The 109,005-nt window shown below is 69.8% G+C and carries 118 protein-coding genes, 1 tRNA gene and 1 CRISPR repeat array (2 of these 120 only partly in view); of the genes, 68 read left to right on the forward strand and 51 right to left on the reverse strand.

Annotated elements, in window-relative coordinates; all coding sequences use genetic code 11:
* Both ABD798_RS02805 and ABD798_RS02810 read left to right on the forward strand, forming a co-directional pair.
* Nucleotides 1-53: the 3' portion of a hypothetical protein gene (locus ABD798_RS02805; RefSeq protein ID WP_344870866.1), read on the forward strand. The gene continues 424 nt to the left of window position 1, outside the view; the window shows 53 of its 477 coding nt (coding positions 425-477); its start codon lies beyond the left edge, outside the window; the stop codon is at nt 51-53.
* 244 nt (nt 54-297) lie between these two features.
* Complete coding sequence (locus ABD798_RS02810; RefSeq protein ID WP_344870867.1) at nt 298-771, forward strand: hypothetical protein; 474 nt, start codon at nt 298-300, stop codon at nt 769-771.
* Nucleotides 772-1,198: 427 nt separating this feature from the next.
* Here the strand turns inward: ABD798_RS02810 and ABD798_RS02815 are convergent, their stop codons facing one another.
* Nucleotides 1,199-2,839 (reverse strand): carboxylesterase/lipase family protein, encoded by a 1,641-nt coding sequence (locus ABD798_RS02815; protein WP_425549153.1) that lies wholly within the window; start codon nt 2,837-2,839, stop codon nt 1,199-1,201.
* Between the two features lie 104 nt (nt 2,840-2,943).
* Here ABD798_RS02815 and ABD798_RS02820 point away from each other — a divergent pair, with 104 nt between their 5' ends.
* A complete protein-coding gene (locus ABD798_RS02820; RefSeq protein WP_344870868.1) occupies nt 2,944-3,342 on the forward strand; it encodes a peptidase inhibitor family I36 protein in 399 nt (132 codons plus the stop codon).
* Between the two features lie 56 nt (nt 3,343-3,398).
* Here the strand turns inward: ABD798_RS02820 and ABD798_RS02825 are convergent, their stop codons facing one another.
* Both ABD798_RS02825 and ABD798_RS02830 read right to left on the reverse strand, forming a co-directional pair.
* Nucleotides 3,399-4,658, reverse strand: coding sequence for a glycosyltransferase 87 family protein (locus tag ABD798_RS02825; RefSeq protein WP_344870869.1), 1,260 nt, complete (start codon nt 4,656-4,658; stop codon nt 3,399-3,401).
* A gap of 265 nt (nt 4,659-4,923) precedes the next feature.
* A tRNA-OTHER gene (locus tag ABD798_RS02830) sits at nt 4,924-5,010 on the reverse strand.
* Between the two features lie 184 nt (nt 5,011-5,194).
* On the opposite strand from ABD798_RS02830, the gene ABD798_RS02835 reads away from it, so the two are divergent.
* The 3 genes from ABD798_RS02835 to ABD798_RS02845 all read left to right on the forward strand — a co-directional run bounded on the left by ABD798_RS02835 (nt 5,195) and on the right by ABD798_RS02845 (nt 7,058).
* Complete coding sequence (locus tag ABD798_RS02835) at nt 5,195-5,596, forward strand: nuclear transport factor 2 family protein (RefSeq protein WP_344870870.1); 402 nt, start codon at nt 5,195-5,197, stop codon at nt 5,594-5,596.
* An 87-nt stretch (nt 5,597-5,683) separates the two neighbouring features.
* Nucleotides 5,684-5,908 (forward strand): hypothetical protein, encoded by a 225-nt coding sequence (locus ABD798_RS02840; protein WP_344870871.1) that lies wholly within the window; start codon nt 5,684-5,686, stop codon nt 5,906-5,908.
* A 397-nt stretch (nt 5,909-6,305) separates the two neighbouring features.
* On the forward strand, nt 6,306-7,058 hold the full coding sequence (locus ABD798_RS02845; protein ID WP_344870872.1) for a dienelactone hydrolase family protein: 753 nt from the start codon (nt 6,306-6,308) through the stop codon (nt 7,056-7,058).
* Between the two features lie 156 nt (nt 7,059-7,214).
* Here ABD798_RS02845 and ABD798_RS02850 read toward each other — a convergent pair whose 3' ends face one another.
* Nucleotides 7,215-8,204: a ketopantoate reductase family protein gene (locus tag ABD798_RS02850; RefSeq protein WP_344870873.1), complete on the reverse strand. Its 990-nt coding sequence runs from the start codon at nt 8,202-8,204 to the stop codon at nt 7,215-7,217.
* Between the two features lie 89 nt (nt 8,205-8,293).
* Between ABD798_RS02850 and ABD798_RS02855 the strand changes: the two genes are divergently transcribed.
* Nucleotides 8,294-8,872, forward strand: coding sequence for a TetR/AcrR family transcriptional regulator (locus ABD798_RS02855; protein WP_344870874.1), 579 nt, complete (start codon nt 8,294-8,296; stop codon nt 8,870-8,872).
* Here the strand turns inward: ABD798_RS02855 and ABD798_RS02860 are convergent.
* Entirely contained in the window at nt 8,861-9,808 is a 948-nt protein-coding gene (locus ABD798_RS02860; RefSeq protein WP_344870875.1) for a GlxA family transcriptional regulator, read from the reverse strand. The genes ABD798_RS02855 and ABD798_RS02860 overlap by 12 nt on opposite strands.
* A 124-nt stretch (nt 9,809-9,932) precedes the next feature.
* Here ABD798_RS02860 and ABD798_RS02865 point away from each other — a divergent pair, with 124 nt between their 5' ends.
* The gene (locus ABD798_RS02865; protein ID WP_344870876.1) at nt 9,933-10,643 is read left to right on the forward strand and encodes a DJ-1/PfpI family protein; all 711 of its coding nucleotides are present in this window, start codon (nt 9,933-9,935) and stop codon (nt 10,641-10,643) included.
* A gap of 6 nt (nt 10,644-10,649) precedes the next feature.
* On the opposite strand, the gene ABD798_RS02870 is transcribed toward ABD798_RS02865, so the two are convergent.
* Nucleotides 10,650-11,597 carry an SDR family oxidoreductase gene (locus ABD798_RS02870; RefSeq protein WP_344870877.1) on the reverse strand — a complete coding sequence of 316 codons (948 nt, stop codon included), beginning with the start codon at nt 11,595-11,597 and terminating at the stop codon, nt 10,650-10,652.
* A 154-nt stretch (nt 11,598-11,751) separates the two neighbouring features.
* On the opposite strand from ABD798_RS02870, the gene ABD798_RS02875 reads away from it, so the two are divergent.
* The gene (locus ABD798_RS02875; protein ID WP_344870879.1) at nt 11,752-12,189 is read left to right on the forward strand and encodes an SRPBCC family protein; all 438 of its coding nucleotides are present in this window, start codon (nt 11,752-11,754) and stop codon (nt 12,187-12,189) included.
* A 31-nt stretch (nt 12,190-12,220) separates the two neighbouring features.
* Here the strand turns inward: ABD798_RS02875 and ABD798_RS02880 are convergent, their stop codons facing one another.
* The gene (locus ABD798_RS02880) at nt 12,221-12,451 is read right to left on the reverse strand and encodes a hypothetical protein (protein ID WP_344870880.1); all 231 of its coding nucleotides are present in this window, start codon (nt 12,449-12,451) and stop codon (nt 12,221-12,223) included.
* 80 nt (nt 12,452-12,531) lie between these two features.
* Between ABD798_RS02880 and ABD798_RS02885 the strand changes: the two genes are divergently transcribed.
* The 3 genes from ABD798_RS02885 (at nt 12,532) to ABD798_RS02895 (ending at nt 14,793) form a co-directional block, all read left to right on the forward strand.
* Nucleotides 12,532-12,972, forward strand: a complete 441-nt coding sequence (locus ABD798_RS02885; protein WP_344870881.1) for a hypothetical protein — start codon at nt 12,532-12,534, stop codon at nt 12,970-12,972.
* 814 nt (nt 12,973-13,786) lie between these two features.
* A complete protein-coding gene (locus ABD798_RS02890) occupies nt 13,787-13,933 on the forward strand; it encodes a hypothetical protein (protein ID WP_344870882.1) in 147 nt (48 codons plus the stop codon).
* On the forward strand, nt 13,933-14,793 hold the full coding sequence (locus ABD798_RS02895; RefSeq protein ID WP_344870883.1) for a formyltetrahydrofolate deformylase: 861 nt from the start codon (nt 13,933-13,935) through the stop codon (nt 14,791-14,793). The genes ABD798_RS02890 and ABD798_RS02895 overlap by 1 nt, the downstream gene beginning before the upstream one ends.
* 98 nt (nt 14,794-14,891) lie before the next feature.
* On the opposite strand, the gene ABD798_RS02900 is transcribed toward ABD798_RS02895, so the two are convergent.
* The 11 genes from ABD798_RS02900 to ABD798_RS02950 all read right to left on the reverse strand — a co-directional run bounded on the left by ABD798_RS02900 (nt 14,892) and on the right by ABD798_RS02950 (nt 25,635).
* A complete protein-coding gene (locus tag ABD798_RS02900) occupies nt 14,892-15,044 on the reverse strand; it encodes a cytochrome P450 (RefSeq protein ID WP_344870884.1) in 153 nt (50 codons plus the stop codon).
* A 79-nt stretch (nt 15,045-15,123) separates the two neighbouring features.
* The gene (locus ABD798_RS02905; RefSeq protein ID WP_344870885.1) at nt 15,124-16,389 is read right to left on the reverse strand and encodes a cation:proton antiporter domain-containing protein; all 1,266 of its coding nucleotides are present in this window, start codon (nt 16,387-16,389) and stop codon (nt 15,124-15,126) included.
* A gap of 582 nt (nt 16,390-16,971) precedes the next feature.
* Nucleotides 16,972-17,409 carry a S26 family signal peptidase gene (locus tag ABD798_RS02910; protein ID WP_344870886.1) on the reverse strand — a complete coding sequence of 146 codons (438 nt, stop codon included), beginning with the start codon at nt 17,407-17,409 and terminating at the stop codon, nt 16,972-16,974.
* Nucleotides 17,406-19,208 (reverse strand): ABC transporter ATP-binding protein, encoded by a 1,803-nt coding sequence (locus ABD798_RS02915; protein ID WP_344870887.1) that lies wholly within the window; start codon nt 19,206-19,208, stop codon nt 17,406-17,408. The genes ABD798_RS02910 and ABD798_RS02915 overlap by 4 nt, the downstream gene beginning before the upstream one ends.
* Entirely contained in the window at nt 19,205-19,756 is a 552-nt protein-coding gene (locus ABD798_RS02920) for a TlpA disulfide reductase family protein (protein ID WP_344870888.1), read from the reverse strand. The genes ABD798_RS02915 and ABD798_RS02920 overlap by 4 nt, the downstream gene beginning before the upstream one ends.
* A complete protein-coding gene (locus ABD798_RS02925) occupies nt 19,753-20,319 on the reverse strand; it encodes a MauE/DoxX family redox-associated membrane protein (RefSeq protein ID WP_344870889.1) in 567 nt (188 codons plus the stop codon). Before ABD798_RS02925 ends, ABD798_RS02920 begins: the two co-directional genes overlap by 4 nt.
* Before the next feature lie 7 nt (nt 20,320-20,326).
* The gene (locus ABD798_RS02930; protein WP_344870890.1) at nt 20,327-20,542 is read right to left on the reverse strand and encodes a hypothetical protein; all 216 of its coding nucleotides are present in this window, start codon (nt 20,540-20,542) and stop codon (nt 20,327-20,329) included.
* 372 nt (nt 20,543-20,914) lie between these two features.
* The gene (locus ABD798_RS02935) at nt 20,915-22,162 is read right to left on the reverse strand and encodes an NAD(P)/FAD-dependent oxidoreductase (RefSeq protein WP_344870891.1); all 1,248 of its coding nucleotides are present in this window, start codon (nt 22,160-22,162) and stop codon (nt 20,915-20,917) included.
* 130 nt (nt 22,163-22,292) lie between these two features.
* Complete coding sequence (locus ABD798_RS02940; protein ID WP_344870892.1) at nt 22,293-22,655, reverse strand: STAS domain-containing protein; 363 nt, start codon at nt 22,653-22,655, stop codon at nt 22,293-22,295.
* A 129-nt stretch (nt 22,656-22,784) separates the two neighbouring features.
* Nucleotides 22,785-23,963, reverse strand: a complete 1,179-nt coding sequence (locus tag ABD798_RS02945) for a DICT sensory domain-containing protein (RefSeq protein ID WP_344870894.1) — start codon at nt 23,961-23,963, stop codon at nt 22,785-22,787.
* Between the two features lie 190 nt (nt 23,964-24,153).
* Nucleotides 24,154-25,635, reverse strand: coding sequence for an AMP-binding protein (locus ABD798_RS02950; protein ID WP_344870895.1), 1,482 nt, complete (start codon nt 25,633-25,635; stop codon nt 24,154-24,156).
* Between the two features lie 80 nt (nt 25,636-25,715).
* On the opposite strand from ABD798_RS02950, the gene ABD798_RS02955 reads away from it, so the two are divergent.
* Nucleotides 25,716-26,411 carry a TetR/AcrR family transcriptional regulator gene (locus ABD798_RS02955; RefSeq protein ID WP_344870896.1) on the forward strand — a complete coding sequence of 232 codons (696 nt, stop codon included), beginning with the start codon at nt 25,716-25,718 and terminating at the stop codon, nt 26,409-26,411.
* A 69-nt stretch (nt 26,412-26,480) separates the two neighbouring features.
* On the opposite strand, the gene ABD798_RS02960 is transcribed toward ABD798_RS02955, so the two are convergent.
* Complete coding sequence (locus ABD798_RS02960; RefSeq protein ID WP_344870897.1) at nt 26,481-27,593, reverse strand: erythromycin esterase family protein; 1,113 nt, start codon at nt 27,591-27,593, stop codon at nt 26,481-26,483.
* Nucleotides 27,594-27,702: 109 nt separating this feature from the next.
* On the opposite strand from ABD798_RS02960, the gene ABD798_RS02965 reads away from it, so the two are divergent.
* The 5 genes from ABD798_RS02965 (at nt 27,703) to ABD798_RS02985 (ending at nt 32,778) form a co-directional block, all read left to right on the forward strand.
* Entirely contained in the window at nt 27,703-28,137 is a 435-nt protein-coding gene (locus ABD798_RS02965; RefSeq protein ID WP_344870898.1) for a hypothetical protein, read from the forward strand.
* 351 nt (nt 28,138-28,488) lie between these two features.
* On the forward strand, nt 28,489-28,590 hold the full coding sequence (gene kdpF / locus ABD798_RS02970; protein WP_344870899.1) for a K(+)-transporting ATPase subunit F: 102 nt from the start codon (nt 28,489-28,491) through the stop codon (nt 28,588-28,590).
* The gene (gene kdpA / locus ABD798_RS02975; RefSeq protein ID WP_344870900.1) at nt 28,590-30,212 is read left to right on the forward strand and encodes a potassium-transporting ATPase subunit KdpA; all 1,623 of its coding nucleotides are present in this window, start codon (nt 28,590-28,592) and stop codon (nt 30,210-30,212) included. The genes kdpF and kdpA overlap by 1 nt, the downstream gene beginning before the upstream one ends.
* Nucleotides 30,209-32,233 carry a potassium-transporting ATPase subunit KdpB gene (gene kdpB, locus ABD798_RS02980; RefSeq protein WP_344870901.1) on the forward strand — a complete coding sequence of 675 codons (2,025 nt, stop codon included), beginning with the start codon at nt 30,209-30,211 and terminating at the stop codon, nt 32,231-32,233. Before kdpA ends, kdpB begins: the two co-directional genes overlap by 4 nt.
* A 5-nt stretch (nt 32,234-32,238) precedes the next feature.
* Nucleotides 32,239-32,778 carry a potassium-transporting ATPase subunit C gene (locus ABD798_RS02985; RefSeq protein ID WP_344870902.1) on the forward strand — a complete coding sequence of 180 codons (540 nt, stop codon included), beginning with the start codon at nt 32,239-32,241 and terminating at the stop codon, nt 32,776-32,778.
* 19 nt (nt 32,779-32,797) lie between these two features.
* Here ABD798_RS02985 and ABD798_RS02990 read toward each other — a convergent pair whose 3' ends face one another.
* Nucleotides 32,798-34,096 (reverse strand): outer membrane protein assembly factor BamB family protein, encoded by a 1,299-nt coding sequence (locus ABD798_RS02990; protein ID WP_344870903.1) that lies wholly within the window; start codon nt 34,094-34,096, stop codon nt 32,798-32,800.
* A gap of 187 nt (nt 34,097-34,283) precedes the next feature.
* Between ABD798_RS02990 and ABD798_RS02995 the strand changes: the two genes are divergently transcribed.
* A complete protein-coding gene (locus ABD798_RS02995) occupies nt 34,284-34,685 on the forward strand; it encodes a hypothetical protein (protein WP_344870904.1) in 402 nt (133 codons plus the stop codon).
* A gap of 76 nt (nt 34,686-34,761) precedes the next feature.
* Nucleotides 34,762-35,148, forward strand: coding sequence for a RidA family protein (locus tag ABD798_RS03000; RefSeq protein ID WP_344870905.1), 387 nt, complete (start codon nt 34,762-34,764; stop codon nt 35,146-35,148).
* A 1-nt stretch (nt 35,149) separates the two neighbouring features.
* Here the strand turns inward: ABD798_RS03000 and ABD798_RS03005 are convergent, their stop codons facing one another.
* Nucleotides 35,150-36,415: a benzoate/H(+) symporter BenE family transporter gene (locus tag ABD798_RS03005; protein WP_344871087.1), complete on the reverse strand. Its 1,266-nt coding sequence runs from the start codon at nt 36,413-36,415 to the stop codon at nt 35,150-35,152.
* Between the two features lie 301 nt (nt 36,416-36,716).
* Between ABD798_RS03005 and ABD798_RS03010 the strand changes: the two genes are divergently transcribed.
* The 3 genes from ABD798_RS03010 (at nt 36,717) to ABD798_RS03020 (ending at nt 39,531) form a co-directional block, all read left to right on the forward strand.
* A complete protein-coding gene (locus tag ABD798_RS03010) occupies nt 36,717-37,133 on the forward strand; it encodes a YqeB family protein (RefSeq protein ID WP_344870907.1) in 417 nt (138 codons plus the stop codon).
* Entirely contained in the window at nt 37,130-37,849 is a 720-nt protein-coding gene (locus ABD798_RS03015; RefSeq protein WP_344870908.1) for a hypothetical protein, read from the forward strand. Before ABD798_RS03010 ends, ABD798_RS03015 begins: the two co-directional genes overlap by 4 nt.
* A gap of 263 nt (nt 37,850-38,112) precedes the next feature.
* A complete protein-coding gene (locus tag ABD798_RS03020) occupies nt 38,113-39,531 on the forward strand; it encodes an endonuclease/exonuclease/phosphatase family protein (protein WP_344870909.1) in 1,419 nt (472 codons plus the stop codon).
* Between the two features lie 99 nt (nt 39,532-39,630).
* On the opposite strand, the gene ABD798_RS03025 is transcribed toward ABD798_RS03020, so the two are convergent.
* Together ABD798_RS03025 and ABD798_RS03030 are read right to left on the reverse strand one after the other, a co-directional pair.
* Nucleotides 39,631-40,224 (reverse strand): hypothetical protein, encoded by a 594-nt coding sequence (locus tag ABD798_RS03025; protein ID WP_344870910.1) that lies wholly within the window; start codon nt 40,222-40,224, stop codon nt 39,631-39,633.
* 87 nt (nt 40,225-40,311) lie between these two features.
* Complete coding sequence (locus ABD798_RS03030) at nt 40,312-41,121, reverse strand: hypothetical protein (protein WP_344870911.1); 810 nt, start codon at nt 41,119-41,121, stop codon at nt 40,312-40,314.
* A 55-nt stretch (nt 41,122-41,176) separates the two neighbouring features.
* Here ABD798_RS03030 and ABD798_RS03035 point away from each other — a divergent pair, with 55 nt between their 5' ends.
* The 4 genes from ABD798_RS03035 (at nt 41,177) to ABD798_RS03050 (ending at nt 43,732) form a co-directional block, all read left to right on the forward strand.
* Nucleotides 41,177-41,788: a hypothetical protein gene (locus ABD798_RS03035; RefSeq protein WP_344870912.1), complete on the forward strand. Its 612-nt coding sequence runs from the start codon at nt 41,177-41,179 to the stop codon at nt 41,786-41,788.
* Nucleotides 41,789-41,861: 73 nt separating this feature from the next.
* The gene (locus ABD798_RS03040; protein WP_344870913.1) at nt 41,862-42,149 is read left to right on the forward strand and encodes a putative quinol monooxygenase; all 288 of its coding nucleotides are present in this window, start codon (nt 41,862-41,864) and stop codon (nt 42,147-42,149) included.
* Between the two features lie 152 nt (nt 42,150-42,301).
* Nucleotides 42,302-43,195, forward strand: a complete 894-nt coding sequence (locus tag ABD798_RS03045; RefSeq protein ID WP_344870915.1) for an aminoglycoside phosphotransferase family protein — start codon at nt 42,302-42,304, stop codon at nt 43,193-43,195.
* A gap of 33 nt (nt 43,196-43,228) precedes the next feature.
* Nucleotides 43,229-43,732, forward strand: a complete 504-nt coding sequence (locus tag ABD798_RS03050; RefSeq protein ID WP_344870916.1) for a DUF6199 family natural product biosynthesis protein — start codon at nt 43,229-43,231, stop codon at nt 43,730-43,732.
* 4 nt (nt 43,733-43,736) lie between these two features.
* On the opposite strand, the gene ABD798_RS03055 is transcribed toward ABD798_RS03050, so the two are convergent.
* The 3 genes from ABD798_RS03055 to ABD798_RS03065 form a co-directional block, all read right to left on the reverse strand.
* Entirely contained in the window at nt 43,737-44,096 is a 360-nt protein-coding gene (locus ABD798_RS03055) for an MmcQ/YjbR family DNA-binding protein (RefSeq protein ID WP_344870917.1), read from the reverse strand.
* A 302-nt stretch (nt 44,097-44,398) separates the two neighbouring features.
* Nucleotides 44,399-45,694 (reverse strand): cytochrome P450, encoded by a 1,296-nt coding sequence (locus ABD798_RS03060; protein ID WP_344870918.1) that lies wholly within the window; start codon nt 45,692-45,694, stop codon nt 44,399-44,401.
* Between the two features lie 14 nt (nt 45,695-45,708).
* Entirely contained in the window at nt 45,709-46,962 is a 1,254-nt protein-coding gene (locus ABD798_RS03065; protein ID WP_344870919.1) for a glycosyltransferase, read from the reverse strand.
* Nucleotides 46,963-47,281: 319 nt separating this feature from the next.
* On the opposite strand from ABD798_RS03065, the gene ABD798_RS03070 reads away from it, so the two are divergent.
* Genes ABD798_RS03070 through ABD798_RS03120 form a run of 11 tightly spaced genes read left to right on the forward strand, consistent with a single transcriptional unit; the run spans nt 47,282 to nt 60,160 of the window.
* A complete protein-coding gene (locus ABD798_RS03070) occupies nt 47,282-49,924 on the forward strand; it encodes a phosphoenolpyruvate synthase (RefSeq protein WP_344870920.1) in 2,643 nt (880 codons plus the stop codon).
* On the forward strand, nt 49,917-51,551 hold the full coding sequence (locus ABD798_RS03075) for an AMP-binding protein (protein WP_344870921.1): 1,635 nt from the start codon (nt 49,917-49,919) through the stop codon (nt 51,549-51,551). The genes ABD798_RS03070 and ABD798_RS03075 overlap by 8 nt, the downstream gene beginning before the upstream one ends.
* Entirely contained in the window at nt 51,548-53,152 is a 1,605-nt protein-coding gene (locus ABD798_RS03080) for a hypothetical protein (RefSeq protein ID WP_344870922.1), read from the forward strand. The genes ABD798_RS03075 and ABD798_RS03080 overlap by 4 nt, the downstream gene beginning before the upstream one ends.
* Nucleotides 53,149-53,382 carry an acyl carrier protein gene (locus ABD798_RS03085; RefSeq protein ID WP_344870923.1) on the forward strand — a complete coding sequence of 78 codons (234 nt, stop codon included), beginning with the start codon at nt 53,149-53,151 and terminating at the stop codon, nt 53,380-53,382. The genes ABD798_RS03080 and ABD798_RS03085 overlap by 4 nt, the downstream gene beginning before the upstream one ends.
* Complete coding sequence (locus tag ABD798_RS03090; protein WP_344870924.1) at nt 53,379-54,443, forward strand: SDR family oxidoreductase; 1,065 nt, start codon at nt 53,379-53,381, stop codon at nt 54,441-54,443. Before ABD798_RS03085 ends, ABD798_RS03090 begins: the two co-directional genes overlap by 4 nt.
* Nucleotides 54,443-55,330: a nucleoside-diphosphate kinase gene (locus ABD798_RS03095; RefSeq protein WP_344870925.1), complete on the forward strand. Its 888-nt coding sequence runs from the start codon at nt 54,443-54,445 to the stop codon at nt 55,328-55,330. The genes ABD798_RS03090 and ABD798_RS03095 overlap by 1 nt, the downstream gene beginning before the upstream one ends.
* A complete protein-coding gene (locus tag ABD798_RS03100; protein ID WP_344870926.1) occupies nt 55,327-56,283 on the forward strand; it encodes a ScbA/BarX family gamma-butyrolactone biosynthesis protein in 957 nt (318 codons plus the stop codon). The genes ABD798_RS03095 and ABD798_RS03100 overlap by 4 nt, the downstream gene beginning before the upstream one ends.
* 11 nt (nt 56,284-56,294) lie before the next feature.
* Nucleotides 56,295-56,909, forward strand: a complete 615-nt coding sequence (locus tag ABD798_RS03105) for a nitroreductase family protein (RefSeq protein WP_344870927.1) — start codon at nt 56,295-56,297, stop codon at nt 56,907-56,909.
* On the forward strand, nt 56,888-57,760 hold the full coding sequence (locus ABD798_RS03110) for a UbiA prenyltransferase family protein (protein WP_344870928.1): 873 nt from the start codon (nt 56,888-56,890) through the stop codon (nt 57,758-57,760). Before ABD798_RS03105 ends, ABD798_RS03110 begins: the two co-directional genes overlap by 22 nt.
* Nucleotides 57,761-57,770: 10 nt before the next feature.
* Entirely contained in the window at nt 57,771-58,952 is a 1,182-nt protein-coding gene (locus ABD798_RS03115) for a cytochrome P450 (RefSeq protein WP_344870929.1), read from the forward strand.
* Nucleotides 58,949-60,160, forward strand: a complete 1,212-nt coding sequence (locus tag ABD798_RS03120; RefSeq protein ID WP_344870930.1) for an amidohydrolase family protein — start codon at nt 58,949-58,951, stop codon at nt 60,158-60,160. The genes ABD798_RS03115 and ABD798_RS03120 overlap by 4 nt, the downstream gene beginning before the upstream one ends.
* 197 nt (nt 60,161-60,357) lie before the next feature.
* Nucleotides 60,358-61,005: direct repeats of the CRISPR family, unit length 28 nt; unit sequence GGACCACCCCCGCTCGCGCGGGGAAGAC.
* A gap of 333 nt (nt 61,006-61,338) precedes the next feature.
* Here ABD798_RS03120 and ABD798_RS03125 read toward each other — a convergent pair.
* From ABD798_RS03125 to ABD798_RS03140, 4 genes are all read right to left on the reverse strand, one after another.
* The gene (locus ABD798_RS03125; protein WP_344870931.1) at nt 61,339-62,538 is read right to left on the reverse strand and encodes a hypothetical protein; all 1,200 of its coding nucleotides are present in this window, start codon (nt 62,536-62,538) and stop codon (nt 61,339-61,341) included.
* Nucleotides 62,539-62,622: 84 nt separating this feature from the next.
* Entirely contained in the window at nt 62,623-63,645 is a 1,023-nt protein-coding gene (locus tag ABD798_RS03130; RefSeq protein WP_344870932.1) for a hypothetical protein, read from the reverse strand.
* Nucleotides 63,646-63,669: 24 nt separating this feature from the next.
* On the reverse strand, nt 63,670-64,023 hold the full coding sequence (locus ABD798_RS03135) for a peptidase inhibitor family I36 protein (RefSeq protein ID WP_344870933.1): 354 nt from the start codon (nt 64,021-64,023) through the stop codon (nt 63,670-63,672).
* A gap of 144 nt (nt 64,024-64,167) precedes the next feature.
* Nucleotides 64,168-64,917 (reverse strand): peptidase inhibitor family I36 protein, encoded by a 750-nt coding sequence (locus ABD798_RS03140; RefSeq protein ID WP_344870934.1) that lies wholly within the window; start codon nt 64,915-64,917, stop codon nt 64,168-64,170.
* A 160-nt stretch (nt 64,918-65,077) separates the two neighbouring features.
* Here ABD798_RS03140 and ABD798_RS03145 point away from each other — a divergent pair, with 160 nt between their 5' ends.
* Together ABD798_RS03145 and ABD798_RS03150 are read left to right on the forward strand one after the other, a co-directional pair.
* On the forward strand, nt 65,078-66,073 hold the full coding sequence (locus ABD798_RS03145; protein ID WP_344870935.1) for a TerC/Alx family metal homeostasis membrane protein: 996 nt from the start codon (nt 65,078-65,080) through the stop codon (nt 66,071-66,073).
* 149 nt (nt 66,074-66,222) lie between these two features.
* The gene (locus tag ABD798_RS03150) at nt 66,223-66,474 is read left to right on the forward strand and encodes a hypothetical protein (RefSeq protein ID WP_344870936.1); all 252 of its coding nucleotides are present in this window, start codon (nt 66,223-66,225) and stop codon (nt 66,472-66,474) included.
* 64 nt (nt 66,475-66,538) lie between these two features.
* Here the strand turns inward: ABD798_RS03150 and ABD798_RS03155 are convergent, their stop codons facing one another.
* Nucleotides 66,539-67,357, reverse strand: coding sequence for an NAD(P)H-binding protein (locus ABD798_RS03155; protein WP_344870937.1), 819 nt, complete (start codon nt 67,355-67,357; stop codon nt 66,539-66,541).
* Nucleotides 67,358-67,419: 62 nt separating this feature from the next.
* On the reverse strand, nt 67,420-68,319 hold the full coding sequence (locus ABD798_RS03160; RefSeq protein WP_344870939.1) for a helix-turn-helix domain-containing protein: 900 nt from the start codon (nt 68,317-68,319) through the stop codon (nt 67,420-67,422).
* Between the two features lie 149 nt (nt 68,320-68,468).
* On the opposite strand from ABD798_RS03160, the gene ABD798_RS03165 reads away from it, so the two are divergent.
* Entirely contained in the window at nt 68,469-69,161 is a 693-nt protein-coding gene (locus tag ABD798_RS03165) for a type 1 glutamine amidotransferase domain-containing protein (RefSeq protein ID WP_344870940.1), read from the forward strand.
* 2 nt (nt 69,162-69,163) lie between these two features.
* On the opposite strand, the gene ABD798_RS03170 is transcribed toward ABD798_RS03165, so the two are convergent.
* Together ABD798_RS03170 and ABD798_RS03175 are read right to left on the reverse strand one after the other, a co-directional pair.
* Nucleotides 69,164-69,727, reverse strand: a complete 564-nt coding sequence (locus ABD798_RS03170; RefSeq protein WP_344870941.1) for a C39 family peptidase — start codon at nt 69,725-69,727, stop codon at nt 69,164-69,166.
* A gap of 81 nt (nt 69,728-69,808) precedes the next feature.
* A complete protein-coding gene (locus tag ABD798_RS03175) occupies nt 69,809-71,200 on the reverse strand; it encodes an FAD-dependent monooxygenase (protein WP_344870942.1) in 1,392 nt (463 codons plus the stop codon).
* 66 nt (nt 71,201-71,266) lie between these two features.
* Between ABD798_RS03175 and ABD798_RS03180 the strand changes: the two genes are divergently transcribed.
* Together ABD798_RS03180 and ABD798_RS03185 are read left to right on the forward strand one after the other, a co-directional pair.
* Nucleotides 71,267-71,890, forward strand: coding sequence for a TetR/AcrR family transcriptional regulator (locus ABD798_RS03180; RefSeq protein ID WP_344870943.1), 624 nt, complete (start codon nt 71,267-71,269; stop codon nt 71,888-71,890).
* A 108-nt stretch (nt 71,891-71,998) separates the two neighbouring features.
* Nucleotides 71,999-72,268, forward strand: coding sequence for a DUF6355 family natural product biosynthesis protein (locus ABD798_RS03185; protein WP_344870944.1), 270 nt, complete (start codon nt 71,999-72,001; stop codon nt 72,266-72,268).
* Between the two features lie 88 nt (nt 72,269-72,356).
* Here the strand turns inward: ABD798_RS03185 and ABD798_RS03190 are convergent, their stop codons facing one another.
* Entirely contained in the window at nt 72,357-72,893 is a 537-nt protein-coding gene (locus ABD798_RS03190) for a hypothetical protein (RefSeq protein WP_344870945.1), read from the reverse strand.
* A gap of 107 nt (nt 72,894-73,000) precedes the next feature.
* Here ABD798_RS03190 and ABD798_RS03195 point away from each other — a divergent pair, with 107 nt between their 5' ends.
* The 6 genes from ABD798_RS03195 (at nt 73,001) to ABD798_RS03220 (ending at nt 77,413) form a co-directional block, all read left to right on the forward strand.
* On the forward strand, nt 73,001-73,582 hold the full coding sequence (locus tag ABD798_RS03195; RefSeq protein ID WP_344870946.1) for a TetR/AcrR family transcriptional regulator: 582 nt from the start codon (nt 73,001-73,003) through the stop codon (nt 73,580-73,582).
* Nucleotides 73,583-73,639: 57 nt separating this feature from the next.
* A complete protein-coding gene (locus tag ABD798_RS03200) occupies nt 73,640-74,344 on the forward strand; it encodes a hypothetical protein (RefSeq protein WP_344870947.1) in 705 nt (234 codons plus the stop codon).
* 5 nt (nt 74,345-74,349) lie between these two features.
* Nucleotides 74,350-74,973 (forward strand): SMI1/KNR4 family protein, encoded by a 624-nt coding sequence (locus ABD798_RS03205; protein WP_344870948.1) that lies wholly within the window; start codon nt 74,350-74,352, stop codon nt 74,971-74,973.
* 190 nt (nt 74,974-75,163) lie between these two features.
* Nucleotides 75,164-75,676 carry a hypothetical protein gene (locus tag ABD798_RS03210; protein ID WP_344870949.1) on the forward strand — a complete coding sequence of 171 codons (513 nt, stop codon included), beginning with the start codon at nt 75,164-75,166 and terminating at the stop codon, nt 75,674-75,676.
* A gap of 4 nt (nt 75,677-75,680) precedes the next feature.
* On the forward strand, nt 75,681-76,430 hold the full coding sequence (locus ABD798_RS03215) for a hypothetical protein (RefSeq protein ID WP_344870950.1): 750 nt from the start codon (nt 75,681-75,683) through the stop codon (nt 76,428-76,430).
* 113 nt (nt 76,431-76,543) lie between these two features.
* Complete coding sequence (locus tag ABD798_RS03220) at nt 76,544-77,413, forward strand: AraC family transcriptional regulator (RefSeq protein ID WP_344870951.1); 870 nt, start codon at nt 76,544-76,546, stop codon at nt 77,411-77,413.
* 9 nt (nt 77,414-77,422) lie between these two features.
* Here ABD798_RS03220 and ABD798_RS03225 read toward each other — a convergent pair whose 3' ends face one another.
* Nucleotides 77,423-78,589: an MFS transporter gene (locus ABD798_RS03225; RefSeq protein ID WP_344870952.1), complete on the reverse strand. Its 1,167-nt coding sequence runs from the start codon at nt 78,587-78,589 to the stop codon at nt 77,423-77,425.
* 86 nt (nt 78,590-78,675) lie between these two features.
* Between ABD798_RS03225 and ABD798_RS03230 the strand changes: the two genes are divergently transcribed.
* The 5 genes from ABD798_RS03230 (at nt 78,676) to ABD798_RS03250 (ending at nt 81,639) form a co-directional block, all read left to right on the forward strand.
* Nucleotides 78,676-79,245, forward strand: coding sequence for an NADPH-dependent FMN reductase (locus ABD798_RS03230; protein ID WP_344870953.1), 570 nt, complete (start codon nt 78,676-78,678; stop codon nt 79,243-79,245).
* Nucleotides 79,246-79,265: 20 nt separating this feature from the next.
* On the forward strand, nt 79,266-79,901 hold the full coding sequence (locus ABD798_RS03235) for a TetR/AcrR family transcriptional regulator (protein WP_344870954.1): 636 nt from the start codon (nt 79,266-79,268) through the stop codon (nt 79,899-79,901).
* A 170-nt stretch (nt 79,902-80,071) separates the two neighbouring features.
* Nucleotides 80,072-80,395: a DUF6355 family natural product biosynthesis protein gene (locus ABD798_RS03240; RefSeq protein ID WP_344870955.1), complete on the forward strand. Its 324-nt coding sequence runs from the start codon at nt 80,072-80,074 to the stop codon at nt 80,393-80,395.
* A gap of 27 nt (nt 80,396-80,422) precedes the next feature.
* Nucleotides 80,423-80,845 (forward strand): hypothetical protein, encoded by a 423-nt coding sequence (locus ABD798_RS03245; RefSeq protein ID WP_344870956.1) that lies wholly within the window; start codon nt 80,423-80,425, stop codon nt 80,843-80,845.
* Nucleotides 80,842-81,639: a hypothetical protein gene (locus ABD798_RS03250; RefSeq protein ID WP_344870957.1), complete on the forward strand. Its 798-nt coding sequence runs from the start codon at nt 80,842-80,844 to the stop codon at nt 81,637-81,639. The genes ABD798_RS03245 and ABD798_RS03250 overlap by 4 nt, the downstream gene beginning before the upstream one ends.
* 137 nt (nt 81,640-81,776) lie before the next feature.
* Here the strand turns inward: ABD798_RS03250 and ABD798_RS03255 are convergent, their stop codons facing one another.
* Nucleotides 81,777-84,563, reverse strand: a complete 2,787-nt coding sequence (locus ABD798_RS03255) for a M48 family metalloprotease (protein WP_344870958.1) — start codon at nt 84,561-84,563, stop codon at nt 81,777-81,779.
* A 220-nt stretch (nt 84,564-84,783) separates the two neighbouring features.
* Here ABD798_RS03255 and ABD798_RS03260 point away from each other — a divergent pair, with 220 nt between their 5' ends.
* The 4 genes from ABD798_RS03260 (at nt 84,784) to infA (ending at nt 88,282) form a co-directional block, all read left to right on the forward strand.
* Nucleotides 84,784-86,622: an amidase gene (locus ABD798_RS03260; RefSeq protein ID WP_344870959.1), complete on the forward strand. Its 1,839-nt coding sequence runs from the start codon at nt 84,784-84,786 to the stop codon at nt 86,620-86,622.
* Nucleotides 86,619-86,792 carry a hypothetical protein gene (locus ABD798_RS03265; protein ID WP_344870960.1) on the forward strand — a complete coding sequence of 58 codons (174 nt, stop codon included), beginning with the start codon at nt 86,619-86,621 and terminating at the stop codon, nt 86,790-86,792. The genes ABD798_RS03260 and ABD798_RS03265 overlap by 4 nt, the downstream gene beginning before the upstream one ends.
* A 693-nt stretch (nt 86,793-87,485) precedes the next feature.
* On the forward strand, nt 87,486-88,061 hold the full coding sequence (locus tag ABD798_RS03270; RefSeq protein WP_344870961.1) for a hypothetical protein: 576 nt from the start codon (nt 87,486-87,488) through the stop codon (nt 88,059-88,061).
* A complete protein-coding gene (gene infA, locus ABD798_RS03275) occupies nt 88,058-88,282 on the forward strand; it encodes a translation initiation factor IF-1 (protein WP_344870963.1) in 225 nt (74 codons plus the stop codon). Before ABD798_RS03270 ends, infA begins: the two co-directional genes overlap by 4 nt.
* A 3-nt stretch (nt 88,283-88,285) precedes the next feature.
* Here the strand turns inward: infA and ABD798_RS03280 are convergent, their stop codons facing one another.
* Both ABD798_RS03280 and ABD798_RS03285 read right to left on the reverse strand, forming a co-directional pair.
* Complete coding sequence (locus ABD798_RS03280; RefSeq protein ID WP_344870964.1) at nt 88,286-88,906, reverse strand: Sua5/YciO/YrdC/YwlC family protein; 621 nt, start codon at nt 88,904-88,906, stop codon at nt 88,286-88,288.
* The gene (locus tag ABD798_RS03285) at nt 88,903-90,120 is read right to left on the reverse strand and encodes a 2-isopropylmalate synthase (RefSeq protein ID WP_344870965.1); all 1,218 of its coding nucleotides are present in this window, start codon (nt 90,118-90,120) and stop codon (nt 88,903-88,905) included. Before ABD798_RS03285 ends, ABD798_RS03280 begins: the two co-directional genes overlap by 4 nt.
* 153 nt (nt 90,121-90,273) lie before the next feature.
* Between ABD798_RS03285 and coaD the strand changes: the two genes are divergently transcribed.
* Nucleotides 90,274-90,684 (forward strand): pantetheine-phosphate adenylyltransferase, encoded by a 411-nt coding sequence (gene coaD / locus ABD798_RS03290; RefSeq protein ID WP_344870966.1) that lies wholly within the window; start codon nt 90,274-90,276, stop codon nt 90,682-90,684.
* On the opposite strand, the gene ABD798_RS03295 is transcribed toward coaD, so the two are convergent.
* The gene (locus ABD798_RS03295; protein ID WP_344870967.1) at nt 90,681-91,601 is read right to left on the reverse strand and encodes an aminoglycoside phosphotransferase/kinase family protein; all 921 of its coding nucleotides are present in this window, start codon (nt 91,599-91,601) and stop codon (nt 90,681-90,683) included. The genes coaD and ABD798_RS03295 overlap by 4 nt on opposite strands.
* A 333-nt stretch (nt 91,602-91,934) precedes the next feature.
* Between ABD798_RS03295 and ABD798_RS03300 the strand changes: the two genes are divergently transcribed.
* Nucleotides 91,935-92,360: an SUKH-3 domain-containing protein gene (locus ABD798_RS03300; protein ID WP_344870968.1), complete on the forward strand. Its 426-nt coding sequence runs from the start codon at nt 91,935-91,937 to the stop codon at nt 92,358-92,360.
* Nucleotides 92,361-92,533: 173 nt separating this feature from the next.
* Here ABD798_RS03300 and ABD798_RS03305 read toward each other — a convergent pair whose 3' ends face one another.
* On the reverse strand, nt 92,534-93,094 hold the full coding sequence (locus ABD798_RS03305; protein WP_344870969.1) for an AMIN-like domain-containing (lipo)protein: 561 nt from the start codon (nt 93,092-93,094) through the stop codon (nt 92,534-92,536).
* A 201-nt stretch (nt 93,095-93,295) separates the two neighbouring features.
* Here ABD798_RS03305 and ABD798_RS03310 point away from each other — a divergent pair, with 201 nt between their 5' ends.
* Nucleotides 93,296-94,735: an alpha/beta hydrolase gene (locus ABD798_RS03310; protein WP_344870970.1), complete on the forward strand. Its 1,440-nt coding sequence runs from the start codon at nt 93,296-93,298 to the stop codon at nt 94,733-94,735.
* 7 nt (nt 94,736-94,742) lie between these two features.
* Nucleotides 94,743-95,255 carry a GNAT family N-acetyltransferase gene (locus tag ABD798_RS03315; protein ID WP_344870971.1) on the forward strand — a complete coding sequence of 171 codons (513 nt, stop codon included), beginning with the start codon at nt 94,743-94,745 and terminating at the stop codon, nt 95,253-95,255.
* Between the two features lie 7 nt (nt 95,256-95,262).
* On the opposite strand, the gene ABD798_RS03320 is transcribed toward ABD798_RS03315, so the two are convergent.
* The 6 genes from ABD798_RS03320 to ABD798_RS03345 all read right to left on the reverse strand — a co-directional run bounded on the left by ABD798_RS03320 (nt 95,263) and on the right by ABD798_RS03345 (nt 99,754).
* Nucleotides 95,263-95,739, reverse strand: coding sequence for a TspO/MBR family protein (locus ABD798_RS03320; protein ID WP_344870972.1), 477 nt, complete (start codon nt 95,737-95,739; stop codon nt 95,263-95,265).
* Nucleotides 95,740-95,908: 169 nt separating this feature from the next.
* Complete coding sequence (locus ABD798_RS03325) at nt 95,909-96,790, reverse strand: SDR family oxidoreductase (protein ID WP_344870974.1); 882 nt, start codon at nt 96,788-96,790, stop codon at nt 95,909-95,911.
* Nucleotides 96,791-96,805: 15 nt separating this feature from the next.
* The gene (locus tag ABD798_RS03330; RefSeq protein WP_344870975.1) at nt 96,806-97,267 is read right to left on the reverse strand and encodes an SRPBCC family protein; all 462 of its coding nucleotides are present in this window, start codon (nt 97,265-97,267) and stop codon (nt 96,806-96,808) included.
* 82 nt (nt 97,268-97,349) lie between these two features.
* Complete coding sequence (locus ABD798_RS03335; RefSeq protein WP_344870976.1) at nt 97,350-97,787, reverse strand: DUF6463 family protein; 438 nt, start codon at nt 97,785-97,787, stop codon at nt 97,350-97,352.
* Between the two features lie 81 nt (nt 97,788-97,868).
* Nucleotides 97,869-98,513 (reverse strand): response regulator, encoded by a 645-nt coding sequence (locus ABD798_RS03340; protein ID WP_344870977.1) that lies wholly within the window; start codon nt 98,511-98,513, stop codon nt 97,869-97,871.
* Nucleotides 98,510-99,754: a sensor histidine kinase gene (locus ABD798_RS03345; protein WP_344870978.1), complete on the reverse strand. Its 1,245-nt coding sequence runs from the start codon at nt 99,752-99,754 to the stop codon at nt 98,510-98,512. Before ABD798_RS03345 ends, ABD798_RS03340 begins: the two co-directional genes overlap by 4 nt.
* Nucleotides 99,755-99,874: 120 nt before the next feature.
* Here ABD798_RS03345 and ABD798_RS03350 point away from each other — a divergent pair, with 120 nt between their 5' ends.
* From ABD798_RS03350 to ABD798_RS03360, 3 genes are read left to right on the forward strand one after another with little or no spacing between them, the layout of a single operon-like run.
* The gene (locus tag ABD798_RS03350) at nt 99,875-101,143 is read left to right on the forward strand and encodes a hypothetical protein (RefSeq protein WP_344870979.1); all 1,269 of its coding nucleotides are present in this window, start codon (nt 99,875-99,877) and stop codon (nt 101,141-101,143) included.
* A gap of 35 nt (nt 101,144-101,178) precedes the next feature.
* Complete coding sequence (locus ABD798_RS03355; RefSeq protein ID WP_344870980.1) at nt 101,179-102,393, forward strand: AAA family ATPase; 1,215 nt, start codon at nt 101,179-101,181, stop codon at nt 102,391-102,393.
* Nucleotides 102,390-103,619, forward strand: coding sequence for a vWA domain-containing protein (locus ABD798_RS03360; protein WP_344870981.1), 1,230 nt, complete (start codon nt 102,390-102,392; stop codon nt 103,617-103,619). The genes ABD798_RS03355 and ABD798_RS03360 overlap by 4 nt, the downstream gene beginning before the upstream one ends.
* On the opposite strand, the gene ABD798_RS03365 is transcribed toward ABD798_RS03360, so the two are convergent.
* Complete coding sequence (locus ABD798_RS03365; protein WP_344870982.1) at nt 103,594-104,418, reverse strand: class I SAM-dependent methyltransferase; 825 nt, start codon at nt 104,416-104,418, stop codon at nt 103,594-103,596. The two genes, ABD798_RS03360 and ABD798_RS03365, sit on opposite strands and share 26 nt — an antisense overlap.
* A 290-nt stretch (nt 104,419-104,708) precedes the next feature.
* Here ABD798_RS03365 and ABD798_RS03370 point away from each other — a divergent pair, with 290 nt between their 5' ends.
* Genes ABD798_RS03370 through ABD798_RS03380 form a run of 3 tightly spaced genes read left to right on the forward strand, consistent with a single transcriptional unit; the run spans nt 104,709 to nt 106,033 of the window.
* Nucleotides 104,709-105,098 (forward strand): RidA family protein, encoded by a 390-nt coding sequence (locus ABD798_RS03370; RefSeq protein ID WP_344870983.1) that lies wholly within the window; start codon nt 104,709-104,711, stop codon nt 105,096-105,098.
* Nucleotides 105,098-105,499 (forward strand): hypothetical protein, encoded by a 402-nt coding sequence (locus ABD798_RS03375; RefSeq protein ID WP_344870984.1) that lies wholly within the window; start codon nt 105,098-105,100, stop codon nt 105,497-105,499. The genes ABD798_RS03370 and ABD798_RS03375 overlap by 1 nt, the downstream gene beginning before the upstream one ends.
* Before the next feature lie 42 nt (nt 105,500-105,541).
* Nucleotides 105,542-106,033, forward strand: a complete 492-nt coding sequence (locus ABD798_RS03380) for a hypothetical protein (protein ID WP_344870985.1) — start codon at nt 105,542-105,544, stop codon at nt 106,031-106,033.
* A gap of 3 nt (nt 106,034-106,036) precedes the next feature.
* On the opposite strand, the gene ABD798_RS03385 is transcribed toward ABD798_RS03380, so the two are convergent.
* From ABD798_RS03385 to ABD798_RS03395, 3 genes are all read right to left on the reverse strand, one after another.
* Nucleotides 106,037-107,269: an HNH endonuclease signature motif containing protein gene (locus ABD798_RS03385; protein WP_344870987.1), complete on the reverse strand. Its 1,233-nt coding sequence runs from the start codon at nt 107,267-107,269 to the stop codon at nt 106,037-106,039.
* Between the two features lie 421 nt (nt 107,270-107,690).
* Complete coding sequence (locus ABD798_RS03390; RefSeq protein WP_344870988.1) at nt 107,691-107,933, reverse strand: ribosomal protein L7/L12; 243 nt, start codon at nt 107,931-107,933, stop codon at nt 107,691-107,693.
* A gap of 235 nt (nt 107,934-108,168) precedes the next feature.
* Nucleotides 108,169-109,005: the 3' portion of an MFS transporter gene (locus ABD798_RS03395; RefSeq protein ID WP_344870989.1), read on the reverse strand. It continues 411 nt past the right edge of the window; the window shows 837 of its 1,248 coding nt (coding positions 412-1,248); the start codon falls outside the window, past its right edge — the gene reads right to left on this strand; it ends in the stop codon at nt 108,169-108,171.

Raw genomic sequence — 109,005 nt, forward strand, 5'->3', positions numbered from 1 at the left:
CGGTGCAGATCATCCAACTTCCTCCGTTGCCCGTACAACCGGATAGGGCTTAGGTCTAATCGATGACAGCGCTCCAACGCTCGAGTTAGCGCAGCTGTCTGGCGTTGGCAGACCCTGCCAGCAGGTCGTAGGCAAGCTCGTGGATCGCGTGAGAGGTGTCGCACGCCCAGCTACAGCTCAAGGTGTGTGGATAGTGTGCAAGACGCTCGGACACTCCCTTACCCCACGGCTCTTCGGGTCCGTGGGTGTTTTTGTGTGACGACGAGGTAGATGCGTTGGGCAGCAAGGTAGTCCGGGTTGTCGGGCAGGCCAGCGGCCATCGCGGGGCTGGAGTCCATCGCCTGGACGAACAGCATCTCGGCGATCGACCTCGTGCGCGCGATCCCAGTCCGGCGACGCTCGACGACTTCCCGTCCGGCGCACCAGGTCTATGCCAACCCGATCACGTGCGGATACGACGGACAGGAACACCACGTCACCGCCACGGCCTTCCACAAGGGCCAGCTCGCCGCGCGCTACGTCGCACTGTGCGGGCACCTCGTCGAGCCGGTGCCCATGGCAGCACCGTCCGGCCCGGCGCGCGATGAGCAGATGAGCAGCGATCCGCCAGTCGACGCAAACGAGCCGACCAAGCCCGTGATCGACAGCCAGGCGAGCGCCTCGCGGGCGCTGTTCGCGTTGTTGATGTCCAATGTGGACGCAGGAAACGACGCGGCGAACGACGAACGGATCGCGCTCATGGACCAGCGTCGGTACCGCACACTCAACTGACAGGCCAGCGCGCCGCAACAGCCGTGCGTCGTCCCGTCCCGTGCTTGGTCATCCCAACCAGCGGCCTCAGCGCGGCCCCGTGGACGGGTGGGCCAGGTTGACGAAGTCCCGTCCCACCACGCCCATACGACCATTCATCCAAGTCAGCCACCCTGGTGCACCTGTCCCACCCGACCCCCGCCCTGGGGACGGGTCGGCTGGGCGGGGACGGACTGCGGACGTCATCGGTCAGATCGAGTCCGGCAGAACGAGGCGGGTGGTTACTGTGCAACTCGCTCCTCGGACACGCACACTATTCACACGGCCCACAGGCTTGATGGTCACATCAGCCTTGTGGGCCGTGTGCGTATATCGAACTTGCAGGCAGGGCCAGCAGCAGCTCGGGCACGTCCTCGGCCGTTCCGTACGCGTGCCGCATCGACGACGATTACGGGAGATCGAAGGGTGCGGGGGAGTGGCCTTCCCAGACCTGGCGGGATGCCTGTTCGGGGTAGGGCACGGTCTTCGACTCGGCGTCCAGGGCGCGGGTGAGGTGCTCGCCGGGCCGGTACTCCGACCAGCCCGCGTCGCCGGTGGTGATGAAGCGGACCCAGGCCTGCTGGAGTTCGCGGGAGACCGCGACGGCCTCGGGGGTGGCCTGCTCGCCGATGAGCTGGGTGCCGACGGGGCAGTCCAGCGTGCCGAACGCCAGGGGTACGTCGAGGCTGTGGCAGGCGCCAAGGACGCCGCCGAGGACGGGGGTGACCCAGCACAGTTCGAACAGGTACGAGGTGCCGCCGGCTGCGGCGTTCGCCTCGGCCAGCTTGTGTGACGGCATGCGGAAGAGGGCGTCGGAGTACACGGTCTCCAGCAGTTCCTCCGGGCTTGCGTGGGGCAACGCGGCTCGGTAGGCCCGCGCGCCGTCCGGGCGAGGGGCGAGCAGTTCCAGGGCTGCGTGGGCGTCCTGCTCGGTGAAGGTGCCATACCGTCCGCTCATCACGCTGAAGTACCGGAATTCGTCCCGGGCGTGGCCGACGAGCAGTTCGATCCCGCTCGCGCGCCCGTCGGTCAGCGCGGGCCACGGCGTTTCCGGGAGGACCTCGCCGTCGACGACGGGACACAGCGCGGAGCCGGTCTCCGTGAGACGCCCCCAGCGCTCTCGGTGCGCGTGGAGGCCGGCGTTGAAGGCGGTGAGTTCGGCGGCCAGGTGCCACGGGTCGGTGTCGCGCAGGGCCTCGGCGGTGGGGGCCGCCGCGCCGACCCGGTCGGCGAACTCGGCGGTGACCTGCCGCGCCAGCACCGGGGTGCTGTGCAACCCCGGCACCGAGTGGGTGATGGCCCGCCGGAACAGTCCGCGTGCTGACTTCATCGTGAGCAGGGCGGCGACCGAGCCCGCCCCGCCGGACACCCCGCCCACGGTGACCCGGCTCGGGTCGCCTCCGAAGGCGGCGATGTTGCGCTGCACCCACTCCAGCGCCGCGATCTGGTCGAGGAACCCGCGGTTGGGCGGAGCATCGTCGAGGAAGGCGAACCCCTCCGCGCCCACGCGGCAGTTGATGGTCACCACGACGACTCCCGCCGAGGTCAGGGCTGCCGGGTCGTACATCGGGTCGCTTGAGGCCGCCGCGAGGTAGCCGCCTACGGGGATCCACACCAGCACCGGCAGCCCCGCCGTGCCGGGATCCGGAGTTCCGACGTTGAGCGTCAGCCAGTCGCTTCCCTGCGGGGGTACCTCGATCGGCAGGGACAGCGGCGCCACGGGGCCGAACTCGACCGCCTGCCGCGTCCCCTCCCAGCGGTGCGGCGGCGCGGGCGCGGCGAAGCGGAGCGCCCCGACCGGAGGCTGGGCGTAGGGGATGCCGCGGAACTCCGCGTGTCCCTGCCGCCAACGCCCCTGCACCACGCCTTCCGTCGTCCGCACCTTCGGCTGCTCGGCCACGACCACCCCTTCCCCTCGATCGGATTCCAGGGTAGGGGTCAGCTTCGCCGCTGGGCGAGCGATCTTCGGCATGACGGAGGACGTGGCGACCGCCGAGGAGATCCTCACGTGGTCCGGGCTGATCAACCCCACGATCAACCCGGTGGACAAGCGCTGAGGTCACCTCGTGTTCATGGGTGGGTGAACCAGTGCGACGGGCGTCGTGGCCGCGCCTAGTTTGATTGCGCCCCAACGCCTTCCAGTCTCGGAGTCCCATGTTCAGGACGATCACGACCCTCGCCGCCGCCACCGTGGCCGCACTGCTCGTCGCGCCGACCGCAAGCGCAGGTGAGAGCTGCCCGAACGACACCATCTGCATGTGGGAGGACGGCGGCCAGACCGGGACGCGCTACGTCCAGGTCGAGCTCCGGCCGGGAGACGGCGCCCGCATCTACGAGATCGACGGGTGGGACGGGGACAACGAGATCAGTTCGATCATCAACAACACCGGCTGCGAGTTCACCCTGCGCGCGGAGGACCTCGGTGTGGAGGTCACCGGAGCAGGTCTGTGGCGGCTCGGCGCGCGCTCCCGGTACGACGACCTGAACCGGGTGTTCAACGATGCGGGGGTCTCGGCCAACGATGACGCGGAGAGCTTCATCCTCTGGTGCTGAGCGCGATGCGAGCGCCGCAAGGTTTCGTCGGCGGGTGAATCCAGGCCGTCGACGCATCAGTCCACAGTGGACAATCGGGCGGGCTCGCACCCCATAGCAGGACGTGCCCGGTTTGCCGCGCGAGCACGGTGAGCCAGCACCGCCACCACGGCGGCGAACGAGGCGACGGCGGTCAGGACGAAGGCGTTGCCCAGGAACCACTGCCCGAGCGTCCAGTGCTCCTCGCGCCCTTCGTTGCTGGGGACGTGGATGTGCGGCCCCAGGAAGAACACCGTCACGACCAGGGCCGGAACCACGAGGTGCCAGCTCGGGGCGCGCAGGAGGGTCGCGGCGAGCCCTGCGCCGGCGACGGCCACCCACACCCAGTGGTTGCTCCACGAGATCGGCGAGCACAGCAGGGTGGCGGTGGCGATCACCACCATCGCCTGGACCGCGACGACCCCGGCTCTCTCAGGGGTCGCGGCGCTGTCGGCGAGCAGGCGCCGCACCACGAACCACGTGGCGGTGAGCACCACCGCGACCCCGGCGAGCCAGAACGGGAAGCTCGCCGCCTTGTCCATGCCGAACCGCGCCAGCACGGCGCGCAGGGACTGGTTGGTCGCGAAACCGGCGCCGACCATCGTGTCGAGCTTGAACACCGTGGAAGTCCAGTACTGCAAGGAGTTCTGCGCGTCGAGCAGGAACCCGAGCAGCACGGTGCCCGCGAACGTCGAGACGGCGGTGAGCACGATCCGCCACCGCCCGGAGAAGGCGAAGAACAGCAGGAACGCCAGTGGAGTGAGCTTGATCCCGGCCGCGATGCCGATCAGCAGCCCGCGCGGCCACGGCGTGCGCGTCAGCAGGCAGTCCAGCACGACCAGTGCCATCAGCAGCACGTTGATCTGCCCGAGGTCGATCGTGCTCCGCACAGGCTCGGCGTCGACCATCACCGCGCTCACCACGGCGCCGACGCCGAACGCCGCCGCCCTGTCCAGCCCGCAGCGACGTGCGGTGACCACGCACGCCGCCACGAGCGCGAGCACCGTCACGACGGTCATCACCTGGCCCAGCGTCACGAGGGGCAGCACGGTGAACCCGCTGAAGACCACCGCCGCGATCGGCGGGTAGATGAACGGCAACGGGAACAGCAGCGGCCGCGGCGGGAACTCCGCGTCGAACAGGCCTCGGCCTGCCAGCCACGCCTCGCCGCCCGCGCGGAAGACGTCCAGGTCGACGATCGGGGCGGTGGAGACCTGCCGCAGCGCGAGGGCGAACGCCGTCACGGCGGCCACCACCGCGACGACCGGGTGCCGAAGAAGTCCGAGGAGCTTTGTCACGAGTGGATGGACGTCTTCGGCCACCTGCTCGTTGCGCGAGTGAAAACAAAAGAAAGACGAAAATAGCGAAAGGAATTCAACGAGCCCCGCCGCGGAGAGCGACCTGCTCGCCGAGTGCGGGCGTAGCCAGGACCTCGTTCACCGCCGCTTCGCCACTCGCGACGCGGTGATCGACGAGCTGACCGGGTGGCGGCCCAGCTGAGCCTGCAGACCCGGACGCCCCCGCCGTCTCTGCCAGGCGAGCCTTCGAACGCCCCGGAAGCGGTGGTGGAGGAGGGAGTCGAACCCCCTGTGTCTGACCTACCGACACCCGGACACGTCCAGGCGGGGCTCCCACAGCCCCATCTCCACCGCAGGATTCATCTTCGCCCGCGGGCGCCCGAGGGGGCAACCGCGTTGATGGTCTCGTCGACGATTCTCGTACTCGCGGTGCCAGAGCGTGGCATCAGGGCTGCTCGCCGCTCCTTCTCCTGACGTCCTCTTGGTCCCGATACTGTGCGAGAGGCCACCTCTACGCCGAGAGAGCAGGAGCGGGTATGACCGACGACGTGGCCAGCCAGGTGATCAAGGCTGAGCAGGATCGGATCAGCTGTCTCCTCGACGTGGATCGCGATGCCTACGACCGTTTGCACGCTGCGGAGTACCGGTTGTGCAACCCGACCGGCACCGTGTGGACGAAAGACGAGTACCTGGATCTCCTGACCACGGGGCGGCTCGTCTACCAGGAACTGGGGCTGATCGGCGATGTGGAGGCCATCGTCGGCACCGACGTCGTTGTTCTCCGCTACCGGTGCGTCATCCAACTCACCGTCGACGGCGCGGACATCCCTCGGCACGAGGCCTGGCACACCGACGTCTACACCGAGGACAGCGGCACGTGGCGTTGTGTCTGGTCGCAAGCCACCGGCATCGTGGACCTTTCTTTGGCCGCACCCTGACCCCGGCACCAAATGGGCTACTACGGCCGAGGCACGCGAAGCACTCCTCTTCCACTCGTGCACACACTCCGATGTGGACGATCCTCGGTGGCAGAGGGGTTTCCTCGGGGCGCCGCGGTCGGGATCTGCCATTTCGCGCGAGCCTGGGGCATCGCCGACGACGGCATGCTCCGCCGCAACGGCCTGATCAGTGACGCGGACGTGGCCCCGTTGCAGGAGTGGGTCTGCACCATCTCCTACGCGCTCACCATGGTCTTGGACGGCGCTGTCGACGAGGCCTTCGACGAGTACGTCCGGGATTGTCGTCGGTGACGATCGTGTCGGACCGAAGCGCCGCTGCCGCTCGCGTCGAGGTGCACCGCGCGCGTCGCCGACAGCACGAGGGTCGCGGCCAGCTGGAAGCAGAAAGTGTTGACGCACAACAGGACAGCCAGTGCTCGCAGGAGCTGGTGCCGACCGAACCAGAGCAGACCGTCCATGATCGCGGTGCGCACGGGCGGGCGCGCGCCGCTGCCTCGGCAAGCTCACCACCAGGAGGGCGAACGAGGCCGCGTCGACAACACCTCGGGAGGGGGTCGGTGTCACCGTGCTCTCCCTGACGACGCCGCTCGGCTTGGAGATCGTGCGGTCGACGCGGTGAGCGCACAAGCTGTTGGGCCGAGAGCGAACGTCGGCCAGAAGGCCGTTCGCGCTTGCTAGCTTCCAAAGCATGGTCACAACACGCGAGGTCACCTACGAGGTCGACGGGCTCACCATGGTTGCCCACCTGGCACAACCAGATGGCGAGGGACCTTGGCCCGCGGTGCTTGTCGGCCACGACGGGATCGGCCTGGAGAACTATCAGCGTGAACGCGCTGATCTGCTCGCCGAGCGCGGCTACGTGGCGTTGGCGATGGACTACCACGGTGGCCAGTGGTTCCCGGGAAACCCTGAAGCGATGCTCGCCCGCGTCCTGCCGCTGCTGGCCTCACCGGAGCGCATGCACGCCATTGGCCAAGCCGCGCTTGACGTTCTGCTGTCGGTGCCCGGAGCCGATGCGAATCGACTGGCAGGGCTCGGTTACGGAGCTGGCGGCAGCATCATCCTTCACCTCGCCCGCACGGGCGTGCGCTTCCAAGCTGTCGCCGCTGTCCATCCCGGCCTGGAGATCGCTCGCCCGGAGGACTGGGCCTCGGTCACCGGCACCGTCCTTCTCTGCACGGGCTCCGAAGACCCGATCTGCACGCCCGACCACGTCTTGGCACTCGGCCACGCGTTGCGCGACACCGAGGCAGACTGGCGCGTGAACATCTACGGCGGTGCCCAGCACGCTTTTTGGTCTGCACCAACCGATTCCGCTGGCGTGCCCAGCGGGAAGACCACTCACACCGTGCCCACCGTTCCCGGCGTGGAATACCACCCCGCACACGCGGCGCGGGCATGGCGGGCCGTGCTCGACCTGTTCGACGAGACGATCAGTTGAGTGTCACTGGCATCCGGCAGTTCCGCTCACGACCAGTTCATCGAGTAGATCACGTGGTAGCCGGTTGCCCGTGGACGGCGGCCTGTCTTCGCTGAGCGTGCCGACCGCCGACGCGTCGATCCCGAAGTGCTTGCGCGGCAAGGTGCTCCACTGGGCCTAGCCGATCAGCCTGCTCGCGTCCCGTGGTGTGCCAGAGCCAAGGGTCTCGAAGTACGGTTCGGCGGCTTCCAGTCGCGGTACCGAGACGCCCAGCCGTCGTGCTTCCGCCAGGGTGTCCCGGCAGACCTCGCGGGGCTCCTGGGCGTCAGGGTCGGAGTGCGCCGCAATGCTCGCGCGTGCGAGCGGGACATGGGCTGTCAGCCAGGCGAGCACCGAGGCCGTCAGCCAGGTGGGCGCCCAGAACATCAGCGCGTAGAGCCGGTAACGCCGCAGGTCGAGGCCGCGCGCTCGGAGCAGCGGCAGCAGTTCGCGACCGGTCAGCATCGCCTCGCGCAGGCCGCGCCCGTCCCCGGTCAGCTCGGACAGGGAGCCGAGCCGCAGGCCCTGCGAGAGCAGGGCGGCGTCCGCCACGAAGTGGCCCCACAACCAGGCGCGGAAGTCTGGCCGCTCCTTGGGGCGCAGTCCGGCATCGCGAAACGCTTGGCGCACAACCCTTTCCCGATCGGTCGGGGGCTGGCCGAGGGTGCCGAAGACGACCGACGGCAGCAGCGCCGCACGGAGCACGCCGTCCGCGCCGAAGCCGCCGCCGGCCTGGGGGAAGCCCCACGCGGTCTGGTCGGCGGGGAGTGAGCCGATCGCGGCCAGCGGCTCGGTCCAGACGTTGCCGAAGACCAACACCGTGGCCCGGCCGACGCGCGGGGCCAGGACGGCCGTCGCCTCGGCGAGGCGGTGATGCGGCACGCTGAGCACGATCAGGTCGAAGTCGTGCTCCGGCGGCAGTTCCTCGCGGTAGCGCACCGGCCACGTCTCGACGACGCGCCGCCCCCACGGACGGCGCCGCGCATCCATCAGGTCGAGCTCGACCGCGTCGCCGTACGTCGCGGTGCGGCCCGGCCGGACGTAGAACTCGACGTCGTGCCCCGCGTGGTGCAGGGCCCAGCCGTAAACGGTGGCGATCACGCCCCGGCCGAACATCAGGATCTTCATGCCGCACCCCGTGGACTACGATCGAACTGGAGACCATCTCCACTTGGCGAAAATATGGAGACTGTCTCCACTTGTCAACGAGGGGGGCCATGACCACCGGCAAACCGCTGCGGGCCGATGCTCGACGCAACCGCGACGTCCTCGTCGCCAAGGCGCGAGAGCTCTTCGACGCGGGCGAGTTCTTCGACCTGCGCTTCGACGACTTCGCCCGCCTCGCCGGGGTGGGCACCGGCACGCTGTACCGCCATTTCCCCACCCGGGAGGCGCTGGCCGAGGCGGTCTACCACGGGGAAGTCCTCGCGCTCTGCGAGCGTGCCCGTCAGCTGCGGCGCACGCTGCCCGCGGCGGAGGCACTGGCGGTCTTCCTGCGCGGAATGGTCGAGCACATGGATGTCCACAAGGGCCTCGCCAGGACGCTCGCGGTGCTCATGGCCGGTCGCTCCGGTGCGCTCGCCGAGGGCGGTCGGGAGCTGGAGCACGCCGTCACCGACCTGCTGGCCGCCGCCGTGCGGGACGGCGCCGTTCGCGACGACGTGGACGCCGGTGCCGTGATGATGGCGTTGCACGGCATCGGCGCGGCCCACGATCGTCCCGGTTGGCGGGCCGAGGCCGATGACGTCATCACCCTCGTGCTGGACGGGCTGCGCTGCCCGCGCTCATCGGGGTGACGGCCGGAACGTCCTTCGGTAGGCGCCCGGGTTGACCCCGACGATCTGTGTGAACTGGGCGCGGAAGTTGCTCGGCGACGGGAATCCGACCTGCGCGGCGATGCGGTCGACGGTGTGGTCGGTGATCTCCAGGAGTTCCTGTGCGTGCCGGATGCGCACGCCGGTGAGCCACTGGATCGGGCTCTGCCCGGTTTCGGCGTGGAAGTGCCGGGCGAGGGTGCGGCTGCTCATCCCCGCCGCGGTCGCGATGTCGGCGAGCGTCAGCGGGCGGTGGGCGTTCTCCTCGATCCAGGCCAGCGCCTTCTCCAGCGTCGCGGTCCGGTGCGTCGGTCGGTTGCGGAGGATGAACTGGCCCTGCCCGCCGGTGCGCTGCAACGGCGCGACGGCCAATCGGGCCGCGTCGGCGGCCACCGCGACGCCGTAGTCGCGCTCGACTATGTGCAGGCACATGTCGAGCCCGGCCGACGCGCCCGCAGACGTCAGGATCTGCCCGTTGTCGACGAACAACGCGTCCGCGTCGACGTGGACGGCGGGGTGGCGGCGAGCCAACTCGTCGGTGGCGAGCCAGTGCGTGGTCGCGCGCAGGCCGTCGAGCAGGCCGACCTCGGCGAGGGTGAACGCGCCAACGCAGATCGAGGCCACCCGAGTGCCCTTGGCGACCGCCGCGCGCAGGGCTCTGCCGACCTCGGGCGGCGTCGGCAGCGCGGGATCGTTGCGGCCCGGGACCACGACCAGATCCGCGCGGGCCATCTCGTCGAGCCCGGCCCCGACGGCGATGCGCAGTGGGCCCGCGGAGACCTCCGGCTCGGGCCCGGCGACCACGATCCGGTAGCCCGGGCGCCCGTCCGGCAGCCGGGCGCGTCCGAGCAGCTCCACCGGCGTGGCCAGATCGAACGCAATCACGTCGTCAAGGGCGAGCACCACAACCGTGTACACCTGCACAAACTACCTCACCGGGCAGATGGCGAGATTCAGGCGTTTGTTGTCCAGCGAGCCAATTGTCAAGGCGTCGGAGAGTGCGCAGCATGGCAGGTGATCACCGCCGACGAAAGGATCACCCATGCCTCAGCCGCGAGCCCAGTTCCTGCTTTTCGACGGGTTCGACCCGCTCGACGTGATCGCGCCGTACGAGGTCCTCTCCGCCGGGCGCGACCTCATGGGCGGCGGCGCGCTCGACCTCGAGTTCGTCTCCGCTGAGGGAGCGCGCGAGGTCGTTTCCGGCATCCGCGGCATCGCGCTCAACGCCACCGCGACGCTGGACCCGGCCGTCCCCGGCTACGTCGTGGTGCCCGGTGCTGCCGGCCCGCTGAACGGCGACTCGGACGAGGTCGACACCATCCCTGTGCAGCTTTCCCAGTTCGCTGCTGGCGCCGCGCTGCTGCTGCGCGAGTGCGTGGACAACCCCGCCGTTACCGTCGCGACGGTCTGCGGCGGGTCGCTCGGGCTGGCCATGGCCGGGCTGCTGGAGGGCCGCACGGCGACCACGCACGTCCTCGGCGTCGACCTGCTCGCGGCGACCGGCGTCACCGCCGTGCGCGCCCGCGTCGTCGACGACGGCGACCTCGTCTCGGCAGGCAGCGTCACCTCCGGCCTCGACCTCGGGCTCTACCTGCTCGAACGCGACTTCGGGCCGCAGATCGCGCACGCCGTCGAGGAGCTGTTCGAGTACGAGCGCCGGGGCACCACCTGGAAGAGCGGCGGCCTCGCCGGTCACTCCCGAGCTGGACGCCTGCCGCGCACTCGCGTCACGGGGCAGCGCAGCGATGTGTGAAGCTTTTCATGATCGCCCGGTCTGCCGGGAGCCGATGAGGTCCTCGGAGACCTGCCACAGACGGCGCGCGTCCTCAGCGTTGCGAAGGCGGCGATAGAGGGGCTGTTCGGCGGGTGCGCCGCCGAGGTGGGCCAAGCCGCCGGGGCCGTAGAGCGTGCCGGGTGCGGCATCGGGTGCGGTGGCGGCGAGCAGGGCGGGCAGCGGGGCGGTCTCGACCGTGCCGACGAGGATTCCCCGCGCGGACAGGGCGCGGATCACCCGCACGCCGAGGGTGTCGCTGGCACGGCCTAGCTCGGGACGGGCGGCGAGCAGGCTGGTGGGGGCGATGCCCGGGTGAGCGAGGGTGCTGGTGATGCCCCACCCGCCCGCCTCGCTGCGCCGGGCGAGTTCGAGCCCGAACAGGCCGACGGCGATCTTGGACTGGCTGTAGGCCTTGTCGCCGCTGTAGGAGCGCTCCCAGTTGAGGTCCGCCCAGTTGATGGCGTGCCGGTTGGCCGAGATGCTGATCTGGTTGGTCACCCGGGCGTTGCCCGCGCGCAGCAGTGGCAGCAGCGCGGTGGTGAGGGCGAAGTGCCCCAGGTGGTTGGTGCCGAACTGCAACTCGAAGCCGTCCTCGGTGCTCCTGCGCTCGGGCGGGGTCATCACGCCCGCGTTGTTGACGAGGATGTGGATCGGCTCGCCCTCCTCCAGCAGCTGCTCGCTCAGCGCGCTGACCGAGCGCAGCGAGGAGAGGTCGAGCTCCCGCAGCGCCACGTTCGCGCCCGGGGTCCGCTCGCGGATCGCGGCGACCGCCTTCGCGCCCTTGCCGGGATTGCGCACGGGCATGAGGACCTCGGCCCCGGCCGCGGCCAACCGCGCGGCGATGCCCAGCCCGACGCCATCGCTTGCGCCGGTGACCACGGCGCGCCTGCCGGAGAGGTCCGGGACCGTGATGCCGATCTTCTTGCGGGCCATCGCGCGCTCCCTGCTCGTCGAGTTGCCGCCCACGTTCGCCCAACGACGGCCGTCGAGCCACGGCGCGGCGACGTGAGTCAGCCGAAACCACCGGAAGGGGGACTACGAGCCCCGCAACGGGTACTCGGGTGCACGACCGTCGAAAGGACCATCGATGACCACCGTGTCCCGCACGTTCACCGTCCAGACCCCGCCCGACGTCGTTGTGCCGTACTTGGCCGACTTCGGCAACGCCGAGCACTGGGACCCCGGCACGCAGCGCTGCACCCGCAACGACAGCGGTCCCGTCCAGGTCGGGGCGAACTGGCACAACACCTCGACGATCGCGGGCATCACCACCGAGCTGACCTACACGCTCGAACAGCTCACCGAAGACCGGATCGTGCTGGTCGGCCGCAACGACACCGCCACCTCCACCGAGACGATCGAGATCGCGCCCAGCGGAGCGGGTTCGACGATCACCTACACCAACGAACTCGAGTTCAAGGGCGTTGCCAAGCTCGCCGCGCCGCTGGCCAAGGTGGTGTTCGAGAAGCTGGGCAACGACACCGAAGAGCGGATGACCGACGTGCTCAACGGTTTGCCGCGCTAGCGCAGCCGACGTCGGCCAGCGCAGCGCGCGGTCAACCGGACCGCTTCTGCTCCCTGCTCAGCAGCACCACGCCGACCAGCCACAGCACGACGACGGGGGCGGCCAGCCACGCCAGGCCGGTCGCGACCATGACCAGCGCGGTCGCCGCGCCGAGCGCGACCGGCAGCTTCACCTTCACCGACGCGTCGTTGATCACGACGCCGACGAGGGTCAGCCACACGGCGGCGAGCACCATGTAGAGCGGCAGAGAGCTCAGGTCCAACACCTTCTCCTTCTCGCGGGCGTGGCGCGCATCCCGACCGCCGACGGTAGCGCGGCGGCCGGGCAGGCTAGTTTGCCCGGGTGAGTCTTCTCGATGACGTTGCCGAGCGCGACGGCTGGCGGTGCTGGGTGTGCGACGAACCGGTCGACCCCGACATGTCGGTCAACGACTCGCGAGGGCCCAGCGTCGACAGCCGTACCGCCGACCGCAAGGCCAAGATCGCCGAGCGGCTCGCGCACCGCGGGTGCAACTCCCGCAAGGGCGCGGTGAAGGTGGTCATCGCCTGGCCGGAGCGCCTGCACGTGGCCGATCCCGCGCCGTTGATCACTGTGGCGGGGCGGCTGGAGCGCAAGGGCGGCCGCGAGATGGTGGCCCGGTGCCCGACCAAGCGGGACGCCCAGGAGGCGGCGGACTGGCTGGTGGATCGCTTCTCACGCCTGGTGCCGGGGCTGCCGGTGACCGCCACCGTGGAACCGGGCGGTGGGCAGTTCCTCCTGGTCCTGGCAACCGGCCGCCGCTGACCACGCGGGTCACGGTGTCGCGGGGGTTGGGTGGTCTTGAAGACCCACGAACCCCTGCGGCCCTGCGGGGTTTGCTGTCGTTGAAGACGGCTGGAGCGGGGGTTGGGTGGTCTTGAAGACCGGCGAACCTGGTGACTTGCCGGAGAGGGTCCGGTTTCCTGGCGCTGGCGATGGCCGACCTCGTGCTGCTCGAGCTCGTCAACGCCGCGCCAATGCCTTTGTGGCGCTTGCACGACCGTTCGGTTTCCAGGAGGAGAACAATTACCCCCACGTAGGCGACGTTGAGGGTGCGGAAAAGAAGTAGCCGACTGGGTCGGCATGGGTGTCGTGCAATGCGCTGAAGTGTGTCATGTGGCGATCAATGCGAAATGCCCATGTATTTCAGCACCTGTCGCGGCGGTTGTGCCGATGCGTGCACGATCGCCGCGATGAGGGGGCAGGTGGACGGCCACGACGAGTTCATTGTCTTGAGGTCCACACGTAAAGGATCACTCGCCGACGAGGCCTGGACGGCCTGGTACCTCCTCCGTCCGTCGAATCGTCTTTCCCTGCGGTCCGGGTGCGCACGGCGATTCACGTGTGCGTGAAACAGTGTTGTCGGGAAGGCTCGGTTGAGGATTCTTGAAATCCAACGCGAGAGTGTCCGGGCACGCCGCCGCAGCGCGGACAGAACTTGCGACAGCCACAACAGGGGCAGGGTGATCGCCCTCATCTCGGCCGCGCTGCTCGGGCTTGGCGTCACGGTGAAATAGCCGCACTGAGGTTCTGCGTCAGCAAGACCGAGTCGCTCGCCACGGCTGAAAGGGAATTGCGGATGTCGTACAGACGGGGAACACGAGGCCGGTCGTGGTGGACGGTGTTGAGCGGCGTGTGGGATGCGGTGATGACGGGCGCACTGGTGGTGTTGTACATCGTGTGCGTGCTGCTGGACGGGGTGCGCCGGCGCCGGAGGCAGGCGTGATGGGGGCCGGGGAGTACGTGCTCGTCGGCACTGTCCCGAGCGGGGTCGGCGCGGTTGAGACGGCGCTCGATTGGGTGGGCCGGCACGGTGTGCTCGGGGACAGCCGCGTGGCACCTGGTACCGCGGGGAACCTGTTCGTGCGCCTCGTCTTCAGCTCAGAACGGCAGGAGCGCGAGCTGCGGGACGGCTTCGCCGCGATCGGGACGCAGTGGGTGTCGCGATGCGAGATCCACTCGCTGACGCGCCGCCCCCGCGTGCTCGTGCTCGGCTCACAGCAGACGCACTGCGCGGCGGACCTGCTCGACCGGTGGGCCAACGGCCGACTGGACGCACAGATCGCCGCCGTGGTGTCCAACCACAGCACGCTGGAGCCGGTCGCCGCCGCGCACGGGGTTCCCTTCACGCGCTTGCGGATCGACGACACGGGCCCTGCGGAGGCGGAGCAGGAGCTGCGTCGCCTGGTCAAAGAGCACAGCGCGGAGCTGGTCGTGCTCGCTCGCTACATGCGGATTCTGTCGCCGGAGTTGTGCGCGTGGCTGGACGGGCGCGACGTCCCGGCGATCAACGTGCACCACAGCTTGCTGCCCAGCTTCGTCGGGGCTCGGCCGTACCGGCAGGCCGCCACGCGGGGCGTCAAGGGGGTCGGGGCCACCGCCCACTACGTGACCGCCGAGCTGGACCAGGGGCCGATCATCGCGCAACAGTGGCGCTCGGCCAGCCACCTGGCGTGCCCGAGCGAGGCCGATCTCGCCCGGTTGGGCCGCGACGCGGAGGTCACGGTGCTCGCCGAGGCCGTCCAGCTGCACTGCCAGCACCGGGTGCTGCGGGCCGAGGACGGAACCACGGTCGTGCTGGGCTAGCGCGACTGATCTTCAGGCCGGACCACACCACTGCATGCGGGTGAGCGCGAATCCGATGCAGTGGTGCGGGCCGCGCCCGAAGGACAGCGCCCTCTCGCTCAGGGGCGCTCCGGGGCGAAGCGGTCGGGGTCGGTGAAGACGGCCGGGTCGCGGTTGGCCTCCGACAAGGCGGGCAGGACCGCCTGTCCCTTGTGGACGGTCACATCACCCAGCACCACGTCCTGAAGGGCTATGCGCGGCAAGCCCAGCAACGGGTGCTCGCCGCACGCTCTGCTCGATCGCAGCTGCGAGGACGTGGGGACGGACCTTGTCTCCGCCGTCGCGAGAAGGTCAGCGGCGAATTGGCTTCGCGGGTGCCAACCACTTGACGGTGGGTCCCGCGCCGATGCCGTGCAGCACCACGCTGGCGAGGACCACGGTCACGGTGACGAGCAGGATGGTGTCGGCGACCGGCCCTTCGGGAAGGCGGTTGAACGCGAGGAGCCCGAAGACGATCGATGCCGTGCCGCGAGGCCCGAGCACGCCCACCAGGAGTCGTTCACGGTGGGAGAGCACCGATCCGGTCAGGCTGAGGTGCACGGGAACGATGCGGAGGATGGTGATCGCCGCGATGCTGAAGAGCACGACCTGCCACGACAATCCGTCCGAGAACGCCAGCACGGCGCTGACACCGACGACGAACCACAGCGTCATGGTCAGCAGGGTGGTGACGTCCTCCAGCAGTCGGAAGTCCTCGTCCAGCGCTCCCGCGCGCAGCAGGTCCCGCCCTTGGGGAGAACGGCGGATCAGCCGCGCCTTGGCTGTCCGGTGGACGTAGCGGAAGGTGATGCCGCAGACGAAGGAGGCGACGAACCCGTTGCCGTCGACGGCGACCGTCGCGGTGTAGGCCAGCAGGGGCACCAGCAGAACGACGATGCGCCCGGACTGGTGGGTGAGCCAGCCCGCCCGGTGCGCCGCAGTCAGCATGAGCGCGAGCACCGCGCCGAGCAGCAGCCCGGCGACGAGGGCCTTGATCGTGAAGGGCAGCACGGTGGCCAGCGCGGACAGCGGCGTCCGTTCCTGGCTGTGGTCGCCGGCCAGGATCAGCGCGAAGAAGAACAGCGGCGAGACGATTCCGTCGTTGTAGCCGCTCTCCACGTTGAGCACGCTGCGCACTCGTGACGGCAGTCCGCGATCACGCACGACCCGTTCGGCGGGAGCGAAGTCGGTCGGTACGACCACACCGGCGAGCAACAGGAGCGCGGGCCAGGGCAGCTCGGGGAACAGGGCCCAGCCGAGGAGCATCGCCGCGGCCATGCTGAGCGGCATCGCGATGAGCAGGACCCGGGCCGCGAGACCGGGCCAGTGGCCCCACAACCGCCCGCCGCGAACTTCGGTGGCGTCCACGAACAGCAGCACGGCGAGCACGATCTCGGCCACGTACAACGTCGCCTCGGTGTTCAGCGCGAACTCGATCGACTGTTCGTTGACCAAACCGATGATGACGCCCGCCGTGACGATGACGACTGGTGCGCCGAGGTTCCACCGGTCCAGCCGTGACGCGGCGAAGGAACGGACCGCGACGGCGATCGCGATCATGAGCAGCAGCGAGTTCATGTGACCGCGCTTCGTGAGACGGGGTGACGGTCAGCGAGCGCACTGACCACAAGGCCACAGTGGACAGTACTTGACCAGCACCTCCGTCGAGGACTGGACGCGCGTAGTGCTGCTGCGGCGGCTGACCGGACTGCCGGGTGCGAGTCGACCAGGGCGTCGGCGAGCAGGGAACGCAGGTCAGCGGGAGCGGTGTGGCCAAGGCGGTCGCGGGCGGCGGCTAGCGCCTGTCCTGTAAGTGGTTGCGCTGTGCGTTCCGGTCACGGTGTCGCTGGGGGTTGGGGTGTCTTCAAGACCACCAAACCCCTCTGTTGATCATCGTTAACCGCCCCAAACCCTGCGGCCTTGCAGGGGTTTGCTGTCGTTGGAGACGGTGGGGGTGGGGGTTGGGTGGTCTTGAAGACCGGGAAACCTGATGTCTTGCTGGACAGGGCCTAGCCGGTCGAGAGCGCTGTGGTTGCCGTGCTTGGCCAGGACGCGAAAGGCCCGCGCCGCGAACTCTTCCGCCGCCGACCGGCCGACGTCTGCGTACCCGCAGATCACGCGGGTGCCCGAGGACACCGCGAACGGCTGCCCGTGGCGAGTTCATGCCGCGCGGCTCCACGGAGACGGCACCACTCGGCCGATGACGCGGTTCACCGGCACGGGCCCGAGGTGCCGGGAGTCGTGACTGCGCGAGGGGTTGTCGCCGACCACGAGCACGCTTCCCGGAGGCACCACCTGACCCGCGGCGAGAACCCCGGCTGCGGTCGGCGGCACGAGGTCTCCGCCGATCGCGGCGACCCTTTTGATCAGCCACTGGCGGTCGAGGTCGCCGGGGCCGGGCGGCGGCAGGTCCCACGTCGACCGGTTGCCGGAGAGCACTGGGGCTTCGATCACGACGACGTCGCCGGTCCGCGGTGGTGCCGTGATCCGCCGGGCGAGCACGCGGTCGCCGGGGTTGAAGGTCGGGCGCATGCTGTCGCCGTCCACGGTCACGCTGATCCAGCGGCGCGCCAGCCAGGCCCTGACGATCCGGGTCATGCCGGGGCGTACCCGTTGGCCTGGAGGCGAAACAGCCGGGCGTAGGTGGCGTCCCTGCCGAGCAGGTCGCTGTGGGTTCCGATGTCTTCGAGGCGGCCGTTGACGAGTACGGCGATCTGATCGGCGTCGCGCACGGACCCGAGGCGGTGGGAGATCAGCACGCTCGCGCGGCCGGCTCGGTGGGCGGCGAGGCGGGCGTGGATCTGGGCTTCGGCGTCGGCGTCCAGGCCGGAGGCGGGCTCGTCGAGGATGAGCAGGTCCCGTTGGTCTCGCAGGAACGCGCGAGCCAGGGCGACTCGCTGCCATTGGCCGCCTGACAGGAGAACTCCGGTGTCGTCGTCCTCGTCCTGGAACAGCCGGGACAGCATCGTGTCGTAGCCACGCGGGAGGCCGGTGAGCATGTCGTGGACGCCCGCGCGCTGGGCGGCGGCGTGGACCCGGTGCTTCATGGCGGTGCCGATTTGTAGCTCGTGCGCGCCGTCCACGTCGCCGAGGGCGATGTTCTCCGTTGCGGTCAGCTCGTAGGACATGAAGTCCTGGAACACGGCGCCGATGCGGGCGCGCAAGTGCTCGACGGGCATGTCGCGCAGGTCCACCCCGTCCCACGACACCGAGCCCCTGGTGGGGTCGTAGAAGCGGCACAGCAGCTTCACCAGAGTGCTCTTGCCCGCGCCGTTCGGGCCGACCAGCGCCAGGGACTGTCCAAAAGGGATGGTCAGGTTGATCCCGCGTAGTGCCCACGGGTGGTCCTCGCTGTAGCGGAACCACACGTCGCGCAGCTCGATGCCGTTGCTCAGCTCGGGCACCGGTGCCGGATCAGGTGGGCAGGGCAGGTCGGGCCCGGCTTTGGTCACTTCTTGGAAGTGCGCGAACAGCAGCAGCGCGTTGTGGGCTGTGCCGAGCCTGCTCGCGATGGCCGTGATCGAGGCCTGGGTGCCCGCCACCGCGGCCAGGAACACCGCGACGTCGCCGACGGTCAGCAGGCCGCGCCCGGCTGCGAGGATCGCCCAGACCAGTCCGGCTCCGGCTACCAGAGCACCGAGTACGCCGAGCAGTCCTTGCACGCCGAACTCCCGCCGATCCAAGCGGCGCCGTTCGGCGTTGGCGTGCGCGAACTCGCTCAGCATGCGCTTGCGGAACAGGGCGTTGAGGCCGAGCAGCCGGATCTCCTTGGCCGCGTCCAGACTGGTCATCAGGTCGGCGTAGAAGAACTGCCGTCGTTCGGTCGGGCTCAGCGCGGTGAGCACGGTGGCCCGCCTGCGGCTGAGCTGGATCTCGGCGACGAGTGCGGGGACCGCGGCGACCAGGACGGTCGCGGCCAGGACCAGGCTCAGCGCGGCGAGCGATCCGAGGAAGCCGAGCAGGGTGATCAGTGACTGCACACCGCCCACGGCCGATTCCAGGATCAGTCGCGGGCCGCTGTCGCTGTGCGCTTGCGCCATTCGCAGCCGGTCCTGGAAGGCGGGCTGCTCCAGCATCGCCAGTCCGGTCATGCGGCCGGTCGCGGTGTAGAGCCTGTCCCTGGTCAGCACGGCCACCCGGCGTTCGAGCTCGCCTGAGAGGTACTGCGAGCCCTGAACGATCACGACGGTGAGCGCGCCGGTCGCCGCGAGCGCGAGGGCGGGCCACACCAGGTCGTCGGTCTGGCCCGCGACGAGCCGGTCGAGCACGAGCTTGGTGAACCACGCGGCGGCCACCGGAGCCGTGCCGGCGAGCGCTCCGGCCGCCAGGTGCCCGAGCAGCAACACCGGCGCGGCGCGCCACGCCACGCCCACCGCGGCGGCTGCGTCCCTGATCATGTCTGGGAGGCGTCCGTCGGCATGGGCAGCCCGGCCATGTCCGAGCCGCTCGCTACCACGGTTCCGGTCGCGTCGACCAGGCACAGTGCCGGGACACCTCGTACGGAGAACGCCACGCCGAGGGGCCCGTCCGGTGCCTCGGTCACCACCCTGGCGACCGGGTTGAGCTTCGCGACCAGGTCGGCCACCTCATCAGGAGCCCCGTGGGCCACAGCAAGCACCCGATCGCGTCCGAGGTCGCGGGCCCGGTCGAGGAACGCGGGCAGGTTCTCACCGCAGGCCGGGCAGTCGGCCGAGAAGAAGCCGACGAGCGTGGGATCGGGCAGATCGCCGAGGGAGACCGTTGTCCCGTCGACGGTGCGAGCCTCGAACGGCGTGATCTTGGTACCCACGGGAGCCATGATCGGCGGCATCGGGGCCGTCGCGGACAACGCCCGCTCGATCAGCGCGGTGTGCTCGCGCAACCTCTTGACCACGCCCAAGGTCAGCACCAGGTCGACGAGCACGAGCACACCCAGCACGGCCACCGCGATGATCACCACGGTCATCGATTTCCCCTCACACCATCCCCAGCCCGGGCCACCGGGCGAAACAGATCAACAAGATCGTCGAACCGCACCAGGAGCAAGCCGAACGCCGCACCGGCGACGCCGGACACCAGCGCGACTCCCGGGTGCGGCGCGCCGCCTGCGGCCACACCTGCCAGCCCGGTTCCGGCCACGATCAGCAGGACCGCGTTGCGCACCACGTGCGGCCACCCCAGTGGCGAGGCGCTGGCCCCGAAACAGCGGCACGGTGTCCGATCGCCGCGGCGCAGCGAGATCACGATCGCTCCCGTGAAAACCACCAGCAACGCTGCCACACCAGCGAATCCGGCGATTGCGGCGACCTGGCCCCCGAACGCCGCGGCACCGGCGAGCGCGGTGGCGATGGCCGATTCAGCCAGCACCACCGCGCCCGCCGCCCAGGTCCGCGAACTCGGTGGCAGCAAACGCAGAAGTCCCGTCGATGCCACGAAGGCACGCCACCGCGCGCCGCCGAGCTTGCCTGCTGCCGAGGCACCGAACACCACGCACATCAGCACGGCACAGCCCGGCGCGACCTGGTTCATCGCGTCGTCAGCAACGGGTGGTGATGCTGTTGTAGCAAGGGCCGCACCGCTTCTCTCCGCTGCCTGACGCGTAGCGACATTCGCGCACCCACTGGTACCCGATGCCGGCGCTGTCGCGACGGCAGTCGCAGTTCTCCCGCCAGGTCTCCCCGGCCTGCGCCTCGATCCGGGGGACGAACCGCTCCAGCAGCAGTTCACCCACCCTTTCCATCAGCTTGATCATTGGCGTTTCCTTTCGTGTGCCGAGGACCGTCGAGTCGGGAGCGACACCCCAGAGGCCCCGGTGAGACACCGCACGCTAAACGGAGCGGAGGGTGCCGAGCGGGCCGTTCAGCCAGGATTGAAGTGCGCCTGTGGCGCGCGATTCGCGCGGCATGATCGGCAGTTGTTCCGCGCGATCCAGAAATGTAGATCGATACCGCACGTTGCGGCTGGGGCGCCGTCGCATGATGAAAAGACGTACTCCTCGCTGCGCGCGCATCGTGATTCTGTGGAGTTCGCGGAGCCGGGCGGTTCGGCGGCGTTCGTGAGTCTGGTGCGGGTGTCGGCGGCCGGTCGAGCCGATGAGTTCGAGCTTCGCGGGCACCACACGAGCTCAGCGGAGCTGGGCGGAACTGACGACCGCGACGTCAGCCAGTACTGCTCGGGCGGCGCGTCGCCCGGACACCAACGCGCCTTGGATGGAGCTGGTGTCGCGGTGATCACCGGCGACGTAGCGGCGATCGCCGAGGCGCACGGGTTTGCGCAGGCGGTGTGGCGCGGGCATTGCCGGTAGCGCTCGCGGGATCGCGTAGCGGGCCACGGTCTCCCACGAGCCGGTGTCGACGCCGTAGAGCCGGGCGAGGTGTGAGCGCACGGTCGCCTCGTCGACGGTGTCTCCGGCGCCGAGCACGGAGGCGGCGATGAGAGCACGGTCCTTCGGGGCGTAGGTGTCGGCGACCTCACTGAGCACGACGGTGTTGACCACGGGGCCGCCGGTGCCGTCGAGCACCAGCACCGGCCGCCTCAGCGGGGGCTCAGGCGCGCTGAAGTACCACGTGGTCACCGCGTTCCATCGCGGCGGCTCCAGTTCCGGCAGCAACGCCGCTGCCACGCTGCCGTCGGTGGCGACCACGACGGCGTCGGCGGTGACGCGTTCACCGTCCATCAACAGGACCCCGTTGCCGGTCACTTCGGCGACCGGGGTTTGCACGCGCACGGTGCCTTCGGGCAGGCGCGCGGCGAGCTGACGCGGTAGCGCTGCCATGCCCTCTGCGGGCAGAACCGGTGCTGCACGGCCGAAACTGCGCAGCACCAGGTGGAAGAACCGCGACGAGGTCTCCAGCGCGGGCTCCAGGAACACCCCGGACAGGAAGGGGCGCAGCACGGCGTCGACCGCCGCGCCGGAGACCGTCCAGCGCGCGAGTTCGGCGCGGGTGGCGCGGTCGTGCGAGGTCACCAGCGTGCGCTCGTCAGCGAAGACATCGCGTCCGGCGAGCGCGGCCAGCGCGGCGAGGTCCCCGGCGCCGAGCACCCGCTGCGCGAACACCTCCCGCCACGCGTCCGGTCCCGTGCGGGGGTCGGTGAGGGCGTGCGTGCGACCGTCCTTGCTGACCAGCACTCCAGAGTCGAAAGCCTTGGGCTGCAACGCTCGCAGGTCGACGCGAGTCCGCACCTCCGGGTAGGCGGGGCACAGGATCTGAAAACCGCGGTCCAGCCGGTAGCCGTCCACCACGTCGGTGCGCACGCGCCCGCCGACCTCGTCGGAGGCCTCCAGCACCTGCACCTCGACGCCGGCGGAGGCCAGCACCTCGGCCGCGCTCAGACCGGCGAGCCCCGCTCCCACAACCACCACTCTCGTCACACCAAGACCGTAGGCGTGCCGACGAGCGCCCGCACTCACAGGGGCGCTCGCGCCGAGGTCCTGCGGTGCTGGCGGCGGGTACCGACCGGGAAACAGGGCGAGTCGTGAGGAGTGAGCGCGTTCGAGAGCTTCACGCAGGAGACCGTCGTTCAAGGGGGAGCACGAGACCGTCGAGACCGGTGACGCCGAGCTTGTGCCGCACGACGGCGGAGCCGTGCACGCGCAGCGTCCGGTCCTCGGCTTGGCACCGTTGGGCGAACTCGGCCAGGAGCGCGGCGCCCTCCAGGCTGAGATGGCTCACCTCGCTCATGTCGAGCCGCAGCGTCCGCGCGGGCCGTGCCACAGCCGCTTCGAAGGCACGGGCGAGTTCGCTCGCGGTCTCGGTGGTGACCTCACCTCGAACGTCGACGGTGACCACGTCCGCGCCCGGACCGGAAATGATCACCGGGGTCACTGTGGCGCCTGCCCGGGGTGAGTCGTCTGTGCTGCCCATGATCCATCCATCCCTGCTCGCCGATCGCGCGTCTACAGCTCTTGGCAGAACTCGGACGTGCTCATTCGTCGCCGCGGTGGCTCAGGTTTGGTGGGAGTGCGGACTGTCACCTGACAGGAGCAGTGCGCCTCAGGCGCGCGGTTCGACGGCCGCTTCCACCAGCGTGTTCGGTTCGCGAACGATCGGGATGGGCGCGGTCTGGCCCAGGACGTCCGCGGCCGTCGGTTGTCCGGGGGGCGCGTTCTCGGTGAGGCTCTCGCGCAGCCGGTCCAGGGGGAGCGGACGGCTGGTGCTGATGACGGTGGCGACCTCGGCGGTGACTCCGACGAAGGGGTAGGAGTCGGCGAGCGCGGTGCCGATGCGGTCGGCGAGCCTGCGTCCGGTCGCGGTCAGCGCGGGTTCGCTGACGCCGGGCTGCACGAGCAGGAACTCGGTCTTGGACAGCCGGAAGGCCCGGTCCTGGCGCCGCTGTTCGCGACGGAGCACGTCGGCGATGTTGTTCTCGGTGTGCATGGCCGTGCGCGCGCCGCGCTGGGCTTCCATGCCCACGAGGTCGTGCACGCGCACCAGCGCCAGACCGAGCGGGAGGGTGTCGGGGGCGCTGAGCCCGAGCCACGGCGCGAGCGTGCCCGAGGAGTGCAGGCCGGTCCACGGGTCGCGGCCGAACCCGCGATCGGCGTCGACCTTCTCGCGGAGGTCGAGGTAGTTGGTTCGGGTGCGCTCCAACTGGGAGAGCAGGTGTCGCACGATCGCCTCGGTCCGCAGCTCGACCTCGGAGGCGGGGTCCTCGACCACGGAGCGCAGCACCCGGTCCAGTCCGGCACGCGCGGAGGGGGGCAGACGGTCACCGAGGGCATCGCGCAGGCGCACCGCCTCCGCGTAGGCCTCGTCGCGCCGCAACCCCCAGCGCCCCTCGAACAACCGGGCGGACTCCAGCGAACTCGCCCGCGCCTCGACGCGCTCCAGGTCGTGGGCGACGACGGCGGCGCCGAAGGTGGGGGAGAGCACCACCACCGACCACTCGCGGGCGAGTTCTTCCCCTTCCCGCAGCAGCACCGGTGCCACGCCGTGCGGCAGGTCGGGCCGGACGCGGTCCACCAGCCCGACCACCGTGCAGCTGGCGAGCGCGGCCAGCTCGGTGTAGACGCGACGCTCGCGCTCGAAGTACGGCAGCCGCTGGAACATCGCGATCACCAGCATGTCCTGCCCGCCGGAGGCGAGCGCCGCTCGCTCGACCGCGTGCGAGGCCAGCACCAGCGCGCGCTTGGTGAGCACGCCGCTGCGCGGCGGCGGATCGTTGTGTGCCATGAGTTCCCGCTCCGAGACGCTCGAAGGTCGGACAGGGCGTCACGCAGGCTAACCCCGCGCTGAGCCTGCTCGTGCCAGACCGGCGACGACTACCGTCAGCGACCGGTCGCGCGTGCGACCTAGCAGGCATGCTCGGTGAATGCCCAAGAGAAGGCGGGATCGAGAATCACCTGACCGGGTGGGTGTGGCCTCAGCTCGTCGCAGAACGTGCCTGGGCGCGCAGGGCTTTCTTGTCGGGTTTGCCTTGCGGTGAGGTCGGGATCGCGTCCAGGAACGTGATGGAGGCGGGGACCGCTTCGGCGATGAGCCGGGTTCTGACCCAGGCTCGGAGCTGTTCGGCGTCGGTGTCCGGGGCGACGACGAACGCGTGGATCGCCTCGCCGGTCCGGTCGTCGGGTGCTCCGACGACGACGGCTTCGCGGACCGCCGGGTGGCTGGACAGCGCGTCCTCGATCGGGCCGGCGTAGTGGTTGTAGCCGTTGACGATGATGATGTCCTTGATCCGGCCGACCAGGTAGAGGTAGCCGTCGGCGTCGAAGCGGCCGAGGTCACCGGTGTGCAGCCAGCCGCCGCGCAGCACCGCTGCTGTCAGCTCGGGGCGGTTCCAGTAGCCGGACATGACCGAGTCGCCCTTGACGCACACCTCGCCGATCTCGCCGACGGGGACCGGACCGCCGTCCTCGGCGCGCAGCTCGACAGCGACTCCCGGCAGCGGTTTGCCCACGGAGGCAAGCAGTTCGGGGCGGGCGTCCAGTGCGGCGGCGTGGTCGGCGGCGCCGAGCATCGCGATCGCGGCCGCCTCGGTGCTCGCGTAGGTCTGCACCAGCCTCGCGCCGAAGCGGTCCAGTGCCTGGCGCAGCCGCGCGGGCGCGATGGGCGAACTCCCGTAGCTGAGCGAGCGCAACGTGCTGAGATCGGCGTCGGCGTGGTCGAGCAGCCGGTACAACCACGACGGGTAGAGGAAGGTCATCGCCATCGGAGACCGCTCGACCGCCGCGACGAACTCGGCGCGGTCGAAGCCGTCGAAGATCTCCACCGCGACGCCGAAGCGGAGCATGTTCAGCGCCGCGTCGCCGGAGCCGTGCGCGAAGGGGGTGACCAGCAGGAAACGCATGCCCTCCGGCATGGTCGAGGTGCCGGAGCCCCACGAGCGGGTGGAGGCTCCGAGCGCGGCGTAGCTGCTGGGCACTCCCTTGGGCAGGCCAGTGGTGCCGCTGGTGTAGAGCACTCGCGCGATGTCCTGCTCGCGCGCGGCGACCGGAACGGGCTCGCTGGACTCGGTTCGCGCTGCGGCGGTCACCTCGTCGAGCGTCAGCACCAAGGCGACGTCGAGGTCGCCCGGCGCCTCGCAGATCAGCGCGGCTGCGCCGGAATCGCTTGCTACGTAAGGCAAATCGGCCAGTCCTGGCACGAGCGGTGTGAAGCGCAGTCCGAGCAGGAACGCGGCGAACCGGATCACGAACGCCTCCGGGCGGTTGCCGGTGACGAGCACCAGGCCGTCACCACGTCGCAGGCCGAACCGGCTCAGTGCTCGCGCCGTCCGGTACACCTGCGCGAGCAGCTCGGAGTAGGTCAGATCGTGTCCCCGGTGGGACAGCGCGACCTTGTCCCGGTGCGCTGCGAGCGCCTCGATCGCGCTGCTGACGTACCACGCCGGAGCGTTGTCGGTCATCGTCGCCCTCCCCGTTAATCTAACGGTCTTAGATTAACGGTAAGCTACAGCGAGCCCGGTGACGCCCGCAAGGAGGTGTGATGCCACCGCGAAGAGGCAGGCCGCCCGCCGTGGAAGCGACCCTGCGCCCGGAGGCCATCGTGGCCGCCGCGCTGACGATCATGCGCGAGGACGGGCTGGACGGGCTCACCATGAGCCGTGTCGCCGACCGCCTCGCGGTGCGCACCGCCTCGCTCTACTGGCACGTCCGCAACAAGGAGGAGCTGCTCGACCTGCTCCTGGACGCGGTCGCGGGGGCGCAGGACCTGTCCGAGCACGTCGTCGAGGACGACTGGCGGGCCAGCCTCGCCGCGATCATGCGGGCGATGCGTCGGCACATGCTCGACCACCGCGACTCGGCCCGGCTCTTCGCCGGACGGTTCACCACCGGCCCCGGCCAGCTGCGCTACATCGAGACGGTGCTGGGCGTGCTGCGCGGCGCCGGGCTGTCCAAGCGCGACGCCGCGTACGCGGTGTTCCTGGTGTCCACCTTCCTGATCGGCTTCGTCGGCCGGGAACAGGCCCCGCTGTCGGCAGCGGTCAGCGCCGGAGTTTCCCCGCGCACCTACCTCGACGAGCTCGGCGCGCGGTTGGCGGCCCTGCCCGAGGACGGCTTCCCGCACATCGTCGAGCTGGCCGCCGACCTGGTCGCCCCCGATCTGGACAGCAGGTTCGAGTTCGCCCTCGACCGCCTGCTGGACGGCCTCGAAGCGCTCAGGGAATCAGGGCCGGGCTAGGCCCCTGTCCTGCAAACCCCGGCGGCACCGTGACCGGAACACGCGGCGCAACCGCTTACAGGACAGGCGCTAGGCGGTGTTGATGTGCAGCACGACATCGGCACCGTCGAGCAGTGTCCGGTCGATCGGGAAGTAGCCGCGCATCGGGTTGAAGGGTGGGCGCTTGCGGCCCGGTGCGACCTCGGTCGTCAGCCCCCAAGTGCAGAATTGGCTCTGCAGAAGGCTTTCGTAGGTGCCGGCCTCGGGCTCGGGTAGCTCGATGGTCGCGCTGGTGCCGAGGCTGGAGGCGATGACGCGGTACCGCTCGCCCAGCAGGGAAGCCACGATCGCGCCGGCGGAGTGGAAGGTGACCTCGTTGTCTCCCATGGCCATGGTGCTCGGGCTGCGCTGCAAGTGGAGGTTGTGCGAGTAGACCAGCGTCGGACCGCGTCGCGCCTCGATCGCGCGGATGTCGATGAGGTGCTGCGCCATGAGGGTGTCCCGCGTCGCGGTGAGGAGGGGGAGCCGCTCCGCCGGAGCGAGCCGCCGCGCGCACTGCTTGTGGTAGCGCAACAGGTCCAGCGCCGCGCCGAGGTGGATCTTCACCCGGAGCCACTCCTCGCGCGGCATCTCGGGGGAGCGGGCGTGCAGCGTGGTCAGCATGTCGTCGGCGATCACGCGGAGCTGGTCGGCCTCGGCGGTGGCGCCGACGGACGTGGCGGGGTCCATCACGGCCTCGACGCGGCTCCACTGCTCGTCCTCGCCGACCAGCTCCGCGAAGTCCACGTCGAGGCCGAGGCGGTCGCGGGCGTACTCAAGATAAGTGCGCGGGCTCGGCGCGCTCATCGTCTCCATCGGAGCGTCGAAACCGTGCAGGGACAAGCGTTCCGGTGCCGGGTGACCGTCGTTGTACTCGCGCATCCAAGCGATGAGCTGCCGGTTGCCGTCGAGCAGGCCGAAGTCGTGGGAGAAGCCTGCGCGCAGCACCTCGTCGAGCGTGCCGACACCCTCCAGCACGAAGTCGTTCACGGCGAGCGCGGCCACCCGGTCGATCTCCAGGGCCACGGAACGGAAACCGCGCTCGACGAGGCGGGGGAGCAGCTCGTTGCGCAGCCGCGCGAACGCGGGCTCCTGGTGGGTCGGCTCGCCCCACCCCAGCAGCTCGCAGGAGGAGGGCACGAAGGCGTTGATGTCCTGGCTCATGAGACTCAAACTTATCGTTGAACATCCGAGTGAAACTTTGGCCGAGAAGCCGGTGCTGCTCGCGCGCAAAGCCTCAAAGCTGGAACAGCGTCGCCTAGAGTTCGTGGTCATGAAGCCGTTCCCGATGGCGTTCGCGCGGATCCAGGGCGAGTTCTCCGGCACGAGCTGGGAGGCCGTTGCCCAGCGCTTCGACGAGCTGCGCCGGGAGAACGAGGACTTCGCGGAGCACCAGTACGTGCGCGACATCGTGACCAGCGTGCTCGACAGCGGTGTGGCCGACCGCTTGGGCGTGACCACGTCGATGCACGACCTCGTCGTGGTGTCGCTGGAGGTGACGGGCGGGTTCTACGAGACGATCAAGGTGCACGCGCCCGGCCCGCTGACCCGGGTCGAGCCCGGTTGCTTCGTGCTCACCTTCTCCGGCCGCAAGAAGCGCAGGCACGGGCGCGAGGTGATCGAGCAGCACTCGATCACCGACGCCGTGCCCGCGTTCTGGCGCCTGGTCGAGGACAAGTTCGGCATCACCCCCGTTCGCTCGCGGTAGAGCTTCGCGGTAGAGCGCTGTCACTACGCGATCCTGACGCGGCCCCGGAATCACCCTTCGTGACGCATCGCCCCCGCTCAGTGAGTCACGGGCCGATCACGGGAGAGTGACGGCGGCGACATGCCCGCGCTCGCGCCGTCAACAACGCGTAAAGGACCCGTTCGCGGGTGTCAAGGACGCGTCAGTCGGCCCGGGAAGGCCGGATTCCTGACGCACTCTTCCGGGTGATGGCGCCGCTCCCTGGCGCCGTGAGCGGGAGAGGAGCACGCCCGTGGCCGACCTGGCCTACGCGTTGCTGCTGATCGGTGTGTTCCTGGTACTGGCGCTGGCTGTGCGCGGTTTGGAGCGGTTGTGAGCGGCACGGGCCTTCTGGCCAATTCCGTCGGCGGCGTGCTCGCGCTGCTGTTGATCGTCTACCTGTTCATCGCGCTGATCAGGCCGGAGAAGTTCTGATGTCATCGACCGTGGCCGGCCTGCTCCAGGTCGGCCTGCTGATCCTCGCCCTGGCCGTGGTGTACCGGCCCTTCGGCGACTACATGGCGCGCGTCTACACCGGGACGAAGCACACCCGGGTGGAGCGCGCGATCTACCGCGTGGCTCGCATCGACCCGGCCTCGGAGCAGCGCTGGGGCACCTACGCCTTGGGAGTACTGGGTTTCTCCCTCGTGGGCATCGTGCTGCTGTACGTGTTGCAGCGCGTGCAGTCGTTGCTGCCCTTCGACTTCGGTCGCGGTGACGTCCCGCCTGGGATGGCCTTCAACACCGCGATCAGCTTCGTCACCAACACGAACTGGCAGTCCTACGTGCCGGAGACCGTCATGGGCCACACGGTCCAGATGGCCGGTCTGACGGTGCAGAACTTCGTCTCCGCCGCGGTCGGCATGGGCGTCGCGATCGCGCTGGTGCGTGGTTTCGTGCGGAGCAAGGCAGATCGGCTCGGCAACTTCTGGGTCGACCTCGTGCGCGGGACGACGCGCATCCTGCTGCCGATCGCCTTCGCCTTCGCGGTCGTGCTGGTGGCCACCGGCGTGGTGATGAGCCTCAAGGCCGGAGTCGCGGTGGACGGGCAGACCGTCGCCACGGCCCCGGTCGCCAGCCAGGAAGCCGTGAAGATGTTGGGCACCAACGGCGGCGGCGTCCTGAACGCCAACTCCGCGCACCCGTTCGAGAACCCGAACGCGTGGTCCAACCTGATCGAGATCTTCCTGATGCTGGTCATCCCGGTGTCGCTGACGCGGACCTTCGGCACGATGGTCGGCAACCGCAAGCAGGGCCACGTGCTGCTCGGTGTCATGGGCGCGCTGTGGACGGCGATGCTCGCGGTGATCTGGGCCGGCGAGTCCTTCGGGCTGCGTCCCTTGGAGGGCAAGGAAGTCCGCTTCGGCATCCCCTCCTCGGTGCTGTTCGCCAACACCACCACCGGCACCTCGACCGGCGCGGTGAACGCGATGCACGACAGCTTCACCGGGCTCGGCGGCGGCGGAGCGCTGCTCAACATGCTCTTCGGCGAGATGACGCCGGGCGGCGTCGGCACCGGGCTCTACAGCATCCTGGTGATGGCCGTGATCGCGATGTTCCTGGCCGGGCTGATGGTCGGCCGCACACCCGAGTACCTCGGGAAGAAGCTGGGGCGCAAGGAAGTCACGGCAGCGGCGGTGTCGATCCTCGCCATGCCCACGGTGATGCTGATCGGAGCGGGCACCGCGGTCCTGTTCCCCAGCACCGGTGCGGCGCTGAACAACCCGGGCTCGCACGGCCTGTCGGAGATCCTCTACGCGTACGCGTCGGCCTCGAACAACAACGGCAGCGCCTTCGCCGGGATCACCGTGACCAACGACTGGTTCCAGGCCTCGCTCGGCGTGTGCATGGCGCTCGGCCGGTTCGTGCCGATCGTCGCGGTGCTCGCGCTCGCCGGTTTCCTGGCCCAGCAGAAGAAGGTCCCGGAGACGGCGGGCACGCTGCCCACCACCGGGCCGCTCTTCGGTTCGCTGCTGGCGGGCAGCATCGTGCTCGTCGCCGCGCTGACCTTCGTTCCCGCTCTCGCCCTCGGTCCCATCGCGGAGGCACTGCTGTGACCACCCCCTCGACCAGCACCGAACGCCCAGCGGTCAGCGCGGGCGTGTTCAACCCCAGGCAGCTGCTGACCTCCTTCCCGGACGCGCTGCGCAAGTTCCACCCGCGCCACCAGGTCCGCAACCCCGTGATGTTCGTGGTGTGGGTCGGCTCGCTGCTGGTCACCGCATTCGCGGTGGCGCAGCCGCAGGGCTTCTCGATCGCGGTCGCCGTGTGGCTGTGGCTCACCGTGCTCTTCGCCAACCTCGCCGAGGCCGTCGCGGAGGGCCGCGGCAAGGCCCAGGCGGAGTCCTTGCGCAAAACCAAGAAGGACGCCGTCGCGCGCCGCCTCACCGGGAGCGGGGCTGAGGAACGCGTGCCCGGCACCGAGCTGCGCCTCGGCGACCTCGTGGTGGTGGAGGCGGGGGAGGTGATCCCCGGCGACGGTGACGTCGTCGACGGCATCGCCACCGTGGACGAGTCGGCGATCACCGGCGAGTCCGCGCCGGTGATCCGCGAGTCCGGCGGCGACCGCTCGGCCGTCACCGGTGGCACCACCGTGCTCTCCGACCGGATCGTCGTGAAGATCACCACGAAGCCCGGCGAGTCCTTTGTGGACAGAATGATCGCGTTGGTGGAGGGCGCGGAGCGGCAGAAGACGCCCAACGAGATCGCGCTGACCATCCTGCTGTCCACGCTGACGATCATCTTCCTGCTGGCCGTGGTGGCGTTGCAGCCCTTCGCCATCTACTCCGGCGGCGAGCAGTCGGTGATCGTGCTGACCGCGCTGCTGGTCTGCCTGATCCCGACCACGATCGGCGCGCTGCTCTCCGCCATCGGCATCGCGGGCATGGACCGCCTGGTGCAGCGCAACGTGCTCGCCAAGTCCGGTCGCGCCGTGGAAGCCGCGGGTGACATCGACACGCTGCTGCTGGACAAGACCGGCACGATCACCTGGGGCAACCGCAGGGCCACGGAGTTCATCCCGGTCAACGGCACCGGCATGGACGCCCTGGTCGACGCGGTGCGGCTGTCCAGCCTCGCCGACGGCACGCCCGAGGGGCGCAGCGTCGTCGAGCTGTGCGCCGAGCGCTACGGGCGTTCGGCGGAGGCGACCGCGCACGAGAAGACCGGCGAGTTCGTGCCCTTCACCGCGCAGACGCGGATGTCCGGCATCGACCTCGACGGCAGGCAGATCCGCAAGGGCGCGGCCAGCGCCTTCACCCTCACCGCGGCGACCCGGGCCGTCGTCGACGAGATCAGCGCGCAGGGCGGGACCCCGCTCGTCGTCGCGGACGACGAGCTCGTGCTCGGTGTCATCCGGCTCTCCGACGTGGTCAAGCCCGGCATGAAGGAGCGCTTCGCCCAACTGCGCGCCATGGGCATCCGCACGGTCATGGTCACCGGCGACAACCCGTTGACCGCCAAGGCGATCGCGGACGAGGCGGGCGTGGACGACTTCCTCGCCGAGGCCAAGCCCGAGGACAAGATGGCCCTGATCCGCAAGGAGCAGGAGGGCGGCAAGCTCGTCGCGATGACCGGCGACGGCACCAACGACGCCCCCGCGCTCGCCCAGGCCGACGTCGGCGTCGCCATGAACACCGGGACCTCCGCGGCCAAGGAAGCCGGGAACATGGTCGACCTGGACTCCGACCCGACCAAGCTGATCGAGGTCGTGGAGATCGGCAAGCAGCTGCTGATCACCCGGGGCGCGCTCACCACCTTCAGCATCGCCAACGACCTCGCCAAGTACTTCGCGATCCTGCCCGCGATGTTCGCCGCGATCTACCCGCAGCTCGGCCTGCTCAACATCATGGGCCTGGCGACGCCGCAGTCGGCGATCCTGTCGGCGGTGATCTTCAACGCGCTGGTCATCGTCGTGCTGATCCCGTTGGCACTGCGCGGAGTCCAGTACAAGCCCTCCAGCGCGGCCGCGCTGCTGCGGCGCAACCTGCTGATCTACGGCATCGGCGGGGTCGTCACCCCCTTCGCCGGGATCTGGCTGATCGACCTGCTCGTACGACTGATTCCCGGGATCGGGTGAGGGACATGACCTTCGTCAAACAGGCCGTCGCGGGACTGCGCGTCCTGCTCGTGCTGACCGTGCTCCTCGGGGTGCTCTACCCGGCGAGCGTCTGGCTGGTGTCGCGGTTGCCCGGCCTGCACGCCAACGCCGAGGCCGTCGACACCACTGTGGTGGGTGTGGACCGCGAGGGCGACCAGTGGTTCCACACGCGCCCCTCAGCGGCGACCCTGCCCGCCTCCGGCGGCTCCAACAAGGGCGAGCTCAACGCCGACCACGACGCCGTCATCGCCGAGCGCCGGGCTGCGGTCGGGCAGCGTGAAGGTGTTGCGCCGCAACAGGTTCCGCAGGACGCTGTGACCGCGTCCGGCTCCGGTCTGGACCCGCACATCAGCGCGGTGTACGCCGAGCTCCAGGTGCCGCGCGTCGCACGGGCCCGTGGCCTGCCGGAGGACCGTGTGCGGGAGCTGGTCAGCGCGAACACCGACGGCCGAGCCCTGGGCTTCCTCGGCGAACCGGGCGTCAACGTCACCGCGCTCAACCGCGCGCTCGGCGCCGCCAAGTGATCCGTCGGCCTACCCGGGTCTACTTGACCGGGTAGGCCTTCGGTGCTCCGTCGTTGTCGACGGCGATCCCGGCGTAGCGGCTGACCCAGACCGGCGCGACTTCGACGGTGGTGGAGACGTCCTTGCCGGTGTTGGCGTCGAGCACGATCGGCTTGCCGTTCACCTTGCCGTAGAGCACGCCGTGCCAGACGGTCACGACGCTGGGCGCGATGCGGTTGGCGGCCTGGTCGGGCAGCGTCCACAGCTGCTCGGCGGTCTTGGCGTTGTAGCCGGTGACGCGCCCGTCGTTGACGCAGACGAGAACGGACTGCTGGTCGTAGTAGCAGTCGCCGTAGGCCCTGCTGCCGAAGCCGCCCGTGCCCTTCAGCTCTGCCTTGACGGCACCGGAAGCGGGATCGAGGAACAGCAGCGACGGCTTGAGGTTGCCGTAGTCGGTGCGGTTGACCACGACCAGCGCCGGGTCGGACGGCACCACGGTGAGCTGGCTCGCCCTGGTCGCGCCCACCCACAGCTGGGCCCCGGTCACCACGTCCACGGCGGTGGCCTGGTTCATCGACTTGTTCTCGGCGACGTTGGAGTCCTTGCCCACCAGCACGTTCCCGTTGAGGCTGCCCGCGTCGTAGTCGCGGCGCTCCCACAACGTCGTCCCGGTGGCGGCGTCCAGCGCCACGGTGAACGCCTTGTCGCTGTCGGAGTAGGTGGCGACCACGGCCCTGTCGTTGATCGCGGCGACCTTGGTGATCGATCCCTGACCACCGCCGCCGTAGCTGTCGGTGGCGACCTTGACCTTGGCCTGCCACGCCTTCACCCCGCTCGTGGCGTCGACCGCGACGACGGTCAACGCCGTGAACCCGGGTGTGGTCCCCTGTCCCGGTTCGGCCGTGGCCACTGCCGCGGCGGCGAGCTTGTCCGTCACCGCGGGCGGTCTGGGGCCGACCGGGTTGACGAACGGCCCGCTCTGCGCGTACGGGTCCGCTGGCTTGCCCTCGATACCGACGGCCCAGTTCTCCTTGCCGGTGAGGACATCCACTGCGGAGAGCTTGTCCGGCGCCGCGATGTAGGCGGTCCGCTCGCGCAAGGTCATGAACCGGGACACCGCGCTGCCCGCGAGGTTCGCCCGCAGCGCCGTCCTCGGCAGCGCCACCGCGGCGGCGGTGTCGAACTGGAGGGGCGGATCGGCCGTCTTGGCGGGCGGCACGGACACCGTCGTGGGCGAGTTCGCTCCTGACTCCGTCGGTACGCCCGGCGTAGTGCCACCGCACCCGGCCAGCGTCACGACCGCCGCCAGGCACATCACCGTCACCGCTTCGCGCCGCACGCGAGTTCTCCTTCGTCGCCCATCGTCGTCCGCTCCCGGACGGTAGGCAGTCACGCTTGAGAGTTTCTGCAATGCGCTGATCAGGTCCGGTTTCGGCGGCCCGTCGACATCGCGTTCGCAAAAGGCCTTCACCTTCGGTCCCGGGCTGCTAGCTTCCTTGCGAGCGGCCGATTTCCGGGGGGCGGACATGGGTGAGGCTGAACTCCGTCAGGAGCTTGCCTGGTGGTGGTGGCCGGTGATCTACGGGCTGCTCCTGGTGCTGATGGAAGCGCACAACCTCGAACCTTGGCCGATCGGTCTCGCGGTGGTGATCCCGCTCGCCGTGGTGCCGTTGGCGGTCCAGTTGGTGCGCCAACGCCGTCCGGTGCTCGCCTCGCGTCTGGGACTGCCGTCGGGCCAGCAACGCCCTCCGTCGTCGTGGCTCGTCGCCGGGTACGTCGTCTCGTTGCCCGGCGGCGCGGGGATCATGTTCCTGATCGGCCCGCCCGACACCAGGGTCGCGTTCAAGGCGACGTGGCTCCTGCTGGCGATGCTGATCTACATTCCGATCTACTACGCGGCGTGTCGGCACAAGCGGTACTGGCCGTAGCCGCGTCCACCGCGTCCACTGTGGACTAGCTGGCAATTCGCTGCGTCGAAGGCCGTTCTCGGCCTAGGTTGTGCGCATGGAGACCATTGCGCACAGCCCGACCGACGGTGTCTACGCCGCCACCCCCGACTACGTGCACGCGCTGGAAGTGCGTGGTGCGCAAAGGTTGTTGTTCGTCGCGGGCACGATGGGGCTCGACCCGCAGGGCGTGCCAGGGGCCACGATCGAGGAGCAGCTCTCGCTCGTCTGGTCCAACCTGCGCGCCATCCTCGCTTCCGCCGGCATGACGGTCGACAACATCGTGCGACTCACCAGCTACCTGCGCGATGCCTCTTACGCCGAGGCCAACGCCCGGGCTCGCGTCGCGGCGTTGGGCGGGCGCGTCGTCCCGACGACGGCGGTGGTCGCGCAGACGCTCGACAGCGAGTGGCTGGTCGAGATCGAGGTGACAGCGGCGGGATAGCTCACCGCCTCGACCTGCTCCGCGCCCGCCTCCCCGGGGCTCGGCGCCCGACGGTGAGCACGAGGTGGGCGATCAGGCCGAAGACGAGGCCCCAGAACGCGGAGCCGATGCCGAACAGCGACATGCCGGAGGCCGTCACCAGGAACGTCACCAGCGCGGGCTCGCGGTACTCGGGCAGGGCCATGGCGCCCGCGAGTCCCGACATCAGCGCGCCCAGCAGTGCCACGCCCGCGATCGCGGCGACGAGTTCCTTCGGCAGCGCGGTGAACACACCGAGCAGGGTAGCGCCGAAGACACCGACGACCAGGTAGAGCAGACCGCAGAAAACCCCTGCGGGATAACGCTTCTTGGCGTCGGGGTGGGCCTCCTCGCCGGTGCAGATCGCCGCGGTGATCGCGGCGAGGTTGACCGCGTGCCCGCCGAAGGGCGCCATCGCCAGGGACGCCAGGCCGGTGCCGCCGACGAGCAGCCGATCGTCGGCGCGGTGGCCGCTCGCCCGGAGCACCGCGAGGCCGGGCGCGTTCTGCGAGGCCATCGTGACCGCGAACAACGGGACGCCGATGCCGATGACCGCCGCGAGGTCGAAGGCCGGAGTCGTCCACAGTGGACTGGCCAGCTCCACGCCGAGCCCCGAGACGCGCAGCCCACCGCTCAGCGCCGAGGCGAGCACGCCGAGCGCCAGCGCGGCGAGCACCGCGTACCTGGCGCTGAAGCGCTTCGTGACGATGTAGCCGAGCAGGACCGCCGCGGTCACCGCCGGGCCGTCGCCGAAGGCTCGGAAGGCCTCGACGCCGAAGGAGAACAGGACCCCCGCGAGCATCGCCGACACCACCGCGTCGGGCACCAGCGCCATCAGCCTGCCGAACACCCCGGAGAACCCGATGAGCGTGATGGCCAGCGCCGACACCACGAACGCGCCGATCGCGGCGGGGTAGGAGTACTGGGCGATGCTGGTCACCAGCAGCGCCGCGCCCGGCGTCGACCAGCCCGCGATCACCGGCACCCTCGTCCAGACGCTGAGCACGATGCTGCTCAGCCCGGCGCCGATGGACAGCGCCCACAACCACGACGTGGTCTGCGCCGGCGTGAGGTGACCGGCGCTCGCGGCGGTGAGCACGATCATGATGGGGCCGGAGTAGGAGACGACGATCGCGATCAGCGCGGCCACGAAGGAGGACAGAGACGCGTCGGCGAAGAAGCTGCGGCGCTCGGCTCTTCGTGGCGCTGTTCGTGTCGTTGTTCGGGGTGTGGTGCGGGTCGTGGTGATGACGGCCCGATCCTCTCGATAGGCGGCGCTCCCGCCGTGCGGGTGGCCGCGCGTTCAGCGGGTGCCGCGAGGATGCTAGCTCGCGGCAGCGTCGAGAGTGATGCGTTTTGCGTTGTGGGACAACGAGATCAGTATTCGCGTTCGTATCGTGAACGGCGCCTGTGATAGTTCATGTTCGACGCCCGGACTTGATGTTCGCCTGATCTTGAAGCCTGCTTTCCTTGCGGCGCAAAGTGAAGGTGTCTCGCGAGCGCGCGGCGCTGCTGGTTTGCCCAGCGCTCGCAACGGTTATTGTGATCACATGGGTGCTGTCAAGGTCGGGATGCCCGCCACGTTGCTGTGGCTGTTCTGGTTCGGTGGTGCGGCGCTCGGTGGCACCGCGAGCTTCGGGATCGCGACGCTGCTGGGTCTGTCGCCGACGCCGCTGATCCTGCTGGGCGCCGGGGCGGGAGCCTTGCTGGCCTGGGCGGCGCGCAAGCACGATCCCGTCGTGACCGTGGCCGCGAGCTACGTCCTCGTCCACGTGAAGCGCTCCGAGGTGCGGCTGGAGCGCGATCGGATCGGCTCGCTGTTCGTTGATGCCAAGGACCTCGTCGTGCTGGACCGGGCGGGGGAGGAGCTTGCCCGCGTCCGCGCGGCCGATGTGCCGACGGCGCGACTGCGCGAGGCTTTCGAGCACTTCGAGTACCCGTGGGCTGACGGACCTAGATCTCGATGAGCGAGACTGCGCTCGTGCGAATTCTCGGGTACGTGGACGGCTTCCAGCCCACCGTCGCGGAGGACACTCTGGTTCACCGGATGGATCTGCTCGGCGGTCCGCTGTTCTGGCCGTTGTTCCTGTCCACGGTCGGCGGCGCCAGCTGCGCGATCGAAGCGTTCGACGTCGACCCGGCAGACCTGAGCGCGTTGGGCGAGGAGCTGTTCGACGAGAGCCAGTGGCCGGTCTTCACGCTCGCCGTGCGCGACGGCCACCGCGTGCACGTCGTCCTGTGCAACTTTCCCGGCGAGGAGTGCACGGACTACCTGGTGGGCCCGGCCGACGGCGGTGCCGCCGTGCGTTTCGCCGAGCTCAGCGGTCACTTCCGCGGCCCCGGCCTGTCGTGGCCCGAGCTCGTGACGACGTCTCAGCAACCGGATGCCGACCTGAGCGCAGGCGCGCGCATGCTGCTTCTGCTCCCTGCCTTGGGCGACACCGCGACGCCGCCCGCCGCGCGCGAACTCATCGCCGCCGCTGTCACCTCCGTCGGAGCGACGTGCGCTCAGCGGGCGGTGGCGGAGGAGCTGCTCGATTCCAGCCGTTTCTGGAGCCCCGCTGACTGGCACACCACCGACGGCGTGTCCTGGTGCGGTGGGCCACACACCTACCGCACTCGGAACAACCCCGTCCTGGGACTGTTCAGCACGGCCTTCGGATCGGCGAGCGGCTCACCGTGATGGATCACCACGACGTCGACGCGGCCCTGGCCGAGATGCTGCGGGTGCTCGGCCCGCACACCGCCGAGGACTGGGCGGTGTCGGCGGGCCGCTCGACTGGCCCATCGACCTGAACGTTCGCCCGGACGCCTCGCCCGCCCAAGTGCTCCAGGCCGTCACCGCGTGCGGCGGTGCTCGACAGGCTCTTCCCCGGAGCTCCGCCAGGAGACCCTGCTCAGGTACTACTCTGGTGCACCGGTCGCGGAGAACTCGGGGGCAGGGCGATGAAGCCGGTCGAGCGCACGGCGTTCGGTGCCGTGATGGTGTGCGTGCTCGCTGTCGTCTCCGGGTGCCGCGAGGAGCCGCCACCGCCGGACACCTCGATCACCGTGGTGAACCTGAACGCGGCCATGGGCTTCCAGATGGGGGCGGGCTCGGAGAAGGGCACCAACGCCACCCCCGAGGACCTCGGGCTGTTGGCCGAGGACATCCTCAAGCAGCCCGCGGACATCGCGAACCTCCAGGAGATGGCGTTGCCCGCGGCGCGTGAGCTGCGTGCCGTGCTCGCGAAGCGGACCGGGGCCGTGTGGCAGCTGAACTGGGCGCACTCCACGTTCGCGGACTACTACGCGGGCAAGGCCCCCGGCGAGGCGCCGGTCTGGGCGAACGCCTCCGCAGGCAACGCGCAGCTGATCCGCATCGGTGCCGGGGTCCGCTCGCAGAAGCCGATCACGGTGGACGGCGACCGGCCCGGCGGCGAGCCCGACCAGGGGATCATGCTGCCGTCGATGAAGGAGCCGGGCCGGGGTCGCTCCTTCCAGGGCGCGGAGATCGTCACCGAGCACGGGACGATCGACGTCTACAACCTGCACCTCGCGCGGGAGAAGGACAGCACCGACGAGGAGCGCGCGAAGGACGTCGAGACGATCCAGCGGTTCACCGAGTCGCGCGCCAACCCGGCGATGATCACCGGCGACTTCAACGAGGCGATCGACCTCAGCGAGCTCTATCCCGGTCCGTCCGCCCGCCCCAAGGTCCACGCCGCGTTGACCGCGTTCATGAACACCTACGGCTACACCGACGTGGCGAAGGGCCTCGGGGCGACGAGCAACCGCCAGCCCGAGCCCGATGTCCTGAAGCTGCTGCCCGAGCGGATCGACTACATCCTGACCCGGGGGCTGCGCACCCGGGACACCGCGAAGATCGCGAGCACGAAGTCCGACCACTGGGGCCTGGTCACCACCGTCGAGCCGGGTTCGGAGCGCGCGACGCCGACCTCCGCGCCCGCCCCCGAGGTGTCGGCGGACCGGTTCCGACACGAGCTGCCCGGCGGTGGGGCGTTCTACTTCTTCACCTCGGCCGAGTCCGGTTACAGCTGCGCCGTCGTCGACGAGCAGGCGCTCTGCCAGGGCAGGACCGCGCCGGTGCCGCCGCCCCCGGACTCCTGCAACCGCAAGAGCGGACCTAAGTGGGGCAACGGGATGTTCGTCGCGGCGAGCGGCAGGGTCGACTTCTTGTGCGCGGGCGGACTCATGTACGCGCCCGTCGACCGCGCCCCTGACGATCGCGACGTCCTGCGCGCAGGACAGGCGTTCAGCGCGCTCGGCTTCACCTGTGCTGCCGAGGCGAAAGGCGTGCGGTGCAAGCACAACGCCTCTCGCCACGGCTTCCTCATCGCGCAAGACACCAACGAACGGTTCTGATTCGCCTCAGGTCCACAGGAGACTCGCCGAACACCAACCGCGCCAAGCAGCTCGTCCTCACCCCGGACGGCGACGCGCCGCCGGCGAGCCGTCAAGCGTTCACCACGAGTAGGTGAAGGTGTACCAGGCGCCGCCGATGTACTCGAACCTCGTGCCTTTGGCGCCCTGCGCGTCATTGGCGGGCGGCTGGTCCGGGCAGTGCGCGAACCCCTGGGAGCCGAGGAAACCGGCGCCCTTGATGGCGATCAGGACGCACCCGGGGGTGTGGCGGGCGGTCGCGCTCGGCACGGCGTACAGCCCGACGCGCTGGTTCATGAGTCGCTGATCAGGGGCGGCCGCGACGGTGGCGGCCAGGCTCTGCAAGCCGGGGCGGTGCATTTCGAAGATCGCGCGGCTGAGCACCCCGGAGCCGGCCAGCAGGAGCACGCCCGCGAACACGGCGGGAAGAACCAGCAGTGGCCGCAGCGGCCGGAGGTGCTTGCCACGCGGTCGAGGCAGCGCGAGGACGGCTCGAACGGCTGTCACGAGCCACAGCACACCGGTCACCGACCAGCAGGCGAGCGCAGTCAGCGCGATGTCGAGATAGCCCCCGGGCGCGCTGACCGCCCACACCGTGAGCAAGATCGACACCGCCGCCAGCGCTGTCGACAGCAACCGCGTCTTCGGCGCTGGGCGACCGTCAACGTTGAGCACCTGTCCTCCTTCGTCCTGGCAGAGACGGCGAAACGTACCGCCAGGTTCCGAGGCAGGGCTCGTGTCCACCGAGGAGAACCTGCCTCCTCACGCGGACTGGGGAGCTGTCCCGAACACGCTGGACAACAGCACCCAGCCGAGCAGGCCGAAGAAGAGGAACAGCAGCAAGACGAACGCGGACATCGGCGTGGTGCGCATCGCCTCGTACGGAGGCCGACCGGCCACGCGGACAGTGAGCACGCGTCCGAGCTCCGGCCGGAACCAGCGCGGCACACCCCACACCTTGCGCACGCCGCCGTCGTCAGCGGGATGTTCGACCAGCGGCCGATAGGTGTTCTTGCGTCCCTGGGGGAGCACTTCGACGGCGACCACGGGACCGCTCACCCTGCGCGAGCCCTTCCAGGTGAGGGCGAGGTGCGCGAGACCGGCCAAGCCCACCGTGCCCAAGCACACCTCGAAGCCGATGACGAGCGGAAACGCTATGGCGGTCCCGGTCGCCTCGATCAGGTCACCGGCGCGGCCGCCGCCCTGGAGCAGCACCACTCCCGCGCTCCCGAGCACCACACCGGTCACCGCCAGCGCCGCCCAGAGCAGCGCCGGCTCGGGGCGGTAGGGCCGGACTCGGGAGGGCATCATCGGATCCGGCCACACCCACAGCACGTCACCGGCGTTCACCGCCGACATGTCCTGGTCCTCGGCCAGCCGCAGCGAGAGGACCCCGCCCGGCTCGGGAGCGACCGGCACCAGCACGCAGTCCCCGACGTGGGATTCTCGGGCCACCACCTGAAACCGGAGTCGCCGCTGGGCCTTGCTGGCGCGCAGCGCCCACCCGGCGCTGATCACGACGGCGGCGCCGACCACCACGAACATCAGCCCTGCCAGCCGCACGGGTTCCACGAGGCACGACTGTAGCCACGGAATCGCGGTTGACCGAGCGGCGACACTGACCGGTATGACCGACCGCTGGGTGCTGGTGCCACCCGAGGACTTCGAAGACGAGGACTGGGAGCTGGCCAGGAGCAGGGGCCTCTTCCTGAACGGGCACCTCGGGCACGGCGACCGCAGGTTCCCCGTGATCATCTACGAGCCGGTGCGCATCGTGCTGGACGCCGAGCGCGGGAGCCGGGACGGGCCGCTATACGAGCCCAACGTCATTCTCGTTCCCGACCTGACTCAGGACGCCGTCGAACAGGAGATCGCCTGGCTCGAACGCAACGGCCACCTGGAGTGGCTGCTGGAGCTCAGCGCGGAGCACGAGACCGAGTGGTCGCTCGTCGTACCGGACACCTTCGACTGGGATTCAGTCCACCGTCGCGGCGTCGCGTCCGCGTCGCTGCGTCACGGCGAGCGGACCTTTTCGGTGATGCTGTGCGATCCGGACGGGGTCGCGTCGGTCGTCGGATGGCGCGCCGCCAGGGACACCAGGCTCGCCGGGACGAGCGCCAGGGTGGTCAGGCTCTACGAGGAGAACATGATCGTGCTGGGCGAGCTGACCAGGGAGTCGGTCGAACACGCGGTTGCGGAGCTCGGACGCAGCGGCCAGTTCCGCTGGTTGCTCGGCTGAGACCGATGAGTTGTGCCGCTGGTGCCGGTCCACCTCCGCGAGCAGCTGTTTCGAACCAGCAGAGGAGCATCAGATGGTGATCGTCGCGGGCCACCTCGTCGTCGAGCCGCACGAGCGCGAGCCCTACCTCGCGGACTGCGTGAGCGTGGTCGAACAAGCACACCGCGTGCCCGGGTGCCTCGACTTCTCCATCACGGCCGATCTGGTGGACCCCGCCCGCATCGTCGTCTTCGAGCGCTGGGAGTCACAAGCGGCCGTGGAAGCCTTCCGAGCCGGTGGCCCCAGTGGTGAACAGCGTGCGGTGATCCTCGCCGCGTCGGTGTCGGAGTACGACGTTTCCGCCGTGCGTTCGCTGACATGAGCGGACCCTGCGATGCCGCCCGGCATCCCCGCGCGCTGCGTGTTCGCCGGTCTTCAAGACCCACAAACCCCCTCCCCAGCGGTCTTCAACGACGGCAAACCTCGCGCGGCCGCTGGGTCAGCGATGATCGCACGACTTGAGAGGACACCGTCTTGAGCAGCACGCCGGATCTCGGTGCACCAGCCCAGCGCATCACCGTTGACGTGGAGCAGGTGCGCCGGTTGGTCGGTGAGCAGTTCCCGCAGTGGGCCTCGCTCCCGATTCGGCCCGTGGCCAAGAGCGGTTGGGACAACTTCACCTTCCACCTGGGCGAGGCGATGCTGGTGCGTCTGCCGAGCGCGGCCCCGTACGCCTTGGCCGTGGAGAAGGAGCATCGGTGGCTTCCGGCGCTCGCACCCCGGCTGCCGCTGCCCATCCCCGTCCCGCTGGCTCAGGGAAAGCCCGGCGCGGACTACGCGTTCCCGTGGTCGATCTACCAGTGGCTCGACGGCGAAACCGCGAGTGCGGAGCGCGTTGTCGATCCCGTCCGCTTCGCGCTCGACCTCGCCGAGTTCCTGGAGGCCTTGCAGGGCATCGACTCCGCCGACGGTCCCCGGCCGGGCAAGCACAACTGGTTCCGGGGCGCGACCTTGCGCACCTACGACGCACTGGTGCGGCGCGCACTGACCACATTGGACGGTCGTGTCGACGTCGAGCTGGCCCGCGAGATCTGGAATACCGCGCTGGATGCGCCTTGGGACGGGGTGGATGTCTGGTTCCACGGGGACTTCGCGCCGGGGAACCTCCTGCTCGACGGCGGAGACCTGGCCGCTGTGATCGACTTCGGGACCTGCGGTGTCGGCGATCCGTCCTGCGACATGGCCATCGCCTGGACGCTGCTGAAAGCCGAGGGGCGGCAGGCCTTCCGTGACCGCCTGTCCGTTGACGAGGCGACCTGGGCGCGCGGGCGCGGTTGGGCGTTGTGGAAGACGCTGATCGCCTGCTCCCAAGCCGACGACGACGCATTCCGTGTCCTCGACGGCATCTTCTCCGAGCACGGCGGTTGAACGTGAAGGACCTGCCTTGGCTACCGTAACGGCATGATCGCGTTGGCCATTGTGTTCGCCCTGCTCGGAGTGGGCCTGCTCGTGCTCGCCTCGCGCAACCCGCGCCGGGGGTGGCAGCGCACCGCGGCTTGGCAGTTCCGCAACCCCGAGGCTGTGGAGCCCTCCGATGCCGCGCTGGGCTGCGGCCGCGTCTTCCAGGCGGTCGCGGGCGTCGCGGTGCTGTGCTTCGCGGGCGTGCTGGCCAGCTTCGGCTTCGCCAAGGACGCCGACATCCTCCCGCGCGTGGAGAAGGCGGCGGCCGAACTGTCCGCAAAGGACGCGGCATCGTCGGACGGGCTCAAGCTCGACCTAGCTGTGGACCGCGCGCTCGGCAACACCAGCGACCGCGGTCAATTCCTTTCCAGTACACGTGTGTTCCGGGAATCGCGCGGTGTCCTTTACAACGTGACGTTGCAGGGCGGGAAGCAGACGGCGTGCCTCATCGTGCGACAGGGCAAGGCATCGGCGAAGCCAGGAGCGTGCACCGCCGACTCGTGAGGCGTCATCCCGGCCCGCCGGGATGGGCGAGGTCGTAGGCGCGGGAGAGCTTCTGCGGCACCACCATCCGCCACGCGTCCACGACGAGTTCGCGGGCCTCGGCCGGGTCCAGGGCGGCGAGCGTGGCGTGCACCCAGTTGAACCGCATGTCCGACTCCGACGGCAGCTGGAACTTCTCCGGCTCACCCCTGACGAACGCGGCGCGCTCCTCTTTCGGGAACGCGAAGCCCATCACCGCCTCGTCGAGGGAGAACGCGACGTAGACGATCTGCTTGACCCGGAACTTCAAGCGACCGCGCACGTGGACCGGGTAGGAGCGCTCAAGCTCCGAGCCGAGCGCGCGGACGTCGTCGATGGTCGCCATGGCGCACATCCTCACCCGGACGGCATTTCGAGGGAAGTGCGCGGCCAGTCCGGCCAGTCGTCGGGTTCGCCGGTCTTGAAGACTGGTGAACCGCCGGGCTAGGCCCTGTCCTGTAGGTCACCGGGTCTGCCGGTCTTCAAGACCACCCAACCCCCACCCCAGCCGTCTTCAACGACGGCAAACCCCGCAACGCCGCAGGGTTTGCGGCGGTTAGCGATGATCAACAGCGGGGTTTGGTGGTCTTGAAGACACCCCAACCCCCAGCGACACCGTGACCGGAATACACAGCGTGAACCGCCGGGCTAGGTGACGGGGGCCATGCGAGCGGAGACGGGCATGGTGGTCATGCCGCGGATGTTGCGGGTGCGCTTGTAGCGGATGGGCCCGGCGAGGTGCAGGCCGGGGATGCGCTGGAACAGCCGGCGCAGCGCGATCTCGGCCTCCATCCGCGCCAGGCCCGCGCCGAGGCAGAAGTGAATGCCCGCGGAGAACGACAGGTGCTCGCGGCTGTTGGGGCGCTCGGCGTCGAAGCGGTGCGGGTCGACGAACACTTCGGGGTCGCGGTTGGCGGCGGCGAGCAGCAGCACCACCGGCGAGTCGGCGGGGAGCTGCTTTCCGCACAGCGTCAGCGGTTCGCGGGTGAAGCGCAGGGTGAACTGCACGGGCGGTTCGACGCGCAGGACCTCCTCGACCACTCCGCGAGCCGTTGACGGATCGTCCAGCAGGCGCTGCTTCTGCGCGGGGTCGGAGAGCAGGTTGAGCGCGCCGCCACCGATCAGGTTCACGGTGGTCTCGTAGCCCGCGACGAACAGCAACCCGGCCAGGGCCACCACGTCATCGCGGTGCAGGGGCTGCCCGTCGAGTTCGGCGCGCACGAGGCCGCTGATCACGTCATCGCCAGGGTTCTTGCGCCGCAACAGGATCAGCTCGTCGAAGAACTCGGTCATCTGCGCGAGCGCCTTGCGGACGGCGTGCCTTTCACCGAGCGTCCGGATGCCGTCGAGGGTGCCCGCGAGGACGGAGCCCCAGCGGCTGAAGTCGGCGTGCCGGTCGTCGGGGATGCCGAAGAGATCGCAGACGACCTTGGTGGGCACGCGCACGGCGAAGTCGCCGACGAGGTCGAAGCTCGCGCGGTAGACGGCTTGGTCCAGGAAGTCGTCGACGATCTTCTCGATGCGCTCTTCCCTGTCCCGCAACGCTCTCGGCGTGAACCACGGTGCGACGAGCGCACGGAGCGCGGTGTGCCGAGGCGGGTTCATGGTCAGCAGCGAGTGCTCCATCGGGTGCCGCAGCCGCGTCTCGTCGCCGGGGTGGATGTTCCAGTCCACGCCGACGTGATCAACGGCCGGTTCGACGCGGAAGCGCGGATCGCGCAGCACCGAGCTGACCACCGAGTGCTTGGCGGTCAGGTGCAGGCCGAGCGGGTGCCTGCTCAGCTCACCGCGCTCGCGGATCTTCTCGTAGAGCGGGTACGGGTCGTCGAGCGCGCGCAGCCCGAGCACCTTCGCCACCGGGTCGCCCGCCGCCGCGAGTGCGCGCACGGTGGCGCGCAGGCCCAGCATCTTCGCGCCGAGCCGCATTTCCTTTGCCAGTCCCATGAAAGCCTCTTCGGTCACGTGCGGGTGAGCAGGCGGTCGATCTCGATGAGCGCGCGCCCGGCCCCGTCCTCGACGGTGATCCGCCCGGACAGCTCGCGTGCGCGCAGGCGGTGCGTCGGCGAGGCGAGGGCCAGCCGGATCGCCGACGCCAGCCGCTCCGCGCTGAGCTTGCGGTAGGGCACGGGTTCCGGTCCCGCGCCGAGCTGCGCGATCCTGGCCGCCCAGAACGGCTGGTCGGTGATCACCGGGACGCCGGCCGTGGGCACTCCCGCGCGCAGCCCCGCCGCGGTGGTGCCCGCGCCGCAGTGGTGCACGACGGCGGCCATCTTCGGGAACAGCCACTCGTGCGGTGCCTCGCCGATGGTGATCACATCATCGTCCTCAATGGACAGATCGGCCCAGCCGGCTTGGACGACGCCGCGAACTCCGGCCATCCGCAGCGCTGCGCGGACGACGTCGTTGAGCCGCGCGGAGTCCCCGGGGTTGCGGCTGCCGAAGCCGACGTAGACCGGCGGCGGCCCAGCGTCCAGGAAGTCGGTGAGCCGCTGCGGCGGAGTCCAGGCCGGATCGACGTGCGGCCACCAGAACCCGGTGACCTCCATGCCCGCGCGCCAGTCGGACGGGCGAGGCACCACCGACGGGCTGAACCCGTGCAGCACCGGCCACTTCCGCTCGGTCCACTCGCGGCGGAGCTCGACCGGGCGCTTCCTCGGCAGCCCGACCTTGCGGCGCAGCTCGGTGGTGGTGGAGTCGAACAGGCGGCCGATCGCGACGCTGGTCAGCTCCGAGACGGCGCGATTGCCAAGCCTGCCAAGGGATCTGCCCGCCGCCGCCAGCGGAGGGATCTCGCCGGTCGGCAGGATCGACTGGAGCAGCACGCCCATGCTCGGGATGCCCATGCCCTCGGCGATCTGGTAGCCCAGCAACGCCGAACCGGACAGCAGCATCAGGTCGGTGCCCTGCTCGGCGGCGGCGAGCATGCCGTCGTTCAGCTCGCGCGACTCCTCGGCGAGCATGCTCAGGTAGCGGCCGATGCTCAGCGCGCCACCGGCTCCGCCCTGCCACCGCCTGCCCCGCTCGGTCGCGGCGGCGTCCCTGGGATCGCCCGGCAGCGCGCGGAACTCCAGCCCGGCGGCCCGGATCTGCGGCGCGAACCGCTCGGCGGCGGCGATGGCGACGCCGTGCCCCGCCTCGCGCAGCCGGAGGCCGAGCCCGGTGTACGGGGCCACGTCGCCCTGGGAGCCCACGGCGAGGATCAGTATCCGCATGGCTCGGATGTTGCCATTTCAAATGCGCCGAGAACAGTCTGTGAGGGGGTGTCGCGGATCGGTATGGCATTTTCAGAAAAGACCGGTGCGTGAACCCCGCAAAAATGATGACAGATCTGGCCGCTGTGCAAGCAAAATGTCCGTATCTTGCCCCTAGTCGCAGGTCCCAAGCTTGTAGGGGTTGAGGTGCTCCGACCGTGCTTGCTAGCGTCCGCTCTCATCGCGACGGCCGGGCTGGGGAGCCCGAATGGCGCGAGACTCACCCTCCTATTCGTGTGCCCGTCGCACAAAATGCTTTGCCAAGCGGAGGAAAAACTTCATGCACGTACTGACGAGCGACACTTCCTCTGGGGAGAAGGGGCGACTCGCCGGTGCGAAGGCCCGCCATCTGCGCGAGCTGGCCCGGGGTGGCATCGACGTGCCGCCGTGGTCGGTGCTCGGGCTCGACGTCTTCGCCGCGTTCCTGCGCGGCGAGGGGCTCGAACGCGGGCTGAGCGCACTGCTGTCGGAGACGACCCTGGACAACGCCGGTGAGCAGGCACGCCTGATCGCCGAGCTGATCGAAGGGGCCGGCCTGCCCGACGAGGTCACCGAGCTGATCGAGCGCGCCCATGGGGACGTGGGCGCCGACCGGGTCGCCGTGCGGTCCTCCGGGGCCGAGGAGGACGGCGCGGAGTTCTCCTTCGCGGGCCAGTTCTCCTCCTACCTCAACGTGATCGGCCTGGACGACGTCGCCCGGCGGGTCCGCGGTTGCTGGGCCTCGGCGTTCACCGAGCGCTCACTGCACTACCGGCTGCGCAACGGCCTTCCGCTGCGAGCCGACGGCGTCGCGGTGATCATCCAGGCGATGGTGCCCGCCGAGCGCAGCGGTGTTCTGTTCACCGCGAACCCGGTCAACGGCTCACGCGCGCAGTACGTGATCAGCGCCGCGTACGGGCTGGGCGAGGGCTTGGTCTCCGGCGCGGTCGACGCCGACACCGTGGTGCTCGACGCCGCGAGCGGCGCGGTGGTGGAGACCGTCATCGGTGACAAGCAGGAGCGCTACCACCCTGCGGAGGACGCTTCCGGCTACCTGGTCAGCGAGGTGGACGCGGCCAAGCGAGAGGCGCTTTCCCTGTCGGGGCGGGACATCGCGCGGTTGCACGAGGCCGGGCGGCGGATCGCGGAGCTGTTCGGCGGTCCGCAGGACATCGAGTGGGCCGTGCACGCCGACCGCCTGTGGATCTTGCAGAGCAGGCCGATCACGTCGCCGTTGCAGGAGATCCCCTCGGGCGAGCAGCGGATCTGGGACAACTCCAACATCATCGAGAGCTTCAGCGGCATCGTCTCGCCGCTGACCTACAGCTTCGCCTCCAGCGTCTACGGCAAGGTCTACCGGCACTACGCGATGGCGTTGGGTGTGCCCGCGGCCGAGCTGCGCCAGATGGACGAGTGGTTGCCGACGATGCTCGGCTACTTCCACGGCCGGGTCTACTACAACCTCCTGCACTGGTACCGGATGGTGCGGCTCGCGCCGGTGTACCGGCTCAACCGCAAGGTTCTTGAGGTCTCGCTCGGCGTCGAGGAGTCGCTCGACGACGACCTGGCGAACTCGCTGCACCCGTACAAACCACGCGCGCTCGTTCGCCTGCGCACCACCATTGGCTTCACCAAGCGGTTCCTGGGGATGAACCGCTCCGTTGACGGGTTCCTGCGGTACTTCTACGACGCTTACAAGGTCTTCGACAACGTGGACTACGACTCGCTGTCCGGCGAGGAGGTCTACCGGCGCTTCCGTGCACTGGAGCGCGACCTGATCGAGAAGTGGGGCCCGATGATGGCCCTGGACGCCTCGATCCTGCTGTCCTTCGGAACCCTCTACCTGCTGACCAAGCGGTGGTTGCCGGACGCGCCGGAGTGGTTCAACTGGGCCGCCGCGAGCCCGGGAACCGGCGTGGAATCGGCCGAGCCCGTCAAAGCCCTGGCCGCGCTCGCCGCGACGGTGCGGGCCGACGCCGAGCTGCGCGAGATCGTCGAGAAGACCGACCCGGAGCAGACCGCCCAGGCATTGGCGGACGCGGGGCACACCGCGTTCCTCGCGGCGATCGAGGACTACGTGTCCCGCTTCGGCTACCGCAGCCTGGACGAACTGAAGCTCGAAGTGCCTGACCTGCATGAGGACCCGGCCACGCTGTACGTGATGCTGCGCGAAGCCCTGCCAGAGGTCAGCACCGCTCAGCCGGAACAGGCTCAGTCCTATTTGGACAAGCACCTGCGCGGCCCGAAGCGGTGGCTCTACGAGATCGTGCGCCGCAAGACCAGCACCTGCCTCGCCGATCGGGAGCGTCTGCGCTTCGCCCGTACGCGTGCTTTTGGCTCAGCGAAGCGGATGTTGCGCGCGATGGGCCGAGACTTGGCGCGTACGGGCAGGCTCGACGACTGGCGCGACGTGTTCTTCCTCCGCTTGGAGGAGCTGCGCGGCACGTTCGAGGGCACCATCGCGCACACGGAGCTGAAGCACCTCGTTGCCCTGCGCCGCAAGCAACAGGACGAGGACGCCAAGCTAGTTGCCCCGTCGCGCTTCACCACGTACGGCACTCCGGGGAATCTGGAGCAGGCTGGGTGGTCCTCACAACACGCTGGTCCGAGCGGCAAGAAAGAGTTCCGGGGAACGCCGTCGTGCCCCGGCGTCGTCGAAGGCCGCGCCGTCGTGACCGACGTACCGCGCGAGGTGGACGGCGGAATCCTGCTGACCTACCGCACGGACCCGGGTTGGGTGGCCACGCTGCCCACCGCCTCCGCGCTGGTGATCGAGCGCGGCAGTCCGCTGACGCACGTCGCGATCGTGGCGCGGGAGCTGGGAATTCCGACCGTCGTCCAAGTCAAGGACATCACCAGGGAGATCCAGACCGGCATGCGCGTCCGGCTCGACGGCGCCGCCGGAACGATCACCGTGCTGTCCTCGGGAGGCGACGATGAGTGAGTACCTGCGAGGCTGGCTGCAACGGCCGAACTCGGACCGGGGCATCCACCTGGCGCTCGACGCCGGCGGCTGGGAACGGCTCAGTTACGCCGAGCTGGCGAGCGCGGCCAGGCGCACGGCCGCCGCGCTGATCGAGGACGGGGTCCGTCCCGGCGACGTCGTCTGCGTGCTCATGCCGACCGGATTTCCGTGCATCACCAGCTTCTTCGGGGTGTGGGCGGCCGGGGCGACGGTGTGCCTCATCCCGCCTCCCGCGTTCGTCGGCGAGGACGACTACGTGGCGCACGTGGGCCGCATCCTGGCTCAGGCGCAGCCGAAGCTCCTGGTCACTTCGACCGAGCTGGAGCACTTCGCCGGGCGAGCGCTCAACGAGGCAGGACTGGACCAGAAGCCTTGGCCGCACAGGGAAGCGGCGACCGAAGCCGATGTGCAGCCGGCCGGAGATCTGGCGTTGTTGCAGTTCACCTCCGGCTCCAGCGGCACTCCGCGCGGGGTGCAGGTGACATGGGTGAACCTCACGGCCAACATCGAGCTGATCCGGAGCTGGACCGACTGGCGGGATGACGATCGGACCGCGTCCTGGCTGCCGCTCTACCACGACATGGGGCTCATCGGGTGCCTGCTGACACCGGTGTGCAGCCAGGGAGACCTTTGGTTGATGCGGCCGGTGCAGTTCATCCGCGATCCCGCGCGGTGGCTGGAGTGCTTGACCTTTGCCCAGCACACTGCCGCTCCGCCCTTCGCCTTCGACTACCTGACGCGGCGCCTCCACCCGGAACATCTGTCCACAATGGATCTGAGCGGGTGGCGGACCGCGATCATCGGTGCTGAGCCGGTCGACCCGGACGCCCTGGAGCGCTTCGCCGCGCTCGCCGCGCCCGCAGGCTTCTCGCCATCTGCCTACCTGCCCGCCTACGGCCTCGCCGAAGCGACGCTCGCGGTGAGCGCGCACACGGCAACCGAAGCGCCGCCGGTGATCCGACCGGACAGCGCCTCGATGAGGTTCGGCGAAGTCGTTGTGGTGGAACAGGAACGCAAGCTCGGTGATCCCACGACGGACGGCGAAGGCGGCTGGCTGGTCGGCTGCGGTTCCGCGACCGGCGTGCGCGTCCTGGACGAGGGCGGCGCGGTGCTCGACGAGGGGCGCCTCGGCGAGATCGAGGTCCACGGCACCTCCGTCGCGGTCGGCTACCGAGGCGGGCACGAACACGCCTCCACGCGCTTCGTGGGCCGCGCGGTCCGCACCGGAGACGCCGGGTTCATCCACAAAGGACAGCTCTACGTGCTCGGCAGGATGGGCGACAGCCTCAAGGTCCGAGGGCGCAGTGTGTACGCGGAGGACCTGGAGGCGAAGGTCTCGGCGGCGACGCGCATGCGCCGTGGCCGCTTCGCCGTCGTGAGCACGGTCCCCAGCGGAGTCGCACTGTTCGCCGAAGCCGCCGAGGGTGGCTGGATCGACGACGCCTCGACCGTGCTGCGCAACGAACTCGGCCCGGACGTGCCGATCAGCGTCGTGATCGGCAGCAGCGGCCTCATCCGCAAGACCTCCAGCGGCAAACCGAAGAGACGGCACATGTGGGAACAGTTCCAAGCGGGCGAGCTGGCCGGGGCGCGGGTGGCGCGATGATCCTGACCGAGGACCAGCTCCAGGCGCTGCTGGACACGACGATGGAGCGGATCGACGCGGGGCCGGAGTACGCGGTCGTGCTGGAGGGCTCCATCGCCGAGGGGTTCGGCAACTCCTCCTCCGACATCGACTTCCTGCTGATCGCCGACAGCGACGCCGACCTGCCGACCATGCCGTCGGTGCTGTTCGTCGACGGCCGCAGGGTCGAGGTCCGCACGCGCTCCGTCCGCCAGCTCACCCAGCAGTTCGACAGGGTGATCGCGGCGGGCAACCGGGTGTCCACACTGGACGAGGATCTGCTCAACCGGTGTCAGCGCATGCTGCGGAGCTTTCCCCTGCGCCGCAAGGACCTCGTCGGCAAGATCAAGGATCAGCTGCCGTTCGAGTCCTTCTGCGCCGTCATGCACAAGTGGTGGGCGCACCGCGCGCGGCACTGCCTGCGCCACGCGAGCGCGCTGACGGTACTGGGCCAGCACGAGGAGGCCCTGAGCTGGGGGCGCGCCGGGCTCACCCAGAGCATGAAGTCCTGGGCGGCGGGCAAGGGGGAGACCTACCTCGAACCCAAGTGGCTTTCGTTGCAGCTGGACCGCGCGGGCGAGGTGTCCGTGCGCGACCGATACTTCGAGTTGATCTCGTCAGCTGACGTCGGCGCCTCCGACTGCGTGGAGTTCGCCGCGCGCGTCGGGATCACGGGGTGCACGTATGAGCCGGAGCGGCTGACTGTCGAGCGTGCGCCCGGTGTCACCACGTGGCGCACTGGTGCACGTACGCATGTCGTGCGTGGCAAGCAGGACGTCTTCGCGTTGGGCGCCAACACCGCCAAGGTGTGGGGCTCTGTGGTGTTCGGCCGTCCTCTTGCTGCTCCCACTCCGGAGGCCGGGGCGATCATCGCGAGGTTCCTCCGGCTGGGGTTGATCCGGCTGAGCTGGCGCGGTGCCGGGACGCTGGTCCCCGCGCTGCCGCTCGCCGCTCCGGCCGGGCCTTTGTCGCCGCCGCCGAGCGCCGCCGCTCCCGTCCTCACCGTCGGCGGGGCTCCGGTGACCGGCGTGGATGCGATCGACCTGCTTCCTCTGCCTGCCAAGCGGTTCGGTGCCTCGGCCATGACGCTGGTGTGGTCGAACGTGCTCATCGAGAACGCCAAGGAAGACCTGACCGGCGCGCTCGACCGGCAGCAGTGGCGGGTCGCGGAGCTGGTCACGCGGCGGATGGTGCAGGTCAGCCTGCGCAGCCTGCTCAGCGCCTACGGCGTCAACCCGCTGCCGCCGGACGACGACCTGGTGCGGCGGCTCGACCTCCTGCCCGACACCGGCTTGGCTGCACCGGCGCGGGAGCTGGAGTCGGTGCGCGTCAGCACGCCCGAGGAGGGCCGCAGTGCGCTGAAGCGCTTGGAGGAGTTCGTCGCCGCCGTGCGCGCGATCACCGGGGCAGGGCTGTTCCCGTCCTCGTTCGACTCCGCCGACACCTGGCGGTCCACTTTGGACATCGGATACGACTGGCTGCGCCTCGGCGCGTACCTGGACGCCGACCTGCCGCTGACCGAGGCGCAGGACCTGCTCTCCAGCGGCGGCGCGCAGCCCCACCTCACGGGAGGCAAGACATGAGCGCACAGGCCGAGGTGGCGAAGGTCGTCGCGGCGATGGCGCCGAACCAGGGTGTCGCGATCACCGCCGACAGCTCGCTGACCGCCGACCTGGGCTACGACTCCCTGCGGCTGATGGAGCTGACCATGGCTCTGGAGAAGCACTTCGAGCTCCAGCCGGTGGACTTCGAGCGCGCCGCGACGGTCACCACCGTCGCCGACGTGACCCGCCTGGTCGAGGAGGCCGCATGAGCACGATCCTGGTCACCGGGGCCACCGGGCTGGTCGGCTCCGAAGTCGTGGCGCGCCTGGTGAAAGCCGGACACGACGTGCTCGCTCTCGTGCACCGGCAGCAGGTCCTGCTCAGGAACAACGGCACGGCGCTGCGCTCGGGGGACGTCACCCTGGTGCCCGGCGACGTCACCAAGCCGCGCCTGGGCTTGCCGTCCCGCATCGCGTCCACTGTGGACAAGGTCGTGCACTGCGCGGCGATCACCGACTTCGGCCGGGCGCGCGAGGTCTACCAGTCGATCAACGTCGACGGCACCGCCAACGTCGCCGAACTCGCGGCCGGGCTCGGTGTGCCGCTGGTGCATGTTGGCACCGCCTACGTCTGCGGTGAGCGGGACGGCGTCGCGCTGGAGTCGGATCTCGACGTCGGCCAGCGCTTCGCGAACGCCTACGAGGAGAGCAAGCTCCAGGCGGAGACCTTGGTGCACAAGGCCCGCGCCAACGGCTTGGCGGCGGCGGTCGTGCGGCCGAGCATCGTCGTCGGGGCCGAGCGCACCGGTGTCGTGAGGGACTTCAAGAACCTGTACGTGGTGCTGAAGCTGACCACCGAGGGCAAGGTCCGCTCCATTCCCGGGCACTACGACGCCAACCTGGACCTCGTCCCGGTGGACTACGTCGCGGACCTCATCGTCGAGGTCGCTGAGCGCTTCGCCGAAGCCGAGGGCAAGACCTTCCACGCGGTCGGCAAAGCGTTGACGCTACGGGACTTCTCGGATGTGCTCGCCGAGTACCCGTCGTTCACCGTGCCCCGGTTCGTGCCGCCGTCGAGCTTCGACGCGCAGCGGCTGCCGGTGGGGGAGCGGATGTACTACGAGCGGGTGGCCTCGCTGTACGAGAGCTACTTCCAGCGCCGGGTCCACTTCGACACCAGCACCGCCGATGCGTTCCGCCGCCGCAAGGCGCCGGTGGGCGGTCAGGTGTACCTGCGCAGGCTGCTCGACCACTGCCTCAAAGTCGGCTATCTCGGTGCCCCGCTGCCGAGCTTCACCGAAGTGCTGTCCACATTGGACGGTGATGCGTGATGGCGCACGGAGAACTGCTTTCGCCGAAGCTGAGCCAAGATCCGGCCAAGCGTGAACTGTTCGGCGCTGACACGTACTACCTGGAGAGCGCGGAGCAGCTGGCCGCGATGGCTGATGTCGAGGACTTCGCTTACCAGCACGCGGTCCTGCTGTTGAAGCCGGACGCGGTCGCGGCTCGACAGCTTCTTCAGACCGTAGACTGGTTGCCCGCCAACGGGTTTCGGATCGTGGCGGCCGAGCGGGTCGCGCTGACCCGGCACGTCGTGCGTGGTCTCTGGTACTTCCAGTGGAACTTGGCCACGCCGGAGCGGCGGTGGCTGGCGGAGCTGTTGACCGCCGCGTCGGACTCGCTCGTTTTGGTGGTGCGGGCTGATGAGGACAAGGTGCCTGCGTCGGTGTTGTTGACCGATCGCAAGGGGCCGACCGCTCCGGCCGCGCGCGTTCCGGGTCAGCTGCGCTACGAACTCGGCCGTTACAGCTACCTGCTGAACCTGGTGCACACACCCGACGAGCCCGCAGACGTGGTGCGCGAGCTAGGTGTCTACTTTGGACACGGTGAGCGCGCCCAGGTCTTCGCCTCCGCGCTGAGCGGTGCGGACTGCTCCGACCGCGCCCGCGAACTCGCCGATCAGCTCTACCGCGAGAGCAGGCCGAAGGACCTCAGCCTGGAACCGGCGGTCGCCCGGCTCGCCGACGTGGTCGGTGCCGCACCCGGGACCGACCCGCGCGAGCTGCTGGACGCGGTGCGGCGGGACGGCGTCGAGGTCGACCCGTGGGACCTGGTGATCGTCGGTTCGCACGTGCTTCCCATGAAACGCAAGCAGTTCTCTCCCGTTCTCGACGCGAGCTCGGTCGAGGCCTGGCTCACCGGTGGATGTGACTCATGACGACTCTCGACTTCAGCCAGATCGTTCCGCACAAGCTCGTGCACCGCGCCAGCCTGTGCGAGGTGTTCCTGACCTCGGCGGTCGGCGTCGACGCGGACACCTTCGACGTGGGGACCCAGGTCCCGCGCACGCATTCCTTGTACGGCGACAGGATCAGCCTGCCGACGCACTACGACCCGCTGCTCTACGTGGAAGCGGCCAGGCAGGCGTGCATTTACATTGCGCACCAGTACTTCGGAGCCCCGCTCGGCTACCACTTCATCCTGCGAGACGCGGAGATGGAGGTCGTGGACCACGGCGGCCTGACGGTTCTGGCGGTACCGACGAACGCGGTCCTGCGCTGTTCGGTGGTGCGGCGCTTCAAGAACCGCGACGGCGAGGTCACCGGGCTGCGCGTGCTGGTCACGCTCCTGGTGAGCGGTGAAGCCGCGATGACGGTGCAGATGTCCTACTCCTGGGTCCCTGCCGAGAAGTGGGAGTCGATGCGGGCGGACAACCGCGTCGCGCTCGCGCTGCCCTTGGAGCCGCACGCCGCGCCGCTGCCGCCGAGGGCCAACCCGGCTTCCGTGGACAGGCTCAACCCGGCCAACGTGGTCATCTCGCCGCCGCGCGCGACGACCAGTGGCCGCACGTCGTCGCTGGTGGTGGACACGGCGCACCCCGCGCTGTTCGACCACCCGCTGGACCACGTGCCCGGGATGCTCCAGCTGGAGGCGTTCCGGCAGCTGGCGATCACCACTGCGGGCTTCGGCAAACTGACCGGGATGTCGGCGAAGTTCGTCGGCTTCGGTGAACTCGACCTGCCCAACGAGTGCGAGAGCGCGATCGTCTCCGCGGGCGACGATGTCGAGGTCCGGTGCGCGGTGCGGCAGGAGGGGCGCACAGTCGCCGAAGCGCTGGTGACACTGGTGATGGCCGACCGGCCCGCCGTCGCGCGACCGGTGCGGGGCTGAGCAACGTGGGCGTGGACTTCGACGAGGTGGCGACGACGACCCGTTCGGTGCGGCGTCGGCTCGACCTGACCCGGCCGGTCGCGCGCGGGGTGGTGGAGGAGTGCCTGCGGTTGGCGCTGCACGCCCCCAACGGCGCGAATCGGCAGGACTGGCGCTTCCTCGTGATCGACGCGCCGGAGCTGCGCGCGGGCATCGCCGAGCACTACCGCGCCGCCTTCGCCGCTTACCGCGCGACGCTGTCCGATGAGGTGGCGCGCAGCGGCATGACCACGTCCGCGCAGTACCTTGCCGATCGGTTCCAGGACGTGCCGGTGCTCGTGCTCGGGTGTGCTCGCGGGCGGCTCACCGATTCTGCATCGGCGGCCAAGCGCTCCAGCTTCTACGGCTCGGTGTATCCGGCGCTGTGGAGCTTCATGATGGCCGCGCGCAGCCGTGGGCTCGGTACGACGCTGACCACCGTGCACCTGGCTCGGGAGCGCGAAGTGGCTGAGCTGCTGGGGATTCCGTTCGACGAGGTTACCCAGGTCGCCCTGATCCCCTTGGCGCACATGGCCAACGACGGGTTTCACGCCGGTCCCCGACGCGCACTGGGGGAGGTGATGTCGTGGAACAACTGGCAACCGTGAGGCTCGGTCGTTTCGTCCTGCGCATGTTCCGCCCGCACATCTACGCGACCTACGCGGTGCTGTGGGTGCTCGCGCTGGAGGGCTCGGCGGTGCTGATCTCCGGTCGGGACTGGGTTCTCGACGAGGGCACTGCGGTGCGGGCGGTTTCCGTTGTGCTGGTGCTGCTGTTCATGCGCATGGTCGATGAGCAGAAGGACCTGGAGTACGACCGGGTCCACAACCCCGACCGGCCACTGGTGTCGGGTGCGATAACTGCGACCGAGCTGCGCTCCGCGATGGCCGTGATCGCCGTGATCGTGGCGGTGCTGAACGCTTTCGCGTCGACTGCTTCGGTGCTGTTGGTGTTGGCGGACTTAGGTTATGGGCTGTTCCTTGTGGTGTTGGAGCGCTGGTCGCACCGCATCCGCGACGGGCTCATCGTGAACCTGTTCGTGACCTATCCCGTGCAGCTGCTGCTCAGCGTCTACCTCTACGTTTCGTGCGGTGGGCCTGCCGATTGGCGCGCGGTCCCGCTGCTTTTGATCTTCGCGTGCGTTTTCCTGCACTTCGAGTTCGCTCGGAAAACCAAGTGGGACAACGCTTCTGGTGAGCGCATGTACTCGGGCGTGCTCGGTCCGGTTGGCAGCGCGGTGACCGCGCTGGGGTTGGGGCTCGGTGCCGGGGTGCTCGCGCTCGTCGTGTTCCGCCCGTGGGAGTCCACGTCGGTGACGGCTTGGTTGCCGTACTTGCCGCTCGTGCTGCCCGTGCTGGGCGCGTGGCGGTTTCTTTCCGGTAGGCCGTCCTGGCCGCTCGCGCCCGCGATGGCGTTCGTGCTCTCCAGCTACGTCTTCCTCATCCTTCAAGCTCTGTAGGCAGGTTTTCGTGAAGTTCCCATTCAGCACACCGGAACGGCTCGACATCGACCCGTTCTTCGCGAAGCTGCGCGAGGAGGAGCCGGTCACCAGGATCACCCTGCCCTACGGCGGCGACGGGTGGCTGATCACTCGGCACGAGGACGTCAAGACCGTGCTCACCGACGCCAGGTTCAGCCGCGCCGCCGCTGTGGGCAAGGGGATCCCGAGCGTCCAGCCGATCCCGCCGATCCCCGAGCTGGTCATGTGGATGGACCCGCCGGAGCACACCAGGCTGCGCAAGCTGGTGACCAAGGAGTTCACCACCGGCCGCGTGGAGGCCATGCGGCCGTGGGTGCGCGAGACCGTCACCTCGATGCTCGACGACATGGTCGCCGCCGGGCAGCCCGCCGACCTGGTCGAGCACCTGTCGCTCCCGCTGCCGGTGATGGTGATCTGCGAGCTGCTCGGCGTGCCCTACGCCGACCGTGAGCGCTTCCGGCACTGGTCGGACGCGCAGATGGCCACGACGCAGTTCGACGTCGAGGCGATGGTGGCCGCTCAGCAGGCCATGTACGAGTACTTCATGGCGCTGATCTCCGAGCGCCGGGTGGACCCGAAGGAGGACCTGCTCAGCGCGCTTGTGCAGGCCCACGACGACGGGGAACGGCTCAGCGAGGGCGAACTCGTCGCGATGGCGATCACGCTGCTGGTGACCGGGCACGAGACCACGGCCATGGAGATCACCAACTTCACCTACCTGTTGCTGCGGCACCCGGAGAAGTACGCGGCGCTGTGCTCCGACCCGTCCCGGGTGCCGACCGCGGTGGAGGAGATGCTGCGCTACGTGCCGCTCGACGTCGGCGGTTCCTACGGCCGCATCGCTGTCGAGGACGTGGAGCTGAGCGGCGTGACCGTGCGCGAGGGTGACGCGGTGTTCGTCTCCAGCCTCTCCGCCAACCGCGATCTCGCCGTCTTCGCGGACCCGGAGGAGCTCGACCTGGAGCGCGAGAACAACCCGCACCTGAGCTTCGGCGCCGGTGTGCACTACTGCCTCGGCGCGCGGTTGGCCCGCATGGAACTCCAGGAAGCGTTGGGGGCCATCGTGAAGCGGTTCCCCGCGCTGCGCGTGGCGGTCCCGGAGGAGGAGATCCAGTGGCGCAAGGGCATGATCGTGCGCGGTCCGCTGTCGCTGCCGGTGGGGTGGGCGTGAGAACGGTCTTCCGCTCCGTCCGGATCTTCGACGGCTCCGGCGTTTCGCCGCACGACTCGGTTCTTGTCGAGGACGGGGTGATCACCCAGGTCGGCGGGGTGACCGCGGACGCCCCCGATGTCGTTGACGGCACAGGCAAAACCCTGCTCCCAGGCTTCGTCGACGCGCACACCCACGTGTTCGGCTCGGTGGAGAACCTGGAGCTGGCGCTCGCGTTCGGTGTCACCACCGAGGTCGACCTGTTCTCGTTCCCGCCGGATGCCACTTCGGCGCTGCTCGCCTCCTCGCGGTCGCGGGACGACGTCGCGCAGATGATCACTGCGGGGATGTTGGCCTGCCCGCCGGGGAGCCGTCCCGCGCTCATGCTCCCGGGCCTTCTGCCCACTGTGGACGGTCCTTCGCACGCCGCCGCTTTCGTCGCCGCCCGCGCCGCCGAGGGCTCCGCGTGCATCAAGGTGCACCTGGACGACGGCGCCAACCACGGCATGTCCGTGCCGCTCTTCGACCTGCCCACGCTGCGTGCGCTCGGCTCGGCCGCCCGTGATGTGGGGCTTCCTACGGTGGCTCACGTGTCGGACGCGCGCACCATGGAGCTGGCTTTCGCGGCGGGGCTCGACATGGCCACCCACGTGCCACTCGACTCTTCCTTGTCCGAGGAAGTCGTCCGCGCGGCTGCGGCGCGGGGCCAGGCGGTGATCCCGACATTGGCCATCGCTGAGCTGGCCGTTGACACCGCGCGCGGACGGTCCCTTGTGGACGATCCGCGCATCGCCGCCCTCCTCCCGCCCGATGCGGAGTCCGCGCTGCGCGAGGGCACCGAGGGGCTCGCCGTGGAGGAGCTGCCGCCCGGCTCGTCCATGGAGAAGGTGCTCACCAGCATGCGGCGCCTGCGCTCGGCCGGCGTTGAGGTGCTCGTCGGCACCGACGCCAACAACGCGCCGTTTCGCGCTTGCCCGGCAGTGCACGGCGCCGCGATCCACCGCGAACTGGAACTCTTCGTCGCCTCCGGCCACACCCCCGCAGAAGCCCTGGCCGCCGCGACGTCCTTGCCCGCCAAACGCTTCGGCCTGCACGACCGCGGCTCCGTTGCCGAGGGCCTGCGCGCCGACCTCCTGCTCGTCGACGGTGACCCGACGCGCGACATCTTCGCCACCCGCGCCATCACCGGCGTCTGGAAACGCGGCGTCCGACGCTCTCAGCCCGCGTGAGCACGACCGGGTTCGCCGCTCTTCAAGACCCCCAAACCCCCCTTTCGATCATCTTTAACCACCGCAAACCTCAACGCGGCCAAGGGTTTGCCCTCGTTGAAGACCTCTGGGACGGGGGTTCGGGGTACTTGAAGACCGGCGAACCCGGGCTCGCCGGAGGCGGCCCTGGGCGTTGCTCGCGCCGGGCGAGAGGCTGCGGACCACCCCCGCTCGCGCGGGGAAGACACCCGACCGCCAGCAGCGCCGCCGTCGACGAGGCCCACAACGGACCACCCCCGCTCGCGCGGGGAAGACCCGGAGCCGAGCTGCTGGGCAGTGGTGGTGAGGGGACCACCCCCGCTCGCGCGGGGAAGACTACTCGCCGCGCCGGGACGCGGCCGTGGACGCCGGACCACCCCCGCTCGCGCGGGGAAGACGCGATAGCCAGCGCCTCTGCCGCGTCAGGGTCGGGACCACCCCCGCTCGCGCGGGGAAGACGCCGATGGGTTTTTCCCTTACGGCAACGCGATTGCGGACCACCCCCGCTCGCGCGGGGAAGACGTGCCGCGCTGGCTGGCCAGGATCACGGTCACGGGACCACCCCCGCTCGCGCGGGGAAGACGGTGGTCGAGGACTGGTGGGACCGGGTGTCGGGGGACCACCCCCGCTCGCGCGGGGAAGACGGACACCGGCTCGAACCCGCCATCCGCCAGTGGGGACCACCCCCGCTCGCGCGGGGAAGACCCCGCGCTGCTGCTCGCCGAGCGCGGTCACCGGGGACCACCCCCGCTCGCGCGGGGAAGACGAAGACCGGACCGGGGGGTTCGGGTTGGGTGAGGGACCACCCCCGCTCGCGCGGGGAAGACACTTCCTGACCTGGTGGTTTGTGCGAGGTTGGCGCTGTTCTGCATGGGTTTGCCGGTGAGCGTAGGACATGCCGGGCGGCCAACTCGCGCTGGCTCGATGAGAGGTGCAGGCATCGACGGTGGTCGTTGTCTGGTCGGCGGTGCTCGCGGTCGCGTCGGTGCCGGTGGTTCTGGCGATCGCGTTCATGACGAGCTGCGGCGACAACCTGTGGTAGCCGCCGCGCCTGCCTGGCGAGCCGCGCGAACGCCTCGTTTGGTGCGTTGAACGCCCTGAATGACTCATTCGGGGAGTTGAGGTACCTCAATGAGTCATTCAGGGCGTAAGCGCGCGGATCAGGTTGGTGGGCGGCCGAAGGCGCTGCGGAGGTGGAGGCGCGCGCGTCGGCTCGCCAAGCGCACGGGAGCTAGGACGGAGTCCCGCGCCCACCGGGCCGAGGCGACTACAGCTGCCCGCGCCCATCGTGCCGAGGCGATCACGGCTGCTCGTACCCGTCGCGCTGAGGCGAGGATGGCGGCCCACACCCATCGCGTTGGTGCGACGACGATCGCCCGGGTCGCGGTGCGCACCGCGTGGCCGATCGGCACGAGGACCAAGCGATAGACAGCCTTCGCTGGGCGGATGACGACGTATCGCACCACCGCGACGATGCCGCGCCACAACGGTAGCGCCACGCGACGGTACGCCCACAAGAACGCCGAAGCGATCGCGCGGCCGAAGATCAGCAGGCCTTGCCGGACTCGGCGGTAGGCCCACACCAGAGCAGAGCCGAGGAGCCGGAACACGGTCCCCAGCGCCACCCCGCAGAGCCGGAACAGCGTCCGCAGAGCCGTGCCGAGCCTCCGGAACACCGCCCGGAGCGCCGCGCCGAAAGCTCGCGCTGCTGAGCGGGTCCACCGGCCGCTCGGCGCGAGCGCGGAGTGCCACACCCATCGCACCGGGAAGAACGCGGTGTGGAGAAGCTTGCCAACGGCGACGCTCACGACGAGCACGCCACGGCCGATCGGGGCGAGCACCATCCAGACGACGCGCAAGAACGCGATGAGCACTGCCAGGACAGCTCGCCCGAACGCTCCAGCGGCTTTGCGAACTCCTTGGCGTGCAGGGCGAACCACGACGCGCGACAGCGCTCGGAACCCCCAGCGCACCCCACGCACGGTACTGCGGCCTGACGCTCGCAGGGCGGCGCCGGTCGGACGGAGGAGGTAGGTCAGGACGAACCGACCGGAAGCACGCAGAGCGCGGCCGAGCAGGGAGAAGACGAAGTGCCCAGCCGCATAGGCCGGGCGGAGCACGCGGAGCAGCAGGAAGCGGCCGACAGCACGGAAGCCTCGCCCCAAGGGAGCGAACAGCCAACGGCGCAGGAAACCAGCCAGTGCCACACCGAGCCTGCCGACCGCGCGCAGCGGGCGCACCACGAGGAATCGGCCGGTGGCCTTGAGCCATTCCCAGACGAGCGTCACCGGCACCACGATCACTACGGAGATCGCGCGCGCGATCCACACCACCCAACGTGGCGTCTGCGGGTCCTCCACGGCGCCTCCCTCGCTCATGACCGGTGAACGCGCGGCACGCGAATTTGGTGCCGGTGCCCCGGGACGGAGCACCGGCACGAGGGATCAGCTCCTGATCGGGACGGCGAAGACGTGGCTCATGTCGGAGTCGTGGGTCTTGGTGGAGCCGCGTGAGTCCGGCAGGCCCACCGCTGTGCCCTGCACTCCGCCGTCCATACCGCCCTGCCACTTCACCTGGACGTAGGCGTTGAACCGCTGTTCGCAGTCAGGCCGGATGGTGAAGTCGGGAAGGTGCAGCGGGACGTAGTGGTGGTGCACGGAGTACGACATCTCGCGGGTCGTCGTGGTGGCGTTGCTGGACTGGCAGAGCTTGTCGCCGTTCCACTGGTTGACGAAGAGCGTGAAGGTGGCCGTCGAGGTCGGCGGCTTGGTGCAGTCCTTGCCCGGCCCCGGGTAGCACGTCTTGTACTCGGTGTCGGCGAAGACGCTGAGCTTCTTGGTTCCCGGTGCGAGCGTGAAGAACGGCAGCGCGGGCTCACGCGCGACGTCCTCGGGGCCGACGCGCACCAGGCCGCGCGGCGTGGAGCGCTGGGCGGGCACACCGGCGGTGGTGTTGTCGACGGAGGTGTCGGCGAACTCCAGGAACCCGCTGTGCAGCTGGAATCTGGCGTCCAGCTTGTCCCGCAGCGTCGCGGCGCGGACGTAGGCGGTGCAGGTGACCTTCGTGGCGACGCCAGGGTGCACCAGGAACCGGGTGGTGAGCTGGACGTCCTCCTTGTCCGGCTCCGCGGAAGCACCCTTCTGCAGGATGTTCTGCCCAGTCACGAAGTTCTGCTCACCGCCGGGCCAGGTGCATCGCACCTCATTGTCGAACAGCGAGCGGTAGGTGGCCGAGTTCCCGCGCATCACCGAGCGGACGTAGGCGGTCTGGGTCGCCGACATCTGCAGCTGCACGCTGCCCAGCGCCTTGACCTCCTGGTCGAACTTCGGCTGACCGGGCTCGGGCACCTTCGGCGCGAGCACCGATTGCGGCGTGAACTCGACGTGGGTCGCGGCGCTCGCGGTCGCCACCGGGGGCAGCACGACCAGCAACAGGGCGCTGAGAACGAGGAACGGTATTCGCTTCACCTGTGATCTCCTTTCTCTCAGCGCCTACGGCAGCAGGATCTTGTCGATCTTGTCGTTCCAGCTGCCGAGCGAGGCGTAGTCGCCGTTGTAGGTCTTGTGCTGGTCAGGCCGAGCGGCGAGCACGTTCGTCGCCCGGAAGCTGCCGCCGCGCCTGTCCCTGATGCTGGAGGCCTTGTCGCGGAAGCCCCAGTCCGCGAGGTCCTTCTCTCCGGACAGGTTCCACTTCAGCATCCGGCCACCGAAATCGCTGTGCTCGTAAAGGCACACGTATCCGGAAGGGCACACCTGGCTTGCGGTTTCCGCGGTGGCGGGCGTGACCACCGTGGTTGTGGCCGCCAGTGCGAGAACGGCGGCGGCGCCGATCTTGAAGAGCTTCATCGATCATCCCCTCTACGCCAGGACTTCTGACGGGGCGACCGTAGGAAGCGGTCCGGCGACGGGGGAAGCGCCCTGGTTCGGCCATGGTCAAATCAGGGTGTACGTGCAGCTCAGGGATTTGGCCAGCGGAGCTGTCCGGTCAAATCACGGTCGTGCGGAGCCGGTGCAGAACCAGTGGGCGCCCGGCAGCGACGAGCTGTCCTGACTGCTGTCGCCCGCGCGGATGCTCCGAACGTTGACCTTCGCCGCGTCATAGAAATGAGCGGCTGTCGGAAGGTTGTTGTCGTAGGAGAAAACGGCGTCCTGCAAATCGTAGATGGCAAGCTGCCAGCAGGTGTTCTGCCGCTTGGTCCGGAAATTCATGTCATCGAAGCCGATGTTGCGGTAGAGGCACAGCCATCCCGCCTCGCACGGCTCGGCGATCGTGGTCGGCGCCGGTCGCTCCGATCGCGGCCACAGCACGACAACGGGCAGCACGCCGAGCGCGGCGACCGCACCCAGCGCCCACCACGCGCGCCGCCTGGGCCGAGGGGGCACCGAAGGGACTTCCACAGGAGCAGCCTTGGCGTTTGCCTGGTCCCACCGCTGCCGCCACTGCGCGTGAACTCGCTGCTCGTCCTGGCCGAGCACGCCGACGGCGAGCGGCCGGACGAACTCCCACGTCGTGTCCCAGGAAGGCAATTGCGCGCCGCGCGCCGCCGCGGACAACGCCGATTTCGAAGCCAGCGCGCCGTGGTCCTGGCGCATGGTGTCGTAGGACGGATCTCCCGCGAGCTGCTTGAGCTCCCACAACTGCCGTGCGAAGACCGCGGCCGGTTCCGCGCCCTCGGGAGCCTTGCTCGTCCGTCCTCTGCGCCCGGCTTTCGTCGTCTCGCCACCCATGGTTCCCCCCACGTCACGGACCGCCGACCCCGCAGTATGGCAGTCTCTGACGACGAGGGGAGTACTTCCGCTTGGGCCTGCCCGGTCAGTACGGACGCCTGGATGGTGTCCTCGGGAGGCCGCCCGCTGAGGGTGAAGGAGACCTCGAACGCGAGACGTTCGAGGAGGACGTGTGTCCGCACCCTTCACACTCACTGAGGCTGCCGCGCCAACGGGTTCGATCGGTTCCGGTTGGCTCTGGGCGGTCAGCGTCGCCGTCCTGCTGGGCCTGCTGGTAGCCGACTTCCTGGTCACCCGGCGCCCGCACGAGGTGTCCCTGCGCGAAGCCGTTGGCTGGTCGGCCTTCTACCTCGCCCTGCCGCTGCTGTTCGGGCTCTGGTTGTGGTCGGCGTTCGGCGGCGCTCCCGCGCTGGACTTCATCACCGGCTTCATGGTCGAGAAGTCGCTGTCGGCGGACAACCTGTTCGTGTTCATGCTCCTGCTGACCGCATTCGCCGTGCCCGCCGAGGTGCAGCAGCGGGTGCTGCTCTACGGCATCGCCGGAGCACTGGTGCTGCGCGCGGTGTTCATCGCGGCCGGAGCCGCTCTGCTCCAGGCGGGCACGTGGGCCTTCCTGGTGTTCGGGCTGATCCTGTTCCTCTCCGCGATCAAGATCCTTCGCCAGGCGCTCTCCGGCCACGCGGGCGAGCAGGACACCTCGCGGATGCGCTCGGTGCGCCTGCTGCGCAGGCTGATGCCCGTCACCGAGGACTACCGCGGCACCCGCATGGTGGTCCGGGAGAACGGACGACGCGCGCTGACCCCGTTGGCGGTCGTGGTGGTGGCGATCTTCGCGACCGACGTGGTGTTCGCCGTCGACTCGGTCCCCGCGGTCTTCGGCATCACCGACGACCCGTACTTGGTGTTCACCACCAACGCTTTCGCGCTGCTGGGCCTGCGGGCGCTGTACTTCGTGCTGCGCTCCGCGCTGGCCAAGCTCGTCCACCTCAACCACGGGCTCGCGATCATTCTGGCGTTCATCGGCGTCAAGCTGGTGCTGCACTGGGCGCACGGGATCTGGCCCGCGGTGCCCGAGGTGCCGACGCCGCTCTCGCTCGCGGTCATCGTGCTCGTCCTCGCCACCGTCACGCTGACCAGCTGGCTGGCCCGCCGCAGGAACCGACCGTGATCGCCACCGCGCTCGCCGACGTCGGCGCGGCCGCGCTCCTGCTCATCGCGTTGCTGATCACGTGCGCCGCGCTGAGCGATCCTGGCCCGCCCGGGGGACCGCGCCGCTGATTCCCCCTGCTCGCAAGGGATCGCGTGGTAGGGATGCCCATGACAACCGCGCCCCCACCGTCCCGGCTGCCGCAGTGCGAGTTGTGCGGCGGCACCCAGGTCGGCAATCTCGGCTTGGTGAGCGGGCACCACGTCGGGATCCACCCGCACGCCCGGACGCTGTGGGCGCGCCCGCTGTCGACCTTGAACGCGGTGGTGTGCTTGCAGTGCGGGCACACCAAGTTCTTCGCCGCCGACCTGGCGGAGATCCAGAAGGAGGCTCGCGAGCACCCGGAGCGCTTCACCTGGTGACCCCATGCGCGAGGTGATCCACGGGCCGAGCAGCCTCCCCGTCGCTCGGTGAGCGGCTTGGTGCTCAGACGAACAGGCTCGCGTTCTCGGCGGCCCAGTCGGCGAAGGTGCGCGGCTGCCGGCCGGTGACGTCCTGAACGACCGAGGTCGGGACACCCACGGTCGCGGGAACCGTCGCCCACATGGTCAGCATGAAGTCGATGCCCTCCTCCGGCCAGCCCTGCGACCGCCACAGCCCGCGCGCCTGCTCGTCGGTCAGCTCCGTGAAGCCGAGTTCCCGTCCGGTCGCGGCGCTGATGGCCCGGACCTTGTCGGCCGGGGTGAGCCCCTCGGGGCCGGTCACCCGGTAGGACTTGCCCGCGTGGCCACCGTTGGCGAGAACGGTGGCCACCACCGCGGCGAAGTCGGCGATGTCGACCGAGGCGGTCCGCCGCGCGCCGTAGGGCTCCTCGACCACTGCGGCGTCGCGGATGGACTGGGCCCAGCCCAGCGTGTTGGACATGACGTCGATCGGCAGCAGGACCGTCCACTCCAGGTCGGATTCCCGCAGCGCCTGCTCCACCGGGCCGTCGGTCCCCGTGGCGAGGACGGTGACGCGGCGCACCCCCGCCCGCCGTGCCAGCTCCACGAGCCGGGGGCCGGTGGCGAGCGGGATGACGTCGCTCCCGGTGGCGCTGAGCAGGTGGACCGCCGTGACGCCCCGCAGCGCGGGCTCGACCGTCTCGGGTTCGGTCAGGTCACCCTCGACGACCTCGACGTCGCCGGGCAGGTTCGCGGCGGCGGCGTCCCTGGTCAGCGCGCGCACGCGGTGACCGCGCCTGAGGAGTTCCTCCACCACCGCGGACCCGATGGTTCCGGTCGCTCCGGTCACCAAGATCGTCATCTGCTCGCCCCTCGTCCTGGCGGGCCAGGTCTTCCGGCCCGCCGGCGGAACGTATCCGCCGATCAGGACAGGAACGGTCCTAGTTCCGGCGCCGAGGGTGCCGAGGGTGCCGAGGACGCGGTCCAGCTGGCGAGGAGGTTCATGGCCCTGCGCGACGGCGAGCCGTCCTCGGTGGTGTAGACGAACAGCGTGGTGTCCGGATCACCGGGCGGGGTGAGGGTCTCGTACTCGACGGTCAGCTCCCCGACGAGCGGGTGGCGCAGCCGTTTCGAGCCGTGCGTGCGCTGGTGGACCCGGTGCTGCTCCCACCACCGCGTGAACTCGCGGCTGTGCGCGCGCAGCTCGGCGGCCAGTTCGGCGGTCGCTCGGTCGTCGGGGTCCCGGCCGACCTCGAACCGCAGGCTCTCGACGGCGGCCCTCGCCTGGTCCTGCCAGTCCACGAACAGCGATCGCGCGTCCGGGTCCAGGAACATCCAGCGGGCGTAGTTGCGCTGTGGCGCCGGGATCTGGTCGAAGTCGGCGAACAGTGCTTTGGCCATCCGGTTCGCGGCCAGGATGTCGGTGCGGCGGCCGAGGACGAGCGCGGGTTCTCCGTCGAGGGCGTCGAGGAGCTGGTGCAGGCCCGGGCGCACGCGCTGGGCGTCACGGGCTCGGGGGCGGGGCGGCGCCGAGGTCAGGCCGATGAGGTCGACGAGGTGCGCGCGCCCGGCGGAGTCGAGTTCGAGCGCGCGGGCGATGGCCTCGACCACGGCCGAGGACGGCACGATGCGCCGGCCTTGTTCCAGGCGGGCGTAGTAGTCGGTGGACACGCCAGCCAACCGAGCGACTTCCTCCCGCCGCAGACCGGGAACACGGCGGACGCGCCCGTCGGGCGGCAGGCCCGCCCGCGCCGGGTCGACCTGCGCACGGGCGCGTCGAAGGAAATCGGCGAGTTCGCGGTTGGTGCCGGCCACGGTCCCCATTGTCGTCGAACCGCCGCACCGCCGCCTGGACCTGTGCGTCCTAGGTTGCCGCGTCCGAGCCCGCGCAGGGCGCGTGATGGGCGCCCGGAGCGGCCTCCGCTCGGACACGCTTGAGCAGTCCGGTGAACGACGAGAGAAGGAACGATCTCGTGAGCAAGGTTCTGATCGTCATGTCCGCGGCGAGCACGTGGGAGCGCACCGACGGCTCGTCCTACCCGACCGGCTACTGGGCGGAAGAGCTGGCGGCGCCGCACCAGAAGTTCGTCGAGGCCGGTCACACGGTCGACTTCGCCTCTCCAGGTGGGGTGCGGCAGCCGCTCGACCAGCACAGCGCCGACCCGGAGATCGCCGGTCCCGACTGCGCCCGCCACGTCGAGCACGCCGAGCGGGCGTTGCGGGAGTTCGGCCCGCTGCTCAAGCTCGACGAGATCGGCCTCGACGACTACGCGGCCGTGGTGCTTCCCGGTGGGCACGGGCCCGTCGTCGACCTCTACCGGGACGCCGACCTCGGACGACTGCTGGTCGAGGCCGACGTCACCGGCAAGCTCATCGGTGCCGTCTGCCACGGCCCGGCCGCTCTGCTGTCCGCTGTGGACCCGGACGGCCGGTGGCACTTCGCCGGGCGGGAGATGACGGCGTTCACCGACGAGGAGGAGCGGCTCTTCGGCACGGCTGAGGCCGCACCGTGGTTGCTGGCCGGCCGACTGCGCGAACTGGGCGCGAAGCATTCCGGCGGACCCGCCTACCAGGCGTTCACCGTTCGCGACCGCAACCTGTTCACCGGCCAGAACCCGGCTTCGAGCGGGCCGATGGCCGAGGCCATGGTTTCCGCTCTGCGCTGAGGTCAGGCCACGATCGCCTTGATCGGGATCTGGCTCACGTCGAGCCAGCGGGAGGGCGGCACGTTCTTCCAGCCGGGGCGCTGCGCGACCGGGTCGTGGACGAGCACGCTGCGGCCGTCGACACCGGCGACCGCCACCCAGTGGTCGACGCCCTGTGGGTAGCCGGGCAGCGCGCCCTTGATCGCGAGCGCGATCGGCACGCCGTGGCGCAGGTCCTCCCGCGCCGCTTGGACCAGGTGGTCCTTGGCCGCGCGCTGGTCCATCTTGTCGCCTTCGATCACGCGGTAGGTGTGGCGCTTCTGCAGCTTGTTCAAGCCGTCGCGCATGCCCCACCTGTTGGTCTCGTTGTTGGTGTAGTAGCCCACCGGCCCCTTGAGCTGCTCGACGCTCATGGAGACGCCGAGCGGCCCGAGGACCATCTTCGCCGTGGTGGGTCCGCAGGTGGTGCCGTCCGGCTGCTGCGACCACGTGACGGGGACTTCGACGCGGGACTGCGCGGAGGCGGGGGCCGGGGCGGCGATGGCGAGGGACAGCGCGAGCAGTCCCAGTACGCCGAGGTGCTTCATCGAGTGCTCCTGTGGTGACGGCGCCGTCCCCTCGTGGGACGGCGCCGTTCACGGTGCAGCGTCAAGTGCGCAGGTCAGCGTTCAGCTGAACAACTCCGCCAGGTACTTCAGCACCGGCTCGGCATCGGTGCTGATCACCGCGATGTGGTGGTCGGGCCGGATCAGCGCGACCGCGTCGCCCTCGATGCCGAAGCCCTCCGCGTGGGCTCCCGCGCGCACGGTGTCGGGGTGCGCGGCGGCGACCTGGTCCCGCGCGGCCCGGCCGGAATCGCCGAACCCGAGCACGGTGAACAGCGGTCCCGCCGCCGAGCCGGTCGGCGCGCGGTCGCCTGCCTGGAGATCGCCGAGGCTGCCCGCCGCGAGGGAGCTCCAGCGGTAGTTGATGCCGAGCCCGCTGACCTCGGTGACCGCGACGGTGTCCAGCCCGGTGCCCGGCACGTGCAGCTTCGCCATCGCCGCGTCGAGCCGCTCGGAAGAGAGGTTCAGCGTCCACGCCGCGATCGGCAGCCGCTCCTCCTGGTAGGTGTTCAGCAACGCCTGATCGGCGCGGCCGGAGGCCACCAGTGCGAGCTTCCACCCGAGGTTCCACGCGTCCTGGATGCCGGTGTTCATGCCGAGTCCGCCCGCGATCGGGTGCACGTGCGCGGAGTCGCCCGCCAGCAGCACCCGACCCGCGCGCAGCTGCTCGACCATGCGGACGTTGATCCGCCAGCTCGACAGCCAGGTCGCGTTGCGCAGCCGCATCCCACGCACGCGTGCGTGGCGTTCGAAGCGCCGTTGGAAGGACTCCAGCGACGGCTCGATCATGCTGCCGTCGTCGGCGAACTCGGGCGCGGTCTGCACCTGCCACGCCGAGGTGCCGCGGAACGGGCAGAGCATGAACGCGCCCTCGTCGTCGACCCACTGGTGCCAGTACTCGCGGTCGAGCCCGTCGAGCTCGACGTCACCGCAGATCATCGACTGCTCCCGCGCGCTCTCGCCGACGAAGGCGAGGCCGAGCAGCCTGCGCACAGTGCTGCGGCCACCGTCGCAGCCGACCAGGTGGCCCGCCTCCGCCGTGCCGCCGTCGGCGAGTTCGACCACCACGCGGTCCTCGGTCTGGGTGAAGCCGACCAGCTCCGCGCCGAACTCGACGCGCACCCCGTGGGCGGCGAGCTGCTCGCGCAGGATCTTCTCCACGCCGGTCTGGGGCAGGAACAGCGTGCTCTCGCCGAAGGGCGCGCTGTCGCTGATGTGCTTGCCGTTGAAGTACTTCCGGTACTTCTGGCCTGCCGTGCCGATCTCCGCGATCGCCGGGCCGACGCCCAGATCGGTGAGGACCTCCACGCTGCGGGCGTGCAGGGTCTTGCCGCGCGAACCGGTCTGCGGCTCGGGCGAGCGCTCCAGCACCCGCACCCGGATCCCCCTGCGGGCGAGGTCGAGTGCGAGGACAAGTCCGGTCGGCCCGGCTCCACTGATCATCACGTCGCTCATGCCGTCCAGTAAAACACAACTCGGTTATGTTTTTAACTGAGTAACGACACCTGGTAGGCTGTGGTCATGAGCGGGCTGAGGGATCTGAAGAAGGAACGCACGCGCCAGGCGCTCTCCGACGCTGCCATCGCGCTGTTCCTGGCCAGAGGCTTCGACCGGGTCTCCGTCGCCGACGTGGCGGCCGCGGCCGAGGTCTCCAAGCCGACCCTGTTCCGCTACTTCGACTCGAAGGAGGACCTGGTCCTGCACCGCGCCGCCGACCACTTCGGCGAGGCTGCCCGCGTGGTCCGCGACCGCGCGCCGGACCAGACGCCGATTTCCGCGCTGCACCAACACTTCCAGCGCGGTCTCGACGAGCGCGCCCCGACGACGGGCCTGTGCGACGCGCCGGACGTGCTCGCCTACCACCGGCTGGTCTTCGACACGCCCGGCATCGCCGTCCGGCTGCGCGAGCTCACCGCCGAGGACACCGCCTCGCTCGGCGAAGCGCTGCGCGCGGCGGCTCCGGACGACCTGATGTCCCGGCTCGTCGCCGCGCAGTACGCCGTCGTGCGCGAGATCCTGGCCCGCGAGAACTGGGCCAAGCTCGCTTCGGGGCGCACTGCGACGGACGTCCACCCCGAAGCGGCGGCGGCGGCGGACGCGGCGTTCGGTCTTCTCGCGCGAGGCGGCGCGCCTCACGGCTACTAATGGCCGATTTCACCGCAGCATGAAGTCTTTGTGCACGCGTTTCGCAATGGTTAATTTGCGCGAGGCAGTGCAGATTTCATACGTGAAAGAACTGAGGTCATCGTGTCCATGAGGTTGTTGTCCGCCGCGCTCGTGCTGTCCGCGTCTGCGGTCGGGCTTGTCGGTGCCACTCACCCGGCTGAGGCCGCACCGTTGGCGCACCCGTGCGGTTACTACGTCATCCAGAACAACGCCTATTACAACCACTGCGGTTCGGGGAACGTGACCATCCACATCGAGAAGCTGTTCGGTGACAAGGAACAGTGCGTCACCCCGGGCCACACGCCGATCGGCCTCCAGCCGTTCACCACGTTCGCCTATTACGTGAGGCCGTGCTGATCGCCTGATCCCGCCGGGATTTGCGCGTCTTCAAAGCCACCCAACCCCCCTCCCGGCAAGGGAGCGGGGGTTGTGGCGTCTTGAGGCATCACGAGCGGGCGAGGCGCACCGCTGAGGCGAGGAAGAACAGGCCGCCGACGGTGGCGTAGCCGGCAAGCGTGGTCAGCGAGGCGTCGGGCTGCGCGGCCTGCAGGACGAAGTACGTTCCGACGATCGCGGACAGGCCCCCGCTGAGGATCATCGCCCACTGGCCGCCGAGAGCGCGGCGGCTGAGGCCGACGGCGAGCTGGACGAGGCCCGAGACGATCGCCCAGATCCCCCACACGCGCAGGACCGCCGGGATGCCGGAGGTGACCGCGACGGCGAGGCCGATCCCGGCGAGTCCGCTGATCGCGATGTTCACGTACAGGCCGAGCGCGGGCTTGGCGCCGCGCGACGAGCGAAGGTCGACGACGGCCGCGAGGACGTCGAACAGGGGATAGGCCACGAGCAGCGCAATGCTGAGCGGGCCGAGCGTCGACGCGCTGGTGAACAGCAGTCCGGCCCACACGAGCGCGAATCCGAAGCGGAGGAAGTACAGGCGCCGCAGCGGGACGGCGGGCGCGGCGGTCGTGGTGGCGCTCACGGGGGCTCCTTCGACGGTAGGGAGAACGTTCGTTCTGTCGAGAGCGTGGCACGCGGACGCGAGCCACGTCAAGACCGAACGTTCTCCCTCCTGCTATCGTGGTGACCGTGACGAACGTCCAAGGGCAGGTCTCCGAAGCGCGGTCCCGGCTGCTCGCCACGGCGACGCGGATCTTCTACGCGGAGGGCATCCACTCCGTCGGCGTCGACCGGATCGTCGCCGAGGCGAAGGTGACCAGGGCGACGCTGTACCGGCACTTCCCCGGCAAGGACGACCTGATCGCCTGCTACCTCAAGGAAGCCGACCAGGCCATCCGGAGCCAGGCGGCCGCCGTCGCCGCCAAGGGGATGTCGGCCTCGGACACCCTGTGGGCCGTCGCCGAGTCGATCGCGGAGAGCATCCGGTCCCCGGGCTTCAGGGGGTGCGCCTTCCTCAACGCCGCGGCGGAGTACCCCGACCCCGAGCACCCCGTGCACCAGGCCGTCCTCGCGCACCGCCAGTGGTTCGCGCAGATGATCACCGACCTGCTCGCGCGCGTCGGGGACACGCCCGCCGAGCCCGCCGCGCGGCACCTCGTCCTGCTGCGGGACGGCGCGATGGCCACCGGCTGCCTCTCCGATCCCGAGCCGATCTGCGAGACCTTCCTGTTGGGAGTCGAAGGCCTGCTGCGGCTCCGCGCCGCCGCGTGAGGTTGTTTTCGTGAATCACCGGGCACGGCGCCGGAGCTACCGCTAGCCTCCGCCGCCGTGAAGACGAGCATCGCCGTCGCTGTGCTGCTGGGCGTCGTGCCGGCACCAGCGGCTGAGACCTACGACGAGTTCTCCATGCTGAGCGCCAAGTCCGCCGGGATCGTGGTGGACAGCGCGGGCACCCCCGCCAGCCAGTGGGCGTGGCGGCCGGAGGGCCCGGGCAAGTCGGTGATCAGGTGGGACGTGCCGTCGAACTGGAACCGGCCGGGCGACGGGCAGGAGCACTTCGTCCGCGACGGCGACTGGCTCTACCTGGACGGCTACCAGAACCAGTCCAGCGGTACCTACAACGCGCAGCGCGTGACCTCCGAGCAGATCGGCGACGGGAACTGCGCCGACCTCAAGCCGCTGCCCGGCCACAAGGGCCAGCAGCACTACGCGCGGTGGACGATCCCGGCTCAGGCGTACTGCCTGGTCGCCGAGGGAACCATCACCACGCCGCAGGGCGTCGTCCGCTTTAAGCACCAGCAGGTGTGGTCGCCGCCGACGACCTGCCAGACGCGGTTCCACGGTGCCGTGCGCTGCGTCCGGCAGGTCGAGCGCTGGTGGGACGACAACGGGCATCCCTTCCAGCTGCGGATCGAGCGCTCCCAGGACCTCGGCAAGGGACTGGGCATGGGGTTGGCCATCCACTCCACGGTCGGCGGCGGCAAGCCGATCGACTGGCGCGCGGATCTGCGCAACGTCTGGACCTGGACGTAGCGGCGGTGAGCGACCTCGCGGAGTCCTGGCGTCTGATCGACGCCTGGCTCGCGCGGAACGCGCCGTCGGAGCTCGCGCTCCTCAATCCGCCTGCCACGCCCGGGGAGATCCAGGCGGCGGAACGGGCTCTCGGTGCTCGGCTGCCCGCTGAGCTGACGGAATCCCTGCTGTGCCACAACGGGATGTCCGCCTGGACGACGATCTTTCCCGAGCAGTCGCCGCTGTCGGTGAGCGGGCTCGTGCAACAGTGGCGGACGTGCATGGACATCGCGGGGGAGAACGACGGCCTGACCGCTCGCCCGTGGGACGAGCAGCCGTGGTGGCACCCGCTGTGGGTTCCCTGGGCGGGAAGCGCGGGCGGCTCGGTCCAGGTGATCGATCTGCGACCCGGCCCCGGCGAGGGGCGCCTGGGCTGGGCGGGGCACGGCGGTGGCGGTGACTTCACCGATTCCTGGCCCGATCTGGCGAGCCTGCTGCGCGCGGTCGCCCGGGCGCTGCACGAGGGCGGAGACGTTCGCGGGCTGTGGCCGTACCTCGCTGCCGACGGCGCGCTGTGGTGGGACGAGCAGGGGAGCGTGGAACTCGACGGCCGACCCTTGACCATCGCCCCGCGTTCTGGTGTCTATTAATCGAACCGCGTTCTTTCCTTTTGTGTCAGCGTTTTTGTGGAGTTCGTTCTCGAACGTGGCTGTCCGTTTACTCGAATGGCGGTACCGGTGCTGGTTTGCGTGCGCGAACGTCGAATGGCATCGCCCGTTGTGGTGCGGAAACCGGGGGGTCTCCGCGGGGCGATGAGCAGACCTAGGGGGAATGGTTCTCATGCGCAATCGCACGATGAAGATCGTTGTCGCGGTGTCCGCGTTCGCGGTGGCTCTCGCCGGGCCCGCCGCCGCGGCGGAAACCGGGGAAACGGCTCCGCAGTCCGCGCTGAGCGAGGGCAGCGGCACGGTCGAGGTGATCGCCACACCGGCCCCGGGCGCTCCTGGCGCCCAGGCGGTGATCCGCTGTGTCGGCGGAACGGACAACCCGCACAAGTCGCACACCGATCCGCGGCGGGCGAACGTGCACGTGAACATCACGTGCTCGGCGAACGTCGCCAGGATCGCGGTGCGGGGCGCGATCTACCGCGACGGGGCGCTCGCGGGCACCTCGGCCCGCAACCACGTCACGACGGGGCGCAAGAGCGCGGCCAACCACGCGAACACGGCCTGCCGCAACAACCACCTCTACGGGAGCTGGGTCGGCGGGGAGATCACGTTCCCGCCGAACTACGTGCCGCCCACCGGGAAGATCTCGGCGTTCGGCAGGTCCGCCCGGATCACGAACTGCTGATCGCATGACGGCACAACCGGTACCGGCGGCGACCGCTCGCGCTTCGGCGTGGGTGGTCACCGCCGCCGACCGCGTTTTCGGCGGCACGGTCGGAGATCTCGTGCCCGTTCGGTTCCCGGCCTACGCGCGGGTGTTCCACCCGGCCCTCCGCGTCGGTGCTCCGGTCCGGTGGAGCGAGGTGGCCACCGCGCACGGCCGCGCGATGCACCCGCTCGCGCAGTGGGCGCAGCTGAACCCGCCTTCGCCCGGTGAGACCTCGCGGCCCGAGCAGTGGGGCAGCGACCTCCGGCCGATCACCGCTCGGCTGGCGGTCTGGGACGAGGAGCCCGTGCTCGGGTCGATGCCCGCGATGGTCGCCGCCGAGCTGGTCTCCGTGCTCACCAAGCACACCAGGACGCCCGGCCGGTGCTGGTTCGCGGTGTGGGACGGCTACGGCGCCCTGTCCGCGCGGTGGCGCGCCGCGCCGTCCTTCGAGCTGTTCGGCCGCGACATGGCACTGCTGTCCGGCAGCATCGCCTCAGCAGCTTTCTCTTTGTCCGACAAGCCTTTCGAGGATCTGTACGCCAATATGTGGTGGCCGAGCGACCACTCGTGGTGCGTGGCGACCGACGTGGACATGATGACCACCTACGTCGGCGGCAGTGCCGAAGCGGTCGAAGCTCTGGTGCGCAACGACTTCCTGGAAGTGCTGCCCGCGGCGGCCGAGCACTCGGTGACGTGGGACTCCGACACGGTCAACCACGCGAGGCCCTGAACGCCGGGCCGCGCTGGCGGTGCTGCGCCGGTCAGCGAATGATCGGATCGGTTCGCCACGGTCGGGCGCGCGCGGGGTGCGCTCGGTCAGGGTTGAGGTCGAAGGGAGGCCACATGATCTCGGCACTCAACCGGCTCGTCGATCTCGTCGAGGAGCACCTCGGCGAGGAGTTCGACCTCGCCGGATTGGCCACGGCGCTCGGCACGACCGAGTACCACCTGCGTCGGATGTTCTCGTCCTTGGCGGGCATGCCGCTGTCGGAGTACGTGCGCCGGCGCCGCATGACCGTCGCCGCCGCGGACGTCGTGCGCGGCGAGGACGACCTGCTGGGCATCGCCGTCCGGCACGGCTACGGCTCGACCGAGGCGTTCGGGCGGGCGTTTCGGGCGGTGCACGGCGCCAACCCCGGTGACGTCCGCCGTGACGGTGGCCCCCTTCGCACACAACCGCAGCTCAGGTTCCGCCTGACCGTTGAAGGGAGCACCCCCATGGACACCCGCATCGCCGATCACCCCGCGTTCCGGCTCGTCGGGCACGCAACGCGTGTCCCGCTGATCCACGTCGGCGTCAACCCGCACATCCAGCAGCACATCGCCGCGCTGCCGCAGGAGGAGCACGCGCGGCTGAAAGCGCTCAGCGACACCGATCCGCGTGGTCTGCTCCAGGTCTGTGACGACCTCGACCCGGACGGCACGGAAGGCACCGAGCTGACCTATCTGCACGGGGTCGCCCTCGCTGAGGGCACGCCGGCTCCCGATGACCTGGACGTGATCGAGGTCCCAGCGGGCAGGTGGGCGGTCTTTCGCACCTCAGGGGCTTATCCGCAGACGTTGCAGAGCACCTGGGCGGCGACCGCGACCGAGTGGTTCCCGTCGAACCCGTGGCGCCTGCGGCCGGGCCCCTCGATCGTCACGGTCCTGGACCGCTCGGCGGACTTCAGCTCCGCGACGTGCGAGCTGTGGCTGCCGGTCGAGCCGAGCTGACCTCGCCCGTCAGCTGATCAGGAGGGTGGCGAGCGCCGGGCCGAAGGCGCCGCCGAGCTGGTAGCACAGCGTCAGCAGGCCGAGCGCGGCCGGCCGGTCGGCGCTCGGCGTGGCCCTGCCGAGAACTCCGGCGTACCAGGCCATCCCGGCGGTGGCGGCGAACACGGCGAACCCCGTCGCCGCCGCCACCGCGGAGGGCCAGGTCGTGATCAGCGGCAGGGCCGCGCCGACGGCTCCGGCGGTCATGATCACCGGGCCGAGCCGGGACGCGTACCTCGTTGCCAGGAGCGAGGCCGTGGAGCCAGCGGCCAGCGCGATGAGCGTGATCATGCCGATCCGGTCGCTGGACCACTGCGCTCGCAGGAGCAGCGGCACGGTGTAGAGCACCGCGAAGTAGGCCGTCGACAACGCGCACGCCGCCGTCGCCGCGACGCGGAAAGCGTGTGATCGCAACACTTTTCGTGGAACGAATCCCTCGGGGCGCAGCGTGACGTTCCGGGCGAGCAGGACGCCCATCGCCGCGCCCGATGCCAGGCCTGCCACCGGAAAGCGCGGGACGAGCACCAGTGCGCTGGCCAGTCCCAACACCAGCACGAGGCCGACGGAGTCGCCGGCGCTCGTGCCGACGGGGTCGTGGTGCTCGGGTAGGCGGCGCAGGACCGCGGGCACCGCGAGCAAGGCGAGCAGGGACAGGCAGAGCGCGACGCGCCAGGAGAACTCTGACAGCGTTGAGCCCGCCAACGGTCCGAAGGCGCCGACGAGCCCCACACCGGCGGTGATCGCGCCGGTCCGCCGGGGTGTCGCGGCGAGCCCGATGGCGAGCGTGACCAGGCCGCCGCCGCCCGCGGCCTGCGCGGCCCGCCCGACGAGCAGGACGAGCAGCGTCGGGGCCAGCGCGACGAGCAGCGTGCCGAGCAGGACGAGTGCCGCGTTGACGAGGACCGCGACACGGGGACCTCGGGAGCGCAGAAGCCCTGCGGTCAGGGGCGTGCCGACGACGGCGGCCCAGCCGAACGCGGTGGCGGTCCACGTCGCGTCGGCGACGGAGACCTGCAGCTCACGCGCCAGATCGGGGATGGCGGTGGTCGCGCTGTTCGCGCTGAGCGAGGTCGGCGTGGCGAGCAGGGCGAGGGACAGGACGGGTACCCGCCGGTCGCGGGAAGTCGGAGCGGCCATGCCGCCAAAGTACACCGACTAGTGCAAATTCTGCACTGTATGGTTTACTTCGGACGGCTGAGCGATCCGAGAGAACGGAGAAGGACATGCGCGAGCTGAACGTCCTGGCGGTGTCAGGCAGCCTGCGGGCGGGATCCCACAACACCGCGCTGCTGCACGCGGCCGCCAAGCTCAACCCCGGCGGGCTCGTGATCGAGATGGAGCGGGATCTCGGCCGGATTCCGCTCTACGACCAGGACCTGGACGCCGCAACGCCGCCTCCGCCGGTCGCGGCGCTGCGAGCGCGGGTCGCGGCGGCCGACGCGCTGCTGATCGCCACGCCGGAGCACAACGCCTCGATTCCCGCAGTGCTGAAGAACGCCATCGACTGGATCAGCACCGCGCCCGGAGGCCTGCTGCTCGGCAAGCCGGTGGCCATCGCGGGCGCTTCTCCCGGTCCGTTCGGCTCGGTGCGCGCGCAGCTCGCCCTGCGCCAGATCCTCGCATCGGTCGGAGCGGAGGTCGTGGTCAAGCCCGAGGTCACCGTCTTCCGGTGCGACACACGCATCGGCGAAGACGGCGTTCTCGCCGACCCGTACACCGCGGACCTGCTCCGTGACCTGCTCGGCGCGCTCGCCCGCAAGGCAAGCCGAAGCCTCGTAGACTGCACCGAGTAGTTTCGTTCAAGGGAGGCGTCGTGGCCGCTGGGCAGCCCGAATCGCACGGCAGGCCGGAGAAGCGGCGGGCGATCACCCGCGCCGCCCGCAAGGTGTTCGGCCGCGAGGGCTACACCCGCGCCAGCGTCGACGCGATCGCGGCGGAGGCCGGGGTCTCGAAGCGGACGATCTACAACCACTTCGCCGACAAGGAGCGACTGTTCCTCGACGTCGCCCTGGAGGGCGCCGACGAGGTCACCGCCGCGATCGCCCAGATCGTGGACCGGCACCTGCACAAGATCGTCGACCTGGAGCAGGACCTGATCGACTTCTCCCTGGACCGGGTCGCCGCCGTCACCGCGTTCCCCGACCACTTCGCGCTGGTCCGCGCGATCGAGGCGGAGGCGGCCCGCATCCCGGGCCCGGTGCTCAAGGCGTGGGTCGACGCGGGCCCGCAGACCGCCCACCTGCGCCTGGCCCCGCACCTGCGCCGGATCGCCGACCGCGGCCTGCTGGAGATCGGCGACGCCGAGCAGGCCGCCGCCCACCTGACTCTGCTCACCATCACCGACGTCAACCAGCAGACCTTCTACGGTGCCGTCCCGCTGGCCCCCTCGGAGATCAGCAGGATCGTCACGGCCGGGGTGCAAACGTTTCTCCGCGCCTACCGGATCTGACGGCGCTATTCCGGCGTTCTCGGGAAATTCGCGAAAAACTGCCAAGATCTTTCTTGTTCGGTGAATCGGTCTGGGCTCGCACTTTTCAGGTGTGCCTGAATGCGCTGACGTTCTTTTCCTTCGTGGCTACCGTTCTGGCTGATCAGCTCGTCCGGTGGAAAGGGAGCTTCATGCGCAGAAGACTTCGAGCCGCCATCGCGGTCGCGGCGGCGATCGTCGCCACGACGTCCGTCGTCACGCCCGCGAGCGCGAACCCGTCGGTCCTCGGCCCGTGCGGATACGACGAGTCAACTCCCGTCGGCCAGCCCGAGCACCGCCGTGATGCCAAGTACCACCACTGCGGCGACCACACTGTGAGCGTCCAGATCTACGTCGACCTCGCCACGCGGCCGGACTACACCTTCTGCACCCAGCGCATCCTCACACCCCATTGGTATTACCTCGGCAGTGCGAACGCCGTCAACTATGCCAGGTACACCGGCGTCCTCTGCTGACATCCGGTCTGATGGGAGGAATCACCGGTGGCCTGGTTCAACCAGGAGATGGCGCAGTACCGAGGCGAAATCTTCCGCACGAGCCGGTCAGAAGTCGCGGCCGGACACATCTGGATCATCCAGCTCCGTGACCGGACATATGCGCAGGACGGTTTCGAACAGCTCGGCGACGTCCGCCTCAAACAGGTGCCGATAGCCGAGCTCGACGCCTGGTACCGCGACCGCACGACGGCGACCTGGCGAGGGCAGCCCTTCGCCGTGTCCGGTATCCATGCCGGCAGGGCGAGCGTGGACTACCTCGGCAGGTCGCCGCTGTGGGCGAGGAGCAACGGGCTGGAGGGCAACCAGCGCGACGGCTTCTGTGGCAAGGTCAACTCCGACGAGCTGACGGACGTCCAGGTCGAGCGCATCGACCAGTTGGCTCGGTGGAGGGAGAAGCACGCGGGATGAGCACCCCACGGGCGGCGGATATCGGGCCGGAGACGATCCTGTGGAAGGCGGTGCACCCCGCGCTCGCGCAGCTGTACCTCGGCAACGTCGCCGTGCCCGGCAAGTTCGAGCCGCACCGCGCGGCCGGGGTCGTCGTCCAGGACCAGGACTTCCCGCAGGCTCTCGGCCTCGACGAGATCGAGGGCTGGCCGACGGGCACGCAGTACGCGTTGCGCTTCTCGGTCCACACCAAGGAGATCTTCGACGGTGACGTCATGGAGCTCACCGAACTCGCGGCCGGTACGGAGCTGTGGCGGATCGAGCCGGACTCCGAGCGGCAGAGCGTCGGCGAGTACGTCAACCGCCAGGTCGGCTGGACTCCCACGGGCGACGTCGGTTTCGGGCCCGGACGGTTCTGGAGCGCGCCGGTACCGCTGCGCACGACCGTCCGACGTGGACTGATCGGCCGCTACCGCGATCAGGACTTCGACATCGACTTCGCCGCCACTCCCGGCTCCGTGCTGTTGCACCCGCTGACCGGTGAGGCCGCGCCGCCCGAGTTCACCGAGCGGGTGCTGGAGGTGCCCGCCACGGCCGTCCAGGGCCTCGGGCTCGCGCGCAAGCTCTGCACCCACCGCGACGCCGAGTTCGAGATCATCGGCGTCATCGGGGACCACGCCGTGCTGCACTTCGTCGGCGAGAACCACGAGACGGCCCAGCACCTCGGTCTGTCCGAAGTGGACTTCCGGCAGTGGCGCGCCTTCGTGCACCGCAACGCGCTCCACGACATCCGCGACGAGTTCCGCCCCCTGTGAAGCCCACTCCGACCGAGCGGCCACGTGCTTCCGGGGCAGCGGAGTCGTTGCCGGGGACGTCGTGCCCGGTGCCTCGGAGGTCGTAGGACACTGCGTCCCATCCGGAGTCCTCGGGAGCGCTACCTTCCGGGCCGGGACTACCGGCCGCCTTGCTCGTGACGGGCGTCCAGCGCCGCCGACATCAGCGTGGCCGCCTTCGCGGCCGCTGCGGCGGCACTGTGGAGCTGGGGCAGCAGGCGCCCGGGATCAGCGGTGCAGTCGCTCCGGAGCGCAAGGTCGATGAACGCCGCCCAGTGCTGTTGCGCTCGTGCGTCGGGTATCCGGAAGTGGCGTTGCGCGCTCCGAGCGATCTGGCCCAGGTCCGCGCAGATCGGTTGCAGCGCAAGGGCTTTCTCCGTGCCCGCCGCGATTCCGCGCACGGTGGTGACGAGTCGCGCGGTGTTGCCGATGATGCTCCGGCTGAGGTCCTCGCCGCCGCTTTGCAGCCAGGAGTACACCTGGAGCGCGTGCAACCGGGGAGTGGGCGGCCGGTCGGTGGGGCGCGCGAACAACGCCGCCGCGCCGATGACACCGGGCTTACCGTTGCCCTGACTCGACTGCATGACTCCGGCCACCGCGATCGCGACGGCCGCCGCGCACAGCACTGCGACTGCTCGACGGCGTCCGGCCAGCCCTCGCGGGTTCCAGGGAGGCGGGGGAGCGGGAGTGCGCCTGCGCAGTCCCGCGACAGCGGCGACGGCGAGCGCGATGAGTCCCGCGCTCACGACGAGCGGGGTGAGGACGAGCTTGAACGCCAGGCCGGTCACGGTGGAGTGCACGCCGCAGGTCGGCTCGACCGTGCGCAAAAGCGGCACGCATCCGTCGACCGAGGTCAGCACCAGCATCCCGGCAAAGCCCACGACGGCCGCTGTTTCGGCCGCGATCAACGCGACGACGAGTCGGTACGCGCCGACTCGCGCTGAGGCCACGGCGGCGAAAACGGTCCCGGCGACCAACGCCACGAAGATCCCCGCCACGTAGGCCAGCACGAACAGCGCACCCGTGCCCGGCGCCACGGGGAGCCAGGTGTGCAAATACGCCTGCCAGCCGATGATCGCCACGCAGGCCAACGCGCCGCCGAACAGGCCGGGCAGCAGAACGCGCCGCAGCGGCGGCACACCGGTGCTTCCGACGAGAACCGCGCCGGTGTCGTCGAGCGAGGACCGGAGCCATCGCGGTGTCCCGTCCGGCGGCCGGCTCGCCCACACCAGCAACGGCACGACCCACGAAGCGCCTATCGCAGTCAGCAGCAGCATCGGCTCCGACAGCCCCTGCAACACGGGGAACAGCGTCGAGAACACCCACAACAGCGGGCCGTACCCGGAGGCAGCCTGGCCGAGCTGACCGGTGAGGACGGCCTGAATTTCCGTTGTGCCATAAGGCCAACCCGACGCGAGCAGCACACCGTCGCCGCGCCACCACACCAGCCACGAGGCCATCGCCAGCCAAGCCGCTCCCAGCGCGGAGGCCACCACCAGGCGGCCCGCGGGGCCGCGTCGCCCGGCTGTCCACAGCTGAGCGCACTCGCCGATCCACCAGGTCACGACCACGCCCGCCGCGACGACGAGCAGGAGAGCTTCGGGGTGTGCGGGTATCCACTCGGTGACCGCCGTGCGGTGGAGGAACAGTTCGCCGAAGGCCAACCCGATGCCCAGCCACAGCCCGGCGAGCGCGCCGGAGGGAGCGGGTCGCGAGGCCTGCGCCGAGTGCTCCACCGCCCGCCACAAGGCGAATCCGACCGCTCCGACGGCGAGACCGGACGGGAGCAGCGGCAGCAGCTGCGCCAGCCAGCCGAGGACTTCGCTGTCGCGCGGGAAGAAGGGCACGACGTAGGACTGGAGCTGCGCGTCGACCAGGATCACGGCGACGCCGACGAGGAAGACCGGCAGCGCCCGCACCCCGAACAGCGCCCCGGAGTCGGCGAGCGCGGCTCGGCGCAGGTCCACCCGGGGATGGGTGCGCCACAGCTCCGCGAAGGCCGCGACCACCCGGCGAGGACGCCCGGCTGGTTCTTCCACGGCCCAGGCGCTGGACTCGGCACCCCACCGCGTCGCGGCGACGTCGGCGTGCACCTCCCGACTGCGCAGCACCTCCAGCTTCGCCAGGTGGACCAGCAGCACCATCAACGCGGCGAGCAGGACGCCGCGCACCACGAACGCGGTGTCGCTGGACCACGCCGAGCCCTGGATCAGCGACACCACCATCCACCCGGTGTACGGCAGCAGCACCAGCCCGAGGAACACCCGCCAGAGCGCCACCGTGGCGTAGGTGAGCGTGATGTCGCCGTGCCGGATGTGCGCCAGCTCGTGCAGCAGCACGGCGCGGAAGCGCTCCGGCTCAGTGCTCGCGCACACCAGCATTCCGGCTGAGAGGCACACGATCGGTCGGCGGTTGCTGCCGAACACCACCGCGTCGGCTCGCGCCCTGAGCGGCTCCACGACGACCTTCGGCACCTGGCGCAGACCAGCCGTCTCGCTCGCGGCCTCCACCATCCGCAGGATCTCTCCGGAGGGGTCGCTCGCCTCCAGCGGCCTGGCGCGACGGGTGCGAAGCAGCCGCGCGGGCAGCGTCAGGAAGAGCACCACGGCGCCGACGACCACCGCGACCGGCCACCCCGCGGCCGTCCACCACGGGGGCGAGGGGCTGAAGCGCCGCCGGCACTCGTCGACGGCGGCGAACTGGTCCATGAGCGCGAGCTTGATCTGGAGGATGCCCGCGTCGGGATCAGCGCCGCCCGCCAGCTCGCACAACCGGGTGCTCGCGCCGGAAAGGCCGTCGAGGACCGTCGACATCAGCGCCCCGCTCGCGGCGACGACGAGCACCATCAGCAGCGCGAAGCGGACCGTGGTGCCCACGCCCATGACCCGCTCGTCGGCATCGATCACCGCATCCAGTGTCCGGATGCACCTCGCAGGAGCAAGGGCGTGGCCAAGAAGTGGTGCACACGCCAGGAAGGTCGTGGGCCTGCGGAGCGGCGGGATTCACGTTTCTGCCGTGGGTGAAGTCGCTACCTCCGGGTGCGGGGGTTCTCTAGCTTTCGGGCGGTTCCACTCGATCTCCGACAACCCTGCGATGTTCGCGATCGCTCGACACCAAGGCGGTTTCGTGTCCCCTGCGAGAATCAGTCGGCGTTCCCTGCTGGGCACCGCCGCGGTCGGCGGAGCCCTCGCCGTCGTCCCCGGCACCGCGAGCGCGGCCGACACCGCGGTCCTGCCGCCGGTCGACCGGATTCCGCCCCGGTCACGCCTGGTGGACTACGAGATCGTCGAGCTGGCCGCGCTGCTGCGGGCGGGCAAGGTGTCCAGCGTCGAGGTCACGCAGGCCTACCTGGACCGCATCGCCCAGCTCAACGGCCCCTTCGAGGTCTACGGCGACAACGGCCTGTACAACGCCTTCGTCCGCATCGACGCGGCCGCCGCGCTGGCCGCCGCCCGCGCTGCCGACGAACGGCTCAACGCCTTCCGCCGCAAGGGTGAGCCGGTGCCGCTGCTGTGCGGGATCCCGATGGGCATCAAGGAGACCGTCGGCGTCAAGGGCATGGCGTCGCAGAACGGCACCCGGGCCTTCGCGGGCAACCGCGCGCTGCGGGACTCCACCGTCGTCGCCCGGCTGCGCGCAGCGGGCGTGGTGCCGCTGGGCATGACGATGTGCTCGGAGTTCTCCGACACCATCGTCGGCACCTTCTCCGGCAACGCGTGGAGCCCCGCCCACATCCCCGGCGGGTCGAGCCAGGGTTCCGGCGTGGCCCCGGCCGCCCGGCTCGCCGCGGCCTGCCTCGGCGAGGAGACCGGCGGCAGCATCATCTTCCCGGCCGCGGTCAACGGCGCCACCGCGATCAAGCCCTCGCCGGGCGCCGTGTCGGCCGCAGGCGTGATGCCGCTGGTCCCCGGCTACGACGTCGTCGGGCCGATCGGCCGCTCGGCGCGGGACTCGGCACTGGTGCTGAGCGCCCTCCTGGGCCCGGACCCGGTCAACGACCCGCAGACGCTGGCGGCGCCGAACCCGTTCCCGGCCATCCCCTCCGTCCCGCGCGTGGGCAAGAAGCCGTTGCAGGGCGTGACGATCGGCATCCCGCAGACCGACTGGATGTACGTCAACTACGAGCTCAAGGCCGGTGTTTCCCCGCAATCGCTCTACGGCGCCGAGCACCGGCAGATCTTCACCAGGCTCGGCGAGCAGCTGCGAGCACTGGGCGCGCGGGTCATCGAGTTCCCCGGCCTGGACATCACCGACCCGAAGGTCAACCCCTACGTCGGCTCCTCCGACGTTCTGGCCACTGTGGACGGTTCGCCCATCTCGCCGTCCAGCGCGGTGATCCACGCCAACAGGTACGAGGTCCGCTACGCCGACGCCGTCGCCGAGTTCTGCGCGAGCGGGGTCCCGTCTGCGGAGTCCGTCGCCGCCCTCACCGCCTGGTACGGCCGCCGTTCTCCCACCGAGACCGCGCCCACCTTCGCCAGTGCCAGCCGCCTGACCGGCGGTATCACCTCCTCCGTGCGCTACGAGGGCGAGCAGCGGCGGCGAACGCTCATCGCCAACTACACCAAGGCGCTCGCGGACTCCGGCGTGGACTTCATGCTCGTCATGAGCGTCGCCGACGTCATCGGCAGGCGCGCCGGGCCCGAGGTGAGCCTCCCGGTGATGCGCGCCTTCTACCAGGTGCCCAACGCGCTGGGCTGGCCCATGGTCAGCTTCCCGGTCGGCTTCGCGCGCGGGCTGCCGGTGTCGGCCCAGTTCTGGGGGCCGCGCTTCTCCGAACCCGCGATCGTCCAGGCGATGATCGACTACCAGGCGCACCACCCCGAGCACCACACGGCCGCGCCGCTGGACCCCGCCGCGGTCGATCGCAAGGTCGTCCCGAAGCCCGCTCCGCTGCCGCCCAACGCGCCGACCAACGACCCCGTCCGCACTGACGAGCTCATCCGCAAGGCGATGGGCCGATGAGCACGCCACGGCCGCAGGAGCCGTTCTTCACCACCGCCTTCGGCACGCCGGTCAACGTCTCCATGGTGTCGCGCAACCCCTCCCCGAAGGACGGCGAGTCCTTCACCGTCCCCTGGCGGGCCATGCTCGGCACGATCGTCCTGCCGCACAAGCAGAAGGACCCGCGCTGACGACTGGGGTCACCATGTCAACCGTCTCGAACGGGGCGTGCGACATGGTGACCCCAGCCCAGCCGACCCCGTAGTTCTCCGAGCACCCCAACGCCCCGAACGGCCCCTTCGGGTACTTCAACGCCCCGAACGCCCCTTTCGGGTACTTGGGCGCCCTGAACGGCCCCTTCGGGTACTTCAACGCCCTGAACGGCCCTTTCAGGTACTTGGATGTCCCGAACGCCTCTTTCGGGTACTTGGGCGCACCAAACGGGTCGTTCAGGGAGTTCAACGCACTGAACGGGTCGTTCGGGTACTTCGGGCGTGGCCGGAGTGCGTGGCGCGGTGTTCGGGGCGGTGTCCGGCACATCGCCACGTTCGCCGGTCTTCAAGACCACCCAACCCCCGTCCCGGCGGTCTTCAACGACGGCAAACCCTGGTGGAGCGCTGGGTTTGCGGTGGTTGACGATGATCGAAACGGGGGTTTGGGGGTCTTGAAGACTGCCCAACCTCGGCTCCGGCCCGGCGGAAAGTGATCGACGAGGCGGTGGCGGGGCTGCTAGCGTGCCCGAGTCCGTGACACCGCTCCAGGAGGTGAGACCCATGACCGCTGTACGCACGTGGGTGCTCCCTCGCTTCGTCACGGTCCGGCGACCGAAGTAGCTGTCGCCGGGAGCGCCTGGACATCAAGGCACTCCCGAAAGGCGACAACTCATGGAATCTGCGCAGTCCGCCGGAACAGCGGCGGTGATCACGCGGGTCGCGGAGCACCAGTGGCAGGCCGTGGAGGACGACCGCGTGGTCGGCCGCGGCGACGCATCGCCCAGGCCCGACGGACGGATCTTCGTCAGCGTCGACGCGTGGCGCGGCGAGGTCTTCGACCAGCTCGTCGACGTGATGATGGCCGATCTGCCGATGCCGTTGTACACGCTCGTCGACGAGGCTGACCTCGACACGACGGCCAGGTGGGCGCGGGTCGGCTTCACGATCGGACGCCGTGAACGCGAATACCTCATGTCGATCGACGTGACGGCGGCAACGTCCTCCGGAGATCACGCTGGCCTGGTTCGCGTCGTGGTGCGGCGCAAGCACGCGCGCATCCAGCTGATCGAGGCACGCCGTGACGTGCTGGTCGACGTGCTGGCATCGTTGCACCACAAGGGAATCGAAACGGTGTCGTCCTATGTGGACGAATCTGACGCGGCAGTCGTCGCGCTGTTCGAGAGCGTCGGCGCCCGCCACACGAGCAGCAACCTGGAGCTGGTCAACGAAAGGAGCACGAACTCATGACGAAGACATCGGGCGGTATCGAAGTCGAGGGCACCGTCGTGGAGTGCCTGCCCAACGCCAGCTTCAGGGTGGAGCTGGAGAACGGGCACAAGGTGCTCGCGCACATCAGCGGCAAGATCAGGAAGCACTACATCAAGATCGTGCTGCTGGACCGGGTACTGGTGGAGCTGAGCCCGTACGACCTCACGCGCGGCCGGATCATGTTCAGGTACAGGTCGTAGCGGTCACCGGTACCGGGCGCGCAGGTGGGCCAGGTAGGCCTCGGGCCCGCCGTGCGCGCCGTCCTGCGCGCCCGGCCGAGTGATCGACATCGAAGTGCCGGTCAGTCGCACGGTGGTGGTGGCTTCGCGCGCGCCGGGAGCCGGTTCGCCGAGGTCGATCACCAGCGCGGCGTCGCCGAACATCGCGCGAGCTGACGCAGTGTCGGCGGCGGGGGCTGAACCGGTGCGGTTGGCGCTGCTCACGTACAGCACGCCGGCGTTGTCCAGCAACGGAAGCAGCGGTTGCCAGCGTGCGCCGAACAGCAGCGCCGTCCCGTCCCGGGTGGCCGGTGCCAGCCAGGACGGCGCTGTGGCGCGCACCGGCACGAGCAAGGTCACCAGTTCCTCGCGCAGCAACTCGTGCGCCATGGACGTGTCGGCGTCGATCGCGGGGAGAAGCTGCCGCCACACCGCGTCGTTGGTGACCCAGACGGCGGCGGCTTGTTCGGCCGGGCGCCGCTTGGCGAGGTTGACCGCAGCGGGCGCGGTGGCCGTGACGACATGGGTCAGCGGCAGCGGATTGGGCAGTACGACGGCGTTTCCGGCGTCGAGCGCGGTCCGCGCCGCGTCCAGTGCCGGGTTCATCGGGCCACCGCTCGCACGCCGTCGAGGAACTGGCCGAAGTCCTCGTCGCTGATCACCGCGGAGTTGCGCCGGTACACCTCGGACTTGACCCAGCGCAGCGCCGCGGCGACCTCGTCGCGGTCGAGCTCCACGCCGAGCCGTTCGGCCACGGCGCGCACGACCCGAGCACTGGCGAGGTGGGTGAGCACCACCGTCGGAGTGATGCCGAGCAGCGCCTGCGGATCATAGGGCTGGAACGTTTTCGGCCGCACGAAAGGAGTTCCGGTGGAGATCGTGCCGACTCCGGTGCCCACGATCGGCGTGGTCACCGACAGCGGGACTCCGGTTTCCGCGGACACCGCGCGGGCGATCGGCGGCAGCCGGGTCAGGTCCGGCGCAGTGCTCCACAAGCCGTCCTCACCGACAAGGTCGGCTGTTCGGTGCGCCAACAGGAACAGCAGCTGCTCGGTGGCGACCATGCCGCTGCGCTCGGCCACGCCCAGCCACGAACACGCGGCCACGCGAATCCCGGAGCGCACGGCGGCGAGCGTGTTGGCCAAGCCGAGCCCGAGATCGTTGTGCAGGTGCGATGCGAGCACCACGTCATCGCTCACCGCGCCGCGCAGCGTCGCGAACAGCCGCTCAGCCTGTTCCGGGAGCAGATCGCCCACGGTGTCCGCGACGACCATGACGCCCGCGCCCTCGGCGGTCAGCGTCTCGGAAACCTCGGCGAGCAGCGCCACCTCGGCGCGCGGCGCGTCGGCGAAGCAGATGTCCGGGACGACCTCCGGAGCACAATCGCGTGCCGCTCTCACCAACTGCGTGACGCGGCTCAACGCCTCGCGCGCGGGGACGTGCGTCATCGCGTCGGCCATCGCGTCCGAGCCGGGCACGACGATCATCACCCGCGCGTGCGGCGCACCACGCACCGCCGAGCACGCCAGCCGCACGTCGTCCAGGGTGCCTCGGCACACCGCCGCCGGGCTCACCGCGCCGCCGGCTTCGTGCGCCACCCGCCGCGTCGCGTCGAACTCCTCCGCGCACACCGACGGGAACCCCGCCGCGAACACCACGTGCCGCGCGCCGTCGTCACCGAAGATCCGCCCCTGCTCGCGGGCCAACCACACCCGGAAATCGGCGCTCATCACGGTCTTGCCCTGAGCCCCGTCGCGGGGCGACTCCTCCCACAGCACCATTTGCCCGGCCAGCGCCGCCTCACGCACCACATCGCTCACAACATCATCTCAACGTGCCGGCGAGGGGGCCGCGCCCGCCAACCGGGTGGGCCGGAAGCCACGTTCGAGTGTGACGGAGTCGATGGCGTCGGCAGGGTTCGCGGTGGCATGCTCACCGTTCGGTTCGTCCGGTGTGCGAAGGGGGCTGGCAGGGTGATCGCGGTGTGTGCGGGCTCGTTCGACCCGGTGACCGAAGGGCACGTGGACGTGATCACGCGGGCGGCGGCGCAGTTCGAGCGAGTGATCGCGCTGGTCGCGGTGAACCCGGCCAAGGCGGGTCGCTTCGCCGTTCCCGAGCGCGTCGCGATGCTGCGCGAGAGGCTGAGCGGGCTCGACCGGGTCGTCGTCGACTCCTGGGACGGCCTGCTCGTCGACTACTGCCATCAAGCCGGAGAGTGCGTGCTGGTGCGCGGTCTGCGCACGGGAGCTGACGTCGCCGTGGAGCTGGAGCTGTCGATGATGAACTCCTCGATCGGCGGCATCGACACCGTCTTCTTGCCGACGACCGTCGGCCTCGGCCACCACTCGTCGACGGCGCTGACCGAACTCAACGCCTACCGCTAGGCGTTCGCTCGGCGCAGGCGCTCATCGGCTTGGGCACCGACCGTGTCCGAGGACGCCGTTGTGGTGCCGTGCAAGGCTTCCCAGCGAACGTCGTGCAGCGCGGGCCACAGGCTGGCCGCCCACGCGATCTCCTGCTCCCGCACGGTGAACCGGTGCCCGCGAAGTTCCTGGTACGCCACGAGGAACGCCTCCGAGCTCTCGATCGGCGGCAGGGTCGCGGGCCCGGTCTTGGGGAACACCGCGCTCGCCGCCCCCACCAACGCGGCCTCGGGCTGCCACGCGAGGCTGTCCCAGTCGTGCACGATCCACACCTCGCCGCCGCGCCACCGGAGGTTCTGGGCTTCGAAGTCCGCGTGGCCCAGCACGCACGGCAGATCGGCCGCGAGCAGCCGGGAGCGCACGCGCTCGGCAGCGTCGACGGCGTAGACGGGCACGGCGCTCTGGTCCTGTGAATCGAGGAAATCGATCGCGGGCCACAAACCGGAATTCCCGTGATCCCAACGCACCCAGCGCGGGTTCGGCAGCGGAGGCGCCACCACCACGTCAGCCAGACGGCTCATCAACTGGGCGAAAACCGCCGCGTAGCGCACCGCTATCTCCGGCGAATCGCCCAGCAGCAGGTCACCGCCAGGTCGGTACTGTTCGGCGTGCACAGCCAGGTCGCCGACGCCGACGACGGGCGTCAGCGGCCGGGCACAGGGAAATCCCTGCTGTGCCAAGTGGGATTGCGCGACGAGACAGGACGCGGCTCGGCCGTCGTCCTCTCGGGCCTTCACCACGACGTCCAGCCCGTCGGCCAAACGCAGCCCGAACACCGCCGAGATCGACCGCTCCTCGAACAGCACGCTCACCGGCGCGTTCCCCAGCTGGTCCACGCACCAGGAAGGCAGCCAGCCCGGCAGGTCGTCCATCCGCATGGTGACGACTGTGCCACCGGTCGCTGCATCGCCGGAAGCAAAGCGGGAAGAAACACCGGCGGAAATGCTCGCGATTTCACCTTCGCGGGCAGGTGCTGATTTTATTGACGAGACGGTAAATGATCGACAGCGACGCGTTCGTCGACAATCTTTTGAACGTCGGTCCAGAAGTGTGCTTTTCCTTTTCGGGTTTCGATCGGCCTCCGCGGCCTCCAACGCGAACCAGACGGCCCAGGCGCAGGCGCCGATCTCGTTCGGCTGACGCGGATGCGAACCGGAGGGGCCGGGCGGGGAACAGAGCCAGGGCAGACCTCGGCGGTAGGGTTCCGGCGGGTGAACGTCGACGAGTGGTGGCCTCAGCGGGCGATCGACCTGCTGCTCGGGTCGGGGTGGTTCCCGGGGCGAGCGGCGGAGGTCTCCGGGTGGCGCGCGGAGCTGGCGGGGTGGGGCTTCGTGATGCACGAGGCGGCGGAGCGGGTGCTCACGGAGTTCGGTGGACTGCTGATCGAAGCCGACGGCGCTGGTGTGCGCCACGGCCGCTGCACGGTCGAGGTGGACCCGACGCTCGGCACGTTCTCGCCGGCGTGGGTCGAGGGGGTCGACGCGCAGGACCTGTACCCGCTCGGCGAGGTGGACAGCGGTCACGCCGCCCTGGCGATCAGCGCGCACGGCGATGTGTTCATGTTGTGGGGCAAGGGCTTCACCCGAGTCGGACAAGGCCGTGACGCCATCGTGCGACTGACCGAAGGCGACTACTGAACCGCTGCGGGCTACCGGACCGGCTCCCCCTCCTGCGGCTCAGGAGAACGCGGAGGCGCGGGCGATCGTGTGGATTGTGGTGTTCTGCTCACGGCGCAGCAGTGCCTGCTGCCAGGTCCTGCCGTCCTCGTCGCCGACCACGAAGATCTGGCTCATCACGTCAGTGGTCGAGCTCAGTGGTCGAGGTCGAGGATGACCCGCGTCGGCCCGGTGAGCACCGAGACGCGTGGGGGAGTGCGCCGGTTCAGCCCGATGCCGAAGCTGAGGTCGGCTTCGAAGTCCCCGGCCTGCGCGACCTCCTGGACGACGGCCAGCGCAGGGGTGAGCCTGCGGGGGCCGTCGTAGCGCAGCGCCCTGGCCGGATCGGTGACCTGGAACGAGTTGTCGGTTGTCGCGCCGTGCAGGGTGAGCTGGAGGAAAGCCTTGCCCTGCAATGGGACGGGCGCTCCCGAGCCGTCTTGGGTGACCCGGTCGACAAAGGAGTGGTCGTAGGTGGGCGGCGTGCCGTTGAACTCGAACACGATGCGGTCGTGGCCGGGGTGCGAGCCGACGCGGACCGAGGAGAGCACCGCCGCGCCCTCGGGAGCGGCGACCGTGCTGGGCGAGGACGGAGCGGCGGTGCTCGCCGTCGACGCCGCCGGGGTCGGAGCGGGGGTCGGAGCCGGTGGTGCCTGCTGGGTGCAGCCAGCCACGACCGTCAGGACCACGAGGCACGTGAGCGTTCGGCGCCGCATGCGGTTCTCCCTTCCTCGGCTTGCCACAGTGGATATCGGGTCTGCGCGGAAACAGTTACGTAGCTCTTTTCGGGTACGGGAACGCGAGTACCCAGACGTCGGTGTGCTGGAACATTCGGGCGCAAGTCCCCGTTTTTGCGGACGCGTCTGAACAGGTGCGTCCTGTTAGCCTCCGCGAATCTGTCTGGGGAAGGTGTGTTGGTGGGAAAGCGGTTCCTGTCGTTGGCGATCGCGGTCGCCGTCTCGTCGTCCCTCTGCGCGCCCGTCGCCGTGGCCGCCGCGCCGATCACCTGGACCGAGTGCGGAACGGAGTTCAAGGGCGAGTGCGCCGAACTCGCGGTGCCGATCGACTGGGCGAAGCCGGGCGGCGAGAAGTTCGGCCTGGCGATCGGCCGGTTGCCCGCGCTGAATCCGAGCAAGCGCATCGGTGTCCTGTTCGCCGGGCCCGGTGGTCCTGGGCTCTCCGGGATCGACCGGTACGTCATCGGGCGCCGCATTCCCGACGACAGCCCGCTGCGCCAGTACTTCGACATCGTGAGCTTCGACCCGCGCGGTGTCTCGCGCAGCCACGAGATCCGGTGCAGCGCGGAGTTGCTGAACGAGCCGCGGTGGGAAGTTCCGAAGAACGAGGCGCAGTTCCAGAGGCTCAAGGACATCAACGCCGCGCTCGCCGCGGACTGCCGCAAGCACACGGGGCCGCTGTTCGACCACGTCGACACGGTCAGCGCGGTCCGCGACATCGACGCGGTGCGCGCCGCGCTCGGTGAGGAGCGGATCTCCTTCTACGGCTCCTCCTACGGCACGATGCTCGGCCAGCAGTACGCCGAGCTGTTCCCCCGCAGGCTTCGGGCGAGCGTGCTGGACTCCAACGTGGACCACAGCATTTCCTCGGCCTACGAGTACCTGCGGACCACTGCCGAGGAGTTGGAGCGTTCGCTCGGCGAGTTCGCTGGCTGGTGCGCTCGCACTGCCGCGTGCGCGCTGCACGGGCGGGACGTGGTGGCTGTCTGGGACGGGCTGCACGCCAGGGCGGTGGCGGGGAAGCTGCTCGACCCGGACAACGGCCAGCAGGTCAGGCCGGAGCCGTTGCGCGGCAACCTGGACGCGTGGATGTACACGCCGTCCCGCGACTGGTCCAAGCTGGCCACCTACCTCGCGAAGCTGGACGGAGCGGCGGGGACCCGCGTGGCGGCCCCGGCCGCGGAGACCAGGCAGTACAGCCACCATGCGATCTGGTGCTCCGATTTCCGTTGGGATGTCAGCGGTTTCGCCGAGTTCGACGCGCACCTGAAGCGAGTGGAGCGCGAGGTCGCGCCGCACGCAAAGCTGTCGCCGTTCTGGACGGACGTGGGCTGGTGCCTCGGCTGGACCGGGCCGGTGAACAACCCGCAGCACAAGCTGAAGGTCAAGGACGTTCCCGCGATCCTGATGACCACCTCGCGCTTCGACGTGGCCGCGCCGCTGTCGTGGAACCAGGCGGTGCACCGGCAGATCCCCGGCTCGGTGCTGGTGCAGTACGACGGCGCCGGGCACGGTCAGCGCGTCAACAGCAAGTGCGCGCTGAAGCACATCACCGACTACCTGATCACGCTGGCGACACCACCGCCGAACACGCACTGCCCGGCCGAGTATCCGGAATGATGTGGGCATGGAACCAGATCGCCGGGTGCGACAGAGAAATGATGACGACCTCGAAGAATGTGCGCGGCTGCTCGCCGATGTCCACCACGAGGACGGCTATCCGGTGAACTGGCCCGAGCGGCCCGGCGAGTGGTTGTCGCCGGAGTCGTTGTTGCGGGCGTGGGTCGCGGAGCTGGACGGAGGCGTCGTCGGCCACGTCGGGCTGTCCCGCCGTGGTGAGGGAGATCTTGCGCCCGGCCTGTGGAGCGAGCGCAGCGGGCAGAGCCCCGACGAGACCGCAGTGCTCAACCGACTGTTCGTCACTCCGCGCGCCCGAGGGCATGGCATCGGTGCGCTGCTGATCGAGCGCGCTGTCGCGGAGGCACGAGAGCGCGGCGTCCACCCGGTGCTCGACGTCGTGGCCTCCGACACGGCGGCGGCGGCCCTGTACGAGCGGCTGGGCTGGGTGCACATGGCCACCGTCGAGCAGCGGTGGAGCCCGTCGCAGGTGGTGACCGTTCGCTGTTACGCGGCGCCGTGACGCGCGCTCAGTTCAGCACCACCAAAGCCAGGTTCAGGGCCGTGGCGAACAGAATCCAAGCCAGGTAAGGGATCTGGAGCAGCGCGGCGGCTCGGGAGCGCCGGGCGAAAAGCCAGATGCACGCCACCACCGCGATGTCGAGCGCGATGATGTCGACGAGTGCGGCCGTGCGCAGCCCGGAGCCGAAGAACAGCGGGCTCCACGCGGCGTTGAGCACGAGGCCGACGGCGTAGGTGATCAGCCCGGCTCGGGTTCCTCCGCTGCGCCAGTAGAGCCAACCGGACACCGCGAGCATCACGTACAGGACTGTCCACATAGGACCGAAAAGCCATGGCGGGGGAGCCCAGCCGGGTTGGCGGAGCGCCGTGTAGGTCCCCGCCGCGTCTCCGGTCGCCGTCGCGCCCACGACGGCGACCACGGCGACGGCGGCGCCGAAAACCGCCAGCGCGACAGGTGATGAGGGAGTTCGGACAGCCATCGACATGACTCGCGCCTCTCGCTTGACCGTGAGCAGTACGAAACGGGAGGCCGCTAGGCCCTGCCTTGTAAGCCATCAGGTTCGCCGGTCTTCAAGACCACCCAACCCCCGCCCCCACCGTCTCAAACGACAACAAACCCCGCAACACACAGCGCAACCACCTACAGGACAAGCTCTAGGTGAGGGGCTTGCCGCCGGTGACGGCCATGACATCGCCGGTGACGTAGCTGGACTCCTGGGAGGCGAAGAACACGAAGGGAGCGGCCAGCTCCGCGGGTTGCGCGGCGCGGCCGAGCGGGGTGTTGGCGCCGAAGGAGTCGACCTTCTCCTCAGGCATGGTGGCGGGGATGAGCGGTGTCCACACCGGTCCGGGCGCCACCGAGTTGACGCGAATCCCCTTGTCCGCCAAGTCCTGCGCGAGCCCCTTGGTGAAGGTGACGATGCCGCCCTTGGTCGTGGCGTAGTCCAGGAGCTCGGGCGAGGGCTGTGCCGCCTGGATCGAGGAAGTGTTGATGATGCTCGAACCCGGGCGCATGTGCGGGACGGCCGCCTTGCACAGCCAGAACAGGGCGTAGAGGTTGGTCTTGATCACCCGGTCGAACTGCTCTGTGGAGATGCCGAGGATGCCTTCGTCCTGCGACATCTGGTAGGCGGCGTTGTTCACCAGCACGTCGATCCGCCCGAACTCCGAGACCGCGCGCTCGACGATCGCCGCGCAGTGCTCCTCCGAGCGGATGTCGCCGGGCACGCAGATCACCGATCGTCCCGCCTCCCGCACGAGCTCGGCGGTGCGCTCGGCGTCCTGCTGCTCCTGCTCCAGGTAGGACAGGAGCACGTCGGCTCCCTCCCTGGCGAAGGCGAGCGCGACGGCGCGACCGATGCCGGAATCACCTCCGGTGATCACGGCCTTGCGCCCTTCGAGGCGGCCGGAACCGCGATAGGTGTCTTCGCCGTGGTCGGGCTCGGGCGACATCCCGCCGCCGGAGCCGGGGTGCTCCTGCGCGTGCCCGGTCTGCTGGTCCGGTGTCGGGTACTGGGTCCGAGGGTCTTCAGCCATGCGCTCTCCCACCTCTCAGCTGCCGGGGCGTTCGACGTCGCCGCGCCACGCGCCCGTCTCGGCGCCGACGCGCTCGATGAACTCCTTGAAACGCCGTAGATCACCCTTCACCTGCACGTCGAGCAGGCCGAGCTTGTCCGCCGCGTGCTCGGCGAAGCCAGCGGGGTCGATGTCCATCTGCGCGGTGACCCGGGTCGCGGTGTCGCTGAGGCGGTGGAAGGTGATCACGCCCGCGTGGGTCGGGCCGGAGTCCGACCGCCACGCGACCCGTTCGTCGGGGTGCTGCTCGGTGATCGTGGCGTCGAACTCCCGCCACACCCCGCCGATCTCGGTGGTCCAGTGCGTGCGGGTGTCGTCGAGCTGGCGCACCTCGCGCACGCCGTCCATGAACTCGGGGAAGGACTCGAACTGCGTCCACTGGTTGTAGACCCTCGACACAGGGGCCTCGACGTCGACGGACTTGGTGATGGTGCCCACTGGTCCTGCTCCTTGCCGCGAGGTCGTTCCGGGCGTTCGGTCAGGCGTGGTGTACCCGTGACCGACCGGCGCAACCCTCGGTTCACCGGCGCGCGGTCCGGCCCCCGACCGCGAGCAGGACGCCGATCGTGGTCAGGATGAGTGTTCCAGTGCTGAAGCTGCCCAGCAGTCCGATGAGGACCGCCCACGCGGCGACGCCGAGGCCCACCCAGCTTGGCACGACCTCGCCGCGCCGGGTCACCCAGATCACGAGCGCGCCGAGCAGGAGCAACGGCACGCCGAAGCTGCCGACGCTGAACCAGAACGCCTCCGCCAGCGCGAGTCGCTCCGGCGGCGGGTCGAGCGTGAGCGTGCCGAAGAAGCCCTCCGCGAAGATCTGCGACCAGGCCGTCGAGCGCATCAGTCCGGCGACGATGGTGTGGAAGAGGCCGCCGCACACGGCGAGGACCCCGCCCCACGCCGAGACCGAGCGCCACCATGCGCGCGTGGTCGTTCTCCTGGACTGCACTTCACTCGTCATGCCGCCAGCCTGCGCACCCGCCGAGCGCCGGTCCTCGCCACAAGGTCTGCACCCCCTCAGCAGAAGGGATGAGACAGGGCCCTAGCTCGGGCGGACGAGTCCGTTCTCGTAGGCGAAGATCACGGCCTGCACCCGGTCGCGGACTTCGAGCTTGGCCAGCACGTGGCCGACGTGGGTCTTCACTGTCGCCTCGGACAGGAACAGCCGCTGCGCGATCTCGGCGTTGGAGAGCCCCTGGGCGATCTCCATCAGCACGTCGCGCTCCCGCGCGGTCAGCCGCTGCACCAGCGGGGAGGCCGCGCGTGCGCCCGCGAGCTGCTCCAGCATGCGGCGGGTCGTGGAGGGCGCGAGCACGGCGTCACCGGCGTGCACGGCGCGGATGGCGTGCAGCACCTCGGCGGCCGAAGCCTCCTTGAGCAGGAAGCCGCTCGCGCCCGCGCGCAGTCCGGCCACGGCGTACTCGTCGAGGTCGAAGGTGGTCAACAGGATCACCTTGGGCGCGTTCTCGCGCGCGGTGACCAGGCCGGTGGCTTCGACGCCGTTCATGCGCGGCATCTGCACGTCCATCAGCACGACGTCAACGGGCGTCTCGTTGAGCTTCGCGACCGCGTCCACTCCGTCGACGGCTTGCACGACGATCTGGATGTCGTCGGTGGCGTCGACCACCATGGCCAGGCCGACGCGGATCAGCTCCTGGTCGTCGACGAGGGCAACTCTGATCGTCATCTCAACGCTTTCCTCGTGCTGACGGGAAATTCGGCGCGCACCCGGAAGCCGCCGCCAACGGGGCCGGCTTCGAAGGCGCCACCTGCGGCGTGCACCCGCTCCTGGACGCCGCGCAGTCCGACCCCGGCGCCGGGGACAGCCGGCCGGTCCTCGGCGACGCCGCCGTCGTCCTCGACGAGGACCACCAACGCCTCCGGCGTGCGCTCGACCGTGATGGCGACCTCGGGGCGGGAGCCCGCGTGCTTGACGCTGTTGGTCAACGCTTCCTGGACGAGGCGGTACGCCGCCACGCCCGCGCTCGGCGTCAGGACCGTGGCGGGACCGCGCTCGGTGAGCCGGACGTCGACGCCTGTCGCGCGCACCCGTTCCACCAACGCCGGAAGTTCCGCGAGCGAGGGCGTCGAGGCTTCTCGTGGAGTGGCGCCGCGCAGCACCTGAAGCGTGCCTCGCATGTCCGCCAAGGCTTCCCGGGCCGCGTCGGCGATGACGGACAGCGCTTGGGCCGCGCGCTCCGGCGACTTGGCGGCGATGGCCGATCCGCCCTCGGCCTGGCGCACGATGACCGCGAGCGAGTGCGCGACGATGTCGTGCATGTCCCTGGCGATCCGCTGGCGCTCGTCGGCGGCCGCGCGCTCCACGGCCTCGGCCGCTTCCGCGGCCAAGCGCTGCCGCCGGTCGAACTGGAAGCGGCCCACGATCCACGCACCCGCCACCGCCGCGCCCAGCGCGAGCAGGGCCAGCAGCAGGGTGAGCCACCCGGCGGGCAGCGCACCGTAGGCCGTCGCCGTCTTCGCCGTGCACAACAACGCTCCGGCAAGGCCGACCCCGAGCGCGAGCAGGCTCGTGCGCCGACGGCAACGCGCGGCGACAGCGTGCAAGTGCACCAGGAAGACCGCCGAGGACGGTATGAAGAACAGCGCGATCTCCATGTGCTCGCCCGACCCCAGCAGCCCGAGCTCGTCGGGCCGCACCACCGCGTTCGGCAGCGCGACGGTCACCGCCATCGCCGAGCTGGCGAGCAGGAACCCGACCTCCGGAGCGATCCGCCGCAGCGCGACGGTGGCGGTCACCACGGCTCCGCAGATCCCCGCGACCCACAGGCTCCAGTCGCGCGTCTGAGCCGCTTCGAGGATGGAGAGCGAGGTCGGGCCCACGATCGCGGCGATGACCACGGCGAGCACCGCGTCCGGGACGACCGGGCGTGCCCGCACCCACCGATCGGCGCGGTCGGACCAGGTCACGGCGCGATCGTATCCCCAAGCCGCTCCGCACGCTCCTGCGAGGGCAGTGCTGCTACGCTCGGCGGCGATGGTTACCCACATGTGCAGATCGGGGGTTCCGTTCGCCAAAGGTGAGTGCTGATGCACCCTTTGACCGCGAATGAGAACGACCGACTTCTTCTCTGGTCGCACGTGCGCGAGTTCGCCGTGCCGACGTCGATGATCGAGTCAGCGACCGCCCGCCGGACAGCGGGTGACTGGGCCGGGGCCTGCGCCGCCGCCCGGGTCGACGTGGATCTGAACCTGCGAGCCCTGGGCCGTGCCCGTGGCGCGCACTTCGCGGCGCGAATCCGCGCTGATCTGCGACATCTGGCTCCCGACCTGCTCCGCTGGCACTTCCCGCGAACGGCTCCGGACGGCTTGCTGAGGCCAGGGCTCACCGTGGCCCTGGCGAAGTACTACCCGGACAGCGACGATCCTGGCAGCGGCGACCCGGTTCACCTGGTGGCGCGAACGCCGCCCGCCTGGGCCGAAGCAGGTCAGCGCATCAGCCTCGCGCTGTGGGAGCGGTCGGGAGCCGGAGCGCACCCGCATCCCCATCCCGACCGGCGGTTCCGCCTCGACCTGCACCGCCACCTGTGGGACGCGCGCAGGACCGGTGAGCTGGCAGAGCGGTCCGGGGGTGAACAGCACTGGCCAGCTGAGGCAGAGTTGTTGCTGCGCAAGGAGAACTGCGCGGAGCGCGTAGTCGTGGTGCGGCTCGGTTCCCGGCGTCGCGTGGTACTGAACCTGGAAGCGCCGGGTGAAACTCCCGGGCGCGGGTCACGCCTGTGGCCGGTTCTGCCGGACGCGGCGACCTGGGTTCTGCCCGACCTTGAGCTGCTCCGTGCGGGGTTGATCGACGCAGACGGACTGCACCCGCTCGTCGCGGCCGCGCTCGTTCCGGACCACCGGCCAGCCGGTGCGCGCCGAGAAGGCGTTGCGGGCCAACGCCTTGTCGACTGCCGCGGCTCCACACACCGGATCGCCGTGGTGGACGGAGTGCTGACCCCGCTGGACCACGACTCCGACGAGATCCGCCGCGAGGAACTCCTCTTCGCGTTCGGGGGCCCTCCGTTGCCGTGCCTGCGCGTGATCGATGAGACACACCGACGTCCGGAAGGTCTCGTCGACATCCGTGCGCGGCTCGACCACGGCGACACAGCCGGTGCGCTCGCCGTCGTTGAAAGCTTGCTCGGGTCGGATGTGTTGCTGCGCAACGGTTCCCTCCGCGACGAACTTGAGAGAGCGGTGCGCCACAAGGTGGTGCACGGGCTGTACCGAGCCGGACTGACCGGGCTCGGCCCGACTCCGCGAAACCGGGTCTCCCGCGTTCGCTCCCGTCTGCGCCACGCGTACTCCTCCTGCTGACACACCCCTGCCTCGACTTCCCAAGGTGATCAAACATGCCTCTGCCTGCCCCTGTCCGACAGCTGGACGTCGCCGCCGACCTGCTCGCCCTGCTGGGCGACTCGACCACCGAGCCGCGAGCCGACGCGCAACTGGAAGCCTTGACGCTGGCCGTTTCCGCCGATCTCCCCGTGCTGCTGTGGGGCGAGCCGGGGATCGGCAAGACCGCTGCGCTCAACCAGCTCGCCGACGAGCTCGAACTACCGCTGACGACGGTGATCGCCAGCGTGCACGAACCGTCCGACTTCTCCGGCCTCCCCGTGGTCGGGGACAACCCCGCCGAACAAGGCGTTCCGATGGCCCCACCGGACTGGGCGGTGCGCCTGGTCCGCGCGGGCGAGGGACTGCTGTTCCTCGACGAGCTGTCCACCGCGCCGCCCGCGGTCCAGGCCGCGCTGCTGCGCGTGGTGCTGGAGCGGCGGATCGGTGCCCTGACGCTCCCGCCGGGCGTGCGGATCGTGGCGGCGGCCAATCCGCGTTCCTCCGCCGCTGACGGTTGGGAGCTGAGTCCGCCGCTGGCCAACCGCTTCGTCCACCTCCTGTGGGCGCACGACCACGACGTCGTGGTGCGCGGGCTTGGCGGGACCTGGCCGCGAGCGGTGCTGCCGAAGCTGGCCCCGGATCGCTTGTCCGATGCGGTTTCCTTCGCGCGCAGGGCAGTGTGCGAGCTGCTCGCCGTTCGGCCGAATCTCGTGCACCAACTCCCCAAGACCGAGGCCCGGCGCGGTGGGCCGTGGCCTTCGCCGCGCACCTGGGACATGACGCTGCGGCTGATCGCTTTCGCCACCGCGGCGGGCTCCTCTCGGGAGGTGCTGTCCATGCTGGTGCGGGGCACTGTGGGGGACGGGCCGGGCCTGGAGTTGTTGGCCAGCATGGATCGCATGGATCTGCCGAACCCCGAGACGTTGCTCGCGGACCCCTCGGCGGCGGTGCTGCCCGAGCGCGGCGACCTGCGGCAGACGGTGCTCGACGGGGTGGTGGAGGCGGTGCGCAAGCGACCGGAGCTGGCCAGGTGGAACGCGGCGTGGGCATTGCTGGTGCGGGCCTTGGAGACTGGAGCCCCTGACCTCGTCGTGGTTCCGGCGTCCACGCTCGCCGCGCTCCGCCGCGACGACTGGGAGGTTCCGGCGGCGATCGAGCGGCTGGCCGGGGTCGTGTCGCTGTCGCAGCGAGCTGACCGAGCGGCGATCGCCACGGGTGCCAGCCGATGACGCTGGGGGACTTGGACGAGGAGAAGCTCTTCGCCGCGCGGCTGCACGCCGTCAGGAGTCGGCCGTACCTGGCGACGGCGTTGTTCGCCCTGCACGTGGTGGAGTCGCGGCACGTGCCGACGATGGCCGTTGACCGCCACTGGCGCTGCTACGTCTCACCGGCGTTCGTGGACCGCACGTCGCTGGAGGACTTGGCGGGGGTGTGGGTGCACGAGGTCTCGCACCTGCTGCGCGACCACCACGGCCGCAGTGATCGGTTCGCCGTCGAGCACGAACTGAGCGGGCGGGGCGAGCGGCTGCGGATGAACATCGCCGCGGACTTCGAGATCAACGACGACATCTACGACGAGGACCTGGCGCGACCCGAGGGGGCCGTGGTGCCGGGGATGCTCAGCCTGCACGAGGGGGAGCTGTTGGAGGACTACCTCCGCCAGTTCCGCCTCGGGCCTTACACCGACCAGTTCGCCTGGCTGGACTGCGGCAGCGGCGCGGACGGGCTGGAACGCGGATGGGACCTGGGAGCCGACGGCGCGCACGGGCTCACCGAGGAGGAGCGCGACGCTGTCCGTTTCCGTGTGGCACAAGGCATCACGGCCGCCCCAGGGAGCGTTCCGCAGGGCTGGAAGCGCTGGGCCGAGGAGGCCTTCCACCCGCCGCAGCCGTGGCGGGAGCTGTTGGGCGCGGCGATCCGCACTGCGGTCTCCGGTCCCGGCGTCGGCGAGGACTACACCTACGGGCGCCCTTCTCGCCGGTCCGCCGGTCTGCCCGGCGTCGTGCTTCCGAGCCTGCGGCGCAAGCCACCTCGCGTCCGCGTCATCGTCGACACCTCAGGCTCGGTCAGCGACTCTGAGCTGGGCAGCGCCCTCGTCGAGATCGCCGCGATCGTCCGCGCCGTCGGCGGCCGCCGCGATCTCGTCTCGGTGCTGTCCTGCGACGCCGCCGCCCACGTCACGCACTCGCTGTGCCACGCGGAAGGAATCCCGTTGGTGGGAGGTGGTGGCACGGATCTGCGCGCGGGCTTCGCCACGGCGCTGCGCACGAGCCCCCGCCCGGACGTCGTCGTGGTCCTGACCGACGGCCAAACCCCTTGGCCCGAAGCACAACCGGCTTGCCGGACGGTCGTCGGCCTGTTCCCACGACCGCCGTGGACACACGAGGACGACTACCAGGCGAACAGGCCGCCCTCGTGGGCGCGGGTGGTCACCATTGGAGGCGGTACAGGCTGAGCATGTTGCGCAGCGCGGGAATCCGGCCGAACACGCGGGTGGCCAGGCGCCCGGCCAGCGTCGTCGACACGACGAAGCCCTCCAGGTCGAAGGCGTTGAGCGCGACGGCGCAGCGCAGGTCCGGGTGGATCGACTCCAGCTCCTGCGGGCCGTCGATCGCCCAGTCCAGGCGCGCCCCGCTCATCTTGATCGCTTTGGCGCGCTTGGAGAGTTTGACCCCGGTCGCGCTGAGCGAGTCGAAGACCAAGGCTCCGCTGGGGAAGTGTTCGACCAGGCGCCGGAACAGGAGCCTTCCGTCGGCGGTGTCGAGGTACATGGTCAGCCCTTCGGCGACCACGAGCACCGGCCCGTCGGCGGGCACCTCGGCGAGCCAGTCCGGATCGGTCACCGAGGTGCCGAGCGCGGTGTAGTCGCCCGGGGGCGCCGGGACCAGGTTCTTCCTGAGCGCGATGATCTCCGGGTAGTCCACGTCGATCCAGCGCACGTCCTGGCCGTGCTCGACGCGGTGGGCGCGGCTGTCCAGCCCGCACGCGAGGTGCAGCACGGTCGTGACGGGGTTGGCGGCCAGGAACTCGCGGGCCAGCACGTCGATGTGGGCCGCTCTGATCGCGACGGCGGACTCGTCACCGGGGCGCAGCCCGACGTTGCCGAAGTCGACCTCGAAGTCCGGGTCGGCTTCGATCGCGCGCATCGTGGCGAGCGCGTGCTGGTCGCCGAGGAACGGCTTGTCGGCCAAGGCGTCCATCGCCCTGCCGTAGAGCGTGGTGAGCAGCGTCGCCTGCACGCCGGTCAGCTTCATGGTTCTCCATCACGATCGCCGGAGCGCGGAGCATACGCACAACTCTCCGGAGGAGTTGTGTCCCCTTTTCGCGCCTCACGACCGTCTCGAATGGACGATCCCGTGGGAGGGGTTGCCGCGTGCGCCTTGAACGCTTTGCGGCGCAACGATTATCGCCCAATGTGAGCAGGATTCCCGTTGGTGTGCAAAGGTTTGGAGTGCTCGGCGCCCAGTCCATCACCCTGAAGAAACTTGACAAGCTGGAAAATCTTCGAAGCGTCATGTGGATCAGCTGGGGTTAGGGTGCAGCGATGGAGCACTTCGTCGCCCCGGAACGCGCCGGGGACGCTGCCGCGCTGCGCTATTCCCATGGTGTGCGAGTGAACGGGCTGGTGCTCTTCTCCGGAGTGACCGGCACCCGGCCTGATGGCAGCGTCGCCGCCGATCCTCGGGCGCAGTTCGAGGACGCGTTCGTCCACCTGGGGTTCTCTCTCCGCGAGGCAGGGCTCGGGTTCGAGGACGTCGCCGAGATCACCACCTACCACGTCGGAGCGCGCGAACACCTCGATTGCTTCCTGGCGGTCAAGGACCGGTTTCTGCGCGAGCCGTACCCGGCGTGGACGGCGATCGGGGTCAGCGAACTGCTCACCGAGGGCGCCCTGGTGGAGATCCGCGCCGTCGCGCGTGACCCGAGCGCGTGATGGGCGATCGGCTCCAGGGGTACCGCCGCGTCCTCGAAGCGCGCGAGCCCGACACGTCGGCGGAGCGGCTCGGCGTGCTCGCGCTCGACGAGATCCGCCCGGTTCGCTTGTGGACCGCGCGGAACCCCGCGACCCCGCCGACCGCCTTGGCCGGGCTCGCCGAGGACGAGGACGACACCGTGCGGTGGAACGCCTTGCTCAACCCGAATCTGCCCGACGCGGCGCTGCGCTCCCTCGCCCAGCGGGAGGAGGCGGAGAGCGGTGGGAGGTCTTTCATCGTTCGGTGTCTCGTCGTCCACCACCCCAACGCCTCCGCCGAGCTCCGGGATCAGCTCGTCGCCGCCGGAGCCTGTGAGTGCCCGCGCCCGTGCGGCCGGTACGCCTTCGAGTCCCGCCGCTGATATCCGGGTGCCGATCGGGTCGGCGCGTGTCAGAGTCTGCGCGTGAGCTTCATGGACCTGCTCGTCGACTTCGCCAGGACCGGTCGGATCGGGCCGCTGCACTGCGGGATGTCGTTGGCTGAGGCCGAAGATCTCCTCGGCCCCGGCCGCCCCCACCCCGCGATCGTCATGAAGGGGCCCGACATCAACGGCTACCCCTACGGGTGGTCCGATCTGGACCTGTCCGTCACCCGGCGCACGGTCAGCAGGGTCCGCGTCCAGCTCTGGCCCGGCTCGACGGCGAAGCTCCCGCCGCTCGTGCTGCCCGACTCCGAGTCGTTCGAGGCCACCGTGCTCCGCGAGGACATGATCGCCGCCCTGGACGCCGCAGGCTGCGCCCACGAGGTCGACGAGCGCCTGACCTTCGGCACCCAGTCCGGCATCCTCACCCGGCCCGCCGGAGTGGGGATGATCTTCTGCCTCCCGGCTTCGAACACCGACGTCGCCGATCACGAACGCTACTACCTCCACTCGATTCACAAGGACGCGAGCTGATCACTACCTCCTGAGTCGTGGGTCGACCCGGATGTTGCGTCGAGGCTTCTGCTCCGGGTCCACCCAGGGTGGCGGGATGAAGTCCGGCCGCCCATCCTCAGCGAAGACGATCTTCCAGTCCTCCTGGTGGATCACATGGTGGTGGTGCGAGCACAGCAACGTCATGTTGTTCAGGTCCGTCGGGCCTTGATGCTTGGTCCAGTACAAGACGTGATGAGCCTCGGTCCACGCCGGGGGCCGATCACATCCCGGGAACGCGCACCCCTTGTCCCGCACCGCCAACGCTCTCCGTAGAGGCGGGGGCGCTGTCCGCGTGGTGCGACCGTAGTTGAGCGGAACACCCTCCTCATCCACTGTCACCGGGATGACCTCCGCATCACAGCAGAGCTGCCGGATAAGTGTCGCGGTGGCTTCGCCATCCCAGTCCGTGTGCCCGGACCCGGTCTCGTCCCGGACATCCTTCGCGCGGACGGTGACTACGACCTGAGGACGCACCCCACCACTGGCCGGGAGATCCTTCGTCGCCATCGCAACGGTGATCAACTCACACAAGCCATCGGCATAACGCTGCTCCGTGGTGCGCGGATCCTTCTCACCCCCAACAGGACGAGGCTTCGACACCGCATGCAACGCTTCCTCCACCATCGCACCCTCCAAGGGCGGGAGGCAGCCGGTGAACATCAACCACCCGTGCTGGTTCTTACTCATCCGCAACGACCGAGCCTTCACGCCCTCCTGCTCATCTTTGAACGCACCATCCTGATCAAAGTACGACCGGACCCGTTTGCCCGCATACATCAGCTCTTGCGGGGTCATGTCCGGGGCGTAGTCCAGCAGGGTCTCCTCGGCCTTGGCCGCGACCTCAGCGGGGATGTTCTTGATGACATCAGAGATGATCAACGCGTGCTCACCGCTGAGCACCCCGGAGTACACCGCCTCCCGAGTCAACGGCACGCGCGGCAGGTCATGCACCAACTTCGCACGACGCACCGCTTCACCCGGAGAAATCTTCAAGTGCGACCGCAGCAACGTCGACAAGCTCCTGCACCCTTGCGAGGTATGCAGGCCACGCTCCTCCGCATGGGTAGCGGCATCAGTTTTGACCGCTGTCACCAGATTCGAGAGCTTCTCCAGATCCGCAAGGAACTTCAAGTGCTGTTTCTCGGAGAGCGTATAGACGTCGTGTGCTTGAAGATGATCTAGCAAATGTGCCTGGAGTTCTGAGATATCCAACATGATTTCACCTCCCCCCTGTTGGCTACCTCCAATTTTACAACGTTCTCCGGGAGCGTCAAATCCGTTGCAGGCTAAGGGAAAAGCCAACTTTCAGCCGCGAGCGAAACTGGGTCGGTTTTACCTGGGGTGCGCGTGCCATACGCTTCCCAGCGGGGCCGGGATCCATCCCGTGCCCGCCCGGCCTACTACGGCACGCGCAAGGGGCCCCAGGTCAAGCCGACCCCCACGCTGGAACCGACGCGAGCTGGAAGCCCAGCCGTCCCCCCGCTGGAAGTCCAGCCGTTCCCGGCTTGGAACCCCAGCCGTCCCCGACCTGGAAGTCCAGCCGTACCCGGCTTGGAACCCCAGCCGAGAACCCCAGCCACCCCAAAACCCCAACCCCGCCACCGAACCGCTCGTACGGCGCGAACGACGGCCTGAGCTAGCCGGACGCCCGGACCTCGGCGTTCGCCCCGGCCTCCGCCAACCGGCGCCTCAGCTCATCAGCCCGGGATTTGCGCGTCGCTTCGACGAGCAGCACCGGCGTGTGCGCGATCTTCTCCCGCGCCTCCGCGATGCTCCAGCCCGTGGCTTCGCGAACGATCTGAAGGGTCGGTATCCGCGCCTCCGGGACGTCGAGCAGGAGCACGTCGAACTCATCGCATCCGTCTGCCACGATCTCCACCCCACCGATGCTAGGGCCCGTCCTGCAAGTCGTCAGGTTCGCCGGTCTTCAAGACCACCCAACCCCCATCCCCACCGTCTCCAACACCAGCAAACCCCGCAGGACCGCTGGGTTTGCGGCGGTTAACGATGATCAGCAGAGGGGTTTGCTGGTCTTGAAGACACCCCAACCCTCGGCGGCACCGTGACCGGAACACGCAGCGCAACCACTGACAGGACAGGGCCTGAGGGGCGGCTCAAGAACGAGCCCGGGCGGCCAGCGCGGCGGCGGCGAGGGCGAGGGTGAAGACGGCGTAGGAGGCGAACAGGCCCCACGTGCTCGTCGACGCCAGCGCGCCGCCGATGGCGCGGCCGAGGAGTTGGCCGGTGCACTCGGCGGTGATCACGGCAGTGGCCAGTTCCGTTGCGGTGAAGCCACTTGAACCGGCGGTGGTGGCTCTGACGTAGAGCCCGGGGTAGGCGAGCCCGACGCCGATCCCGCCAACGCCCCATGCGATCAGCAGCACGGGGAACGAGCCCCCGAGGGCGATCGCGCCGGTGGCGAGCGCGGTCATGCCGAGCCCGATCGCCGGGAGGTGCGGCGACGTCAGCTGTGCGGCGACAAGACTCGTGACGGCCCAACCCAACGGGGCCGCGCTGAGGATGACCGCGGCCTGGCCGAGGCTCATCCGGAAGCCGTCGGTCAGCAGCACGGTGATCAGGCTGTCCGCGCCGAAGTACCCGACCCCGAACAGCATCATCGCGCCCAGCGCGGCGGGCGTGCCGGGCCGCAGGCGCGCGGTGCCCGTGGGCATGAGCGACATCATCCCCACGACGGTGACCGACGCGCCGACGATCGCCGGCGGCCACCACCCCGCGCTGAGCACCACGACCAACGCCCCCAAGGGAATCAGCAACGTCCGGCCCCAAGGACGGGGCGCGGCGTCGACGGGGGAGCGGACCGCGCGCACGACCAGCAACCGTCCAAAGAGGACGAACGGAACGGGGAGCAGCAAGGTCCACCGCCACCCCACGAGCTGTTCCAGCCCCAGGGTCGCGGCGGGGCCGACGAGCGCGGGCACGATCCACATCGC

The organism is Allokutzneria multivorans (assembly GCF_039537405.1).
Lineage (GTDB): Bacteria > Actinomycetota > Actinomycetes > Mycobacteriales > Pseudonocardiaceae > Allokutzneria > Allokutzneria multivorans.

Excerpts from the sequence above, each read along its gene's own strand:
- ABD798_RS03175 (WP_344870942.1), bottom strand. The coding sequence starts at position 71,200 with ATGAGCGACGTGATGATCAGTGGAGCCGGGCCGACCGGACTTGTCCTC.
- ABD798_RS03340 (WP_344870977.1), bottom strand. The coding sequence starts at position 98,513 with ATGACGATCAGAGTTGCCCTCGTCGACGACCAGGAGCTGATCCGCGTC.
- ABD798_RS02965 (WP_344870898.1), top strand. The coding sequence starts at position 27,703 with ATGAAGCCGTTCCCGATGGCGTTCGCGCGGATCCAGGGCGAGTTCTCC.
- ABD798_RS03265 (WP_344870960.1), top strand. The coding sequence starts at position 86,619 with ATGAGCACGCCACGGCCGCAGGAGCCGTTCTTCACCACCGCCTTCGGC.
- ABD798_RS02925 (WP_344870889.1), bottom strand. The coding sequence starts at position 20,319 with ATGAACCAGGTCGCGCCGGGCTGTGCCGTGCTGATGTGCGTGGTGTTC.
- ABD798_RS02865 (WP_344870876.1), top strand. The coding sequence starts at position 9,933 with ATGCCTCAGCCGCGAGCCCAGTTCCTGCTTTTCGACGGGTTCGACCCG.
- ABD798_RS03210 (WP_344870949.1), top strand. The coding sequence starts at position 75,164 with ATGCGCAATCGCACGATGAAGATCGTTGTCGCGGTGTCCGCGTTCGCG.
- ABD798_RS03280 (WP_344870964.1), bottom strand. The coding sequence starts at position 88,906 with ATGAACCCGGCACTGGACGCGGCGCGGACCGCGCTCGACGCCGGAAAC.
- ABD798_RS03365 (WP_344870982.1), bottom strand. The coding sequence starts at position 104,418 with ATGAAGCTGACCGGCGTGCAGGCGACGCTGCTCACCACGCTCTACGGC.
- ABD798_RS03155 (WP_344870937.1), bottom strand. The coding sequence starts at position 67,357 with ATGACGATCTTGGTGACCGGAGCGACCGGAACCATCGGGTCCGCGGTG.
- ABD798_RS02890 (WP_344870882.1), top strand. The coding sequence starts at position 13,787 with ATGTCGTACAGACGGGGAACACGAGGCCGGTCGTGGTGGACGGTGTTG.
- ABD798_RS02940 (WP_344870892.1), bottom strand. The coding sequence starts at position 22,655 with ATGGGCAGCACAGACGACTCACCCCGGGCAGGCGCCACAGTGACCCCG.
- ABD798_RS03385 (WP_344870987.1), bottom strand. The coding sequence starts at position 107,269 with ATGTTGGATATCTCAGAACTCCAGGCACATTTGCTAGATCATCTTCAA.
- ABD798_RS02850 (WP_344870873.1), bottom strand. The coding sequence starts at position 8,204 with ATGAAGATCCTGATGTTCGGCCGGGGCGTGATCGCCACCGTTTACGGC.
- ABD798_RS03360 (WP_344870981.1), top strand. The coding sequence starts at position 102,390 with ATGACGCTGGGGGACTTGGACGAGGAGAAGCTCTTCGCCGCGCGGCTG.
- ABD798_RS03095 (WP_344870925.1), top strand. The coding sequence starts at position 54,443 with ATGGCGCACGGAGAACTGCTTTCGCCGAAGCTGAGCCAAGATCCGGCC.
- ABD798_RS03150 (WP_344870936.1), top strand. The coding sequence starts at position 66,223 with ATGACAACCGCGCCCCCACCGTCCCGGCTGCCGCAGTGCGAGTTGTGC.
- ABD798_RS03335 (WP_344870976.1), bottom strand. The coding sequence starts at position 97,787 with ATGACGAGTGAAGTGCAGTCCAGGAGAACGACCACGCGCGCATGGTGG.
- ABD798_RS02955 (WP_344870896.1), top strand. The coding sequence starts at position 25,716 with ATGCCACCGCGAAGAGGCAGGCCGCCCGCCGTGGAAGCGACCCTGCGC.
- ABD798_RS02835 (WP_344870870.1), top strand. The coding sequence starts at position 5,195 with ATGACCGACGACGTGGCCAGCCAGGTGATCAAGGCTGAGCAGGATCGG.
- ABD798_RS02875 (WP_344870879.1), top strand. The coding sequence starts at position 11,752 with ATGACCACCGTGTCCCGCACGTTCACCGTCCAGACCCCGCCCGACGTC.
- ABD798_RS02915 (WP_344870887.1), bottom strand. The coding sequence starts at position 19,208 with ATGATCAGGGACGCAGCCGCCGCGGTGGGCGTGGCGTGGCGCGCCGCG.
- ABD798_RS03070 (WP_344870920.1), top strand. The coding sequence starts at position 47,282 with ATGCACGTACTGACGAGCGACACTTCCTCTGGGGAGAAGGGGCGACTC.
- ABD798_RS02855 (WP_344870874.1), top strand. The coding sequence starts at position 8,294 with ATGACCACCGGCAAACCGCTGCGGGCCGATGCTCGACGCAACCGCGAC.
- ABD798_RS02950 (WP_344870895.1), bottom strand. The coding sequence starts at position 25,635 with ATGACCGACAACGCTCCGGCGTGGTACGTCAGCAGCGCGATCGAGGCG.
- ABD798_RS03225 (WP_344870952.1), bottom strand. The coding sequence starts at position 78,589 with ATGGCCGCTCCGACTTCCCGCGACCGGCGGGTACCCGTCCTGTCCCTC.
- ABD798_RS03040 (WP_344870913.1), top strand. The coding sequence starts at position 41,862 with ATGGTGATCGTCGCGGGCCACCTCGTCGTCGAGCCGCACGAGCGCGAG.
- ABD798_RS03250 (WP_344870957.1), top strand. The coding sequence starts at position 80,842 with ATGAGCACCCCACGGGCGGCGGATATCGGGCCGGAGACGATCCTGTGG.
- ABD798_RS03320 (WP_344870972.1), bottom strand. The coding sequence starts at position 95,739 with ATGTCGATGGCTGTCCGAACTCCCTCATCACCTGTCGCGCTGGCGGTT.
- ABD798_RS02845 (WP_344870872.1), top strand. The coding sequence starts at position 6,306 with ATGGTCACAACACGCGAGGTCACCTACGAGGTCGACGGGCTCACCATG.
- ABD798_RS03080 (WP_344870922.1), top strand. The coding sequence starts at position 51,548 with ATGATCCTGACCGAGGACCAGCTCCAGGCGCTGCTGGACACGACGATG.
- ABD798_RS03370 (WP_344870983.1), top strand. The coding sequence starts at position 104,709 with ATGGAGCACTTCGTCGCCCCGGAACGCGCCGGGGACGCTGCCGCGCTG.
- ABD798_RS03355 (WP_344870980.1), top strand. The coding sequence starts at position 101,179 with ATGCCTCTGCCTGCCCCTGTCCGACAGCTGGACGTCGCCGCCGACCTG.
- ABD798_RS03350 (WP_344870979.1), top strand. The coding sequence starts at position 99,875 with ATGCACCCTTTGACCGCGAATGAGAACGACCGACTTCTTCTCTGGTCG.
- ABD798_RS02985 (WP_344870902.1), top strand. The coding sequence starts at position 32,239 with ATGACCTTCGTCAAACAGGCCGTCGCGGGACTGCGCGTCCTGCTCGTG.
- ABD798_RS02995 (WP_344870904.1), top strand. The coding sequence starts at position 34,284 with ATGGGTGAGGCTGAACTCCGTCAGGAGCTTGCCTGGTGGTGGTGGCCG.
- ABD798_RS03375 (WP_344870984.1), top strand. The coding sequence starts at position 105,098 with ATGGGCGATCGGCTCCAGGGGTACCGCCGCGTCCTCGAAGCGCGCGAG.
- ABD798_RS03160 (WP_344870939.1), bottom strand. The coding sequence starts at position 68,319 with ATGGGGACCGTGGCCGGCACCAACCGCGAACTCGCCGATTTCCTTCGA.
- ABD798_RS03240 (WP_344870955.1), top strand. The coding sequence starts at position 80,072 with ATGCGCAGAAGACTTCGAGCCGCCATCGCGGTCGCGGCGGCGATCGTC.
- ABD798_RS02945 (WP_344870894.1), bottom strand. The coding sequence starts at position 23,963 with ATGGCACACAACGATCCGCCGCCGCGCAGCGGCGTGCTCACCAAGCGC.
- ABD798_RS03220 (WP_344870951.1), top strand. The coding sequence starts at position 76,544 with ATGATCTCGGCACTCAACCGGCTCGTCGATCTCGTCGAGGAGCACCTC.
- ABD798_RS03015 (WP_344870908.1), top strand. The coding sequence starts at position 37,130 with ATGAGCGAGACTGCGCTCGTGCGAATTCTCGGGTACGTGGACGGCTTC.
- ABD798_RS02820 (WP_344870868.1), top strand. The coding sequence starts at position 2,944 with ATGTTCAGGACGATCACGACCCTCGCCGCCGCCACCGTGGCCGCACTG.
- ABD798_RS02960 (WP_344870897.1), bottom strand. The coding sequence starts at position 27,593 with ATGAGCCAGGACATCAACGCCTTCGTGCCCTCCTCCTGCGAGCTGCTG.
- ABD798_RS03055 (WP_344870917.1), bottom strand. The coding sequence starts at position 44,096 with ATGGCGACCATCGACGACGTCCGCGCGCTCGGCTCGGAGCTTGAGCGC.
- ABD798_RS03305 (WP_344870969.1), bottom strand. The coding sequence starts at position 93,094 with ATGCGGCGCCGAACGCTCACGTGCCTCGTGGTCCTGACGGTCGTGGCT.
- ABD798_RS03170 (WP_344870941.1), bottom strand. The coding sequence starts at position 69,727 with ATGAAGCACCTCGGCGTACTGGGACTGCTCGCGCTGTCCCTCGCCATC.
- ABD798_RS02920 (WP_344870888.1), bottom strand. The coding sequence starts at position 19,756 with ATGACCGTGGTGATCATCGCGGTGGCCGTGCTGGGTGTGCTCGTGCTC.
- ABD798_RS02930 (WP_344870890.1), bottom strand. The coding sequence starts at position 20,542 with ATGATCAAGCTGATGGAAAGGGTGGGTGAACTGCTGCTGGAGCGGTTC.
- ABD798_RS03295 (WP_344870967.1), bottom strand. The coding sequence starts at position 91,601 with ATGCGGATGGACGACCTGCCGGGCTGGCTGCCTTCCTGGTGCGTGGAC.
- ABD798_RS03100 (WP_344870926.1), top strand. The coding sequence starts at position 55,327 with ATGACGACTCTCGACTTCAGCCAGATCGTTCCGCACAAGCTCGTGCAC.
- ABD798_RS03000 (WP_344870905.1), top strand. The coding sequence starts at position 34,762 with ATGGAGACCATTGCGCACAGCCCGACCGACGGTGTCTACGCCGCCACC.
- ABD798_RS03185 (WP_344870944.1), top strand. The coding sequence starts at position 71,999 with ATGAGGTTGTTGTCCGCCGCGCTCGTGCTGTCCGCGTCTGCGGTCGGG.
- infA (WP_344870963.1), top strand. The coding sequence starts at position 88,058 with ATGACGAAGACATCGGGCGGTATCGAAGTCGAGGGCACCGTCGTGGAG.
- ABD798_RS02910 (WP_344870886.1), bottom strand. The coding sequence starts at position 17,409 with ATGACCCGGATCGTCAGGGCCTGGCTGGCGCGCCGCTGGATCAGCGTG.
- ABD798_RS02870 (WP_344870877.1), bottom strand. The coding sequence starts at position 11,597 with ATGGCCCGCAAGAAGATCGGCATCACGGTCCCGGACCTCTCCGGCAGG.
- ABD798_RS03180 (WP_344870943.1), top strand. The coding sequence starts at position 71,267 with ATGAGCGGGCTGAGGGATCTGAAGAAGGAACGCACGCGCCAGGCGCTC.
- ABD798_RS03135 (WP_344870933.1), bottom strand. The coding sequence starts at position 64,023 with ATGAAGCTCTTCAAGATCGGCGCCGCCGCCGTTCTCGCACTGGCGGCC.
- ABD798_RS03010 (WP_344870907.1), top strand. The coding sequence starts at position 36,717 with ATGGGTGCTGTCAAGGTCGGGATGCCCGCCACGTTGCTGTGGCTGTTC.
- ABD798_RS03075 (WP_344870921.1), top strand. The coding sequence starts at position 49,917 with ATGAGTGAGTACCTGCGAGGCTGGCTGCAACGGCCGAACTCGGACCGG.
- ABD798_RS03315 (WP_344870971.1), top strand. The coding sequence starts at position 94,743 with ATGGAACCAGATCGCCGGGTGCGACAGAGAAATGATGACGACCTCGAA.
- ABD798_RS03325 (WP_344870974.1), bottom strand. The coding sequence starts at position 96,790 with ATGGCTGAAGACCCTCGGACCCAGTACCCGACACCGGACCAGCAGACC.
- ABD798_RS03060 (WP_344870918.1), bottom strand. The coding sequence starts at position 45,694 with ATGGGACTGGCAAAGGAAATGCGGCTCGGCGCGAAGATGCTGGGCCTG.
- ABD798_RS03230 (WP_344870953.1), top strand. The coding sequence starts at position 78,676 with ATGCGCGAGCTGAACGTCCTGGCGGTGTCAGGCAGCCTGCGGGCGGGA.
- ABD798_RS03090 (WP_344870924.1), top strand. The coding sequence starts at position 53,379 with ATGAGCACGATCCTGGTCACCGGGGCCACCGGGCTGGTCGGCTCCGAA.
- ABD798_RS03035 (WP_344870912.1), top strand. The coding sequence starts at position 41,177 with ATGACCGACCGCTGGGTGCTGGTGCCACCCGAGGACTTCGAAGACGAG.
- ABD798_RS03270 (WP_344870961.1), top strand. The coding sequence starts at position 87,486 with ATGGAATCTGCGCAGTCCGCCGGAACAGCGGCGGTGATCACGCGGGTC.
- ABD798_RS03215 (WP_344870950.1), top strand. The coding sequence starts at position 75,681 with ATGACGGCACAACCGGTACCGGCGGCGACCGCTCGCGCTTCGGCGTGG.
- ABD798_RS03020 (WP_344870909.1), top strand. The coding sequence starts at position 38,113 with ATGAAGCCGGTCGAGCGCACGGCGTTCGGTGCCGTGATGGTGTGCGTG.
- ABD798_RS03050 (WP_344870916.1), top strand. The coding sequence starts at position 43,229 with ATGATCGCGTTGGCCATTGTGTTCGCCCTGCTCGGAGTGGGCCTGCTC.
- kdpA (WP_344870900.1), top strand. The coding sequence starts at position 28,590 with ATGTCATCGACCGTGGCCGGCCTGCTCCAGGTCGGCCTGCTGATCCTC.
- ABD798_RS03065 (WP_344870919.1), bottom strand. The coding sequence starts at position 46,962 with ATGCGGATACTGATCCTCGCCGTGGGCTCCCAGGGCGACGTGGCCCCG.
- ABD798_RS02905 (WP_344870885.1), bottom strand. The coding sequence starts at position 16,389 with ATGAACTCGCTGCTGCTCATGATCGCGATCGCCGTCGCGGTCCGTTCC.
- ABD798_RS02895 (WP_344870883.1), top strand. The coding sequence starts at position 13,933 with ATGGGGGCCGGGGAGTACGTGCTCGTCGGCACTGTCCCGAGCGGGGTC.
- ABD798_RS03085 (WP_344870923.1), top strand. The coding sequence starts at position 53,149 with ATGAGCGCACAGGCCGAGGTGGCGAAGGTCGTCGCGGCGATGGCGCCG.